Annotated in this window: 90 protein-coding genes and 1 pseudogene (1 of these 91 running past the window's edge); 57 read left to right on the top strand and 34 right to left on the bottom strand. The window is 70.9% G+C overall.

The annotated features are described in order from the left end of the window. Nucleotides 1–1,288, top strand: partial view of a hypothetical protein gene (locus AB0E02_RS07310; protein WP_362136993.1) — the 3' portion only. Its footprint begins 119 nt before the window's first position; only the last 1,288 of its 1,407 coding nucleotides appear in the window; its start codon lies beyond the left edge, outside the window; it ends in the stop codon at nucleotides 1,286–1,288. 626 nt (nucleotides 1,289–1,914) lie between these two features. Here the strand turns inward: AB0E02_RS07310 and AB0E02_RS07305 are convergent. Genes AB0E02_RS07305 through AB0E02_RS07295 form a run of 3 tightly spaced genes read right to left on the bottom strand, consistent with a single transcriptional unit; the run spans nucleotide 1,915 to nucleotide 6,969 of the window. Continuing rightward, nucleotides 1,915–2,457, bottom strand: a complete 543-nt coding sequence (locus tag AB0E02_RS07305; RefSeq protein WP_362136991.1) for an Imm21 family immunity protein — start codon at nucleotides 2,455–2,457, stop codon at nucleotides 1,915–1,917. A 4-nt stretch (nucleotides 2,458–2,461) separates the two neighbouring features. Beyond that, nucleotides 2,462–6,238: a DUF6531 domain-containing protein gene (locus AB0E02_RS07300; protein ID WP_362136989.1), complete on the bottom strand. Its 3,777-nt coding sequence runs from the start codon at nucleotides 6,236–6,238 to the stop codon at nucleotides 2,462–2,464. Beyond that, nucleotides 6,235–6,969, bottom strand: a complete 735-nt coding sequence (locus AB0E02_RS07295) for a WXG100 family type VII secretion target (protein ID WP_362136987.1) — start codon at nucleotides 6,967–6,969, stop codon at nucleotides 6,235–6,237. The genes AB0E02_RS07300 and AB0E02_RS07295 overlap by 4 nt, the downstream gene beginning before the upstream one ends. A gap of 590 nt (nucleotides 6,970–7,559) precedes the next feature. On the opposite strand from AB0E02_RS07295, the gene AB0E02_RS07290 reads away from it, so the two are divergent. The 9 genes from AB0E02_RS07290 to AB0E02_RS07250 all read left to right on the top strand — a co-directional run bounded on the left by AB0E02_RS07290 (nucleotide 7,560) and on the right by AB0E02_RS07250 (nucleotide 17,461). Further along, entirely contained in the window at nucleotides 7,560–8,708 is a 1,149-nt protein-coding gene (locus AB0E02_RS07290; protein WP_362136985.1) for a hypothetical protein, read from the top strand. Nucleotides 8,709–8,828: 120 nt separating this feature from the next. Then, nucleotides 8,829–9,470, top strand: a complete 642-nt coding sequence (locus tag AB0E02_RS07285; protein WP_362136983.1) for a hypothetical protein — start codon at nucleotides 8,829–8,831, stop codon at nucleotides 9,468–9,470. Nucleotides 9,471–9,914: 444 nt separating this feature from the next. Next, nucleotides 9,915–10,601, top strand: coding sequence for a response regulator transcription factor (locus AB0E02_RS07280; RefSeq protein ID WP_362136981.1), 687 nt, complete (start codon nucleotides 9,915–9,917; stop codon nucleotides 10,599–10,601). Between the two features lie 211 nt (nucleotides 10,602–10,812). After that, the gene (gene hppD, locus AB0E02_RS07275) at nucleotides 10,813–11,901 is read left to right on the top strand and encodes a 4-hydroxyphenylpyruvate dioxygenase (protein WP_362136978.1); all 1,089 of its coding nucleotides are present in this window, start codon (nucleotides 10,813–10,815) and stop codon (nucleotides 11,899–11,901) included. Further along, nucleotides 11,898–13,061: an alpha-hydroxy acid oxidase gene (locus AB0E02_RS07270; RefSeq protein WP_362136976.1), complete on the top strand. Its 1,164-nt coding sequence runs from the start codon at nucleotides 11,898–11,900 to the stop codon at nucleotides 13,059–13,061. Before hppD (AB0E02_RS07275) ends, AB0E02_RS07270 begins: the two co-directional genes overlap by 4 nt. Then, entirely contained in the window at nucleotides 13,061–13,972 is a 912-nt protein-coding gene (locus tag AB0E02_RS07265) for a phytanoyl-CoA dioxygenase family protein (protein WP_362137153.1), read from the top strand. The genes AB0E02_RS07270 and AB0E02_RS07265 overlap by 1 nt, the downstream gene beginning before the upstream one ends. Further along, nucleotides 13,972–15,291: a PLP-dependent aminotransferase family protein gene (locus AB0E02_RS07260; protein ID WP_362136973.1), complete on the top strand. Its 1,320-nt coding sequence runs from the start codon at nucleotides 13,972–13,974 to the stop codon at nucleotides 15,289–15,291. The genes AB0E02_RS07265 and AB0E02_RS07260 overlap by 1 nt, the downstream gene beginning before the upstream one ends. An 11-nt stretch (nucleotides 15,292–15,302) precedes the next feature. Next, entirely contained in the window at nucleotides 15,303–16,358 is a 1,056-nt protein-coding gene (locus AB0E02_RS07255; protein ID WP_362137152.1) for a prephenate dehydrogenase, read from the top strand. 86 nt (nucleotides 16,359–16,444) lie between these two features. Continuing rightward, on the top strand, nucleotides 16,445–17,461 hold the full coding sequence (locus tag AB0E02_RS07250; RefSeq protein WP_362137151.1) for an alcohol dehydrogenase catalytic domain-containing protein: 1,017 nt from the start codon (nucleotides 16,445–16,447) through the stop codon (nucleotides 17,459–17,461). 90 nt (nucleotides 17,462–17,551) lie between these two features. Here AB0E02_RS07250 and AB0E02_RS07245 read toward each other — a convergent pair whose 3' ends face one another. After that, the gene (locus AB0E02_RS07245) at nucleotides 17,552–18,352 is read right to left on the bottom strand and encodes a PhzF family phenazine biosynthesis protein (protein WP_362136971.1); all 801 of its coding nucleotides are present in this window, start codon (nucleotides 18,350–18,352) and stop codon (nucleotides 17,552–17,554) included. A gap of 227 nt (nucleotides 18,353–18,579) precedes the next feature. On the opposite strand from AB0E02_RS07245, the gene AB0E02_RS07240 reads away from it, so the two are divergent. Both AB0E02_RS07240 and AB0E02_RS07235 read left to right on the top strand, forming a co-directional pair. Continuing rightward, complete coding sequence (locus AB0E02_RS07240) at nucleotides 18,580–19,842, top strand: multidrug effflux MFS transporter (protein WP_362136969.1); 1,263 nt, start codon at nucleotides 18,580–18,582, stop codon at nucleotides 19,840–19,842. A 64-nt stretch (nucleotides 19,843–19,906) separates the two neighbouring features. Beyond that, a complete protein-coding gene (locus AB0E02_RS07235) occupies nucleotides 19,907–20,377 on the top strand; it encodes a RidA family protein (RefSeq protein ID WP_362136967.1) in 471 nt (156 codons plus the stop codon). A 28-nt stretch (nucleotides 20,378–20,405) separates the two neighbouring features. On the opposite strand, the gene ccrA is transcribed toward AB0E02_RS07235, so the two are convergent. Next, entirely contained in the window at nucleotides 20,406–21,734 is a 1,329-nt protein-coding gene (gene ccrA / locus AB0E02_RS07230; RefSeq protein ID WP_362136965.1) for a crotonyl-CoA carboxylase/reductase, read from the bottom strand. A gap of 141 nt (nucleotides 21,735–21,875) precedes the next feature. Beyond that, the gene (locus AB0E02_RS07225; protein ID WP_362136963.1) at nucleotides 21,876–22,259 is read right to left on the bottom strand and encodes a GNAT family N-acetyltransferase; all 384 of its coding nucleotides are present in this window, start codon (nucleotides 22,257–22,259) and stop codon (nucleotides 21,876–21,878) included. 297 nt (nucleotides 22,260–22,556) lie between these two features. Between AB0E02_RS07225 and AB0E02_RS07220 the strand changes: the two genes are divergently transcribed. Next, nucleotides 22,557–24,365 (top strand): trypsin-like peptidase domain-containing protein, encoded by a 1,809-nt coding sequence (locus AB0E02_RS07220; RefSeq protein WP_362136961.1) that lies wholly within the window; start codon nucleotides 22,557–22,559, stop codon nucleotides 24,363–24,365. Between the two features lie 74 nt (nucleotides 24,366–24,439). On the opposite strand, the gene AB0E02_RS07215 is transcribed toward AB0E02_RS07220, so the two are convergent. Further along, the gene (locus tag AB0E02_RS07215) at nucleotides 24,440–24,865 is read right to left on the bottom strand and encodes a nuclear transport factor 2 family protein (RefSeq protein ID WP_362136959.1); all 426 of its coding nucleotides are present in this window, start codon (nucleotides 24,863–24,865) and stop codon (nucleotides 24,440–24,442) included. 160 nt (nucleotides 24,866–25,025) lie between these two features. Here AB0E02_RS07215 and AB0E02_RS07210 point away from each other — a divergent pair, with 160 nt between their 5' ends. Beyond that, a complete protein-coding gene (locus AB0E02_RS07210) occupies nucleotides 25,026–25,646 on the top strand; it encodes a PadR family transcriptional regulator (protein ID WP_362136957.1) in 621 nt (206 codons plus the stop codon). On the opposite strand, the gene AB0E02_RS07205 is transcribed toward AB0E02_RS07210, so the two are convergent. The 3 genes from AB0E02_RS07205 to AB0E02_RS07195 form a co-directional block, all read right to left on the bottom strand. After that, nucleotides 25,603–26,655, bottom strand: coding sequence for a type III polyketide synthase (locus tag AB0E02_RS07205; RefSeq protein WP_362136955.1), 1,053 nt, complete (start codon nucleotides 26,653–26,655; stop codon nucleotides 25,603–25,605). The genes AB0E02_RS07210 and AB0E02_RS07205 overlap by 44 nt on opposite strands. A 314-nt stretch (nucleotides 26,656–26,969) precedes the next feature. Then, nucleotides 26,970–28,175, bottom strand: a complete 1,206-nt coding sequence (locus AB0E02_RS07200; RefSeq protein WP_362136953.1) for a cytochrome P450 — start codon at nucleotides 28,173–28,175, stop codon at nucleotides 26,970–26,972. Nucleotides 28,176–28,390: 215 nt separating this feature from the next. Next, nucleotides 28,391–30,337: a B12-binding domain-containing radical SAM protein gene (locus AB0E02_RS07195; RefSeq protein WP_362136951.1), complete on the bottom strand. Its 1,947-nt coding sequence runs from the start codon at nucleotides 30,335–30,337 to the stop codon at nucleotides 28,391–28,393. A 250-nt stretch (nucleotides 30,338–30,587) separates the two neighbouring features. On the opposite strand from AB0E02_RS07195, the gene AB0E02_RS07190 reads away from it, so the two are divergent. After that, nucleotides 30,588–31,784, top strand: a complete 1,197-nt coding sequence (locus AB0E02_RS07190) for an MFS transporter (RefSeq protein ID WP_362136949.1) — start codon at nucleotides 30,588–30,590, stop codon at nucleotides 31,782–31,784. A 44-nt stretch (nucleotides 31,785–31,828) separates the two neighbouring features. Here AB0E02_RS07190 and AB0E02_RS07185 read toward each other — a convergent pair whose 3' ends face one another. The 5 genes from AB0E02_RS07185 to AB0E02_RS07165 all read right to left on the bottom strand — a co-directional run bounded on the left by AB0E02_RS07185 (nucleotide 31,829) and on the right by AB0E02_RS07165 (nucleotide 36,589). After that, nucleotides 31,829–32,581, bottom strand: coding sequence for an alpha/beta fold hydrolase (locus AB0E02_RS07185; RefSeq protein WP_362136947.1), 753 nt, complete (start codon nucleotides 32,579–32,581; stop codon nucleotides 31,829–31,831). Nucleotides 32,582–32,660: 79 nt separating this feature from the next. Further along, on the bottom strand, nucleotides 32,661–34,460 hold the full coding sequence (locus tag AB0E02_RS07180) for a non-ribosomal peptide synthetase (RefSeq protein ID WP_362136945.1): 1,800 nt from the start codon (nucleotides 34,458–34,460) through the stop codon (nucleotides 32,661–32,663). Nucleotides 34,461–34,541: 81 nt separating this feature from the next. Continuing rightward, on the bottom strand, nucleotides 34,542–35,567 hold the full coding sequence (locus tag AB0E02_RS07175) for a TauD/TfdA family dioxygenase (RefSeq protein WP_362136942.1): 1,026 nt from the start codon (nucleotides 35,565–35,567) through the stop codon (nucleotides 34,542–34,544). A 57-nt stretch (nucleotides 35,568–35,624) separates the two neighbouring features. Continuing rightward, a complete protein-coding gene (locus AB0E02_RS07170) occupies nucleotides 35,625–36,293 on the bottom strand; it encodes an LmbU family transcriptional regulator (RefSeq protein ID WP_362136940.1) in 669 nt (222 codons plus the stop codon). Nucleotides 36,294–36,406: 113 nt separating this feature from the next. Continuing rightward, a complete protein-coding gene (locus AB0E02_RS07165; protein ID WP_362136938.1) occupies nucleotides 36,407–36,589 on the bottom strand; it encodes a hypothetical protein in 183 nt (60 codons plus the stop codon). Between the two features lie 184 nt (nucleotides 36,590–36,773). Between AB0E02_RS07165 and AB0E02_RS07160 the strand changes: the two genes are divergently transcribed. Further along, nucleotides 36,774–37,727 carry a LuxR C-terminal-related transcriptional regulator gene (locus tag AB0E02_RS07160; protein ID WP_362137150.1) on the top strand — a complete coding sequence of 318 codons (954 nt, stop codon included), beginning with the start codon at nucleotides 36,774–36,776 and terminating at the stop codon, nucleotides 37,725–37,727. A gap of 42 nt (nucleotides 37,728–37,769) precedes the next feature. On the opposite strand, the gene hppD (AB0E02_RS07155) is transcribed toward AB0E02_RS07160, so the two are convergent. The 3 genes from hppD (AB0E02_RS07155) to AB0E02_RS07145 are packed head-to-tail and all read right to left on the bottom strand — an operon-like array spanning nucleotide 37,770 to nucleotide 42,263. Continuing rightward, nucleotides 37,770–38,840, bottom strand: a complete 1,071-nt coding sequence (hppD, locus tag AB0E02_RS07155) for a 4-hydroxyphenylpyruvate dioxygenase (RefSeq protein ID WP_362136936.1) — start codon at nucleotides 38,838–38,840, stop codon at nucleotides 37,770–37,772. A gap of 6 nt (nucleotides 38,841–38,846) precedes the next feature. Further along, nucleotides 38,847–39,071, bottom strand: coding sequence for an MbtH family protein (locus AB0E02_RS07150; RefSeq protein WP_030412366.1), 225 nt, complete (start codon nucleotides 39,069–39,071; stop codon nucleotides 38,847–38,849). Between the two features lie 12 nt (nucleotides 39,072–39,083). After that, the gene (locus AB0E02_RS07145; protein WP_362136933.1) at nucleotides 39,084–42,263 is read right to left on the bottom strand and encodes an amino acid adenylation domain-containing protein; all 3,180 of its coding nucleotides are present in this window, start codon (nucleotides 42,261–42,263) and stop codon (nucleotides 39,084–39,086) included. Between the two features lie 249 nt (nucleotides 42,264–42,512). On the opposite strand from AB0E02_RS07145, the gene AB0E02_RS07140 reads away from it, so the two are divergent. The 6 genes from AB0E02_RS07140 to AB0E02_RS07115 all read left to right on the top strand — a co-directional run bounded on the left by AB0E02_RS07140 (nucleotide 42,513) and on the right by AB0E02_RS07115 (nucleotide 52,294). Next, on the top strand, nucleotides 42,513–46,736 hold the full coding sequence (locus AB0E02_RS07140) for an amino acid adenylation domain-containing protein (protein WP_362136931.1): 4,224 nt from the start codon (nucleotides 42,513–42,515) through the stop codon (nucleotides 46,734–46,736). A 179-nt stretch (nucleotides 46,737–46,915) separates the two neighbouring features. Beyond that, on the top strand, nucleotides 46,916–48,631 hold the full coding sequence (gene mtnA / locus AB0E02_RS07135; RefSeq protein ID WP_362136929.1) for an S-methyl-5-thioribose-1-phosphate isomerase: 1,716 nt from the start codon (nucleotides 46,916–46,918) through the stop codon (nucleotides 48,629–48,631). Further along, nucleotides 48,628–49,218 (top strand): cupin, encoded by a 591-nt coding sequence (locus AB0E02_RS07130; protein ID WP_362136927.1) that lies wholly within the window; start codon nucleotides 48,628–48,630, stop codon nucleotides 49,216–49,218. The genes mtnA and AB0E02_RS07130 overlap by 4 nt, the downstream gene beginning before the upstream one ends. Further along, nucleotides 49,215–49,991 (top strand): acireductone synthase, encoded by a 777-nt coding sequence (mtnC, locus tag AB0E02_RS07125; protein WP_362136925.1) that lies wholly within the window; start codon nucleotides 49,215–49,217, stop codon nucleotides 49,989–49,991. Before AB0E02_RS07130 ends, mtnC begins: the two co-directional genes overlap by 4 nt. A gap of 33 nt (nucleotides 49,992–50,024) precedes the next feature. Beyond that, the gene (locus tag AB0E02_RS07120; protein WP_362136922.1) at nucleotides 50,025–50,870 is read left to right on the top strand and encodes an S-methyl-5'-thioadenosine phosphorylase; all 846 of its coding nucleotides are present in this window, start codon (nucleotides 50,025–50,027) and stop codon (nucleotides 50,868–50,870) included. Between the two features lie 194 nt (nucleotides 50,871–51,064). Then, nucleotides 51,065–52,294, top strand: coding sequence for a PP2C family protein-serine/threonine phosphatase (locus AB0E02_RS07115; RefSeq protein ID WP_362136920.1), 1,230 nt, complete (start codon nucleotides 51,065–51,067; stop codon nucleotides 52,292–52,294). 197 nt (nucleotides 52,295–52,491) lie between these two features. Here the strand turns inward: AB0E02_RS07115 and AB0E02_RS07110 are convergent, their stop codons facing one another. Beyond that, nucleotides 52,492–53,355 carry a TetR family transcriptional regulator C-terminal domain-containing protein gene (locus AB0E02_RS07110; RefSeq protein WP_362136918.1) on the bottom strand — a complete coding sequence of 288 codons (864 nt, stop codon included), beginning with the start codon at nucleotides 53,353–53,355 and terminating at the stop codon, nucleotides 52,492–52,494. A gap of 273 nt (nucleotides 53,356–53,628) precedes the next feature. Between AB0E02_RS07110 and speB the strand changes: the two genes are divergently transcribed. Beyond that, complete coding sequence (speB, locus tag AB0E02_RS07105) at nucleotides 53,629–54,681, top strand: agmatinase (protein WP_362136916.1); 1,053 nt, start codon at nucleotides 53,629–53,631, stop codon at nucleotides 54,679–54,681. A 42-nt stretch (nucleotides 54,682–54,723) separates the two neighbouring features. Here the strand turns inward: speB and AB0E02_RS07100 are convergent, their stop codons facing one another. Continuing rightward, nucleotides 54,724–55,278 (bottom strand): hypothetical protein, encoded by a 555-nt coding sequence (locus AB0E02_RS07100; RefSeq protein ID WP_362136914.1) that lies wholly within the window; start codon nucleotides 55,276–55,278, stop codon nucleotides 54,724–54,726. A 96-nt stretch (nucleotides 55,279–55,374) separates the two neighbouring features. Continuing rightward, entirely contained in the window at nucleotides 55,375–56,307 is a 933-nt protein-coding gene (locus AB0E02_RS07095; protein WP_362136912.1) for a hypothetical protein, read from the bottom strand. A 736-nt stretch (nucleotides 56,308–57,043) separates the two neighbouring features. Here AB0E02_RS07095 and AB0E02_RS07090 point away from each other — a divergent pair. The 5 genes from AB0E02_RS07090 (at nucleotide 57,044) to AB0E02_RS07070 (ending at nucleotide 62,059) form a co-directional block, all read left to right on the top strand. Further along, nucleotides 57,044–57,853 carry a PTS sugar transporter subunit IIA gene (locus AB0E02_RS07090; RefSeq protein ID WP_362136910.1) on the top strand — a complete coding sequence of 270 codons (810 nt, stop codon included), beginning with the start codon at nucleotides 57,044–57,046 and terminating at the stop codon, nucleotides 57,851–57,853. Between the two features lie 155 nt (nucleotides 57,854–58,008). Further along, a complete protein-coding gene (locus AB0E02_RS07085) occupies nucleotides 58,009–59,595 on the top strand; it encodes a PTS ascorbate transporter subunit IIC (RefSeq protein WP_362136908.1) in 1,587 nt (528 codons plus the stop codon). A 130-nt stretch (nucleotides 59,596–59,725) separates the two neighbouring features. Then, nucleotides 59,726–60,178, top strand: coding sequence for a MarR family winged helix-turn-helix transcriptional regulator (locus tag AB0E02_RS07080; protein WP_362136906.1), 453 nt, complete (start codon nucleotides 59,726–59,728; stop codon nucleotides 60,176–60,178). Further along, a complete protein-coding gene (locus AB0E02_RS07075; protein ID WP_362136904.1) occupies nucleotides 60,178–61,236 on the top strand; it encodes an ATP-binding cassette domain-containing protein in 1,059 nt (352 codons plus the stop codon). Before AB0E02_RS07080 ends, AB0E02_RS07075 begins: the two co-directional genes overlap by 1 nt. Further along, the gene (locus AB0E02_RS07070; RefSeq protein ID WP_362136902.1) at nucleotides 61,196–62,059 is read left to right on the top strand and encodes an ABC transporter permease; all 864 of its coding nucleotides are present in this window, start codon (nucleotides 61,196–61,198) and stop codon (nucleotides 62,057–62,059) included. Before AB0E02_RS07075 ends, AB0E02_RS07070 begins: the two co-directional genes overlap by 41 nt. A 142-nt stretch (nucleotides 62,060–62,201) precedes the next feature. Here AB0E02_RS07070 and AB0E02_RS07065 read toward each other — a convergent pair whose 3' ends face one another. Both AB0E02_RS07065 and corA read right to left on the bottom strand, forming a co-directional pair. Then, on the bottom strand, nucleotides 62,202–62,936 hold the full coding sequence (locus AB0E02_RS07065) for an SMI1/KNR4 family protein (RefSeq protein WP_362136900.1): 735 nt from the start codon (nucleotides 62,934–62,936) through the stop codon (nucleotides 62,202–62,204). A gap of 91 nt (nucleotides 62,937–63,027) precedes the next feature. After that, the gene (gene corA, locus AB0E02_RS07060) at nucleotides 63,028–64,185 is read right to left on the bottom strand and encodes a magnesium/cobalt transporter CorA (RefSeq protein ID WP_362136898.1); all 1,158 of its coding nucleotides are present in this window, start codon (nucleotides 64,183–64,185) and stop codon (nucleotides 63,028–63,030) included. A gap of 221 nt (nucleotides 64,186–64,406) precedes the next feature. Between corA and AB0E02_RS07055 the strand changes: the two genes are divergently transcribed. The 11 genes from AB0E02_RS07055 (at nucleotide 64,407) to AB0E02_RS07005 (ending at nucleotide 79,138) form a co-directional block, all read left to right on the top strand. Continuing rightward, nucleotides 64,407–64,796: a cell division protein SepF gene (locus AB0E02_RS07055; protein WP_362136896.1), complete on the top strand. Its 390-nt coding sequence runs from the start codon at nucleotides 64,407–64,409 to the stop codon at nucleotides 64,794–64,796. Nucleotides 64,797–64,851: 55 nt separating this feature from the next. Further along, entirely contained in the window at nucleotides 64,852–66,294 is a 1,443-nt protein-coding gene (locus tag AB0E02_RS07050; protein ID WP_362136894.1) for a biotin transporter BioY, read from the top strand. Beyond that, the gene (locus tag AB0E02_RS07045) at nucleotides 66,291–66,650 is read left to right on the top strand and encodes a nucleotide pyrophosphohydrolase (protein ID WP_362136891.1); all 360 of its coding nucleotides are present in this window, start codon (nucleotides 66,291–66,293) and stop codon (nucleotides 66,648–66,650) included. The genes AB0E02_RS07050 and AB0E02_RS07045 overlap by 4 nt, the downstream gene beginning before the upstream one ends. 302 nt (nucleotides 66,651–66,952) lie before the next feature. Further along, the gene (locus tag AB0E02_RS07040; RefSeq protein WP_362136889.1) at nucleotides 66,953–67,408 is read left to right on the top strand and encodes a DUF6099 family protein; all 456 of its coding nucleotides are present in this window, start codon (nucleotides 66,953–66,955) and stop codon (nucleotides 67,406–67,408) included. A gap of 689 nt (nucleotides 67,409–68,097) precedes the next feature. Continuing rightward, nucleotides 68,098–69,021, top strand: coding sequence for an LLM class F420-dependent oxidoreductase (locus AB0E02_RS07035; protein WP_362136887.1), 924 nt, complete (start codon nucleotides 68,098–68,100; stop codon nucleotides 69,019–69,021). A 212-nt stretch (nucleotides 69,022–69,233) separates the two neighbouring features. Next, nucleotides 69,234–70,865, top strand: coding sequence for a 3' terminal RNA ribose 2'-O-methyltransferase Hen1 (locus AB0E02_RS07030; RefSeq protein WP_362136885.1), 1,632 nt, complete (start codon nucleotides 69,234–69,236; stop codon nucleotides 70,863–70,865). Between the two features lie 50 nt (nucleotides 70,866–70,915). After that, nucleotides 70,916–73,567 (top strand): polynucleotide kinase-phosphatase, encoded by a 2,652-nt coding sequence (locus AB0E02_RS07025; RefSeq protein ID WP_362136883.1) that lies wholly within the window; start codon nucleotides 70,916–70,918, stop codon nucleotides 73,565–73,567. A gap of 21 nt (nucleotides 73,568–73,588) precedes the next feature. Then, nucleotides 73,589–73,759, top strand: a complete 171-nt coding sequence (locus tag AB0E02_RS07020; RefSeq protein ID WP_362136881.1) for a hypothetical protein — start codon at nucleotides 73,589–73,591, stop codon at nucleotides 73,757–73,759. Between the two features lie 944 nt (nucleotides 73,760–74,703). Beyond that, nucleotides 74,704–75,939, top strand: a complete 1,236-nt coding sequence (locus AB0E02_RS07015; RefSeq protein WP_362136878.1) for an arginine deiminase — start codon at nucleotides 74,704–74,706, stop codon at nucleotides 75,937–75,939. Between the two features lie 322 nt (nucleotides 75,940–76,261). Then, nucleotides 76,262–77,266, top strand: a complete 1,005-nt coding sequence (gene argF, locus AB0E02_RS07010) for an ornithine carbamoyltransferase (protein WP_362136876.1) — start codon at nucleotides 76,262–76,264, stop codon at nucleotides 77,264–77,266. Between the two features lie 252 nt (nucleotides 77,267–77,518). After that, complete coding sequence (locus AB0E02_RS07005) at nucleotides 77,519–79,138, top strand: amino acid permease (protein ID WP_362136874.1); 1,620 nt, start codon at nucleotides 77,519–77,521, stop codon at nucleotides 79,136–79,138. Here the strand turns inward: AB0E02_RS07005 and AB0E02_RS07000 are convergent. Then, nucleotides 79,101–79,541 carry a hypothetical protein gene (locus tag AB0E02_RS07000; protein ID WP_362137149.1) on the bottom strand — a complete coding sequence of 147 codons (441 nt, stop codon included), beginning with the start codon at nucleotides 79,539–79,541 and terminating at the stop codon, nucleotides 79,101–79,103. The two genes, AB0E02_RS07005 and AB0E02_RS07000, sit on opposite strands and share 38 nt — an antisense overlap. Nucleotides 79,542–79,544: 3 nt before the next feature. Continuing rightward, a pseudogene (locus AB0E02_RS06995) lies at nucleotides 79,545–79,796 on the bottom strand (ATP-binding protein); the annotation flags it as partial. A gap of 305 nt (nucleotides 79,797–80,101) precedes the next feature. Between AB0E02_RS06995 and AB0E02_RS06990 the strand changes: the two are divergent. Together AB0E02_RS06990 and AB0E02_RS06985 are read left to right on the top strand one after the other, a co-directional pair. Further along, nucleotides 80,102–80,929: an enoyl-CoA hydratase family protein gene (locus AB0E02_RS06990; RefSeq protein WP_362136872.1), complete on the top strand. Its 828-nt coding sequence runs from the start codon at nucleotides 80,102–80,104 to the stop codon at nucleotides 80,927–80,929. Between the two features lie 2 nt (nucleotides 80,930–80,931). Continuing rightward, entirely contained in the window at nucleotides 80,932–83,331 is a 2,400-nt protein-coding gene (locus tag AB0E02_RS06985; RefSeq protein ID WP_362137148.1) for an FAD-dependent monooxygenase, read from the top strand. 49 nt (nucleotides 83,332–83,380) lie between these two features. Here AB0E02_RS06985 and AB0E02_RS06980 read toward each other — a convergent pair whose 3' ends face one another. The 3 genes from AB0E02_RS06980 to AB0E02_RS06970 form a co-directional block, all read right to left on the bottom strand. After that, the gene (locus tag AB0E02_RS06980) at nucleotides 83,381–84,364 is read right to left on the bottom strand and encodes a ScbA/BarX family gamma-butyrolactone biosynthesis protein (RefSeq protein ID WP_362136870.1); all 984 of its coding nucleotides are present in this window, start codon (nucleotides 84,362–84,364) and stop codon (nucleotides 83,381–83,383) included. A gap of 70 nt (nucleotides 84,365–84,434) precedes the next feature. Further along, entirely contained in the window at nucleotides 84,435–85,112 is a 678-nt protein-coding gene (locus AB0E02_RS06975; RefSeq protein ID WP_362136868.1) for a ScbR family autoregulator-binding transcription factor, read from the bottom strand. Nucleotides 85,113–85,561: 449 nt separating this feature from the next. Then, the gene (locus tag AB0E02_RS06970; protein WP_362136865.1) at nucleotides 85,562–86,206 is read right to left on the bottom strand and encodes a TetR/AcrR family transcriptional regulator; all 645 of its coding nucleotides are present in this window, start codon (nucleotides 86,204–86,206) and stop codon (nucleotides 85,562–85,564) included. 484 nt (nucleotides 86,207–86,690) lie between these two features. On the opposite strand from AB0E02_RS06970, the gene AB0E02_RS06965 reads away from it, so the two are divergent. Next, the gene (locus AB0E02_RS06965) at nucleotides 86,691–87,440 is read left to right on the top strand and encodes an HAD family hydrolase (RefSeq protein ID WP_362136863.1); all 750 of its coding nucleotides are present in this window, start codon (nucleotides 86,691–86,693) and stop codon (nucleotides 87,438–87,440) included. A 13-nt stretch (nucleotides 87,441–87,453) separates the two neighbouring features. On the opposite strand, the gene AB0E02_RS06960 is transcribed toward AB0E02_RS06965, so the two are convergent. Together AB0E02_RS06960 and AB0E02_RS06955 are read right to left on the bottom strand one after the other, a co-directional pair. Beyond that, nucleotides 87,454–88,305 carry a PaaX family transcriptional regulator C-terminal domain-containing protein gene (locus AB0E02_RS06960; RefSeq protein ID WP_362136861.1) on the bottom strand — a complete coding sequence of 284 codons (852 nt, stop codon included), beginning with the start codon at nucleotides 88,303–88,305 and terminating at the stop codon, nucleotides 87,454–87,456. Between the two features lie 4 nt (nucleotides 88,306–88,309). Further along, on the bottom strand, nucleotides 88,310–89,959 hold the full coding sequence (locus tag AB0E02_RS06955; RefSeq protein ID WP_362136859.1) for an AMP-binding protein: 1,650 nt from the start codon (nucleotides 89,957–89,959) through the stop codon (nucleotides 88,310–88,312). Nucleotides 89,960–90,198: 239 nt separating this feature from the next. Here AB0E02_RS06955 and AB0E02_RS06950 point away from each other — a divergent pair, with 239 nt between their 5' ends. Beyond that, on the top strand, nucleotides 90,199–91,326 hold the full coding sequence (locus AB0E02_RS06950; RefSeq protein WP_362136857.1) for an acyl-CoA dehydrogenase family protein: 1,128 nt from the start codon (nucleotides 90,199–90,201) through the stop codon (nucleotides 91,324–91,326). Between the two features lie 123 nt (nucleotides 91,327–91,449). Beyond that, nucleotides 91,450–92,250: a VOC family protein gene (locus AB0E02_RS06945; protein WP_362136855.1), complete on the top strand. Its 801-nt coding sequence runs from the start codon at nucleotides 91,450–91,452 to the stop codon at nucleotides 92,248–92,250. Nucleotides 92,251–92,342: 92 nt separating this feature from the next. Here the strand turns inward: AB0E02_RS06945 and AB0E02_RS06940 are convergent, their stop codons facing one another. Beyond that, on the bottom strand, nucleotides 92,343–93,872 hold the full coding sequence (locus tag AB0E02_RS06940) for a UDP-N-acetylglucosamine 1-carboxyvinyltransferase (RefSeq protein ID WP_362136853.1): 1,530 nt from the start codon (nucleotides 93,870–93,872) through the stop codon (nucleotides 92,343–92,345). Nucleotides 93,873–94,236: 364 nt separating this feature from the next. Between AB0E02_RS06940 and AB0E02_RS06935 the strand changes: the two genes are divergently transcribed. The 4 genes from AB0E02_RS06935 to AB0E02_RS06920 all read left to right on the top strand — a co-directional run bounded on the left by AB0E02_RS06935 (nucleotide 94,237) and on the right by AB0E02_RS06920 (nucleotide 97,362). Beyond that, nucleotides 94,237–95,133 carry a DUF1648 domain-containing protein gene (locus tag AB0E02_RS06935; protein WP_362136850.1) on the top strand — a complete coding sequence of 299 codons (897 nt, stop codon included), beginning with the start codon at nucleotides 94,237–94,239 and terminating at the stop codon, nucleotides 95,131–95,133. 1 nt (nucleotide 95,134) lies between these two features. Continuing rightward, entirely contained in the window at nucleotides 95,135–95,494 is a 360-nt protein-coding gene (locus AB0E02_RS06930; protein ID WP_362136848.1) for a GntR family transcriptional regulator, read from the top strand. A gap of 84 nt (nucleotides 95,495–95,578) precedes the next feature. Then, nucleotides 95,579–96,382, top strand: coding sequence for a nucleotidyltransferase (locus AB0E02_RS06925; protein WP_362136845.1), 804 nt, complete (start codon nucleotides 95,579–95,581; stop codon nucleotides 96,380–96,382). A gap of 215 nt (nucleotides 96,383–96,597) precedes the next feature. Then, nucleotides 96,598–97,362, top strand: a complete 765-nt coding sequence (locus AB0E02_RS06920) for a S16 family serine protease (RefSeq protein ID WP_362136842.1) — start codon at nucleotides 96,598–96,600, stop codon at nucleotides 97,360–97,362. A 59-nt stretch (nucleotides 97,363–97,421) separates the two neighbouring features. Here AB0E02_RS06920 and sigJ read toward each other — a convergent pair whose 3' ends face one another. After that, nucleotides 97,422–98,348, bottom strand: a complete 927-nt coding sequence (gene sigJ / locus AB0E02_RS06915; RefSeq protein WP_362136840.1) for an RNA polymerase sigma factor SigJ — start codon at nucleotides 98,346–98,348, stop codon at nucleotides 97,422–97,424. A 183-nt stretch (nucleotides 98,349–98,531) separates the two neighbouring features. Continuing rightward, complete coding sequence (locus tag AB0E02_RS06910; RefSeq protein WP_362136838.1) at nucleotides 98,532–99,008, bottom strand: DUF6193 family natural product biosynthesis protein; 477 nt, start codon at nucleotides 99,006–99,008, stop codon at nucleotides 98,532–98,534. 297 nt (nucleotides 99,009–99,305) lie between these two features. Between AB0E02_RS06910 and acnA the strand changes: the two genes are divergently transcribed. Then, on the top strand, nucleotides 99,306–102,023 hold the full coding sequence (gene acnA, locus AB0E02_RS06905; RefSeq protein WP_362136836.1) for an aconitate hydratase AcnA: 2,718 nt from the start codon (nucleotides 99,306–99,308) through the stop codon (nucleotides 102,021–102,023). Between the two features lie 103 nt (nucleotides 102,024–102,126). Here the strand turns inward: acnA and AB0E02_RS06900 are convergent, their stop codons facing one another. Beyond that, nucleotides 102,127–105,543: a GH92 family glycosyl hydrolase gene (locus tag AB0E02_RS06900; protein WP_362136832.1), complete on the bottom strand. Its 3,417-nt coding sequence runs from the start codon at nucleotides 105,541–105,543 to the stop codon at nucleotides 102,127–102,129. Between the two features lie 435 nt (nucleotides 105,544–105,978). Here AB0E02_RS06900 and ngcE point away from each other — a divergent pair, with 435 nt between their 5' ends. The 8 genes from ngcE to AB0E02_RS06860 all read left to right on the top strand — a co-directional run. Next, nucleotides 105,979–107,418 carry an N-acetylglucosamine/diacetylchitobiose ABC transporter substrate-binding protein gene (ngcE, locus tag AB0E02_RS06895; RefSeq protein ID WP_362136830.1) on the top strand — a complete coding sequence of 480 codons (1,440 nt, stop codon included), beginning with the start codon at nucleotides 105,979–105,981 and terminating at the stop codon, nucleotides 107,416–107,418. Nucleotides 107,419–107,481: 63 nt separating this feature from the next. Next, entirely contained in the window at nucleotides 107,482–108,405 is a 924-nt protein-coding gene (locus AB0E02_RS06890; protein WP_362136828.1) for a sugar ABC transporter permease, read from the top strand. Continuing rightward, entirely contained in the window at nucleotides 108,405–109,373 is a 969-nt protein-coding gene (locus AB0E02_RS06885) for a carbohydrate ABC transporter permease (RefSeq protein WP_362136826.1), read from the top strand. The genes AB0E02_RS06890 and AB0E02_RS06885 overlap by 1 nt, the downstream gene beginning before the upstream one ends. Before the next feature lie 208 nt (nucleotides 109,374–109,581). Further along, nucleotides 109,582–110,781 carry an ROK family transcriptional regulator gene (locus AB0E02_RS06880; protein ID WP_362136824.1) on the top strand — a complete coding sequence of 400 codons (1,200 nt, stop codon included), beginning with the start codon at nucleotides 109,582–109,584 and terminating at the stop codon, nucleotides 110,779–110,781. Between the two features lie 139 nt (nucleotides 110,782–110,920). Further along, nucleotides 110,921–112,015, top strand: coding sequence for a substrate-binding domain-containing protein (locus AB0E02_RS06875; RefSeq protein WP_362136822.1), 1,095 nt, complete (start codon nucleotides 110,921–110,923; stop codon nucleotides 112,013–112,015). 210 nt (nucleotides 112,016–112,225) lie between these two features. Continuing rightward, complete coding sequence (locus tag AB0E02_RS06870; protein WP_362136820.1) at nucleotides 112,226–113,026, top strand: ATP-binding cassette domain-containing protein; 801 nt, start codon at nucleotides 112,226–112,228, stop codon at nucleotides 113,024–113,026. Between the two features lie 73 nt (nucleotides 113,027–113,099). Continuing rightward, nucleotides 113,100–114,494 (top strand): sugar ABC transporter permease, encoded by a 1,395-nt coding sequence (locus AB0E02_RS06865; RefSeq protein WP_362136818.1) that lies wholly within the window; start codon nucleotides 113,100–113,102, stop codon nucleotides 114,492–114,494. A gap of 415 nt (nucleotides 114,495–114,909) precedes the next feature. Then, the coding region (locus AB0E02_RS06860; RefSeq protein WP_362136816.1) for a 1-deoxy-D-xylulose-5-phosphate synthase N-terminal domain-containing protein at nucleotides 114,910–115,343 on the top strand (434 nt) is incomplete at its 3' end.

Here is a 115,343-nt window from a genome sequence, read left to right as displayed (position 1 = left end):
GGTGAGAGCAGTGGCTGCCGCAGCGCCCCGCGACGAGCATCCCGACCTCTACGCCAAGGTCAAAGGAGAGTGGATGTTGGATCACCGGACGCTGCTGGCAGAGTCCGGTCTGGCTGAAGCAGCTCAGCTGATTGCCCAAGGGGTATTAGTCCCCGTATCCGAGGTCGCCGACAGCTTCGTCACCTTCTGCACTGGCCAGGCACGGGTCCCTGAACGATGGCTGCTCCTCAACGCCACCTTCCCCCAGGGAACACGGCTCGCGCTGGGGCGGCACACTCTGCAGACCTTCACTGCCGACGAGCTCCGTCAGACGGTTCCGACGCCTGCACTGAACGGCCTGCACCCCTGGAGCCTCGATCTCGACCTGATTGCTGGCGCGCCGTTCCTTCACGTTCCCGACCCTAGTCGCACGGTCACTCGCCGTCCGACCTGGTTCGACATCACCGGCCCAAGGGCGGGAGCCCAGCACTGGCAGGCCCTTCTCCCGCTGATGCTGTGGGGCAACGAGTTGTTGCGGGTGGACTCGGTCTTCACGGTCCAGCATGGCCGCCGTTTCAACCTACATCCCCCCGCCGTGCCCACCACCATCCGCGTTTACCCAGGCAGTCAAGGACGAGAGGAAGAAGTCGAGGTCCGCGACACCGGCGAGTTCCACGTCCGGCCTATCCAGCTATCGGCTCTGACTGCCTTCTGCACAGCCATAACGAAGAAGATCGACGCCGTCACAGTCGGTCTGACCCATCCGCGGCGCGTCCCCAAACTGCGTGCGCGGCGCCTTGAACGCGCCGGCCGGCATCTTGTGGCGGCCTACCAGCGCACCTACGACGACTATGGCATCTGGGAGGTGGAAGCGGACGAGCTGTACCTCGACTACGTCATCGCCCTGGAAGCCCTGTTGATCAGCCCCGACGACGGCAAGGACGAGGGCATCGCCAGTCGCATCAGATCGCGCGCGGCTGCCCTATTCCTCACCCCCACCGAGCGCGAGCGAACCGAAGCACTCGTCCGGCGCGCGTACGACGCCCGATCCCGCTATGTGCACGGCGACAAGATCAAAGAACAGACCGAGCACGAGAAGCTTGAGGAGTTGCGCGCCCTTCGGCTCCTGACCCTGCAGATCATCCTGCGCTGGCTCATCCTGACACCAGCCGACACCGGCGACCTCGCGCCTCTGCTAGATGCCGCCACCCAGGGAACCGGACGCGAACAACACATCGACCGGCCCCTGCACGCCTTCTTCGCCACTACCTCACCACGGAGCCGCCCCGCCGACATCGTCCTCACCTGAGCCGGCGGGAAGCCCGTTTTACCTCGGGTCCCGTACGTGGCCGGGACGTGCCTGAGGGCGGCCAGCCTCTAGCCGGACGGTGGTCACGACCACCAGCACTGACGGCCGGTGCCGGGCCTTACGACGGGCCGGAACCGGCGTCCCCTGGCAGACCGGTCCGCACGGGCTGCCGTTGTGGCGGCGCGGGCAGGATTATCGGTGCCTGGAATTGGCGGTTCGCGCCCTGCGGAGCCTGCGAGTACTCTCTGTCACTGATCGGCGCTCGGTCACGACTCATCGGCTCGGAAGCCGACAGTGCGCTTGGCGTGTGTTAGCAGGTGGCCAGGGCGGTCGGTGAGGGCTCGGATCAGTGATTCAAGGGCGCCGATTGAGGCGGAAATCGTGACGCTCGTTTGACGCTCCGATCTTGAAAGTGCTCTGCTGACGCTCGCAAAAGGGCCTCTGACCTGGTCTTTTCCGTCAAGGGTCGCTTCCGACGTGTTTCCCATGACGCATCATGTGGAGTGCGTGGTGATTTTGGAGCGGGCGGCCAAGGGGGACTGACCAGCAGTTCCTTCAGCTGTGCAGGGTGGGCGCCGGGTGCGTCACGGGCGGTGTCGTGACGCACGAGCGACGCACGTCCGGCTTCATGAGCGATGCGGGTCGAGCGGTCTGAGGGCGTGCAGGCGCCCGGCGACATCGTCGCCGACTTCGAAGTCCGCGGTGTGGAACCGGTAACTGCCCGCGGGCAACGAGACGGGTAGCGTCTCGGCTTCTTCCAGAGAATGTCCCGGGACCGTTGCGTCGAACACGATCAGTTGGTCCTGGACATCGAGCGCAGGGCCTTGATGCCAGTCGTCAATGTCATGGAACGAGCTGCGGGCGCCGTCGACCAGTGCCTGCTCCGATGGTGCATAGCTCCATTGGAGAAAGCACTGCAGATCTGGCAGGAACGTGGTGGGCAACGGCTCGTCCGCTACGACGATGCCCGGCACCTTCTGGTCCTCCGGGCCGAATTCCACTCGCCCGAGATAGTCCTCCACGAGGCATGCCGCGTCATAGTCGTCGCCCTCGATTCCTTGCCAGTCGAGGGCGTGAGTGGCGGGAAGGAGGACGAACGGGCCTCCGGTGGACTCAATCCATTTCGTCGGGTTGTGTGCCGATGCAGGGGGAGTGTCCATACGCTCCATCACTTCATTTGCTCCCGTACAAGGGCCTCATGATAGGCGCGAGCTGCCTTGCCCAGCCTGCTTGCTGCCGGCTGCACGGCAGACATTGCGGGTAGAGGCGCTGCGGCGTCCCGTCCGGAACCCATGAGCTGATGGGTTGATGGTCGGGCACGAAGTTCCCGCCCTTCGACATCGGGTCCCTGGAGCCGCATGTGTGGCAACCGAATTGCTCGCCGAGGTCGTTGATCTGCGCTCGCTCCTCGGCGGTGAACTTCTGGGACTTGCTCTGCGCCGGAATGGACTCCTGGGCGTAGTCCCCGACGGTGCAGACCCGCTCAGGGTCGCTGCGCTGGGCCTTTTTCTTCGGGCAGCTCTCGGGGGCCAACCCCAGAGGGTCGGACCAGCTGTGGGGGTTGTGCGGGTAGGTGGTGGGGTTCGGAGCGGGCTCCAGTCCGAGGGGATCCGGCGTGACGTAGCGTGCCGTGTCGGGGTCGTAGTGGCGATGGAAGTTGTAGTGGAGGGAGGTTTCCTGGTCGTCGTATTGGCCAGGGAACCGCAGCGGTGTGTGGGCGGTGGCATCGCGATTCCGTGCAGTGGTGCCCCAGAGCGTTCTGCGGGAGTACCAGGCAACGTGTCCGGTCTCATCGACGAGTTCCGTGGGCGTACCGACGAGATCGGTGATGATGGCGAAGAAGCGGGAGTCGATCTCGGACTGGTCCCGGTCGAGCCGCCGCTCCGTCTGTGTCAGGGGGCGATGCTCGTCGTGATCCCAGGTCAGAGTGACGCCGGTGTGGGATGTGGTCTGCTCCGCGAGGCGTGTGCCGTCCCAGGTGAAGATGATTTCTTCCGCGATGGAACCGTCCGCTGCCAGCCGACGCTTGGCGGTCCTGCGGCCCAAGGGGTCGTATGTGTAGTTCCATACCGTCCCGTCAGGGGTGGAGCAGGCGATCAGGCGGTCTTCGGCATCCCATTCATAGCGCCAGGTATCCGGTTTCTTCGACAGCCGGGTCTTCCGGCGTTGGAGGGTGCGCCCGGCGTCGTCGTATGCGTACTGGATCCTGCCGGCGGTCAGAAGTCGGGTGCCGGAGTATGCGCGCTCGCCGCGAGCGGCGATGTGGCCGGCGTGGTCCGGCCACTCGGCGGTCGTCTGGTTGCCTGCAGAGTCGTACGCATATGACTCGGACCAGTTCTCGGCCGTCACCGCCACCGGCCGGCCAACCGGGTCCAGGGCGACGTGACTTCGCGTTCCCCTCGCCTCATCGATGACGGCCGTGAGGTAGCTGTCGGCGCGGTAGCGGTAGGCGCGCGAGCGGACGGTGTGGGCTTGTGTGGCCAGTGTCTGGTGGGTGGGCCGACTGCGTTCGTCCCAGGCAGTGGCGAGCGTGACGAGCTCGTGGGCGGTGCCGAAGGCGCGCCGCACTTCACGGCCCAGCTCATCGTGAGCGAACGTCACTTTGTGCCCGTGCACGGACATCTCCGTGCGATGGCCGGCGAGGTCGTAGGCAAGGTGTGTGGCTACGCCCGTGGGGGTGACGCGGGAGATGCGACGGCCTTCTCCGTCATAGGAATAGGTCGTCGTGCGACCGTCCACGGTTTCTGACAACACGCGACCCATCACGTCACGTTCACAGGTCAGCGTGGAGCTCGGGGAAGTCGCACCGATGAAGTCGCCGGCCACGTTGTAGCGGTATTCGGTGACCTCGCCCGCGGCGTCCTTGGTCACCAACTGGCCCACGGGATTCCAGGCATAGGCGATGGTCTGCCCGAGCGGATTGGTGCGGGACGTAGGCCGGCCGGCGGCGTCGTACCGGTAGGTGAGGGTGCGCTCGTCGAAATCCGTCTCGGACAGGAGACGTCCCGCCGCATCGTAGACGTAGTTCCAGGTGAGCCCCAGTGGGTTCCGGACGCCGGTTACTTGAAGTTCGGTGTCGTAAGAGAACTCGTACCGGACGCCGTCGGGGCCTGTGCGCGCCGCCAACTGGTCGAAGTGGGTGTACTTGTAACGCGTGAGGCCGCCGTTCGCGTCGGTGTGGGACAGGCAGTTTCCCTCACCGTCCCACGTCCACGACTCCTCGCGGCCGTCTTGCAGGACGCGCCGGGTGGGATTTCCTTCGACTGTCCATTCCAGCCGGACAATCGCTTCCGCTGGATCAGTCAGCCGGGTGACATGCCCGAATGCGTCGCGGACGACCGACGTGGTGTTTCCCAGCGGATCCGTGACGGCCGTCGGCAGCCCTGCGCTGCCGTTGACGAAGTGCCGTGTTGCCCCGGCCGGATCCGTGGCCGCCGTGACAGCGCCAGTCGCATCGTAGGTGAATGTCGAACGCGCACCGTCCGGAGTGGTGACGGACATGCGATTTCCGTTGCCGTCCCACTCCTGCCGCCACACCGCGCCATCGGCGCCGGTTATCTCCACCGGCAAGTGGAGTGCGTTGCAGGTGATCGTCTGCACGCTGCCGTCCGGCAGTTGAATCGACGCCAGATTGTGATCGTCGTCCCATACGTACCTGGTGACGTTCCCGACCGCATCGGTGGAAGAGAGGAGGTGGTCCCAGCGGTCCCATTCCTTCCGGCTGGTGTTGCCCAGGGGATCGGTCTCGGCCACGACTTGAAGTCGTTCGTTGATCCGGTAGTAGCTGGTGTGGCCGAGGGAGTTGGTGGCGGTGGTGATGCGGTGGCCGCTTTCGGGGTCGGCTTGGCGGTAGGCGTAGCGGTAGCGCAGGTGGCCGTCGGTGCCGCCCTGGGACACGCAGCGGCCGCTTGTGTCGTAGGTGTACTCGTAGCGGCTGCCGTTGGTGTCGACCCAGGCAGTCATCCGGTGGAGTTCGTCGTACTCGTACCGGCCGGGAATACCGCAGGATTTGGTGACGGACGTGAGGTTGCCCATGTCGTCGTGTCCGTACGACACGACCAGCGCATGACCCCCGTCTTCCGCGCCGCCGGTCAGATGCAGCGCTGTCATACGACCCTGTTGGTCGCAGGTGAACGTGAGGTGGTAACCACCGGAGTGCCTGATGGCCAGCGGAGCGCCGGTCTCGTCGTCGTAATCGAAGGAGAGGTAGTTGCCGTTGCGATCCGTCAACTCATCGAGTAGGGCCAGGCCGGGGGCGTGTGCGGCTTCGGAGAAGTATCGAGTGTGTCCGCTCCTGGGATTTTCGATGCTCCAATCGCCCTGAGGCGTACGGAACAACGGCCAGCGAGGGCCGTGGTTCGGCAGTGTCCGCTGACCGGGCTCAGGAAGGTCGTAGGACAGCAGCATTCCGTCCTCGGTGACGAAGACGATCCCCTGCTCGTCGATCTCCAGGCGCTGGTCAACCGTGGAGGACCACGACGGTCCTATGTACCGGCCCACGCGGTACGAGGACTCGAATTTCCGCATGAACCGGAGAGGCAAGATGCCGGGCAGGAAAATGTCGGTTTCCGTCAGGAAGACCTGTCCGGTGGCGACATCCACCGGATCCCCGCACTCCTCCTTGGCATTCTCGGGTCGGGTGTTGTTGTTCGTGTGATTCTCGTCCAGCTGGTCCCGTGTCTTGCTGTTCGTTCCCGGGTGCTTGGACTCGCCCCCTGTTGTGGTCGGATGCGGGCGTTTGGGGAGCTCCTGGTGTCCATGGTCCTTGAGGAGATTGTCGAGCTCCGCGGCGTGTTTGGCGTCGTTCTCGGCATGATTGGTGGCGACCTTCTTCAACCGGTCGCCCGCCCCGTGGTACAGGTCCTGGGCCGCCTTGCCGGCGTCCTTGCCCAGGGTCTTGCCCAGCTTTTCGGCGGCGTGCTCCAGTGCCTTGACGATCGGATTGCTCATTCGAAGCTCGCCCCCGCAGCCTTCGTTTCGAATTCGGCGGCGTGCGACGCCACCGTCTGCGCATGCCCGCGCAGCTTCTCCGCGCGTGCGTGCAGCGCCTCCGGATGGATGGAGAAACTCTCGCCCGCACGGCCGCCCCCGCCGCCGGCGGAGACTCCGAGGGCGGACTCGGCGGCCTGGAAGACCAGGCCGCCGACAGCCTTGCCGACCGTCTCCACCAGCGGATCGACGGCCGCCTCGATGACCTGGCCGATGATGTACTGCTCCAGCTGCTGCACCAGGTAGTCCATGAGCTTCTCGGCTGCCTCGATCACCAGAGCTTCGGCCGCCTCCGCGATCCCGAGCGTGGCGACCGCGGCGGCCTGGTCGGCGATGAACGTGATGGCCAGCACGGTGAGTTCGGCGATCGCCTCCAGCTTCATCGCCACGATCGTGTCCGCCGCGATGTCCAGTGCATCGGCCACCACATGACAGGCGTTGACCAGCTCCGTCATATGGCCATCAGACATCTGGCCCCACTTGGCCAGCAGCGCCTCGTACGACGCGCCCTGGTAGACGTCCTGGAGCTGGTTGATCGTGGCAGTGGAGTCCTTGTGGGTGTCATCCACTTTCTGCGCGAAATCCCGCACGTGGGAAGCGAATTCGCGGACCTTGTCCTCATCGATGTTCGGCCAGTTCACCCCGATGAACTGAAGGAACGACACCACCTGCCCAGGCAGCTCAATCGCCATACCCATCCACCTAGTTGGCAATCCCCACAGCAGCTCACCAGAAGATCTCCAAGAGGGGGCAAGCGGAAGGTAATTGGGTGATCCCGGCAGGGTCAACAACGCCTCTAGGAAGACGAATTGGCAGGAATGGGTTGGTGTGTCTCGGGCCCGCAGAACCATTCCGCCGTGCTGATGCGCGCCTCACCGCTTCCGGTGTGTAGGAAGCGGACCCGGACGGCTCCAGGATCGACGTCGTGGGCCGGGCGGTGGCCCGGCGGAGGAGCATGGCCTTTGTTGGCGGCGAAGTGGTTGCGTTGGATGGGATCGCGAGGGGGCGCGCCCTTCGGCGTGCGCCCCCGTAGCTCTCGGGAAAGGTGACGAAAACGTGGTCGGGGAGCGGAGGTCAGGCATAGCCTGCGTAACGCATTGCATGTGGGTCGGGGGACCTACGGTGCGGCGGAGGTGTCATGGGTGGGGAGCCGCAGGGACCAGCAGCCGGCAGGGAGTTTGAGGGGCCGGTCGCAGAGAATCCGAAGACAGCGATCGGGGACGAACCTGTACAACACGTCGACGAGAGGGTGTCGCCCCGGGGGAGCGGGACAGCGCCCCGGGTGGCGGACCCGTACGGGGAACAGGCGCTGCTGACGTCTGCCATGGCCGAGGGGTACGACGCCGTACCGGCCGTGGAGCGGGAGAGGTTGCTGCGGTATCTGGAAGCGGTCGTTGCGGTCCGCCGGGCGCCGGTGCACGCTGCCGTCGCCTTCAACGCCGTGTATTTCGGCTATGACCTCGCGGGCGAGGGCTACGGCTGCAGCCCGCTCCGCCTCGACGACTTCCCCGCGGTCACGCTCGGAGAGAGTGTGCCCGCGCTCCCTGTCGGCGCCATGGTGTGTGTCGCCACGGGGTCCGACCCGCTCTACGCCGAAGTCGTCTACAAGGAAGGGGCCCACCCGGAAATAGGGGCCCTCGGTGACGTACCGGCCTGGGTGTCCGGAGCACCCGCGGGTGCCGAGGGGCCGGGCGGGGCGGGGACGGAGACCTCCCCACGCCGCCGGGAGCTCTTGGTCCCGGACCCGCACGCCTTCGGACCGGGACTGAGCCTGTCGCCCGCCCAGCTCCACCGCTTACGCACCCATCAGCGCTGGATCAACGAGGACGGCCATGTCGTCGTCGATGCCTGCTACCCCTCACAAGAAGCGGTGCGGCGCGATGACCTGTCCGCCTACGCCGACTATCTGCTGACCACGGCACGGGCGCAGCTGCTCAGCCCGTTCGTCCCCGTGTCCCTCGCCGAACTCGTGGGTGGCACACACGACGAGGCGCTCCGCACGGGTCTGATCGGTCTCCTCGACGTGGTGCGGCGCAGCCTCGCCTCCAGCGAGATGCTGCGGATGTGGGGCCCCTACGCCATGACCCGGGCAGCACTTGCGGCCTGCTGGCGTGACACCGGGCCGCTGGGCGGTGCCGACATGAGATCGCTGGTGGCGGCCGTGGAGCATGCGTCTCCCAGCACACCCGTGGGCCCTGACGGAACGTCAAATCGCTTTAGCCGGCGACACTTTCGTGGCACCAGGCTGACCGCGGGTGCACGGACCGCAACGCAACATCACCATCGAACGGAGCGCGTGTGCAGGACCGCTACCACGTCAGCGCGGGGCCACCGTTGTCTCCGCGGGGCGTGTCGGTCGAGGGCCTCGGAGCCCTGGCCGCAGCACTCAACGCACTGGAACAGCCGGCGGCCGCCGCCCTCGACGACCTGAAGGTCGGCATGGTGGAGCTGGCTTTCAACTCCCTCCCTCCCAAGGGGCGACAGGAATTGCTCGGGCGCCTGGGCATACGTATGGCGGCCCCTCGGAGGGCAGGCAGCGCACTGTGCCGGGATGTCCCGCTACCCGGTGAAGTCGGAGACCTGCCACGAGGCCGTCGACCTGGCCGACACGCTGCTGCCCGGCAATGCCGGCGTGACCCGCGCGGTGGTGCTCGTCACCGACACCGCGCAACTGGACCTGTGGCGTGCCCTGCTGACGGGCGAGGCACGGACCTCTGCGGTCCCGGTGGTGCTGCGCCGGCATGATCGGCGAAGCCTGCGGGGCTGGGCCCAGCGTGCCGAGGTGTTCACCACGGACGAACGGCTGGAGCGGCTCCACGCGCTGACCGGCGGGTGGCCGCTTCTCGTCGACCGTGCGCACCGGCTGCACGTCGAGCTCGGCGACCCCGACGAGGTCCTGCGGCGTCTGGCCGACATGCTCGCGGACCGCTCGGCGGTCCGGGCGTTCCTTGAGGCGACCGGCGTATACGCGGATCCGGCCCTCGCGGCGGGCTATCGGTCCGTTGCCGCCGAGTTCGGTGGGGACCAGGTCGACACGGAGGCCGTGGTGACCGCCATCGCATGTGAGATCGGGGACGAGGGGGAGGCCCGCTGGGTCTTCGCCTGCCTCGACGCGCTTCAGGTCTTCGACCGGGAGGAGGCGCAGCTGCGCCTGGAGCCGCTGCTCCAGCAGTGCATGGCACTCGGTGTGTGACGCCCTCCGAGCGTCCTCCGGCCTGTCTTGTGTCCGCTGCTCCGCGTGCGCGGAGCAGCGGACAGCGTAGGCCACGGGCGGAACGCACGCCCCAACTGCCCTTTTCCGCAGCGGAATTGATGACCCAGGCAACCACCCCCCTGACCTCCCCCTATAGCTCCCAGTAAGCACCGACGCACCGGTCGTTTTTTTGCTCAATGGTGAACAGGGAGCCGAAGGAACGGAGGCGATTCGGGCTTACAGTCCTGTTTGACCGGCTCGGCGACATTGTTCTGGGACGAGGGACGTTCGGTGGAGGAACGGGGGATCACGGTGCTGGAGGCAGGGCAGTTAGGGCAGGCGGGGGACCGCGAGCAGGCGAGTGACCGGAGGAACGGGAGCGTTCACGGGCACAGTGGAGGTCTTCACGCGCCCAATGAGAGCGCTCACGTTCATGGCGGCAGCGTGCACGGGTACCGGGGCGCGGCCGGGGAGTTATGGGCGCCGCCCGTGGTGCGGGTCATGTTGGTGGCGGAGCAGTCGGTGACGCGGGCCGGGTTGCGGTCGATATTGACGGCGGCGCCGGAGTTGCGGGTGGTCAGTAGTTTCGGGAATCCGAAGAAGGCCATCGAGGCGTCCCGTGAGGAGCAGCCCGAGGTCGTCCTCGTCGGTACGAGGGAAGGGCTGGCCGCGGATGCGGCGGCCGCGCAGCGGCTGGTGTCGGTGAACGGGGTGCCGGGGGCGAAGGCGATACTGCTGCACCCCGCGGAGACGAGTGTGGAGGTCTCGCAGGTCCTCACGGGGGGCGTGCACGGGTGTATCGATCCGGCGGTCGATGAGGAGCAGATCATCCGGGCGGTGACGACCGTGGCCCTGGGCGGTGCGGTGTTCCTGCCGGCGCCCAAGGTGCAGCCGGTCGAGCAGACGCTGGCGATCGACGGGCCCAGCCCGGCCGAGGCCAGTCTGACCGAGCGGGAGCGGGCGGTGCTGGGCAAGCTCGCGCGGGGGCTGAGCAATGCGGAGATCGCCACGGAGCTGTTCCTGGCGGAGGCCACCGTCAAGAAGCATCTGACCCAGGCCATGCGGAAGATCGGGCAGCCGGACCGGCTGCGGGCCGGGCTGTATGCCTACCAGCACGGGATTTTCGGGTAGTCGGCCGTCGGCATGGGGGGGCGCCTGAGGGGCGCGCCCGGGCGACCATCGGAGCAGGCGCGGGTGACGATCGAGGAACCGCAAGTCTCCGAAGGTGTGTTCTGTCAGGTGTGTACCAGCGGTTAATTTTGTTTGGCTCTTTCGGTCGGCCGGCTGCCCGATATCGGTGGCCGGTGGGCCGCAACTCGCCATACAAACAGCGGGGGTCTCGTTGAGCGACTACACCATCAGTCATGTCGAATTCCATGTCGGGGATGCCCGGCAGGCCGCCTATTACTACCGCACCGCGTTCGGTTTTGAAATCCTTGCCGAAGGGGGTCCGGAAACCGGGCTTGCGGACCGCAGATCAATTCTCCTCGGGCAGGGGGACATTCGCCTCCTGATGACCTCAGATCTGACCTCCGACGGGCCGGTGGCCCGTTATGTGGCGCGCCACGGTGACGGAGTGGCCAATGTCGCGCTGCGGACCGGGGATGCCGAGGATGCGTTCCGGCGGGCCGTCGAGCACGGGGCGGAGGTGGTGGCGGAGCCGGCCGAGGTCGAGTACGAGGACGGTTCCGTCGCCGTGTCCGCCGCGGTCAGGGCGTTCGGGGACACCGTGCACACCTTCGTGCAGTACGAGGACCCGGACCGGCAGTTGCCGCATCCTCGGCTGCGGTGGACGGAGGCGGGTGCCGGCGCGCAATCCGCCGGCGACGCAGCGCGGTTGCATTCGCTCGACCATTTCGCCGTGTGCCTTCCGGCCGGTGAACTCGCCCGGACGGTGGCCTTCTACGAAAAGGGCCTCGGGTTCGACGAGGCATTCGAGGAATTCATCGAGGTCGGCGACCAGGCGATGGAATCCAAGGTGGTGCGCAGCCCGTCCGGGGCCGTCACCTTCACGTTCCTGGAGCCCGATGTGCGGCGTAAGCCGGGGCAGATCGACGCCTTTCTCGACGCGCACGGCGGCGCCGGCGTACAGCATCTGGCATTCGGTACCTCGGACATCGCTGCCGCCGTGCCGCACATCGCCTCGCAGGGGGTGGAATTCCTGCACACGCCCGCCACGTACTACGACGCGGTGGAGGACCGGGTCGGCTCCCTCGGGGGTGATCTGGAGGTGCTGCGCGACCTGTGCGTGCTCGCCGACCGCGACGACTGGGGGCTGCTGTACCAGATCTTCACCCGCTCGCCGCACGCCCGGGGCACGTTCTTCCTCGAACTCATCGAGCGGCGCGGCGCGCAGACCTTCGGCAGCGGCAACATCAAGGGGCTCTACGAGGCCGTCGAGCGGGCCCAGGCCCTCACCGGCGCTCCATGACCGACGCCGATCCCGTCCCCCGGCCGCTGACCGTCGGCGCCTACGCCGCGCTCGCCAAGGACCGCCTGCCCTCTGCCACCTGGCACTACATCCAGGGCGGAGCCGGTACGGAGAGCACCGTTCGGGCCAACCGCGCCGCGTACCGCCGGCTCCGCCTGCGGCCCCGGGTGCTGGCCGACGTCTCCCGGTGCGATCTGTCGACCACGGTGCTGGGGGACGCGGTCGGCGCGCCGCTCGGCATCGCGCCGATGGCCTACCACCAACTCGCCTGCGCAGAAGGGGAAGTGGCCACGGTGCGGGCGGCCGGGGCGCCGGGTCTGCGGATTCCGACCATCGTCAGCATCTTCGCCAGCCGGACCTTCGAGGACCTCGCCGCGCAGACCACCGGACCCCTCTGGCTGCAGCTCTACTGGCTGCACCGGCGGGACGTGCTGCGCACGGTGGTGCGGCGCGCGGAGGCCGCCGGGTTCCGCGCCCTGGTGCTCACCGTGGACACCCCGCGGCTCGGCAGACGGCTGCGTGAGGTGCGGCACGGCTTCCACCTGCCGCCGGGCATCGTCGCCCGCAACCTGGACGGTGAGGTCACCGGCTTCCTGCACGACCGGCAGGACGGCAGCTCCGCCCTGGCCCGGCACGCCGACGCCTTCATCGACCCCTCGCTGAGCTGGTCCGACCTGGCCTGGCTGCGCGAGCAGACCCGGCTGCCGCTCCTCCTCAAGGGCGTCCTCACCGCCGAGGACGCGGCCCGCGCCGCCGGACTCGGCATCGACGGGATCGTGGTGTCCAACCACGGCGGACGCCAACTCGACGGCGTCGTCGCCACGTTGGACGCGCTGCCGGAGGTCGTGGCGGCGGTCGACGGCCGCTGTCCGGTGTTCCTCGACGGCGGCATCCGCCACGGGACCGATGTGCTGAAGGCACTGGCGCTGGGCGCGCGGGCGGTCTTCGTCGGCAGACCCGTGCTGTGGGGACTGGCCGCCGGCGGCGAGGCTGGGGCGCGCGAGGTGCTCACCCTGCTGCGGGACGAACTGGAGGACGCCATGGCGCTGGCCGGCCGCCCGTCCCTCGCCGCCCTGGGCCCGGAGCTGCTGGCCCGCGGCCCGGCCGCGGCGGCACCGAACGAATCGTACGAGGACCCGGATCTTCGGAAAGGACCATGATGACCACCGAGGCGTTCCAGCTCAGCGACCACGACCGGGCGTTGCTGCCCACCGACGACGACGTGCTGTTCTACCAGGAGCACGGCTGGTACCTGTCGAAGAAGCTGCTGACCGACGACGAGGTCGACGCGCTCGATGCCGCGGCCGACCGCTTCTACGGCGGTCACCGGGACCGGACCCTCCCGGTCCGGCCCCCGCGGCTGGCGTACTGGGAGCCGGAGAAGGGCGACGTCCACCGGCACAACGATTACATCTTCTACGAGGACGACACCATCCGGAGCATCCTGTCCAAGCCGCTCATCGGGGCGGTCGCCGCGCGGATAGCGGAGACCAGCCAGATACGGCTGTGGAACAGCACCCTGATCCACAAGCCGCCGCGGCCCGAGGACGAGGGCAACATCGTGCCCTGGCACTTCGACCGTCACTACTGGCAGACCTGCACCTCCGACGAGATGCTGACCGCCTTCATCCCCTTCCACGACTGTGGCGAGGAGATGGGCACCATCACCATGGTCGACGGCAGTCACCGGTGGAAGGAGATCGGCGGCAACGACGCGACCACCAAGCACTTCGCCGAGCGGGACCGTTCCGAGCTGGACGAGATGCTGGAGGAGAACGCCGCCTTCAACAACGTGTCGGTCCGCAAGGTGCCCGTCGTCATCCCCAAGGGGCACATCAGCTTCCACCACTGCCGCACCTACCACGGCAGCGGGCTCAACCGCAGCGACCGTCCGCGCCGGGCGATCTCGTTCCACCTCCAGGACCGGACGAACCAGTGGCGGCCGTTCGAGATCTCCACCGGCGAGCGGGTCGTCTACAACAACGACGTCCTCGTCCGCAAGGACGCGGGCGGCAACCCCGACTACACGGACCCGGACTTCTGCCCGGTGCTCTGGCAGGAGCAGGCGTAATGCCGCGGCCCGGACCGGACGCCGAGCTCAGGCCGGCCGATCTGCACTCGTCCCTCTCGGACCCGCTGCTCGACGTGATGAACTTCCTCAACGAGGTCACGCTGCGGTACCCCGAGGCGATCTCGTTCGGTCCGGGCCGCCCCTACGACGGGTTCTTCGAGGTGGACCGGATCGGCGGCTACCTCGACACCTACACGCGCCACCTGGAGCAGGACCTCGGCCGCTCACCCGAGGAGGTGCGCACCGCGCTGTTCCAGTACGGGCGCACCAAGGGCCAGATCCACGACCTGGTGGCCCGGACGATCGCCCACGACGAAGGCATCCACACCGACCCGGCGGCCGTCGTGGTCACCGTCGGCTGCCAGGAGGCGATGCTCCTGGTCCTGCGGGCGCTGATCACCGGACCGGACGACGTCCTGCTGGTCACCGACCCCGGCTACGTCGGCATCACGGGCGCCGCGCGGCTGCTGGACGCCGCGACCGTGCCGGTGCCCGAGGACGACACCGGCCTGGACCTCGACGCGCTGCGCGCCACCGTCCGGGAGCTCCGCGCCCGGGGCAAGCGGCCGCGCGCGGTGTACGTGATCCCGGACTTCGCCAATCCCTCCGGGGCGTCGATGCCCACGGAGAAGCGGCGCGCGCTGCTCGATCTGGCCGCGGCGGAGGACCTGTTGCTGCTGGAGGACAACCCCTACGGGTTCTTCAGCCGTACCGGGGAGCAGCGGCCCACCCTGAAGTCCCTGGACACCCGGCACCGGGTGATCTACTTCGGCTCGTTCGCCAAGACCTGCTTCCCGGGTGCCCGCGTCGGCTACGTCATCGCCGATCAGCCGGTCATCGGCGAGCACGGCGGGCGCACCCTGCTCGCCGACGAACTGTCGAAGATCAAGAGCATGGTCACGGTGAACACCCCGGCGATCGCCCAGGCGGCCATCGGGGGCATGCTCCTTGAGCACGGGTGCCGGCTGCGCGACGCCAACAAGGACCTCATCGAGTTCTACCGCGGCACCATGGACGCGCTGCTGGCCGCCCTCGCCCGCCATCTGCCGCAGGACCGGTGGCAGGTGCGGTGGAACGTGCCGGACGGCGGATTCTTCCTCGTCCTGACCCTGCCGTTCGCCGCCGACAACGCCTTCCTGGAGGAGTCGGCCCGCGACCACGGCGTCATCTGGACCCCGATGAGCTACTTCTATCTGGGCGACGGCGGAGAGCGCCAACTGCGGCTGTCCGCAAGCTACTTGACGCCCGAGCGGATCGAGGAAGGGGTGCGCCGGCTGGCCGCGCACATCATCCGGCGGATCACCCAGGGCGCCGGATGACCGCGAACGCGCTGCGCACCGTCGCCGTCGTCGGCACCGGGCTCATCGGCACCTCCGTCGCGCTCGCCCTGACGACGCGGGGCGTCACCACCCATCTGATCGACCGGGACGGCGACGCGGCCCGTACCGCCGCCGCGCTGGGCGCCGGGACGGCCGGCGCACCGCCCGGGCCGGTGGACCTCGCGGTGCTCGCGGTGCCGCCCGGGAGCGTGGCCGGCGTCCTGGAGGAGCACCAGAAGAACGGTCTGGCGCGGGCGTACACCGACGTCGCCAGCGTGAAGGGCCCGCCGCTGGACGAGATCGCGGCCCGCGGCGGCGACCTGGGCTCCTTCGTCGGCGGCCACCCCATGGCCGGGCGGGAACGCTCGGGTCCGCTGGCGGCCCGGGCCGAGCTGTTCGAGGGCCGCCCGTGGGTGCTCACCCCCGACCCGGCGACCGAACCGGCCGTCCTGGGGCGGGCGCTGGAACTGGTCCGGCTGTGCGGCGGCGTGCCGGTCGTCCTCGACGCCGAGGCCCATGACCACGCCGTCGCGCTCATCTCCCACGTCCCGCACCTCCTCGCCACCTTGATGGCGGCCCGGCTGGACGACGGGGAAGAGGTGGCGCTGCGGCTCGCCGGCCAGGGGCTGCGCGACGTCACCCGGATCGCCGCGGGCGACGCCGGACTGTGGACGGACATCCTGGCGACCAACGCGGAGGCCGTGGCGACCGTGCTGGACGGGCTCGCCGGCGACCTGGACACTGTGCGCCGCGCGCTGCGCGGGCCGGACCCGGCGGAGCTGACCGCGCTGCTCGCACGGGGCAACGCGGGATATGCCCGGATCCCCGGCAGGCCCGGCGGAACTGCCGTAGCGTACAGATCGGTTCGGGTGGTCCTGCGTGACCGGGCGGGTGAGCTGGCCCGACTGCTCTCCGCCGCCTCGGCGGTGGGGGCGAACATCGAGGACGTCCGCCTGGAGCACGCCACGGACGGCTCCGCCGGACTGGCGGAACTCCTGGTGGCGGACGGGTCGGCCGGCACACTCACGGCCGAACTCCGGCGCCGCGAGTGGACCGTCCACGCGTAGCGCGCCGCGCGTGATCCCCGAGCCGTACCGGGCCGGACCGGCCCTCGTCGAGCGAATCCAGGAGTACGACCGTGCGGGCAGCAGTGATGTTCGGGGCAGGGGACGTCCAGGTGAAGGAGGTGCCCGACGCCCGGATCGACCGGCCGACCGACGCCGTGGTGCGCATCACCCACGCCGCGATCTGCGGCAGCGACCTGTGGCGCTACGGGAAGATGCCGCCGAACCCCGACGGGGTGCGGCTCGGCCATGAATTCATCGGCGTGGTCGAGGAGACCGGCGCCGAGGTCACCTCCGTACGCCGCGGGGACCTCGTCCTCGCGCCCTTCAAGTGGTCCGACGGTACCTGCGAGTTCTGCTCGGACGGGCTGCCCAACTCCTGCCTGAACGGCGGGTTCTGGGGCGGGGAGCTGGACGGCGGCCAGGGCGAGGCGGTCCGCGTCCCCCAGGCCGACGGCACCCTCCTCCCGCTGCCGATGGAGCCGGACGACCCCCGGGTGCCGGCGGTGCTGGCCCTGTCCGACGTGCTGTGCACGGGGCACCACGCGGCCCGCGCCGCGCAGGCCGGCCCCGGCCGGACCGTCGCCGTGGTGGGGGACGGCGCGGTCGGGCTGTGCGGCGTGCTGGCCGCGGCCCGGCTGGGCGCGGAGCACATCATCGTCCTCGGCCGGCACACCGCGCGGACGGACCTCGCGCGGCGGTTCGGCGCCGTGGAGGTGGTCCCGGAGCGCGGCGCGGAGGCCGTCGAGCGGGTCAGGGAACTCACCGGCGGCCACGGGGCGCATGCGGTGCTGGAGTGCGTCGGGACCGGCGCGGCCCTGCGGGACGCCCTGGACATGGCCCGCCCCGGTGGCGCCGTCGGCTACGTCGGGGTCCCCCAGGACGGCGACGGCGTCGACGTACGGCGCTTCTACCGCCGTAACGTCACCCTCGCCGGCGGCGTCGCCCCGGCCCGGGCCTACGCCCCCGAGCTCCTGCCCGACGTGCTGTCCGGACGCCTCGACGCGTCCGCGATCTTCGACCGCACCGTCGGGCTGGACGGCGTCCCGGACGGCTACAAGGCCATGGCCGGACGCGAGGCCCTCAAGGTGCTCATCCGCCCCTGAGGACTCACCGGCGTCTCGTTCCCGCGCCCCGCTTTCCCGGCCGTACCGGGAAAGCGGGGCGCGTGTCGTCAGGCCGGCCGCCGTACCGCCTCAGCTCGCTGTACTCAGCTCCCCGTTGAACACCGTCACCGCCTGCCCCAGCAGGGTCACCCGGTCACCGCGCAGCTCGACGCCCACCCGGCCGCCGCGCGGGGAGAGTTGGAGACCGGCGAGCTCGGTCCGGCCGAGCCGCCGGGACCAGAAGGGCGCCAGTACGCAGTGCGCGGCGCCGGTGACCGGGTCCTCGGGTATGCCGGCGGCCGGGGCGAAGACCCGGGAGACGAAGTCGTGATCGGCGCCCGCCGGGGCGGCCGCGGTCACGATGACCGCCCGGCCGCTGAAGGCGGCCAGCGCGACGATGTCCGGGGCCAGGTCCCGCACCGCGGTGGCCTCCGCCAGTTCCACCAGCAGATCGTGCCGGGCCCGGCCGGTCCACACCGGGTCGGTGCCCAGCGCCTTGGCCAGCCCCAGCGGCACCGGCTCGGCGGCCGGCGGGTCCGCCGGGAAGTCCAGGGTGATGTCACCGCGGCCGTGCCGCCGGGCGGTGAGCACCCCGCTCAGCGTCTCGAAGCGCAGGGTCGCGTTCTCGGCGGCGTCCCGCGTCGTGTGGAGCACGTGGGCGGTGGCGAGGGTGGCGTGGCCGCAGAGGTCCACCTCCACCGTCGGCGTGAACCACCGCAGGCCGTAGGAGTTCTCCCCCACGCGGTGCACGAAAGCGGTTTCCGACAAATTGAGTTCGGCGGCGACCTGCTGCATCCAGGCCACCTCGGCCGGCTTCTCCAGCAGACAGACACCGGCGGGATTTCCGGCGAACGGCCGGTCGGTGAACGCATCAACGATGAAGGTGCGCATGGCCCGAAGCTACTGCCGGTAAAAGACCAAGGGGTGAAATGAGGGTACTTGCCGCTGTTGGTACCGCATTCCGGCGCCCATCGGAGCAGGGGGAACGGTCCGAGAGGAGCCTGTTTCCGCCCCCACGCGATCACTAGGATTCAGATCCGATCGTCGAACCGCCGGCCACCGCCACGGAATCGAGGCGGCGGGCCCAGGGGACGCATTCCGCGTCCGGAAGGGCATGCATGCAGACCACGGAAGCCAAAGTCCCGCCCTTACTCCTCGCGGTGCTCATCTCCTTGAGCGTGGGCGGCCTGATGTCCTCCGACATCAACCTCCCCGGCCTGGCGCAGACCGCCCACGCGCTGGGCACCTCCGTCTCCGCGGTCCAGGCGACCTTCAGCCCGTACCTGGTCGGCCTGCTCGTCGCCCAACTCCTCTACGGCCCCTGGTCCGACGCGATCGGCCGACGACGGCTCGTCATCGGCGGCTTCACGCTGTACGCGGTCGCCTCGCTCGGCTGCGCCCTCTCCCCGAACATCGCGGTCTTCGCCACCACCCGGCTGCTCCAGGCCCTCGGTGCGGGCGCCGGACTCGTCCTCGCCCGGGCCATCGTCGGCGACCTCTACGGCCAGCAGACCGCGGCCCGCGTCTTCACCACGATCATGCCGGTGGTCGGCGCCTCACCGGCCATCTCCCCGCTCTTGGGCGGCTATCTGACCACCTACGTCTCCTGGCAGGCGCCCTTCTTCCTGACCGCAGTGATCGCCGCGGTGACCGTGCTCGCCGTCGTCCTCAGGGTGCCCGAGTCGCTGCCCGCGGAACGCCGCGCACGGCGGCTGCGCACGACGGTGGGGAACTACCGGCGGCTGCTGCTGAGCGCAAAATTCTGGGGCTACGGCCTCAACCTCGGGGTGGGGTACGCCGTTTACACCGGCTATCTGGTCGCCTCACCGGTGATCTTCCAGCGCCTGGGCATGAGCACCGAGATCAACGGCTACTGCTACATCAGCATCGCCGCCGCGTACATCACCGGCAATCTCGTCTCGCGCCGCCTGGTCAAGCGCCACTCCATCGACCGGCTGCTGGTCCGGGGCCATCTGATCTTCTCCAGCGGCGCCCTGGTGCTGCTGGTGGTGGGGCTGACCGATCCGCAGACCCCATGGCCGCTGCTGGTGCTGATGACGGCCGTGACCATCGGCAACGGCTTCCTCTTCCCGATGTCCGTGGCGGGCGGGGTGACCTCCTTCCCCGCCATGGCCGGCGCCGCCTCCGGACTGCTGGGGGCGGTCCAGATGGCCGGCGGCAGCTTCGCGTCCCTGGTCGTGAGCAAGATTCCGCCGGACATCAGGTCGTTCGCGATCCTGGTGGCGGTCCTCGCGCTGACCGGGCTGACCGCATTCCACTGCCTGCGGGCCGTCACGGCCCGTGCCGCCACCGCACCAGAGCCACCACAGGCCGCCCCGCCCGCCGCACCGGTGGCCTCCGCCACACCGACCGACGATTGACCACCACGTATTCACCTGCGCAGGACCACGTATTCACCTACGCAAGATCGAGGGGAAACAAGCAATGGGTCAGGTCTCACGCCGTCTGGAAGAACTCGGACTGACGCTGCCGCCGCTGCTGCCGAAGCTGGCGAATTACGTGCCGACGAAGACCGTCGGCGATCTCGTCTTCGTCTCCGGTCACGGCCCGCTGAATCCGGACGGCTCGGTGAAATACCGGGGACGCCTGGGCGCGGATTTCACCATCGACGAGGGCAAGGAGGCCGCCAAGCTCGTCACGCTGAACATCCTCTCCGCCCTCAACGCCGAACTCGGTGATCTCGACCGGATACGGGAATTCGTCAAACTGCTCGTGATGGTGCAGTCCGCCCCCGATTTCCAGGAACAGCACGTGGTCGCGGAGGGCGCCTCCGACCTCCTCACCGATGTCTTCGGCTCCGAGCGCGGCTCGCACGCCCGCTCCGCCGTCGGCATGATGGCCCTCCCCTTCGGCATCGCGGTCGAAATCGAGGCCGTGGTACGCATCGAGGCCTGACGCCCGCCTGACGGCCCTCTTCCGGGGCTCAACCGTCCCGGAAGAGGGTGAGCCACGGCAGCAGGTCCTCGCGGAGCTCGGGGTCGCGCACGCCCAGACCGTCCCGCGGCGCCAGGCAGCGGATGCCCACCTTCCCGTGGTGCCGTCCCGCCCGCACGGCGGACACCGCCTCGGCGGTGGCCTCCAGGGGATGGGTGACGGACAGCGGCGGGTGGATACGGCCCTTCAGGACGAGCCGGTTGGCCTCCCACGCCTCCCGGTAGCTCGCGAAGTGCGTACCGAGGACCCGCTTGAGCCCGGTCCACAGCGAGCGGTTGTCATAGAGGTGCGCCGGGCCCGTGGTGGAGGCACAGGTGACCACGGTGCCGCCGCGCCGGACCGCGTACACCGACGCGGCGAAGGTGTCCCGGCCCGGGTGCTCGAAGACGATGTCGGGGTCCTCCCCACCGGTGAGGTCCCGCACATGCCGGGCGAAGCGCCGCCATTCGCCGGGGTCCGGGGTGTCCGGGGCCTTCCAGAACTGGTAGTCCTCGGCCGTGCGGTCGATGACGAGGTCCGCGCCCATCCCGTGGCACAGCGCGGCCTTCTCCGGCGACGAGACGACACACACCGGCGTGGCCCCGCCGGCCAGCGCGTACTGCGTGGCGAACGAACCCAGCCCGCCCGCCGCGCCCCAGATCAGGACGGTGTCCCCCTGCTTCATGGCCGCACCGTTGTGGGAGACGAGCTGCCGGTACGCGGTGGAGTTGACCAGTCCGCAGCAGGCGGCCTCCTCCCACGTCAGATGCGGTGGCTTGGGCATCAGCTGGGTGGCCTTGACCAGCGCGAGCTCCGCCAGCCCGCCGAAGTTGGTCTCGTAGCCCCAGATGCGCTGGGCCGGCCCGCGCGCCGCGTCGTCCTGGCCGTCCAGGTCCACCACGAGGCAGTGCGCGACGACCTCGTCACCGGGCCGCCAGTGGCCGACGCCGGGGCCGGTGCGCAGGACCACGCCGGAGAGGTCCGACCCCAGGACGTGGTACGGCAGGTCGTGCCGCCGTCCGGCCGGTGACCTGCGGGCGTACTCCGTCAGGAAGCGGAAGGTCGGCTCGGGCTCGAACAGCGCGGAGCCGAGGGTGTGGTGGTTGACCGACGAGGCCAGCACCGCGACCAGCACCTCGGCGTGCCCCGGCTCGGGGACCGGCACCTCGTCGAGGTGGAGCGAGGCACGCGGGTCGCGTTCGTCGTGCGGCACCCCGGCGAACAGCGCGGCCTCCGCACGGTGCACGGTCACCGCCCGGTACGTCCGCGGCAGGGGCAGAGCGGCGAGCTCCCGGCCCGTGACGTCCGGTTCGAGCAGGGCGGCGACGAGCTCGTGCACGGTGCGGCTCCTTCCTGGCGGTGCCTCCCTCACGCCGCCATGGAAGACCACGCTCCCCGCCCGAGCTAGAAAATCCGCCCTAAACCACTCAAAGGGGCAAAGGTGTCCCGGTCCGCGGCGGGACCGCTGTACCCCTGCCCCTCACGGGGTGGCGACCCCCGGTGTCCAGCGGAGGGTGAGGGCCGGCAGGTTCTCCATGTTGCCGCTGCCGTCGTCGGTGCCCACCACCCGGAACCCGTGGTGCGCGTAGAACGCCCGTGCCTCTGCGTTGAGTTGGAAGACATGCAGGGTCAGCCCGCCCGGGGAGTGCTCCCGCGCCGCGCCGAGCAGCCGGCTGCCGATGCCGGTGCGCCGCACGTCCGGCCGCAGATAGAGCTGATCGAGCAGCTCGCCGCACACGACGGCGTACCCGACGATCTCCTCGTCCCGGACGGCGACGAGGGTGTGGCTCTCCGGCAGCACGATCTCGCGGATCCAGTACGTGACCTCGTCGTGCGTACGACGCTGCGGCGGCAGATACGGCATGGTGGCCGCCCGGGACGCCTGGTGAACGGCGGCTATCGCCGGTGCGTCGCCCGGCCCGGCGGGGCGGATGGTGATGATGGTCGGCCTCCCAGGTGTCGTCCGAGCACGTCCGCGGGCTACTTTCGGTCATTAGTTCGCCCGGGCACTCGTAGGGATGAGATTATGCGGGCGCCGGCTCGGAGGCGCTTCTTTTCCTGCGCCCGAGCCGCCAGTTGACTCCACGACCGATGTCGTCCGTCCCTAGACAGGTCCATGAAACGAATACCGTGGGCGCGGGCCGCCGCGCTCGGAGCTTGTGTGTCCCTTGCGATCGCCGTGCCGGCGCTCGCCGCTCGTGACACGGAGAGCCAGCCCGTTCCCCCTGCGTCTGCCACCGACGCCGCGCCGACCCCGCCGCCGGTGACGGCGGAAGCGATCCGCGATGCACGCGCGACCGAGCACTACTGGACGCCGGAGCGCATCCGCGCCGCCGTGCCGATGGACGCGGTGCAGGACGGCGGGAAGGGCCAGGAAGCGGCGGGTGCCCCGGGCGCGGGCCGGCGTTCGATGGTGCCGACCCACCGGGCCGACGCGGGCGTGGCCACCGTCGGGGTCTTCCTGATCCGCACCGCCGACGGGTCGGCGACGCCCAACCAGTTCTGCAGCGCCAGCGCCGTGGCGTCACCCACCAAGAGCCTGGTGCTGACCGCCGCGCACTGCCTCACGGGCGACAGGTCGTACCGCGACGCGGCGTTCGTGCCGGGCTATCGCGCCGGGGCCTCGCAGGCGGGCGAGGCGGGGGAGACGCCGTACGGGCTGTTCCCGGTGCAGACGGGCAAGGTCTGGATCGACGGGCGGTATCTGACCTCGTCGCCCAGCGATGACGTGGACTTCGCGATCGTGCGGGTCGGGCCCAACTCCCAGGGGCAGTTGCTGGAGGACGCGGTCGGCGGCGGGAACCGGCTCACCTCCGTGTCGGCGACGCAACTGGCGCGCAAGAACGTGACCCTCGTCGGCTATCCCGGCGGCCAGAAGACCCCGTTGCAGTGCATGAACGACACCACGGCGTTCCAGGGCCGGTTCCTGCGGATCCAGTGCGACGGGTTCCGCTCGGGCGTCAGCGGCGGGCCGTTCCTGGAGCACTTCGACGGGAGCCGGGGCGACCTGGTGGGCTCCATCGGCGGCTACAAGACCGGCGGGCCCACCGCCGACGTCTCCTATTCGTCGCAGTACGACGGCGATGTCTTCCGCCTCTACCAGCAGGCCGTCGACGACGCGGTGCCGGACAGCGCCGGACAGCTGGGCGACGGCTCCACCTGGCAGCACGCCACGTCCCTGACCGGCGGCCGGTTCCACACCTCCTCGGTGCGCAACGGCACCGGTGACCTGATCGTGCGCTGGTCCGACGGTGAGCTCTCCCTCTACCCCGGCAACCGGCAGTACGGCTTCGGCAAGGACGTCACGCTCGCCAAGAAGAACGAGCTGTGGAAGCAGGCCAGGGCCATCACCGCGGGGGACTTCACCGGCAACTCCACCGACGATCTGCTCGTCCGCTGGGCCAACGGCAAACTGACCCTGTACCAGGACGTCAACGAAACCAACAAGCTCCGCAACGAGATCCAGCTCAAGGCGCCCAACGGGACGTGGACGCATGCCTACGGTCTCGCCGCCGGCCGGTTCGGCGGCGGCAACACCCGCCGCGACGACCTGGTGGTGCGCTGGTCCGACGGTGAGGTGACGCTCTACACCGATGTCGACGGCAAGGGGCTGCACGCCGAGAAGCAGCTCGCCAAGCGGAACCCGACCTGGACGCACGCCGTCGATCTCGCCGCCGGCGACTTCCGGACCGCGGCCGGCGACCAGGACCTGGTCGTCCGGTGGTCGGACGGCGAGGTCACCGCCTACGAGAACCTCGCGGCCAACGGCCTGAAGGTCGACCACCGGCTCCGGCCCGCGAAGTCCGCCTGGCGCAACGGCCGTCTCGTCACCGCCGGGGCGTACGGCGGCGGCACCCGCCAGGACGACCTGATCGCCCTCTGGCCGGGCGGCAAGCTCGCCATGAACGGGGACACCACCCTCACCGCCCTGGGCCGGGAACGGGTACTGGTGCCCGCACGGGTCGGCTGACGCCGTACACGACACGTGGCGCGAAGCCCCCGGTTCCCGTGGAGGGAGCCGGGGGCTTCGGCGTGATCCCGGCGTCACACCGCCGGCACCAGACCGTCCGCGACCAGGCCGGCGTGCACCGCCTCGCTCAGGGTCTCCACGGCGGAGCGGGGCCGGATCATCACGGTGAACTCCTTGATCCGGCCGGTGGCGTCGTCGAGGTGCAGCAGATCGATGCCGTGGATCTGCCGTCCGTTGACGGTGGCGCGGAAGAGCAGCACGTCCGCGGCGGCCCGGGTGCCGTCGGCGGTGGTCTCGGCCTCGCCGCGGAAGCCGCCGACGTAGCGGAAGTCCTCGAACGTGCGCAGCAGCACCCCGAAGAGACCCATGACCAGCGGCCTGCCCTCGAAGGGGGAGAACTTCACCGGGCTGTAGAAGCGGATGTCCTCGGTGAACAGGTCCTCCAGGGCGGGGAGGTCGCGGTTCTCGACGGCGGCACGGAAGCGGTCTGCGGTGGTCATCGGGTCTCCTCGTTCGCGGGACACGGGGCGGACGCCCGCGCGGCCTCGACAGTCCTCAGCCTTCATACTCAAGAATCTGACTACTCACTTTCTTGAGTATCATGTGCGGGAGCGGTCCGGAAGAGGTGACCGGCAAGGACGAAGGAAAGGAGGGCGGCGCATGGCGCTCCGGCATGCCGTCCTCGCGGCGCTGCTGGACGAGGAACTCAGCGGCTACCAGCTGGCCAAGGCCTTCGACCTGGGCGTGGCGAACTTCTGGCACGCGCTGCCCCAGCAGCTGTACGCCGAGCTGACCCGGCTGGAGAAGGAAGGGCTGGTCGCCGGGCGGGAGGTGGTCCAGGACGCCCGGCCGAACAAGCGGCTGTACCGGGTCACCGCGGAGGGGCTCGCCGCGCTGGAGCAGTTCGCGGCCGAGACCGCCAAGCCCTCCTTCGTCCGCGACGACCTGCTGGTCAAGATCCAGGCCGCCGACCACCTCGACGCCGAGCTGCTGATCGCGCGGCTGGCGGAGCGCGAGAGGTTCGCCGACGCCAAGATCGAGCTGTTCGGCGGGCTGTTGCGCCAGATGCGCGGGGACCGCGACGAAGCGGACTTCCTTCGCCACGGCGAACGGATCGGCCCCTACCTGACCTGTCTGCGTGGCCTCGCGTTCGAGCGGGAGAACCGGGACTGGTGCCGGCGCAGCGCGGAGATCCTCCGTGCGCGCCGGCACCCGTCCCGGGACGCGGCGACGGACACTACGAGTCCGTCGTCCAACTCCCCAGCGCGATCTCGGCCGTGATGCCCGGGCCGAAGCCCGCAAGCAGACCGCGGTGACCGTCGCCCGCGCAGCCCTCGTCGAACATCCGGGCCAGGGCGTCGAGGAGGACCGCGCTGGCGATGTTGCCGTACTCGGTGAGCGTGGCACGGCTGAAGCGGAAGGCTTCCGGCGGGACGTCGAGGAAGCGGCTGAGGTCGTCCAGAATGCGCGGACCGCCCGCATGGACGAGATAGAAGTCCAGCTTTCCGGCGTCCCATTCGTGCTGCTGCGCAAGTTCGCGCAGGGCCGGGGCGAGCGGTTCCATGGTGCCCGGAACGCGCTTGTCCAGCTGGAAATGGAATCCCGTCGAGCGCACCGCGTAGGAAATCCAGTCCTCGGTGTGCGGAATGAGGTACGAGCCGTTGCGCTCCAGGGAAACGCCGGTGCCGCCGCGCCCCCGGACCACGGCGGCGGCTATCGCGTCGCCGAACAATCCGTTCGACAGCAGCGATCCGACGCCGAGGTCCGTGGGCTGGTAGCACAGCGAGCAGAATTCACAGGCGACCACCAGGACATTGGCGTCGGGATAGGCCGTGCAGAAGTCGTGCGCGCGGTTGATCGCGGCACCGCCCGCGGCGCAGCCGAGTTGCGCGATCGGCATCTGCCGGGTGTCCGTCCTGAAGCCCATGGTGTTGATGAGCCAGGCGGTGAGCGACGGCATCATGAAGCCGGTGCAGGAGACGTAGATGATCAAGTCGATCTGCTGCGGCTCCAGTTCCGCCTCGTCCAGGGCCTGGCGCACCACCGAGGGCACCCGGGCCTTGGATTCCTGCTCGTAGACGGTGCTGCGGGCGTCCAGCCCGGGGTGTTTGAGCACCTTGTCGATCGGCTGGATCAGCCGCCGGGTGAGCACACCGGTGTGCTCGATCAGCCGGAGTACCAGTCGCAGCTGCGCGTGGTCCTTGTGCAGCCGCTTGGCCAGTTCGAGGGTTTCGTCCTGTGTGATGACGTATTCGGGGACGGCGATTGCCGGTTTGCACAGTACCGCCATGGGATGCACTCCTTGCAGCAGAACTGTGGTCCGCCCGGTGCAGTTCCTGCTCTGCAGTGTGGAGCCGCACCAGCCGCCGGTTTCAGGAATTCAGCCGGCCGCCGGTATATTCCGGACTCTTGGGAGGATGCGAGCGGGCCAGTCGTCGAAGAATGAGCTCTTCCGATAGGAACTCTCCCGATCTCCCCGTGTTTTCGGAGTAAGCGGAACGGCCTTTCTGTGGCCGAGCCGTTCGAGTTAGATACGGTACGCCGGGTGATTGATCTCCGCATGTCGCGGCCGGTACCCGGCGCCCGTCGGCACCTCTGCCGGACTCACCACACCACCGGCAATTCCAGCGGATAACGCCAGATGGAACTCTGGTTCCAGCGGATTTCCTCGGGCGGCTTCGCCAGCGCCAGCTCGGGGAAGCGCTCCAGCAGCGAACCGAGCGCGACCTCCAGCTCCGTGATGGCGAGCGGGGCGCCCAGGCAGTGGTGCCCGCCCCAGCCGAACGTCATGTGGTTCGGGCCCTCACGGTCGAGGTCCAGCTCGTCGGGCCGGTCGAACCTGCTGCCGTCCCGGTTGGCCGTCAGATACGAGACATGCACGATGTCGCCGGCCCGGATGGTCACCCCGCTCAGCTCCACGTCCTCAAGGGCGACGCGCGGGATGCCCACGCCCTTGCGGAACGGGATGAAGCGCAGCATCTCCTGGATCGCCTGCGGCAGCAGATCGGGCCGGGAGCGCACCCGCGCCAGCACCTCCGGCCGCGAGAGCATCAGGCAGGAGAGGTTGGCGATCTCGTAGGTGGTGGTGTCCTGGCCGGTGATGAGCAGGACCATGGCCATCACGGTGAGTTCCTGCTCGCCGAGCATCTCGTCCCCGTCGCGGGCCGTCGCCAGCACGCTGATCAGGTCGTCGCCCGGATTCCGGCGCCGCTCGGCGGTCAGCTTGCGGAAGTACTCCCGCATCTCGGCCTTGGACCGGATGGCGTTGTCCTTGTTGTCGACGCGGAGGTTCATCATCGTCCGGGCGTGGGCGCGCAGTTGCGCCTGGTCGCCCTCGGGGATGTCGAGGACCTCGCAGATCGTGATCAGGGGCAGTGGCCCCGCGAGGTGCTCCATCAGGTCGGCCGGTGGACCGTGCTCGGCCATCCGCGTCAGCAGGTCGTCGACGACGTGGTGGGTGCGTTCCCGCATCCGCTCGACGTGCCGCGGTGCGAACGCCTTGGACACCAGGCTCCGCAGCCGGCTGCTGGCGGGTGGGTCCATCACGTTGATCGCCTCGTCCTGGACGATCGGCTCGGGCGTCATCCGCGGGAAGTCGCGGCCGACGACCGCATGGCGGCTGAAGCGCCGGTCGGTCGTCACGGTCCGCACATCCTCGTAGCGCGTGACGAGCCAGGCCCAGCCCTCGCCGTGCGGCAGCTGGATGCGGGCGACCGGTTCCTCGGTCAGCAGGCGCTTGAGCGTCGGATCGAACTCCAGGGCCTCGGCGTAGTCGAAGGGACAGTTCCAGACGGTGGAGTCGGGCTCCATGCTGACCTCCAGGAATGGCGGAGACAGGCCTTGACATCCCGATCAGCGTAGAAGCGGCGCGACCCGTCGGCCCGGCTGCCGGCGGGTGCGGGGACGGCGGCGGCGGGCCCCCGGCCGCCGTCCCCCAAGGCCGAGCGGGGTCTCGCGCCGGTCCCTTTCCGCGTTCGTCCGAACGGGTGACGGGGAGCGGCGTCCGGTAACGGTGCGACACCCCCTCAGCCGGCCGCCTCCACCTTCCTGACCTCGGGTTCCGCGGAATTGCGGATGGCGCCCCAGCGGGTGGCGGTCTGCTCATGGATGAACCAGATGTCGTCCTCGGTCAGGCGCCGGGAGACGACACCGGGGAACGCCTCCTCGAAGAAGATGTACGGCGGCCGGTTCTCGATGTCGGGGGAGTGGTAGTCGAGCCGGTCGTGCATGCCGTGCGCCCGGGTGATCTTGGTGGCCGGGTGGTAGGTGAGGATGTTGGGGCTGGCCAGCATGATCAGCCCGTCGTCCACCAGCCGGCCGACCTCGTAGACGGTCTCCTCGATGGTCTTGCGGGTCTCGCCCTCCAGGCCGAACAGCACCGAGCTGCCGACCGGGATGCCGGCGTCCCGGATGCGCTCCAGGGCCGTACGGACCTTCGCCTTCCACGGGAAGTCGGTGATCCGCCGGATGTTCTTGTGCACATGTTGCATGACGTCCGTCGACATGCTTTCGATGCCCATGTAGAGGTAGGTGCAGCCGGCGTCGCGCAGCGCCACCAGCAGGTTGCGCACCTCGTCCTCCTTGTGCAGGGTGGTGAGCAGGTCGGCGGTGACCTGGCAGCCGAACTGCAGCTGCCGCAGCCGCTGCCAGTCGCCCTCGTCGGTGATCCACCGCCGGCAGCCCTCGGGCAGTTTCTCCGGTCCCGCGGCGGTACGGGCCGCCTGCAACAGGGCGCAGAATTCCCGCATCAGAGGGAAGGAACCGGTCCAGAAGATCGAGTCGTCGAAGAAGACCGCCTCGGCGCCGTAGCTGACGTATTCGCAGAGCCGCTCCAGCGCGGTCTCGGCCGGCGAACCCCGGAACCGCTTCAGACCGCCGACCACCAGCGCCGATTCGGAACAGAAATCACAGTGGTACGGGCACGCGTTGGACACCGTCATATGGGCCGTACGAGCCGGCGAACCGTCCGGCAGGGGAAAGACCGGGAAACGGGACCGGATGGCGAAGCCCTGATAGGGAGAGGGGAGCGCGGCCAGATCGAGCTTTTCGCCGGCTATCGGAAAGGCATGCACGGTGTCCAGATCCAGCGCGCACACCAGGGAATTGCCCGGCACCCGGATGCCGGCGGCGCCGAAGAGCCGCAGGATCCGGACCACGTCACCGACCGTGGCCCGGGTCCGGTCCAGATCCATGGCCAGGGCGATCGCCTTCATCAGCAGGTCGAGGGCGAACTGCCCCTCACCGCTGACGCAGAGGTCCACCACCGCCTCCGCCCGCCGATCGTCGACGGCCCGGAGGGTCGAGCTGTATTCCAGAATGACGGACCGCTTCGCCGGGGCGTACCGCATCGTCTCGTCCATATGGCGGCCGCCGAACACCACCAGGCAGTCCGGCAGTTCCTGCTTGACGATGCGCGCCATTTCCAGTGCGTACCGGTGACCGGGGGAGACCGTACTGACGAGGAACACTCGCGGCCGGTGCCGGCGGAGTTCGGCCCGCAATTCCGCCCGGGCCTCCGCGTCCCACACCCGCGGGTCGAAGACCGTGGCGTCGGACGTCCCGGTACTCGCGCGCTGCGACGGCAGTCCGTGTTCCGCGCTCAGCCGGTGCACTTTCGACGGCGGCTTTCCCCAGCTGGGGCAGAGGTCGCTGAACGGGACGTCCGTTCCGGCGCCTTGTCGGGCGGAACGCAAAGCACTGTCGACCGGAACGCTCAATGCCGCATAAAGGCACATCGGATCGCCCGGATACGTGATTTCGCCTTCCGGTGACGTCATGACCGGGGCGAGCGCCGCGAGCACCGGAAAACTCCGGGCGTGCCAGGGCACCTCGGCGGGCCCGGCGCAGTTCGCCCGCGCGACCAGTTCGGCGATCCGCGACTCGCGCAGCAGCGTCAATTCCCGGGCGGAATCCGCAGCCATGTCCGCGGCGGTGCGGAAGTCATCGTGAACGACCGTCTGGCGTATGAGCATGCGTAACTCCTGATCGGTGGTCAACTCGGAGGAGGAAGCTGAAGGAGTTCTCGGAGCACTCGGTGCGCCGGGCCCGGCGGTGGGGGGGGAAGGCCGGCCGGTGTGCCGGGGCGCGCGAGGGAGAAACGTAATGCCGTTCCCCCGAGGGGGAGCAAGACTTTCGCGGTACGGCCCGGCCGACCGGTTCTTTATGGGCGGGCGGCGCCCTTCCGCCTTGTCCGCCATTTCCGGCCCGCCCTACAGTCCGGGGATGGCAGCCCACACCTATCGCGCGCTCCTGACCCGGCCCGTGCTGAGCTGGGCCGCGGTCGCCGCCGCGGCGCGCATGCCGGTGGCGATGGCTCCGCTGGCGCTCGTCTTCCTGGTCCGGGAACGGCCCGGCGGATATGTGCTGGGCGCCGAACTCGCGGCCGTCTACGTGGTGGGTGAGGTTATCGGCGCCGCGCTGCTCGGGGCGAGACTGCGGCCCGACCGCGCCCGGCACCACCTCGCGGGCGGACTCGGCGCGGGCGCCGCGGCGTTCGCCGGCCTGGGCCTGCTGCCCGGCGCCCCCGACCTCCTGCTCGGCGCCTTCGCCCTCGTCGCCGGGGCCGCCCCGGGCGCGTCCCCGGGCGGCCTGCGCACCCTGCTGACCGAGCACGTCGACCCCGGCCTGGTCACCAAGGCGCTCAGCGCGGAGGCCACCCTGTCGTACGCGGTCTGGGCCGTCGCGCCCGCCGCGGCCGGCGGCCTGGCCTTCGGGGTGGCCCCCTTTGCCCCGCTGCTGCTGGCGGCGGGCCTGATGGCGCTGTCCGTCGCCGGGCTGTGGGCGCTGCCGCCCGGCTGGCGATCGGACCCCGCCGACCGCGCCGGCGTCCCGATGCTGCGCACCCTCGCCGCGGCCTGGCCGGTCTACGTGTCGGGCGCCGCGGCCATGTCGCTGCTCGCCCTGGCCGAACTCGTCCTGCCCGCCCTGCTGGAACAGCGCCACCTCGCGGTCGGCTGGTCCGGTCCGCTGCTGGCCGGGTACGCCCTCGCCTCCGCGGCCGGCTCGCTGCTGTACGGGCTGCGCAGCTGGCCCGGCCGCCTCGGCACCCAGAGCCTGGTCCTGCTGCTCGCCGTCGCCGCGTGTGTGGCCGCCGCCGGGGTGGTCCCGCTGCTCGGCGTCATCGCGGCGGCCCTGTGCCTGGCCGGGCTGTTCCAGGCCGGACTTCAGGTCACCCGGGCGCTCGGGCTGCGTGCCGTACTGCCGCCAAGTGCCCTGGCCGCGGGCTACTCGATGATGTACTCCGTGGTCGGCGCCGGATACGCCGCCAGCGCCTCGCTCTCCGGAGTGGTGCTGGGGCTGGCCACGCCCAGCACCGCGATCCTCGCCGGGGTGCTGCTCACCCTCGTCCTCACCGCGGCCGCCGCGGCCGGTGAACTCCGGCTGGTCCGGGCCGGGGAGTTCGCACCGGCCGAGCGCTGAGGCCCGCACCACCGCCCCCACGTCCCCGCCCCCCGGCCGGGCCGTCAGGCCGCCGGTGTCCCCAGCGCGGCGATCCGGGACGGCAGGGTCTGCCACACCTCGGGGGTGTAGAAGTGCCCGCCCGGCAGCTCGTCGTGGCGGAACGGGCCGGCCGCCAGCTTCCGCCACTGCTGCGCCGTCCGCGGATCGATCACCTCGTCGACCGCCCCGGTCAGCACCTGCAGCGGTGCCCGCACCGTCGCGCCCGCCCGGTGGTAGAAGGAGTCCCGCACCCGCAGGTCGGCCCGCATCAGTTCCACTGCGATCTCGCACAGGTCCGGGTCGCCCAGCACATGCCCCGGAAGCAGCCCGAACTCCCGCATCCAGTCCATGAGTTCACCGTCCGACTGGTGCTGCGCCGGGAACATGTCCTGCGGGGTGAGCCCCCGGCTGGGCGCGTTGGCCGAGGACACCACGACCGCCGCCGGGGCCGGCCCGCCGCGCTCCTCGATCCGTGCCGCGACGTCGAAGGCCATCCAGCCGCCCATGCTGTGCCCGAAGAGCACATAGGGCAGGCCGGCGGCGGACAGCACCGCGGTGACCGCGTCCTCGGCCAGCTCGTCCCAGTCCCGGGCGCAGTCCTCGGCGAACCGGCCCTCCCGTCCCGGATAGCAGACCGCCGCCAGCTCCGCGCCGGGCGGCATCGCCTCGGTCCAGGCGAGGTACGAGCCGGCCCCGCCGCCGCAGAAGCCGAGGCAGACCAGCCGCTGCGCGGCGTCCGGGACCGGCTGGGGGCGGACCACGATGGTGTCCTGCATGGATCGTCTCTCTTCTCGGGAAGCGGAAGCGCTGCTCGGCGGTGTCCGGCCGTACCCGGACGGGCGGGGCGGCGGCTCCTCAGCCGGCCGGTGCGGAGGCGTCGTGGTGGCGCTGGACGTGCTGAGCGAGGTCCCGCAGCCGCGGGTGGCGGTAGACCTCCTTGACCGAGATCACCAGGCCGAGGTTCCGCTTGAGCCGCCCCACGACCCGCAGCGCCATCAGCGAGTGCCCGCCCAGGGCGAAGAAGTCGTCGTCCGCGCCGACCCGCTGCCGGCCCAGCACCTCCGACCAGACCTCGGCGATCAGCTTCTCGTAGGGGCCGTCCGGCTCGGCGGCCGCCGGGTCCGCCGCCGGGCCGTCCGGCGGCGCCGGCAGCGCGGCCACGTCCAGCTTCCCGTTGGCCGTCAGCGGCAGCGCGTCGAGCAGTACGCAATCCGACGGCACCATGAAGTCCGGCAGCACCGAGGCGAGATGGTCCCGCAGCCGGCCGGGGTCGGGCGCCGCCCCGCAGGCCGGCACCGCGTACGACACCAGCCGCTCACCGGCCGGCCCGTCGTCGCGGACCACGACGGCGGCGCTGCCGACGCCCTCGTGCGAGACCAGTGCGTGCTCGATCTCGCCCGGCTCGATCCGGAAGCCGCGGAACTTCAGCTGGCGGTCGGCCCGGCCCAGGAAGGCGAGCAGGCCCTCGGTGGTGCGCCGGACCCGGTCGCCGGTGCGGTACATCCGCTCGCCGGGGCCGCCGAACGGATCGGCGACGAACCGCTCCGCGGTCAGCGCCGGGCGGCCGGCGTAGCCGTGGGCCAGCCGCGGCCCGGCGACGTACAGCTCGCCCTCGGCGCCCTCGGGCACCGGGCGCAGCGCCTCGTCGAGCACGTACAGCCGGCCGCCCGGGAGGGCGTCCCCCAGGTGCGGGGTGCCGCCGGTCATCCAGGTGACCGTGGCGTCGACCGTGCATTCGGTCGGGCCGTAGAGGTTCAGGGCTTCCGGGCCGCCCGCACCGGCCGCCTCCGCGAGCTCCCGCCAGGTCCGTGCCGGCACCGGCTCGCCGCCCATGAACAGCCGTAGCGTCCGCCCGTCGGTCCGCGGCGCGGTCAGCGTCCCGCGCAGCAACTCCCAGTGCGACGGGGTGAGATCGAGGTCGGTGACCGTGTGCGCATCGAGCACGGCGGCCAGCCGGGCCGGGTCCTTGCGGTCCTCCTCGCTCAGCACGACCACGGTGTCGCCCCGGCAGACCCGCGCCCACTGCTGCACCGACGCGTCGAAGGACACGCTGGCGTTCCAGGCGACCACCCGGGGCGCAGCCGCGTAGGCACCGGCCTCCTCCAGCCCCGCCAACAGGGCGGCCACCCCGCCGCGGGAGGCCTCCACGCCCTTGGGACGGCCGGTCGAACCGGAGGTGTAGATCAGGTAGGCGGGGTCGAGCGGAGTACTGTCCGCCGCACCCACGGGGAGGCCGCCCTCCGGCGCAGGGGCCTCGCCCGGGAGGTCCGGATCGAGGACCACGGCCCCGGCCGCCGTCCCGAGCGGGCTGTCCTCCTCGGCGAGCAGTGCCGCGATGCCGGCGTCCCGGGCCATGAACGCGAGCCGCTCCCGCGGATAGTGCGGATCGAGCGGTACGTACGCGGCACCCGCCCGCCACACCGCCAGCAGCGCCACGACGAGCCGGGCCGTACGGGGCAGCGCCACGCCGACCCGGGCGCCGCGGCCGATGCCGCGGGCGGTCAGCGCGCGGGCCAACCGGGCGGTGCGGCGGTCGAGTTCGGCGAAGGTCAGGGATCCCTCGCCGTCCCGTACCGCGATCCGCTCCGGGTGGTCCCGCACCACCCGGGCGAAGCGCCGGACGGCGTCGACCGGCTCCGGACGGAGGTCAGCCATGAACAGACTCCTTGTGCCGCGCGGGGGCGTCCCGCGGAGAGGGAGGTGAAGGGCGGTGAAGGGGCGTGGTGCGGCGGCCGGTCAGCCGAACGCGGCGGCCGGCGGCACGGTGGGCCGGCAGTCGGCCAGTTCGACCGGCGCGCCCATCGACACCGCGATCCGGCGGTCGCCGCGGAACGGGTCGCGGCCGTGCGCGGTGAGGATGTTGTCGACCAGCAGCAGATCGCCCGGCTGCCAGGGCTCCCGGACCGTCGCCGCGTCGTACGCCGCCTGGACGGCCGCCAGGTCCTCCTGGGTCAGCGGGCTGCCGTCGCCGAAGGCCGTACGGAAGGGCAGCCCGTCCGGTCCGAACTCGTCGAGCAGGATCTCCCGCAGCTCCTCGTCCAGCGACCACTCGTTCCAGAAGACCAGGTGGTTGAACCAGACCTCGTCCCCGGTCACCGGGTGGGAGAGGACGCCGGGCCGCACCTGGCCGGTGCGCAGGTTGCCGTCCTCCTGCCAGGCGTGCGCGATCAGGTTGTCCGCGCAGTAACGCTCCACCGCCGCCCGGTCGTCGGAGCCGAACGCGCTGCGCCAGTCGGTGGAGATGTGGTCGGAGTAGCTGCGGCGGAGCAGCCAGCCGGTCTGCCGCATCTTCGCCACCAGGGGCGCGGGGATGCCGGCGAGCACCTTGCGGCAGTCGGCGACCGGGGTGGCGCCGCCCTCCTCGGGCGCGGTCAGGCAAACGAACAGCAGCAGGCCGGGAAAGGTCAGGGTGTAGCTGTTCTCGTTGTGCATGTGGATGCGCTGGGACGCCGGCAGGTCGGTGGACGAGTAGACGCCCTGGCCGAAGTCGCTGCGCGGGGTGGCCTTTTCGCGGTACGGCGTGGACTCGGGGATGAGCACGTCGCGGACCGCGGCGACATCACCGACCTCCGCCAGGGGCAGACCGCGCAGATAGACGGCCCCGTGGGTGTGCAGAGCCCGGGTCAGTTCCGGCCGGGCGGCGGCGAGCCAGGCACGGGCCGCGGCCATGTCGGCCAGGCCGGGTATCCGGGCCAGTGCGGGCTTTCCCGGGGCGAGTTCCCAGGCGAGCGACCGGGAATCCGGCAGGTTTGCAGGACGCACGTTCAGCACCTTTCACTCAGCGCCTTTTCGGGTACGGCATTCCGGGGCACCGTCAGGTCAGCCGCTGTAACTGCCGAGCGCATTGTTGGCCGCGAGGTCCAGCCGGTCCACCATCCAGGTTTCCAGGCTGCTGTCGCTGCGTTCCGCGGCCGCGCGGTACCGGGCGATGCGTTCCGGGGTGAGCTGAATTCCGACGGATGCGGTTTTGCGGGTGGCGGACGGTCCGGTTTCCCGGGCGGCCCGGACGTTCGCCCGTAATTGATTGCGTGACCAGCCCAGTTCCTCGGCCCGGTTGAGCCAGTAGTCTTGCTCATGGGGCGGCAGCGACGCCACCTCCGCGTGGTGGTGGAAGCTGAGGCTGTCCCGCCGGCGGGACACCTCGAACCGCCGTGCCACCCAGGCGTAGTTGCGCAGGGTCTGGTAGTCGAGGCCGACCGCGTCGACCGCCCTGCGGTAGCGGTCGGTGTAGCGCCACTGGCCGTAGATCAGCCAGTCGCCCAGGCACCAGGCCGACGAGTTGGCGACGGCCGAGATCCGCCGGCCCGCGCTCTTCCAGGTGTCGTAGCTGACCGCGGCCGGTATCTGGAGGCCGACGCGGGTGACGAAGACGCCCCGCGCGGCGTCGTCCGGCGTGGTCTGCCGGGGCCGTACGGCGGGGAGTTCGGTGATTTCGCTGCCCGACCCGGCGCGCGGAGCGGTGCCCAGGGCTGCGGACGATGTGCTCAAAGCTTCTCCTCGGTGCGGTTGCTGCGAACCGGACGGGTTCCGCGCACCGGCCGGACCGTGCCTGCGGTCCGGGTGCGGCGGCCGCCCGTCGGAAAATGCTCGGCCCGGGGCGCTCAGAACGGCCCGGTGTGCGGGGCGGGAGCGCGGCCCCAGGCCGAGTCGCCGAGGACGGCGCCGGAGGCGCCGGAGGTGAGGTGGCCCGCGCGCTCGACGGACGGAGCGGAATGGTCAATTCCATATCCGACGGCGGTGGCCAGGACGGCGGCGATGGTGAAAACGCGCAGGATGCGAGGCATCGTGGTCCCCCATTGTGCGGCCAAGGATGTGGCTGGCGCCGCTTATCCTCTTCGGCCCGCCAAGATCATTGGACTGCGGGCGGGGTGCACAAATGTAACCTGCATAGTTGTGAACGATGAAGAACTGGGTCGATGTCGGTGCAATGGGGGTGAATTACCCTCAGGTCGGGTATGCGGCGATGCGCTGAGCTACTACCGGCGCATTCTCCGTGACGGAACGGCGGGCCGCGAGACCGCCCCGCCGTGCCTGCGCGCACTCGGTCTCGTCACCGATGATCCACGGACACCCGGCGCCACCACCCCGGTCCCGCCCGAGGCCGCGGCGATCGCCGCGCTGCGCCCCATAGAAGAGGCGATCGCCGACCAGCAGCGCACCTACCGCTCCGTCCAGGCCACCCTCTCCGTCTTCACCCGGACCTACGACGACGCCAGGAAAGGCGAACAGCCCACGCTCACCGTCCTCAACGGCGCCACGGTCATCAGCAACGCCCTGGAGGCCGCCGTGACCGGCTGCCGCGAGGAACTGCTGACCACCCAGCCGGGCGGCGGACGCCCGGAACACCTGCTGAGCGAGGCGCTCGACCGGGACCTGCGGATGCTCGAACGCGGCGTCCGGCAGCGGACCGTCTACCAGCACACCGTCCGCTCGCACGCACCCACGCTGGCCTACATCGAGAAGGTCACCGCCGCCGGGGCCGAAGTGCACACCCTGGTGGAGGTGTTCGAGCGGATGATCATCTGCGACCGGCAGGTGGCCTTCATCCCCACCACCGAGGAGCGCAGCGACAGCGCCCTGCAGATCCGGCACCCCGCACTGCTGCGCTTCCTCGTCGCGCTCTTCGACAGCGCCTGGTCCCGTTCGGTGCCGGTCGGACCGGGCGGCGTACCGGCCCGCTCCCCGCTGATCACCTCCGACGTCCAGCGGGCCATCCTGCAGGCCGTGGTGTCCGGCGAGACCGACGACTCCATCGCGCGGCGGATGGGCATGAGCCGCCGCAGCGTCGCCAAGCACATCAGCCGGGTGTCCCGGCAACTGGGCAGCAACAGCCGCGCCCAGCTCGGCTATCTGCTGGCCACCTCCGGCCTGCTGTGGCTGCCGGAGCCGCCCGGCGGCCCTCCGCCGGAACGGACCTTCTGACCGGCCAGGACGCGGACCGGACGGGCGCACCGGACGGCGTCCTCACCGGGTCGCGTCCGACCTGTTCTCCTGCAATTCCACCGCCTCGTACAGCGCCTTGATGTTGCCGCTGCCGAACGTCCGGGCGCCGAGCCGCTCGATGACCTCGAAGAACAGCGTGCCGCGCGGGTGCCCGGACCGGGTGAAGATCTGCAGCAGCTGGCCGTCCTGGTCCTGGTCGGCGAGTACGTTCAGGTCCCGCAGCTCGTCGACGGAGTGCCGGGAGAGCGTCAGCCGGCCCGGGATCAGGTCGTAGTAGGTGCCGGGGGTGTCCAGGAAGCCGATGCCGCGCGCCGCCAGCAGCCCCACCGAGCGCACGATGTCGTCCGACGCGAACGCGACGTGCTGTACGCCGGCGCCGCCGTGGGAGGCGAGGAACCGGTCGATCTGGCCCGGCGCACGGCCGGTGTCCGGCTCGATCAGCGTCAGCGTGACGGTCCCGGCGTCGTTCTGCACCACGATCGAGTCCATCGCCTGCGCGCCGACGACGATGCGCTCGGTGAACACCGCGGTGAAGCCCAGCGCCCGTTCGTAGTACTCGACGGTCGGTCCCAGCCGCCCCGGCTCCAGACACACCGCCAGGTGGTCGATCCCGTGCAGCCCGGTGGCCGCCGGGCCGGGGACACCGGCCGCCGGTCCCGGCCGCTGCACGAAGGTGTGCACCACGTCCCCGAAGCCGGCGATCGAGGCGGTGACCACCCCGTCCCGCTCGGCCGGACCGGCCACCGGTTCGGCGCCCCGCCGCACCGCCTCGGCGAACGCGGCCGCGGCGTCCGGGGTCCCGAGCGCGATGTCCCGGACCCCGTCGCCGTGGCGGGCGACGTACCGGGCGGCCGGATGCCCGGCGTCCTGCGCGGCGGTCAGCACCAGCCGGATGCCGCCGGCACCGACCGCCACCGTACGGACCCCGTCGCCCGGGGCACCCGAGGCGGTGGGGAAGCGGTCCAGGACGCCGAAGCCGTAGCACGCGGTGAACGGCTCCGCGGCCGCTGCCAGGTCACCGACCGCGAAACCCAGGTGATCGAGGCGCAGTTGGCGGAGCGGTCCGGCAGGGACCGAGGTCGTCGCGGACATCCCGGGTCAGCCCCTGCCGTCCTGCGCCGCGGCCATCGCCGCCACCAGGGAGGCCGGCCGCAGATCCGTCCAGTGCTCCTCGATGTACGCGGTGCACTCCGCCCGCCCGCGGTCGTCCAGCCGCACCTCCCAGCCCGGCGGGACCTCGGCGAACGCCGGCCACAGGGAGTACTGGCCCTCGGCGTTGACCAGGACCTTGAACGTACCGTCCGTGTCGTCGAAGGGATTCATGACGATGACCTTTCAGGAAGGATCGAGGGGGAGTGCGCCGAGCCGCCGGTCGGGATCGGCGGCCACCTCACGCAGCAGATGGACGTAACGGTCCGCCAGCCGCCGCACGGTGGCGCGGTCGAACAACTCGGTCGCGTATTCCAGGCTGACGTCCAGCGCACCCGGTGCGCCGTCCGGTGCCGTCCGGCTCACCAGGTCGAAGGCCAGGTCGAAGCGGGCCGCGCCGGAGCCGGCCAGCCGCCACTCATGGGCGGTGCCGTCCAGCACCAGCGCCGACCCGGCGGTGTTCAGCAGCCCGAACGCGATCTGGAACACCGGGTGGTGGGCCAGGCTCCGCGGCGGGTTGACCACCTCCACCAGCAGGTCGAACGGGACGTCCTGATGGGCGTAGGCGGGGATCCACGCCTGCCGCACCCGGTGCAGCAGCTCGCCGAACGGCGGATCGCCGGAGGTGTCGGTGCGGAGCACGACGGTGTTCACGAAGAAGCCCACGAGATCGTCCAGCGCCTCGTCCGCGCGGCCCGCGGTCGGGGTCCCCACCACGATGTCCTCACCACCGCCCAGCCGGGTCAGCAGCCCGGCCAGCGCGGCCTGCAGCACCACGAACAGCGTGCAGCCGCTGGTCCGGGCCAGCTCGTCCAGCGCCCGGCGCAACTCCGCGGGGATCACGAACTCCACCACGTCACCCGCGCCGCCGGCCACCTCCGGGCGCGGACGGTCACCGGGCAGCGGCGTGCACTGCGGGATCCCGGCCAGCGCGGCGCGCCAGTGGGCCAGCGCCTGCGCGAGCGGGCTGTCCGGATCGTCGCGGTCGCCGAGGACCTGGTGCTGCCAGGCGGCGTAGTCCCGGTACTGGACCGGCAGCGGGGGAAAATCGGGCGCCGTGCCCGCGCGCCGGGCGGCGTACGCCCGGGACAGATCGCGGAAGAGGGGGGTGAAGGACCAGCCGTCGGCGGCGATGTGGTGCAGGACCACAAGCAGCACGTTCTCCTCGCCGGTGCGGAACAGCGCCATCCGCAGCGGCAGCTCGCATTCCAGGTCGAACGGGGCACGGACGGCGCGGGACAGCAGCCCGTCCACCTCGGCCGGCCGGCAGTCGGTGACGGTCAGTCCGGGCCGGGCGTCGGCCGGGTCGAGGACCTTCTGGTAGGAGGTCTCGCCGTCGGCGGGGAAGACCGTCCGCAGACTTTCATGACGGGCCGTCACATCGGCCAGCGCGGCGCGCAGCGCATCGGTGTCCACCGGGCCGGGCAGCCGCAGGACCAGCGGGATGTGGTAGCCCGGATCGGCGTCCCCCATCAGCTGGTAGAGCAGCCACAACCGCCGCTGTGCGGGCGACAGTTCGGCGCGGCCCTCGCGCGGGCCGGGCTCCAGCGGGACGCGGGCCGCCGGCCCGGCCGCCTTGCGGTGCTCCAGCCGGGCCGCCAGCCCGGCGACCGTCGGCGCCGCGAACAGGTCCTCCAGGCCCGGCCGGACGCCGAGCGCGGCGCCGATGCCCGCCGCCGCGCGGGTCGCGGTCAGCGAGTGCCCGCCCAGCGCGAAGAAGCTGTCGTCGATGCCGACCCGGTCCACGCCCAGCACGTCCGCGAAGACCCGGCACAGCAGCCGCTCGGTCTCGTTGCGCGGGGCCCGCCCGGCACCCTCGAACACCGGCGCCGGCAGCGCCCGCACATCCAGCTTGCCGTTGTTGGTCAGCGGCAGCCGGTCCACCACCACACAGGCGGCGGGGACCATGTGCCCGGGCAGGGCCAGCCGCAGCGCGTCCAGCAGCCGGGCCGGCCAGTCCTCCCCGACGGTCGCGGCGGTGGCCGGCGCGGCCGGGACGACGTACCCGACCAGGTTCTTGCCGCCGTGGTGGTCGGGCAGCGGAACGACCGCCGCCCGGGCGACGTCGTCCCGGCGGGTCAGCTGGTGCTCGATCTCACCGAGCTCGATGCGGAAACCGCGCAGTTTGATCTGGTTGTCCTCGCGGCCGAAGTACTCCAGCAGCCCGTCCACGCGGCAGCGCACCAGATCACCGGTGCGGTACATCCGGCTGCCGTCCCGCGCGAACGGGTCCGCCACGAACCGCCCGGCGGTCAGCTCCGGCCGCCCCCAGTAGCCCCGGGCCACGCCCCGCCCGGCGAGATAGAGCTCGCCCACCTCGCCCGGGCCGACCGGCCGCAGCCGCTCGTCCAGCACATGGGTGCGCACACCGGCCAGCGCCGAGCCGATCGGGACCGGCCCGTCACCCACCTCCGTGACCAGGTGCCGGGTGGCGAAGACGGTCACCTCGGTCGGCCCGTACACATTGACCACCGACCCCGGGCCGGAGGCCACCAGCGTCCGCGCGACCGCGCTGGGCGAGGCCACCTCGCCGCCCATCCACACCTGGCAGCCGTGCCCGAAGGCGTCCGGGGACTCCTCCGTCATCAGGTTGAACATCGACGGGGTGATGAACGTGGAGGTGATCCGCTCCGCGGCGAGGGTCCGCACCAGCGTGGCCGGATCCAGCCGACCCGGCGGCGCGACGACCACGGTCCCGCCGCGCAGCAGCGGCACCAGGATCTGGTACACCGAGGCGTCGAACTCCAGCGGCGACTGCAGCAGCACCCGCGCGTCGATACCGGCCCAGCAGTCGTCGGCGGCGAACTCCACCACGTCCCGGTGGCTGATGGCCACGCCCTTCGGGCGGCCGGTCGAGCCCGAGGTGTGGATGACGTAGGCGAGTTGCTGCGGCAGCACGGGCGGCGGCGGAGCCACGGCGTCCGCCGGCGCGCGGTCCAGCAGCTCCCCGACGACCCGGACCGCCACCCCGGCGAGCGCGCCGGTGGGGTCCGCGGTGCAGCTCGCGCGCAGCGCCGCGGCCCGCTCCGCGGTGTCCACCAGCACCAGGTGGGTACCGCACTCGCCGAGCACCGTCCGCAGCCGGGCGGCGGGGGAGCGGACGTCCAGCGGGGCGTAGGCGCCGCCGGCCTTCAGCGTGCCGAGCAGGGCGACCACGACGTCCGGGCCGCGCTCCATCAGGATGCCGATGCGGTCCTCGGGCCGGACGCCGCAGCCGGCCAGGGCGCGGGCGAGGGCATCACTGCGTTCGTCGAGCGCACCGTAGGACAGCGTGGCACCGCCGCCGTGCCCGACCGCGGGCGCGTCCTTCTTCTCGCCCACCCGGGCGGCGAATACCGATGTGATGGTGCTCGGCGCTTCCGGCAAGCCGAATCCCCTTTCGGCACGGATGAGTTGCCCCGGATCTGCATTCGGCTTCCACCGCGGTCCGGCGACGGCGCTCGGCAACGTAGGTCGGTGCCGGAAGGGGTGTCAAGGAAGCCGCGGTGTCCCGCCGGCGGGACACCGGACCTTGCTTGTGCGGATTCCCCGCGGCCGGTTGAATGACCGCCGCATCGCCTTTCCGCACATTCCTTTTGCAATTCCGGAAGAGCGCAATGGGATGAGGTCTTCCCGATGACACTGGACGGCACCGGCGCCGCCCCGCACGGTCCGCGCGGCGCGCGCGAGGAGATCCTCCGGGGTCTGTTCGCCGAGATCCTCGACGCCCCCGACATCACGGCCGACGACAACTTCTTCGCCCGCGGCGGGACCTCGATGCTCGCCGTCCGGCTGATCAACCGGATCCGGGCGGTGCTCGGCATCAAGATCGGGGTGCGGGCGCTGTTCGGCGCCCAGACGGTCGCCAGGCTCGCCGCCCACCTCGCCGCCGACGACCCCGTGCACCACCCCGTGACCCGGATGACGCCCCGCCCGGGCCCCGTACCGCTCTCCTCCGGCCAGCGCGGCCTGTGGTTCCTCGACCGCCTCGCCGGCCCCGGCGCCACCTACAACATCCCGGTCGTCACCCGGATCACCGGCACCCTCGACGACCGCGCACTGGCCGCCGCACTCGGCGACGTCGTCACCCGCCACGAGGCGCTGCGGACCCTCTACGGCGAGCGGGACGGCGAGCCGACCCAGCGGGTACTGCCCGCCGACGAGGTGCGCATCGACCTGCCGGTGACCGACCGCACCCCGGACACCCTGCCCGCCGCGGTGGCCGCCGCCAGCGCCCATGTCTTCGACCTCACCGCCGAAATCCCGCTGCACGCCGAGCTGTTGCGGACCGCACCGGACCGGTGGGTGCTCGTCCTGGCACTGCACCACATCGCCTGCGACGGCTGGTCGGTGAGCCGGCTCGGCCGCGATCTGTCCGCCGCGTACGCCGCCCGGCTGCTCGGCCGGGCACCCGACTGGGAGCCGCTGCCCGTCCAGTACGCCGACTACGCGCTGTGGCAGCGCGCCGCACTCGACGAGGAGTCCGTGTCCGGCTCCCCGGTCACCCGCGGACTGGCCCACTGGCGCACCGCCCTGCGCGATCTGCCCGAGGAACTGCCGCTGCCCGCCGACCGCCCCCGCCCGGCGAAGGCCGGCACCGCCCACGGCACCCTGCGCCTCCCCGTCGACGCCGCCACCCGCGCCGGCATCCGGTACCTCGCCCGCACCGGCCACGCCACCGAACTCATGGTGGTCCAGGCCGCGTTGGCCGCCCTGCTGACCCGGATGGGCGCGGGCACCGACATCCCGCTGGGCACCGTCGTGTCCGGCCGTACCGACGACACCCTCGACGAACTGATCGGCTTCTTCGTCAACACGCTGGTGCTGCGCACCGACACCTCCGGCGACCCCACCTTCGACGCCCTGCTGGCCCGGGTACGGGACACCGACCTCGCGGCCTTCAGCCACCAGGACCTGCCCTTCGACCGGCTCGTCGAGGAACTCCAGCCACCCCGCTCGCTCTCCCGGCACCCGCTCTTCCAGGTGATGCTCTCCTGGGCGTACGGCGGCGACCTCGGGCTGGAACTGGCCGGCGCGACCTGCGTCACGGACCGCGCGCAGGCCCAGGGCGCCAAGTTCGACCTGGAGTTCGCCTTCGACGAGCGGCCCGACCAGGACCTGCTGGAACTCTCCCTCACCTACCGCACCGCCCTCTTCGACGAGCCCACCGCCAGGGCCCTGGGCGAACGCCTGCTCCGGCTGCTGGACCGGGCCGCGGCCGACCCGCAGGCGCACATCGGCGCCCTCGACCTGCTCTCCGCCACCGAACACGAGCAGGTCCACCGCGACTGGCAGGGCACCGTCCGGCCGTCCGCACCCGGCACCGTCGTCGAGGCCTTCGACGCCCGGGCCGCCGCCGCACCCGACGCCCCCGCCGTGGTCCACGGCGACACCGCCCTGACCTACGCCGAACTCGGCCACCGGGCCGAGCGGTTGGCGCGGCACCTGATCCGTTCCGGAGTGACCCCCGACACCGCCGTCCCGCTGCTCATGGAGCGGTCCGCCGACCTCCTGGTGGCCCAGCTCGCCGTCCTCAAGGCCGGCGCCGCCTACCTGCCGCTGAACCCCGCCCACCCGGAAGCCCGCCTCCGGGCCGCCCTGGCGGAGGCCGGCAGCCCGGTGCTGCTCGCGGACCCCGCGCACCGGGACCACCCGGCGGCCACCGGCCACACCGTCCTGACCCCCGGCGCCCGCCCCACCACGGACCGCGGCCGGCCCGCCGCACCGCCCACCGTCCACCCCGACCACCTCGCCTACGTGATGTACACCTCCGGCTCGACCGGCGAGCCGAAGGGCATCGGCACCACCCACCAGGGCGTCCTCGACCTGGCCCGCGACTCCTGCTGGGGCCTCGGCCCCGGCGACCGGGTGCTCTTCCACGCCCCGCACGCCTTCGACGCCGCCACCTACGAGATCTGGGTGACGCTCCTCAACGGCGGCTGCGTGGTCGTCGCACCCCCGGGTGCACCCGACGGACCGGCCCTGACCCGGCTGATCACCCGCCACCAGATCACCCACGTCCATCTGACCGCCGGGCTGTTCCGCACCGTCGCCGAGGACCACGCGCACTGCTTCGCACCCGTCCGCGAGGTGCTGACCGGCGGCGACGCGGTGTCCGGACAGGCCGTCGCCCGGGTCCTGGCCGCCTGCCCCGACACCGCCGTCCGCGCCCTGTACGGCCCGACCGAGACCACCCTGTGCGTCACCCAGACGTCCTGGCAGCCCGGCGAACGCGCCGACGGCACCGTCCCGTTGGGCCGCCCCATGGACAACACCCGGGCGCACGTCCTGGACGAGGCGCTCCGTCCGGTCCCCGCCGGCGTCGTGGGCGAGCTCTACCTGGCCGGCGCGGGCCTGGCCCGCGGCTACACCGGCCGCGCCGCACTGACCGCCGAACGCTTCGTGGCCTGCCCCTACGGTGCCCCCGGCGAGCGGATGTACCGCACCGGCGACCTCGTCCGCCGGGACACCCGCGGCCGGCTGTTCTTCCTCGGCCGCGCCGACGACCAGGTCAAGATCCGCGGCTACCGGATCGAACCGGCCGAGGTCGAGACGGCGCTCGCCGCCCTGCCCGGCGTCCGCCAGGCCACCGTCACCGTCCGCACCGACCCCGCCGGCGAGAAACTGCTGGCCGGCTACGTCGTGCCCGCACCGGACGGCCCCGCCCCCGACCCCGCCGCCCTCCGTGCCCAACTGGCCGCCCGGCTGCCCGACTACATGGTGCCCGCCGCGCTCCTCACCCTCGACGCCCTCCCGCTGACGCCCCACGGCAAACTCGACCGCCGTGCGCTGCCCGCCCCGCGGTTCGCCGCGGCCCCCCACGGCCGGGCCCCGCGCGGCCCCCGCGAGGTCGTACTGTGCCGCCTCTTCGGGGAGGTCCTCGGCCTGCCCCCGGTCGGCATCGACGACGGCTTCTTCGAACTCGGCGGGCACTCCCTGCTCGCCACCCGCCTGGTGCACCGGATCCGCTCGGTGCTCGGCGTGGAACTCGGCGTCCAGGACCTCTTCCGGGCCCCGACCGTGGCCGGACTGAGCGCCCTTGCGGCCACCGGAAGCACCGGCACCGAGCTCGGCGAGGTGCTCACCCTCCGCGCCGACGGCGACCTCCCCCCGGTCTTCCTGATCCCCGCCGCCAACGGCCTGAGCTGGACCTACGCCCCCCTGCTGCGGCACGTCCCGGCCGGCCACCCGGTGCACGCCCTCCAGGACCCCCGGCTCACCGACGGCAACCCCGGTCCGCGCACCGTCACCGACCTCGCGACCGGCTACCTCGCCCGGATCCGCGCCCTGCGCCCGCACGGCCCCTACGTCCTCGCCGGCTGGTCGTTCGGCGGCACGGTCGCCCAGCAGATCGCCACCGACCTGGCGGCACAGGGCGAACCGCCCGCCCTGCTCGTCCTCCTCGACGCCTACCCCGGCGACGTCCTCGGCTGGGGCACCACCCTCGACCCGCGCACCCTGGTGCCGCTCGCCCTGGACGGCGTCACCGCCGAGGCACCGGACGGCGCCGGCCTGCCCCCGGCCGCCGCCCTGCACGACGCGCTGCGCACCGCCGGCAGCGCCCTCGGCTCCCTCGACGAACGGACCGTCGGCCGGCTCGTCGAGGTCGCCCGGCACAACGTCCGGGCCCTGGCCGAACACCGGCCGGGCCGCTACTCCGGACCGGTGCTCTGCTTCGACGCCGCGGCCGGCCACCACCCCGCAGGACCCGCCTCGGAAAACTGGCAGCCGCTCCTCGACGGACGGGTCGACACCGTCGCCGTCCGCGCCGACCACACCGGCATCGTCACCGCCGCGGCCATGCCCGAGGTCGGCCCGGTGATCGAGGCCGCCCTCAAGGCGGCGGCCCCACCGGCCTGACCCCTGCCACGGCCCCGCCCACCCGCCGCAAGGAGGAGCATGCCCCACCGCCGACGCCCCCCGGAGACCGGACCGCGGAAACACCGCGGCAACACCGCCGCCATGCGGCCCAACTACCTTTTCCCCCAAGGAAATCCGGTGCAAGGAAATCCGGTCCGCACGAAGGCGGTGACAGGCCCGTGAACGCCGGCCAGCCCTCCCTGTACTGGGAAGACGGTGCCATCGTCACCGTCGACCAGCGCGTCCTGCCGCACACCCACCGGCAACTACGGCTGCGTACGGTCGACGAGACCATCGAGGCCATCACCACCCTCGCCGTCCGCGGCGCCCCGGCCATCGGCCTGGCCGGCGCCCTCGGCGTGGCCCTCTCCGCACACCGCCACCGCCGCCCCGACGGCACCCTGGACGAAGGGGCCGTACGCGCCGACGCCCAGCGGCTGGCCGCCGCCCGCCCCACCGCGGTCAACCTCGAATGGGCCGTCCACCGGGTCCTGGCCCGGCTCGGCGAGGGCCGACAGGCCGTCATCGACGAGGGCCTGGCCATGCTGCGCGAGGACGCCGAGGTGAACGGCGCGATGGTCCGGCGCGCCGCGGACCTCCTCGACGACCTGCTCCCGGACCGCCCGCTGCGCCTGCTCACCCACTGCAACACCGGCCGGCTGGCCACCACCGCGGTCGGCACCGCCCTCGGCGTGATCCTCGAACTCGCCGCCCGCGGCCGGGTCGCCGAGGTCCTCGTCGACGAGACCCGCCCGCTGCTCCAGGGCGCCCGGCTCACCGCCTGGGAACTGCGCGAGGCGGGCGTACCGCACCGGGTGTGCGTCGACTCCGCGGCCGCGGCCGCGATCGCCACCGGCCTGGTCGACTGCGTCCTGGTCGGCGCCGACCGGATAGCCGTCAACGGCGACGTCGCGAACAAGATAGGGACCTACGGCCTCGCCGTCGCCGCGGACCGCAGCCGGGTGCCGTTCCTCGTCATCGCCCCCGAATCCACCCGCGACCCCGCACTGCCCACCGGCGCCGGCATCACCATCGAGGAACGCGCCGCGACCGAGGTCACCGAGTTCGCCGGCACCCCGGTCGCACCGGCCGGCACCGCCGTCTTCAACCCGGCCTTCGACGTCACCCCCGGCGAGCTGATCACCGCGATCGTCTCCGAGAGCCGGGTGCACCGCCCCCGCGAGGCGGCCGCACCCCCTCACGGCGCGGACCTCCCCGACGACGGGCAACTCGCCACCGCGGTCGCCGCGCTGTCCCGGACCCTGTACGAACGGGACTGGATGCCCGGCACCTCCGGCAACATCTCGGTCCGCTCCGCCACCGATCCCAAGACCGCGCTGATCACCGCCAGCGGCCGGGACAAGGGCGACCTGACGGCCCGTGACCTGGTGGCCGTGCACGCCGAGAGCGCCGACCCGCTCGCCTCCGACGGCCCCCGGCCGTCCGCCGAAACCGCCGTCCACGCGGCCGTCTACCGCACCACCGACGCCCGCGCCGTGATCCACGTGCACGCCCCGTACGCCACCGCGGTGGCCGGCCGCTGGGCCCGCGAGACCGCCGCCCCCGGCACCGGCCCGGCCCCGCTCCCGCTGCGCGCCTTCGAACTCCTCAAGGGCCTCGGACTGGCCGACCCGGTGGCCACCTCCGTGCCCGTCTTCCCCAACCACGCGGATGTCGGGAGGATAGCCACCGAGGTGGCGGACCACTTCCAGGACCGGCCCGAGGCACCGCCCGCGCTGCTCATCGCGGACCACGGCATCACCGTCTGGGGCCGGGACCTGGCCCAGGCCCGCAACCGGCTGGAGTGCCTGGAGGCGATCTGCCGGCTCGTCCTGCTCGACGACGGCAACTGGCCGGCCCGGCCCGCCCCGACACCGGAAGGAAACCCCGCATGACGCTCCTTCAGCTGATGCCGGACGACGCACCGGACACCGTGCTGCTGCGCACCACCGACACCACGGTCATCGCCAGGACCCTCGCCGGCCACGGCGTCGAACTGCGCCACTGGCCGGTCCGCGGCCCGGTCACGCCCCAGGACGACAGCGACGAGATCCTTGAGCGCTACCGCGCCGAGGTCGACGAACTCAGCGCCCGCGAGGGTTTCCGCCTCATCGACGTGGCCCGCCTGCACCCCAGCGACGACCCCGTCCGGGCCGAGCAGGCCGCCAAGGCCCGCACCACCTTCCTGGAGGAACACCGCCACGCCGAGAACGAGGTCCGCTTCTTCGCCCACGGCCGGGGCTGCTTCTACCTCCACCTCGACGGCCAGGTCTTCGCCACGGTCTGCGAAGCGGGCGACCTGCTCTCCGTACCGGCCGGCACCCGCCACTGGTTCGACATGGGCACCCGCCCCGACTTCACCGCCATCCGCTTCTTCGAGGAGGAGGACGGCTGGGTCGGCGACTTCACCGGCGACCCGCTCGCCCGCTCCTTCCCCACCCTCGATGCACTCGTCGGCACGCCCGAACCGGCGGCCCCGTGACCGACCGGCCCACCCCCGGCACCCCGCCCCGCGCCCCGGCCGGTGCCTCCGTCAGTGCTCCCGTCAGTGCCGTCGTCCTGGACATCGAGGGCACCACCGGCTCGGCCGACCACGTCCACACCGTGCTCTTCCCGTACGCCCGCAAGCGGATCGCCGGCTGGCTCGCCACCCACCGCGGTGAGCCCCGCTGGACCGAGATCCTCGACGGCGTGCGCACGGAGACCGGCACCCCCGACCTCGACGAGGCGGGCGCCGCCGAAGCCCTGCACGCCTGGGCCGACGCCGACGTCAAGGCCGCCCCGCTCAAGGCCCTCCAGGGCGAGATCTGGGCGGCCGGCTACGCCGACGGCACCCTGCACGGCCACGTCTACGACGACGTACCCGAGGCGCTCACCCGCTGGCGGGCGGCCGGCATCGCCCGCCACATCTACTCCTCCGGTTCGGTGGCGGCCCAGCGCGACTGGTTCGCCCACAGCAACCACGGTGACCTGACCAGCCTGATCGACGGATACTTCGACCTGACCACCGCCGGACCCAAACGCGCACCGGACTCCTACCGCACCATCAGCCGCACCCTGGCCGTCCCGCCCGGACGAACGCTCTTCCTCAGCGACGTCCGCGACGAACTCGACGCCGCGGCCGCGGCCGGCTGGCAGACCGCGGCGGTCCGCCGCCCGGACGACCCCCGCGGCCGGTCCGTCGCGGGCCACCCCGTCCACGGCGACCTCACCGGGCTCCACCTCCCGCCCGCACCGCCACCCCCGGCCGCCTGACCGGCCTCCCGGCCCACCACCGAGACAGGACACATGACCACCACCGCCACCCCCGCCGGACCCGCGACCGGCCCCGCCACCCCCGCCGCCGAACTCGCCGTCATCGGCGGCAGCGGCTTCTACGAACTCCTCGCCGACGCCGAACGGATCACCGTCGACACCCCTTACGGCGAACCGTCCGACGCCCTCACCGTCAGCGAGATCGGCGGCCGCCGGGTCGCCTTCCTGCCCCGCCACGGCCGCGGCCACGCCGTACCCCCGCACCGCATCAACTACCGCGCCAACATCTGGGCGCTGCGCTCCCTGGGCGTCCGCCAGATCCTCGCCCCCTGCGCGGTCGGCTCGCTCCGCCCCGAACTGGGCCCCGGCGCCGTCGTCGTCCCCGACCAGCTCGTGGACCGCACCAGCGGCCGCGCCCAGACCTACTACGAGCGGGGCGCGGTCCACGTCTCGTTCGCCGACCCCTACTGTGCGCACGGCCGGGAAGCGGTCCTGGAGGCGGCCGCCGCCACCGGCACCGAGGCCACCGACGGCGGCACCATGGTCGTCATCCAGGGACCCCGCTTCTCCACCCGCGCCGAATCCCAGTGGTACGCCGCGGCCGGCTGGTCCCTGGTCAACATGACCGGCCACCCCGAAGCGGTCCTCGCCCGCGAACTCGCCCTCTGCTACACCGCCGTGGCCCTGGTCACCGACCACGACGCGGGCATCGACGCCCACCAGAGCGTCTCCCAGGAAGAGGTCTTCAAGGTCTTCGCCCAGAACACCGAACGACTGCGCGCCCTCGTCCTGGAAACCCTCGACCGCCTCCCCAAGGAACGCACCTGCGGCTGCACCGCCACCCTCGCCGGCCTGGAGCTGCCGTTCGAACTGCCGTGACGGGCCGGCGACGGCCCCGTCCGGCTGCTGTCCGGCTGCTGTCCGGCCGCTCTGTCCATCAGGGTGGGTCCGGGTCCCTGCGGTGTGACATGCCGCAGGTGGCGTAATGGCCGGTCCTGGCCGTTCGGGCACGCGACGCTGAAGGGCCTTGAGCACGGTCGAATGACCGTGCTCACGGTCGTCAGGAGCCCGTGGTGGACAGGTCGGGGACGGACGGTTCGGGGCCCGACGGGTCGCCCCGGCCGGTCATGGAACGGATCCGCGGCGACCGCCGGCCGGGCCGCGGTCACCCGGCACCCCGCCGCGCCGCGATCGTGGAGAACAGCGGCTTCGAGGTCCCCCGCCCGCCGGCCTGGATGCGCTGGCTGCCGGTCGCCTACGTCGCGCTGGTCCTGCTCCTCGAAACCGTCACCCCCACCGAATGGGCGGTCAGCTTCCTGCTCATCGCCCTCCCCGTGGTCGCCGCCTACACCCTGGGACCCCTCAGCGTCGCCGCGGTCACCGCCTTCACCCTCGTACTCGAAGGCGTGATCGCCGGCACCCCCTGCTGCACCGGCCACAACATCCACCAGCTCTGGGAGAACCACCACGTCGCCGCCTACATCGCCACCGCCCTCGTCGGCATCCTGGGCATCGCGCTGGCCGCCCACCGCCGCCGCCAGGAGCAGTCGCTGGTCCGCGCCAACTCGGTGGCCGAGGCCCTGATGCGCACCCTGCTCCGGCCGGTCCCGCACCAGGTCGGACACGTGCTCGCGGCCGGCCTCTACCGCTCGGGCGAGATCGGCACCATGGTCGGCGGCGACCTCTACGACATCCGCGCCACAAAGACCTGCGAACGCGCCATCATCGGCGACGTCCGCGGCAAGGGCCTACGGGCCGTCCGCACCGTCGCCGACATCCTCGGCAGCTTCCGCGAGGCCGCCTACGACCAGGGGGACCTGCTCGGCGTCGCGGCCCGGATGGAACGCCGGCTGGCCCGCGAGGCCGCCGAACTGCACGACGACGAACTCTTCGTCACCGCCGTCCTGGTCGAGTACGACGCGGCGGCGGGCGAGGTGACGATCGTCAACCACGGCCACATCGAACCGGTGCTGATCTCCGACGGCGAGGTGACCCCCCTCCTCGGGCCCCCTGCCCTCCCGCTCGGCCTGGGCTCCCTCGCCGAGGTGACCGCCACCGCCTACACCCACGGCTTCGCCCCCGGCGACGTGCTGCTCCTCTGCACCGACGGCCTGATCGAGGCCCGCGACCACGACGGCGCCTTCTACCCCCTCCTCGACCGGCTCCGCCACCACTTCACCGACCGGCCCGCCCCCGGCCCCGCCGAGGTCGTCGACTTCCTCAACACCGACCTGCCCCGCCACACCCGAATCTTCCACGACGACGTGGCCATCTTGGCCATCGCGCCTCAGGGGGCGCCGTAGCGGCTGGTGGGGGAGGGGCTGGTGTGGGGGAGCTGGTGTGGCGGAGGGGTCGGTGCGGGGGAGGGGCCGGGGCCGGTGGGGTGAGGAGCTGGTGTGGCGGAGGGATCGGTGCGGGGATGGGCCGGTGTGGGGGAGGGGCCGCGACTGGTGGTGGGGGCCGTTCTGGGGGGCGTCACGCCAGGGCTTCGTGGCTGGCCTCAGTGCCCCGCGGCCGGCCTTCGGGCGGCGCGCCGCCGCCGACCCACCGCGGCCCGCCCGGCGCCCGCCGACTCCCCCCGCTCTGCCACGCTGTCGGTGCTGGTGCTGGTGCTGGTGCTGGTGCTGGTGCCGGCGGCGGTACCAGTGGCGGTGACGGCATCAGGGGCGGTGTCGGCATCAGGGGCGGTGTCGGCATCAGGGGCGGTGGCGGTTCCGCTGCCGGACTCCGGTAGCACCGCCGACAACGGACGGAACGGCAGCACCCCCGCGTACCCCACCAACCGGGAGAGCTGACGCCCCGCCAACTCCCGTACCCCGGCCAGGTCCAGCCCCGGGTCGTGGGCGGTGAGCCGCACCGACAGCCCCGCCAGCAACGCCTGTGCCGCGGTGGCCACCTCGGCCGGCACGCAGTCGTGGAAAATCCCGTCGGCCAGCCCCGCGGCCACCGCATCGGCGACCGGCTGTTCCGTACGCCGGTTGAGCCGCGCCAGCGCCTCGGCGAGCTCCGGCGAGCCGGCCGCCCGCGACTCAAGCTCCGCCCACAGCCGCGCCTCCCGCACATCGTCGTCGGTGAACGGCAGCGCGAAGTCGATCAGATCCGCCAGTCGCCGGTCCGCACCGGCCCGCCCCACCTCACCGGCGCTACGGGCCAGCCGCTGCTCGGCCCGGCTCAGCGAATGCGTCAGCGCCTCGGTCAGCAGCTGGGCCCGATTGGCGAAGTGGTAGTGCACCAGCGCCGTCGAGACCCCCGCCTGCCGCGCCACATCCGCGATCCGCACCCCGTCGAAACCGTCCCGGGCGATCAACTCGACGGCGGCATCCAACACCCGCCCCCGCCGGTCCACCTGCTCGTGCTGATCCACCTCTGCTGCCGGTCGATCAACTTGGCGATCAACCTGTCGATCAACGTCGGCCGTCTGACGACCCACCTCTGCGCGACGGTCCGCGAAACCCATGGCCCGATCCTTCCACACCGGGTATTGCCCACCCCCACCTCCTGACGTTAACGTCAGGCCCCGCCGGCCGCTGACTTTAACATCAGCCCGCGACGTCAACCCGCCATGCCAACCCGCCGTGCCAACCCGCCGTGCCAACCCGTCTTTTTCCGACCACCGATCCCCGCCTCCAAGGAATGGATGGACGCCATGCCCCGCTACGGTTCGATGTTCGGTCCCGACATCACCTTCCTGGGGGTGGAGCGCTGCACCCTCGACGAGCCGGAGACCTACCGTGACGCCGACGTGGTGATCGTCGGCGCACCGTTCGACGGCGGGGTCAGCCACCGCCCCGGCACCCGCTTCGGTCCCCAGGCGATGCGCGCCACCGACTACAACGCCCATGACGGCTCCCGGCCCTCCCTCGCCATGCGGGTGGACGCACTCGCCGATCTCCGCGTCCTCGACGCCGGGGACGTCGAAATGTTCGCCGGCGACATCGAGGGCAGCATCCAGGCCATCGAGGACGCGGTGGCCACCATCGCGGCGAGCGGCGCGATACCCGTCGTCCTCGGCGGCGACCACACCATCGCGCTCCCCGACGTGACCGGCGTCGCCCGTACCCACGGCTTCGGCCGGGTGTCGATCATCCACTTCGACGCCCACGCCGACACCGGCGACACCGAGTTCGGGCATCTGCACGGCCACGGCCAGCCCATGCGCCGCCTCATCGAATCCGGCGCCGCCCGTGGCGACCGCTTCCTCCAGATCGGCCTGCGCGGCTACTGGCCCGGACCGGAAACCCTCGACTGGATGGCCGACCAGCACATGCGCTCGTACGAAATGAGCGAGATCACCGCCCGCGGCCTCGACGCCTGCCTGGAGGAGGCGATGGCCCTCGCCCTGGACGACTGCGACGCGGTCTTCCTCTCCGTCGACGTCGACGTCGTCGACCCCGGCATGGCCCCCGGCACCGGAACCCCCGAGCCGGGCGGCCTCACCTCCCGTCAACTCCTGGACGCGGTACGCCGCCTGGCCCTCGAACTCCCGCTGGCCGGCATGGACGTGGTCGAGGTCTCCCCGCCCTACGACCATGCCGACGTCACGGCCTACCTCGGCAACCGCATCGTCCTGGAAGCCCTCTCCGGCCTGGCAGCCCGCCGCCGCGGCGACACCTGGAACCCCTCCCGCCCCCTCCTCGACGGCCGCGGCACCCGCCCCACCCCCGCCCGCCAGACACCGACCGGCCCCTGACACGACGGGGCTGCCCGCAGCGGTCGCGTCCGCGTCCGTCCCCTAAGCGCCCACTGCCCGGGTCTCCTTCCGCTGGTGTGCGTCGCGGGCCGCGTCCACGAAGTTCTCCAGGGCCGCCCAGAACGGGCGGTAGGCGGCATCGAACGCGTCACGGCCGTCGCCCTCACCGGCCAGCTCCTGCTGGACGGCCGCGTAGAACGGGCCCGTCGCCTTCTGGAGCGACAGCGCCGCGGCTGCGGCCGACGGCGGGCCCTCCAGCTCGACGACACGCGCACAGCGACGGATCTTGGCGTACTCGGCCACCTCCCTGTCATGCAGCTCAGTCAACGTCGCCGTCCGGTCATCGGAACCGGGTAGCCGCAGCGTCGCCGAAATCTCCCAGTACAACTCGCCCATGCGGTGGGTCTGTTCGATCAGGTCCAGGTACGCGGTGCGCCGGCTTTCACGCAGTCGCTCGGCGCGTTGCGAGCGAGCGGCGATCTCCGCCTGGATCCGCGCCGCCTGCGCGCTGCCACGGCTGGTGACCCAACTGGCCAGCACCGCCGTGCCACCGGTTACCGCCGCGATTGCCAGAGTCCACAAGCTGCTGTCACCCACCCGGCGCACGATACCCAGCCGCAGTCGCAGCCCAGCAGCCGCCTGATGCCCACATTCCGCGCCTGTTCGCCGCCTGCTCGCCCGCCGACCGCACCCCTACGACGGGAACTCGCCCGGCGGCACCTGACTCGTGGTCGCATTGCCGCCGATCACCTTGTTCAAGGTGAACGTCAGCACCGTGTACTGCGTCCCGCCGGAAACCTGGACGGTCCGGAAATTCGCCTTGTCGTCGAACTTCTCGAAGCTGCACTCCCGGGTGAAGGAGCTCTTCCGGCTGTTCCAGTCCTCCCCGGTCGTGAAGTACACGGTGTATGAACCGCTGTTGACGCTACGTATGGTGGTGTCGGACCCCTTACGTATGTAGACGGAGAAGGCCGTCCGCGCGCCTCGGGTCAACGTCACCACGGCATCGCTGCTCGTACCGTTCCGCACCGTCAGCCGACCCAGTCCGCCCCGGCTGCTGTCGCGTATGACGGCGCCATTGGCCAGCCGCCGGTGCTGCGCCCTTTCCGTACGTGGCAGCCGTAGCGTGGCGTCGTACCCCAGGCTCGTGAGCGCGCGGCCGGCCTCTCTCACGCTCTTCGGGCTCTCCGCCGCATCGAGCGTCACGCGTGGCGAGTCGGCACACCGGCCGCCACTTCCGCGTGCACTCCTGAGGTCCTGCCCCAACGCCCTTAGTGAAATGGCGAGTTGTCCATTGCCCGCCGTGGCGTTCTCCGGCGTCCGGGTGGTCTCCAAGGCGTCCGCGGCCGCCTCGGCCTTACCGGCCGCCGAGTCCAGCGCCCGGTTCAGCGATCCTCCTTCCTGCGCCCGATCGACAGCTTGAAGCGCGCTGTTGAGCGGGCCCAGGGCGTTGCTGAGGGCGTGACGGTAGGACGTCGGATCGACGCTCGGAGTGGGGGAGGAGCTGGGCGACGACGCCGCATCGGCCGTCGACGAACCGCCGGACCCGCTCGCCCCACTCGATCCACCGGCGTCGCTTCCCCCGTCCGACGAACAGGCCGACAGCGGAAGCGAGAGCGCGAGCACCGCCGCTCCGAGAGCGACCCCCCGGCGCATCCGCGCCCGTGCCCCCGACCTGCCTCGAAGAGTCGGTGTACGCCGCACCCACAGGTATCTGTTCATGATCCCCCCTGGTCCCCCTGTTTCCCCCGGTTTCCCGGTAACCCGGGCCCCCAATTCCGCGTGCGTTCTTCTGCGTTGCTGACTGCTGACTGCTGACTGCTGACTGCTGTACTGCTCTATTGCTCGGTTCTGGCGGAACTCCTCAGGATCCTCTGCACCCTCAGAACCCGCTAACCCTGAAGGCCCTCAGAACCCTCAGAACTCTCAGAGCCTTCAGCCCCTCCGACTCGGAATCCTTGGAATCCCTTGGCGTCCCTCAAGCCCGGACGAATCCCTCGGAACGCCTCGTCATCCCCGTCATCCCCGTCGTCCCTCGGTATCTCTCGCTATCCCGTGGTCTCCATCGGTACCCCCGAGCCCCCTGCTTTCGTCCGCTTTCCCTCAAGTCCCGCAAGCACCTCAAGCCCCGCAAGCACCTCAAGTCCCGCTAGTGCCTCAAGTGTCTTGAGCCCCCAGATCCCCGGGATCCCCCGAACTTCCGGCAACTGCCGAAAAGAACCGGATGCAGAACTAAGGCTTCTCCCACCCGAGTTGACTGTCAAGGTTGCTCGTCCGGGCTGTGGATAACTTCATCGCTCGCCGGAATTTCTACTTCCGCACCGATGCGCCGGCCACCGTGGCGTAGGTAGAGTCCGCTGCCATGGCAGCGCTGAGTGATCTTCTCCCCCTTGCCGCTGTGCGCCTGGACGTTCAGGTGGCGGACTGGCAGGAAGCGATCCGAACGGCCGGCGGATTGCTGGTGGAGACGGGGTCCACGACCGACGCGTACACCGCCGAGATGATCCGTAACGTCGAGGAGAACGGGCCCTACATCGTCCTCGCCCCCGGCTTCGCCTTCGCCCACGCCCGCCCTTCCCCCGCCGTCCTCAGGACCGGGCTTTCCTGGGTACGGCTGTCCCGACCGTTGGAGTTCGGGCATGAGACGAATGATCCGGTGACGTTGGTCGTGGGCCTTGCCGCACAGGACGCCGACGCGCACACGGCAGCGCTGGCCGCCCTCGCGCAGCTCCTGGCCGACCCGGCAACGGCACAGGCCCTCCAGGAAGCGGCCGATCCGGAGGCGCTGCATACGGTGCTGGCGGAATCGGCCGCCCTACCGCAAGCGCCGGGAAAGGGGGCGGCACCACCGGAGGAGCGCGCTCACCAACCGTCCCGGAGCCCGTCCGTCCACAAGATCCTGACCGTATGCGGCAACGGCGTCGGCACCAGTCTCTTCCTCAAGAACACCCTGGAGCAGGTGCTCGACCGCTGGGGATGGACCCGGCACGTGACGGTCGAGGCAACCGACACCATTTCGGCGCGGGGCAAGGCGTCCGAGGCCGTGGCGATCCTCACCTCCCGGGAGATCGCCAGGACGCTGGGCGACGTCGGCGTTCCGGTCAGGGTCGTCGAGGACTTCACCAGCGGGCGCGAGGTCGACCGGGTACTCCGCGATACGTACGACGTCTGAGCCGCATCGATCCGCCCTCGTCCGAGCCGCTGGCCTTCCCTGCACGCGGCTGAGGACGCCACCCTCACCTTCACCGCGCTCCACCCCCACCTTCACCCCACCCCACCCGACCCACCCCCCCACCCCCCGCCAGTACCGGGAGGACGGACCGCGCCATGCACGGGCTCATATCCCTCGCCACGTTCCTCGTGAACGAAATCCTCAGCCAACCCGCGTACCTCATCGGCCTGATCACCGCCGCGGGCCTCATCGCGCTCAAGAAGTCCGCCGGGCAGATCGTCGGCGGCGCCATCAAGGCGACGCTGGGCTTCCTGCTGATCGGCGCCGGTGCCGGTCTCGTCGTCAGCGCGCTCGCTCCGTTGGGCGGCATGATCCAGGGCGCGACCGGCGCGCACGGCGTGATCCCCACCAACGAGGCGATCGTGGGCATCGCCCAGGCGAAGTTCGGCGCCCGGGTCGCCTGGCTGATGATCCTCGGCTTCGCGGTCGCCCTCCTGCTGGCCCGCTTCACGCCTCTGCGCTACGTCTTCCTGACCGGCCACCACATCCTCTTCATGGCCACGCTGCTGACCATGGTCCTGGCCACCTCCGGCCAGACCTCCGTGATCGTGGTCCTCGTAGGAGGCCTGCTGCTCGGCATCCTCCTGGTAGTGCTGCCGGCCTTCGCCCACCCCTGGACGAAGCGCGTCACCGGTAACAACAGCATCGCCATCGGCCACTTCGGCACCGCCGGTTACGTCCTTGCCGGTGCTGCCGGTCGGCTCGTCGGCAGGCGAAGCCGCAGCACCGAGGACATGCAGCTCCCCGAGGGCCTGCGCTTCCTGCGCGACTCCATGGTGGCCACCGCGCTGTCCATGGTGCTGATCTACGTGATCATGTCGCTGGTCCACCTGGCCAAGGCGGGCCGGGCCACGGCCTTCAAGGCGTTCGCCATCGGCGGCGGTACCCCGGCCGCCGACCTCGGCAACTACGTCATGCACTCCGTGATGCAGGGGCTCCAGTTCGGTATCGCGGTCGCCGTGATCCTCTTCGGGGTGCGCACGATCCTGGCGGAGCTGGTCCCCGCCTTCCAGGGCATCGCGGGCCGGCTCGTGCCCGGCGCGGTGCCGGCGCTGGACGCACCCATCGTCTTCCCGTACGCGCAGAACGCCGTGCTCATCGGCTTCCTCGCCAGCTTCGTCGGCGGCCTGGCCGGCCTCGGCGTGCTCACCTGGGCGTTCCACCCGGCGTTCGGCCTCGCACTGGTTCTGCCGGGACTCGTACCGCACTTCTTCACCGGCGGCGCGGCCGGCGTCTACGGCAACGCCACCGGTGGGCGGCGCGGGGCGGTCGTGGGCGCCTTCCTCAACGGCCTCCTGATCACCTTCCTGCCCGCGCTGCTGCTCAAGGTGCTGGGCGCGTTCGGCAAGGAGAACACGACCTTCGGCGATGCCGACTTCGGCTGGTTCGGCACCTTGATCGGCAACGCGGCCAAGGCGGGCCCTACCGGGGGCATCGTCCTGATGTTGGTGATCGGCGGTGTGCTGTTGGCGGCCGCGATCCTCTTCCAGAAGCGCGTCGTGGACACCGGCTGGGACCCGGGCGCCGCCCGCGACGCCGCCCTGCCGTCCGAGGCGTCCTCCCGGCGGAGCTACCCGGAGCCGTCCGGTCCGGATACGGCGCCGCCGGCGTCCCGTACCTACGGAAAGATCGCCCCGCCCCCAGGTGCGCCGAACCCGCCTCCGCCCCCGGAGGCCGGCTGAACGGCAGCGGCGCGGTCCCCGTCCCGGGCCCGGGCTGTCCGCGCGGCGGGAAGCTCTTACGGGAGGTGAAATGCGGCGGCCGGGGCGCGCGGCCCCTTCGCTAGCTCGCACTCAGAGCTAAAATTGGGGCATGGCCATGGGGGAGTTCCCCGATTCGCTCGCCGACGTCCTGGCCGGTGTCCAACGGCTGATCCGGCGCCGCCTGCGGGCCGGTCTCACCGCGCCCCCACTGCGCGGCGCCGAGGTGGAACTCCTGCGTCTGGTCGTGGCCCGCCCCGGCATCCGCGTCTCGGCCGCCGCGAAGGAGCTCTACCTCGCCGGCAACTCCGTTTCCACCCTGGTCAACCGGCTCAGCCGGACCGGCTATCTCCGCCGTGAGACCGCGCCGGAGGACCGCCGCTCGGCCCTGCTGTATCCCACCCCGGCCGCCTGCGCGCGGCTGCACGACTGGGAAGTCCGCCGGAGCGCCCTCGTACGCGAACAGGTGTCCCGGCTCTCCGAGGCCGACCAGGCCGCCCTGGCCTCGGCTCTTCCGGCACTGCGCAGACTCGCCCACAACCTGCACGAGGAGGCGGAGGGCTGATGACTCCCGACGAGATCCCCGACGAGATCCCCGAGGAGAGCTGCGAGGAGGCCGCCGAAGAGACCCTCGGCGGCGCATCGCGCACCGGTGCGCCGGGCCCCGCACCCGCCCCGGACGCCTCCGACGCCGTGCTCTGCCGTGGCCTGCGCTACGCCTTCGGCGAGACCCGGGCAGTCGACGGCGTCGACCTCTCCGTACGCGCCGGCGAGGTCTTCGGCTTGCTCGGGCCCAACGGTGCCGGGAAAACCACCGCGATCCGCTGCATCACCACCCTTCTGCCCGTCCCGGCCGGCATGGTGCGGGTGTTCGGGCACGACGCGTCCAGGCAGCGGATGGCGGTACGTCGACTGCTCGGCTACGTCCCCCAGCAGCTGTCCGCCGACGCCGGCCTGACCGGCCGGGAGAACGTCACACTCTTCGCCCGGGTCTTCGACGTCTCCCGCCGCGAGCGCGCCGCACGCGTCGACCAGGCGCTGGCGGCGGTCGGCCTCACCGACGCGGCCGACCGCCTCGCCAAGACGTACTCGGGAGGCATGATCCGCCGCCTCGAACTCGCTCAGGCCCTGGTCAGCGCGCCCCGGCTGCTGATGCTCGACGAGCCGACGATCGGCCTCGACCCGATCGCCCGCACCAGCGTCTGGGACCACATCAACGCGGTACGGGCCGCCACCGGCATGACCGTCCTCGTGACCACCCACTACATGGACGAGGCCGACCAGTACTGCGACCGTGTCGCCCTGATGCATCACGGCCGGATCCGCGCCCTCGGCACACCGGACGAGCTCAAGTCCGCCCTCCGCGCCCGTCGCCGGACAGCCCCTGCCCCGGCCACGACGGGCACCTCGGCCCACCCGTCCCCGGTCTCGACGTCACATCCCCACTTCTCCGCTTCCCCGCTCTCCTCCCCGCCCTCCTCAGCGGCACCGTCGCGCTCGTCCGATGCCGCGCCGACGCTGGAGGACGTCTTCCGGGACGTCGCCGGCAGCGGCCTCGACGAGCAGTCAGGAGACTTCCGCGATGTCCGAAGCACCCGCCGCACCGCCCACCGCGTCGGCTGACGCCCGTCACGAGGCCGGACAGCTGAACCTGCTGCTGGCCCCGCCCCGCGCCCGTACCGGATGGCGGGTGCTGCCCGCCCGCGTCCTCGCGATGTGCGTGGTCGAGCTGCAGAAGCTGCGGCACGACCGGACCGAGCTGTACACCCGCGCCGTCCAGCCCGCCCTCTGGCTTCTCGTCTTCGGGGAGACCTTCAACCGCATCAAGGCCATCCCCACCGGCGGCACCCCCTACATCGACTATCTCGCGCCCGGCATCATCGCTCAGTCGGCCATGTTCATCGCGATCTTCTACGGCATCATGATCATCTGGGAGCGGGACGCCGGCATCCTCACCAAGCTGCTGGTCACCCCGACCCCACGCGCCGCCCTGATCGCCGGCAAGGCGTTCGCCGCCGGGGTGAAAGCGCTGGTCCAAGCCGTAGTGGTGATCGTCATCGCCGCACTGCTGGGCGTGGCCATGACCTGGAACCCGCTGCGGCTCCTCGGTGTGGTCGTGGCGGTGGTGCTCGGCTCGGCCTTCTTCTCCTGCCTGTCGATGACCATCGCCGGCATCGTGCTCACCCGCGACCGTCTGATGGGCATCGGCCAGGCCATCACCATGCCGCTCTTCTTCGCCTCCAATGCGCTGTACCCGGTGGCGATCATGCCTGGCTGGCTCCAGACGGTCAGCAGGATCAATCCGCTGAGCTATCAGGTCGATGCCCTCCGCGGCCTCCTCCTCGGCACTCACGCCCATCTCGCCCTGGACTACGCCGTACTGGTCGCGGCCGCCGTGGCCGGTATCGCCGCCGCCTCCTCCCTCCTGGGCCGCTTGGCCCGCTGACCTCGCCCCCATGAGGCCCGTCGGTCATGTGTGCCGCCGCTCATGGGGGCCGACGGTTATGGGAGCCGCGTCCCGCGACGCCGGGCATCCGGCTGCGCACGGCGTCCCACCGGTCGTGCCCTGCCTGCCGGTCGGCCGGCGCTCATCCGGCCATCGCAGCCCCGTCCGTCGCTGCTCCCTCAGCCGTGCGCGCGGCGTCCGCCGTCGTACGCTCGGCCCGCTCCAGCCACTCCAGATACCAACTCCGGAACGTGGCCGGCGTGCCGTCGTCCGGGCCCAGCCGCAGGGGCTGCATGTCGACGCCGTCGCAGCGGGCGTCCGCCCATATCCGGCCCCGCTCCGGCCCGCTCACCACCAGCCACCGGCGCTCGGCACACCCGATGTGGCACAGACATATCGCCCCGACGGTGCGGTCCTCGGACCACATCAGCGTCTCCCACCGGTCCCACCAGGCCTCTTCCGCCTCCTCGTACTCCTCCGCACTCTCGAAGTCGGCCTCGTCGGGCCGCTCCGCCTCCAACGCGTCGAGCAGCTCGGCATCGGGACCGGCCTGGGGAAACGGCTCGGGCAAACGGGCGGGGGTCGTCATATTGCCGCCGTCGCCCACCCACTCCCAACCGCCGCCCGCCACCCTGCGCACGGGAAAAACGCCGTAGGCCGGGCCCGCCCCGCCCGCGCCCACCTCTCGGAGGAACTCCCGGTACGCATCGGGCAGGCGCACCCCCAACCAGCGCTCAAGATCCGCCAGTTCGTCCGCCGTGAGCGGTTCGGCCAGCGCGAACCCATGGCCGTGATACCCGAATACCTGCTCCGCGCCCGGTGCCGAGCACAGCCGCAGCACCCGCTCACGGACCCCCGTCCATGTCTGCTCAGTCATGCTCCCACCGTACGAGGCACCACTGACAACGCCGGCCGCGCAGCCGGCTCGCGGTCGGCGCCGCGACGGTGGGTCGAACCCGCGGCACGCCTCAGAGCCAGTCCCGCCGCTTGAAAATGAAGTACAGGCTCACGCACACCACCACCATCAGGCCGATGGCGAAGGGATACCCGAATCCCCAGTGCAGCTCCGGCATGTTCTGGAAATTCATGCCGTAGATCGTCCCGACCAGCGTCGGTGCGAACAGGATCGCCGCCCACGACGAGATCTTCTTGACCTCTTCGTTCTGCTCGAAGCCTGCCTCGGCCAGGGCCCGCATCTCGGCGTTCTGCTGCTGGTTCACCAGGGTGGCGTTGACGGTGAGGATGTCCTGAAGGGCCTGCCGGAAGCCGTCCACCCGCTCCGTGGTGTGCAGCACGTGGTCCGCCACGTCCCGCAGATAGCGGCGCAGCTCCTCGTCGATCGCATACTTCTCGAAGCCTGCGGTCAGGCTCTCCAGGATGCCGTTCAGCGGACGGGTGGCGCGCTGGAACTCCACGACCTCCCGGGAGAGTTCGTAAATACGGCGGGAGACGCGCGGGTCGCCGCCGAACACCTCGGTCTCGATCTCGTCGATGTCGGTCTGTACCCCGGCCACGACCGGCGCATAGCCGTCGACGACCGCGTCGAGGATCGCGTAGAGCACGGCCTCCGGGCCGCGCTTGAGCAGCTCCGGGGCGTCCTCCATGCGGCGGCGCACGGCCGTGAGGTCCGGTGCGCCCCCGTGCCGCACGGTGATGACGAAGTCCCGCCCGACGAAGAGGTGCAGCTCGCCGAAGTCGACCTCTTCGGCGTCGTCCAGATAGCGCGCGGCGCGCAGCACGACGAACAGGGTGCCGCCGTAGCGTTCCAGTTTGGGGCGCTGGTGAGCCTCCAGGGCGTCTTCGACGGCGAGCGGATGGAGGTCGAACTCCGATGCCAGCGTGACCAGTTCGGAGGGTGTGGGGCGGTGCAGCCCGATCCAGGCGAGGGTGTCCGTAGTGGCGCGCTGCTGCCGGAACGCGTCGGCAAGTGAGTCGTGGGTACTGACGCGGTGTCCGTCGCGATACAGGGCGGCGGTGATGACGCTGCTGGCGTTCTCGGCGGGCGGTTCCGGTGGCTGGGATCCGTCTGCGTTTTCGGCGGGCGGGGGCCCGGCGGGCCGCTTCTTCGCGGTTTTGCGCAGGCCACGCAGGCCACGCGGCCGACGGCCGGGAGGTTCAGAGCTCACGACAGAACCGACCTCCGTCACAAGGGGGGATGAACGGGCACACAGAATCTCGACGCAGGATATCTGCCGCAGATGTCAGCACAGGTCAGCGGGCATGGTGCAGGATGGAACGGGACGTGACGCGGCGTGTGTCGCGTCCGGCGAGCTTTGTATGTTTATCCCTAGAATTGCGCGATGCAGATACCGCAGACAGCCATTGCTCCTCTGGGTGAGGTGATTCGGTGAACGGCCCCGATGCCACCGACGAACAGTGGGAAGGGCTCGCCGAGGTCGTCCCGCTCCGCGGCAGTAGTGAGTGGCCCTCCTGGCCCGACCACCGCGCCCTCCCCGAGGACGAACCGGCCGAGGAGCATCGGCGGTTCATGGTCATCCGGGTCCAGACCTTCGCGGACGCCCGCGAGGTCGCCGAGTACCTGATGGCACAGATCCCGGTCCTGTTGGACCTCAGCAGCGCCGACACCGATGTCGCGAAGCGCATCCTGGACTTCTCCAGTGGTGTGGTCTTCGGGCTCGGCAGCGGTATGCACCGCGTTGACACCAACGTCTTCCTTCTGGCGCCGGTCGGCACCGAGGTGGCAGAGGCGGTGACGGGGGCCATCCCCCGTTCGTAGGAAGGATGATCGGGCGGAACGGTTCTCCGGTCGCGCCACTGCATAGCGTCCACGTATGGATACCGGCAGTGTGCGACCGGCGGTCACCGAGTTACGGCTGTCCGCCTTCAAGACCCATCGCGGCATCACCCTGCCGCTCGGCCCGCTCACCCTGTTGAGCGGCGAGAGCGGGAGCGGCAAATCCAGTGCGCTGCAGGCGTACGAGATCCTCGCCCGCCTGGGAAGCGGGGAGTCCCTGGCCCGGGCTGTACGGGACGTAGCAGGCAGCGCATCGGCGTGTGTGCCGGCGGGGTCGCGTCCCGACGAACAGGGGAGACGCGGCTTCCGCATCGGCTGCACGGTCGACGGGCCGGCCGGTCCGGTCGATCTCGATCTCGCCGTACAGGCCGAGCCGGAACTCCGGATCGTCGGCGAGCGGTTGACCGGCGGCGGCGAAACCCTGCTGACCACCGCCCTCACCGACCCGGCGCGTCCCGCGGTGCAGGCGGCCTGGCACACCGCGGGTACGACCCCGGTCACCCGCGCCCCGCTGCCCGACGACCGTCTCGGTACGTCGCTGCTGCCGTTGCGCGTCGCCGGTAAAACGGAGGGCCAGCGGCTCGTGCTGGCGGCCGCCGAGCAGGTCGTGGTCGCGCTGCGCTCGGCGTTCGTCTGCGATCCCCGGCCGGAGGTCATGCGGGGGATGAGGGCGGCCATGGTGGCCGGCGCCGTAGGTGCGGGCGGAACGGGGGGCCGGAACAAGAAGGCGGGCACGGGAAAGGCCGCGGGAAAAGGGGCGACGACGACGGCAACGGCCGGGAGCTGGGGCGCCCGGGTCCGCAACGGGAGCGGAGGCGGTGGCGAGGCAGGGCGTTGGGATCGTGACGCCGACGATGCGCAGGACGAGGGGCGGCTGCGGACCTCCTGCGACAACCTGCCCGCCGTACTGGAGCGGACGAGCAAGGAATGCGCACGACGGCATGCGGTGCTGGTCGCGGCAGTACGGGAGGCCTGCAACGGCCCGGTCGACGGACTGCGTGCCGTCCCGAGACAGCCGGATCAGACAGCGGAGGCGGCGACCGCAGTTCCTTCGCCGGCGGCACCGACGGCACCGGCGAGCGGCGGCCGCAGCGGTTCCGGTACTCGGCGGGCCGGGCAGGGAGCGGTGGCGGAAGAACGGCGTCTGCAGGCCGTGGTCGACCGGGGCGCACTCGGCGAGATGCCCATCGAGCAGCTCGGCGACGGTGAACTGCGGTTCGTAGCCCTGGCACTGGTGCTGCTGACCGGGCCGGGCGTGCTGGCCATGGATCCGGCCGGGGAGATCCCCTCGGCACAACAGCAGATGACCGTCATGGCCGACGGCATGGACCGCTGCATGGACCGCCGGCAGGCGCGCGAGCTGGTGTCACTGGCCGTGCGCATGGCGGAACGCGGGCACGTCCGGCTGCTGGGCACGGTTCGGGACCCCTCGGTCGCCGACGGACTGCCCGACGTACAGGTGCTACACCTAGGAGCATGAGCGAGGATCTTCATGCGCTGCAGCGACGACTGGCCGAATTCGCGGCCGCGCGGGACTGGCAGCAGTACCACACCCCCAAGAACCTGGCCGCGGCGCTGAGTGTCGAGGCCGCGGAACTCGTCGAGATCTTCCAGTGGTTGACCCCGGAGGAATCGGCGGAGGTGATGTCCGATCCGCGGGTCGCCGGCCGGGTCGAGGACGAGGTCGCGGACGTGCTGGCGTATCTGTTGCAGTTCTGCGGGGCGCTGGGGATCGACGCGTTGGCGGCACTGGCCGCGAAGATCGAGCGCAACGAAACGCGCTTCCCGGCGGTCCGGCAGGCCCGGCCGGACCGGCCCCGGGAGGGCGAGGAGTAGCGGGCGGGAGGGGGCGGCTCCGGAAGCGGGGCCGCCCCCTTGATGCTGAATTTTCCGGTCATTGCAGGTTTTTCTGGTGCTCCGAGTCGATCGTGTGACGGGTGGGGGTGATGTGACGTGAGGGGAGCGGGCCACGCGCAAATCGGACTCTCGTCACTCTCTGGAGTTATGGATCTATCCACAGCGCCTTGGTTGTCCACAGATTTGCGAATTCCCCTGGCTTTTTTGGCTGTTGACCCTCACTCTGGGTAGTGAAAGGAGTGCGGGGTGCATGCGAAGGAAGAAGGAAGGAGGGGGAGAGGATGGACGCGGTGCGGATCATCGCGGCCAGCCGGCGCGGCCTGGCGGAGTCGACCACGGTGCAGGACGTGATCGTCGAGGCGTGGCAGGCGCAGGCCTTGGCGGAGGCGATAGGTAGCCATCTCGCGATATGCGGACCGTACGAGGTGCGGTCCCGGGCCCAAGGGCTGGGCGCTGCGAGCGGGCGGTTCAGCGGGGGACTGCCGCGCTCGACGCCGGCCAGAGGCGGACTGAGGGCAGCACAACTCTCCGAAGTGCGTGACGTCAGGGCTGCCTTGTCGGGGCTGTGTCGACTACTGCGCGAGGTATGCGAAGCGCTGGTCGCAGTGGTGCTGCTCGCCGAGGAGGAAGGAACGTACTGGACCTGCGTGGAGGCGATGGACACGCTCGATGAATCGAGAGACCGCGTTACCGGAATACTGGAGAGGCTGGAGGTGCGTGACCCGAACCCTGCCTGAGAACGACCGTAGAAGAAGTCGGAGGACACCAGAAGAAGCCTGATGGTGGTGTGGTAGCCCTGACACGCCAGTTTGCCTGACGGCAGCGGCAGCGGCATCGGTAGCGGTCACATGCAGCGCCGCCACTCCTTCCGAAGGAATGCCTTGCGGCCCCTTCGCACCCTCTGCGCCGGCCACTCCGCCTGCTGCTGACGAATCGCCCTGCATCGCGTGACGGGTCTGCCAGTGGCGGCCTACCTACCGCTGACCGGCGCACCCGCCACGGCACAGCCCGCCTGGCGCAGCCCTCTCGCCACCGCCCGCCCGCCCTCGCCGGACGCCGCGCGTCGCCCCATGCTCACCGGTCAAGGTCCGGCCCGCCGCCCTTGGTCCGTCGCCCGTCGCCCGTCGCCCGTCGCCTGTCGCTTTCGTGCCCTTTGAAGCCCGCTCATGGGCGGGCCGCCCCCGACGGGCCTGAATTCCCCGCTCATCGGCGCCACGTGCCGCAGCTGAGGTATGCAGAGCTACGTACCTACGTCTCTACGTCCCTATGCCCCTATGGCCATCGATCGCCCGCGTGGTCGGGCAGCCAGCAGCGGTGAATGAGCAGGGCCCGGCCGGGACCGGGCGTGCCCGATCCGACCTGAAGCAACGCCATGCAACGACGAACTGCCGCGGTTGGTCCGCCGTGAGAAGTGCAGGATGGAGGTATGGACCTACGAATCTTCACCGAGCCCCAGCAGGGGGCTTCCTACGACACGCTTCTGAAGGTCGCCAAGGCCACGGAGGATCTCGGCTTCGATGCATTTTTCCGCTCTGACCATTACCTGAGCATGGGCAACGGCGACGGGCTGCCCGGTCCGACGGATGCCTGGATCACCCTGGCGGGCCTGGCTCGTGAGACGAAGCGGATCCGGCTCGGCACGCTGATGACGGCAGGCACCTTCCGGCTGCCGGGTGTGCTGGCCATTCAGGTGGCGCAGGTCGACCAGATGTCGGGCGGCCGGGTGGAACTCGGCCTCGGGGCAGGGTGGTTCGAGGAGGAGCACAAGGCGTACGGCATTCCGTTCCCCAAGGAGAAGTTCGCGCGGCTGGAGGAGCAGCTGGCGATCATCACGGGCCTGTGGGCCACCGAGACAGGAAAGGAGTTCACCTACGACGGGACCTACTACCAGCTGGAGAAGTCGCCGGCGCTGCCCAAGCCGGCCCAAGCCAAGGTGCCGGTGCTGATCGGTGGGCACGGTGCGACCCGTACGCCGCGGCTGGCCGCGCAGTACGCCGATGAGTTCAACATCCCCTTCGCCTCGCTCGAAGACAGTGAGCGCCAGTTCGGACGGGTGCGGGCGGCCGCCGAAGCCGCCGGGAGGAAGGGCGATGAGCTGGTGTACTCCAACGCCCTGGTGGCCTGCGTCGGCAACGACGATGCAGAGGTGGCGCGGCGGGCCGCAGCCATCGGGCGGGATGTGGACGAACTGAAGGCCAACGGCCTTGCGGGTTCCCCCGCGGAGGTCGTCGACAAGATCGGGCGCTATGCCGCCATCGGCACTTCCCGCGTCTACCTGCAGATCCTGGACCTAGATGATCTGGACCACCTCCAGCTGATCTCGGATCAGGTGCAGTCCCAGCTGGGCTGAGGTGGTCAGGGGAGGCGCCGAGTCGAACCAATGCGTTGCTGAGCCACGAATCAATGCGTTGCTGAGTCGAACCAGTGCGTTGCTGAGCCGGAGCGACTGCGTTGCCGGGTCGAACGAACTGCGTTGGGTTGGCTGGCCGAGGTAGTGCAGGGGAGTGGTGCGGCTGGGAAAACTGGTGGGGATCGGGGAGCGGTGCCGTAATACTCGGACGGGTGTTCCTGACGATAACCACCACCGGCAGCGCCGACCGTCCTGCGACCGACCTCGGATTCCTGCTGCACAAGCATCCCGACAAGGCGCAACAGTTCTCGACGGCCCATGGCACCGCACATGTCCTGTACCCGGAGGCGCATCCGGAACGGTGCACCGCGGCGCTGCTGCTGGAGGTCGATCCCATCGCCCTGGTGCGCCGGAGTCGTGGCAAGGGCCGTGGCGGAGCTCCGGACTCGGCGCTCGGGCAGTACGTGAACGACCGCCCGTACGCGGCCTCCTCGCTGCTGGCGGTGGCGTTGCGGAGCGTCTTCTCCAGCGCGATGAAGGGGCAGTGTGCGGCGCGGCCGGAGCTGGTGGCGCGGGCGATGCCGTTGCGTATCGAGGTGCCCGTGCTGCCGGCCCGGGGCGGTGCGGAGCTGGTGCGCAAGCTGTTCCAGCCGCTGGGGTGGCAGGTGCTGGCCGAGGCGGTGCCGCTGGACGAGACGTTCCCGGAGTGGGGTGACTCCCGCTACGTACGGCTCGTACTGGAAGGGGAGTGCACGCTCGCCGAGGCGCTGCGGCATCTGTACGTGCTGCTGCCCGTGCTGGACGACGCCAAGCACTACTGGGTCGCGCCCGACGAGGTCGAGAAGCTCCTGCGGGCCGGTGAGGGCTGGCTGGAGGGGCATCCGGAGCAACGGGTGATCGTCGGCCGCTATCTGGCGCGGCGCTGGGCGCTGACGCGGGAAGCCATGGCGCGCCTGGAGCTGGAACGGCTGGCCGAGTCGGACGACGTGGCTGCCGAGGAGATCGACAACGCGGTGGACGAGGAGGCGGACACCGAGGAACGGCCGGTGCCGCTCGCCGTACAGCGGAGGGAGGCGATTCTCGCGGTGCTGCGGTCGGCCGGGGCGGCGCGGGTGCTCGATCTCGGGTGTGGGCAGGGCCAGTTGGTCGGTGCGCTGCTCAAGGACCCGCAGTTCACCGAGATCGTCGGGATGGACGTGTCGATGCGGGCGCTGCACGAGGCGCGGCGCCGGCTGCGGCTGGACCGGATGTCTGAGCGGCAGGCAGCGCGGGTGCGGCTCGTACAGGGGTCGCTGGCGTACACCGACACGCGGCTGAAGGGGTATGACGCGGCGGTGCTCAGCGAGGTCGTCGAGCACGTCGACCCGGAGCGGCTGCCGGCGCTGGTGTACGCGGTGTTCGGGGCGGCCCGGCCGAGGACGGTCGTGGTGACGACGCCCAACGTCGAGTACAACGTGCGCTGGGAGTCGCTGCCGGCCGGGCATGTGCGGCATGCGGACCACCGCTTCGAGTGGACCCGGGAGGAGTTCCGGGGCTGGGCGCGGGAGGTGGCCGCGCGGCACGGTTACGAGGTGGACTTCGGCCCGGTGGGGCCGGACGACCCCGAGGTCGGGCCGCCGACACAGCTCGCCCACTTCCGTAGGGCGGAGGAGGGCGGCAGTGGGGAAGCCGCGGTTGCGGTCGCAGTCGTAGCCGGTGGTCGCGGCGAAAGCGCCGCCGGAACCGGAACCGAAACCGGAACCGAAACCGGAACCGGTGCCGGTAACGGTTTGGGTGCCGCCGCCGGTGCCGGCAGGCGTGCGGAAGGAAGCGGTTCGGTGAGTGGGGAGGAGGGTGCGGTATGACGGGCGTCGACCGTCGGGAAGGAGCGGTGGAAGTGGCTGAGGAAGGGCGCGTGAGGCGCGCGGAGCGGCGGGCGCTCGGGGTGCCGGACCTGTCGCTGGTGGTGTTGGTCGGAGCCACGGGGTCCGGGAAGTCGACCTTCGCGGCCCGGCACTTCAAGGCGACGGAGGTCATCTCCTCCGACTTCTGCCGTGGGCTGGTCAGCGATGACGAGAACGACCAGAGCGCGAGCAGCGATGCGTTCGACGTACTGCACTTCATCGTGGGGAAGCGGCTGGCGGCCGGGCGGCTGACGGTCGTCGACGCCACCAACGTGCAGTCGGAAGCGCGTACCCAGCTGGTGCGACTGGCGCGGGAGCATGACGTCCTCCCGGTGGCGATCGTGCTGGACGTGCCCGAGCAGGTGTGTGCCGAGCGCAACGCGACGCGTGCCGACCGGGCCGGGCTGCCGCGCCGCGTCATCCAGCGCCACCAGCGCGAACTACGCCGGTCCCTGCGGCACTTGGAGCGTGAGGGATTCCGTAAGGTGCACCACCTCAGAGGCCAGGCGGAGGCAGATGCCGCCGAGGTCGTCAGGGAGCGCAGGTTCAACGACCTGCGGCACCTCACAGGGCCGTTCGACATCATCGGTGACATCCACGGCTGCCGTTCCGAGCTGGAGACGCTGCTCGGCCGGCTGGGGTACGTCCTGGCGCGCGACGGGCTCGGCAGGGCCGTGGACGCGGCGCACCCACAGGGCCGTACCGCCGTGTTCGTCGGGGACCTGGTCGACCGCGGACCGGACAGCCCCGGGGTGCTGCGGCTGGTGATGGGCATGGTCGCGGCCGGGCACGCGCTCTGCGTACCGGGCAACCACGAGAACAAGCTCGGCCGCTACCTCAAGGGCCGCAAGGTCCAGCACACCCACGGCCTCGCCGAAACCGTCGAACAGCTGGAGAAGGAGGACGCCGCCTTCCGGGACGAGGTGGGGACGTTCCTGCACGGGCTGGTCAGCCACTACGTCCTCGACGGAGGCGGACTGGTGGTCTGCCACGCCGGGCTGCCGGAGAAGTACCACGGCCGGACGTCCGGCCGGGTACGGTCCTTCGCGCTGTACGGCGACACGACCGGCGAGACCGATGAGTTCGGCCTGCCGGTGCGCTACCCGTGGGCCGAGGACTACCGCGGCCGCGCCGCCGTCGTCTACGGACACACGCCCACCCCGCGTGCCACCTGGCTGAACAACACCATCTGCCTGGACACCGGCTGCGTCTTCGGCGGCCGGATGACCGCGCTGCGCTGGCCGGAGCGGGAGCTGGTGGACGTGCCGGCGGAACGGGTCTGGTACGAGCCGACGAAGCCGCTCGCCACCGAGGCGCCGGGCGGTGCGGACGGCCGTCCGCTCGACCTGGGCGACGTGGCCGGCCGGCGGATCGTGGAGACCCGCCACATGGGCCGGCTCGCCGTGAAGGAGGAGAACGCGGCGGCCGCGCTGGAGGTGATGAGCCGCTTCGCGATCGACCCGCGGCTGCTGCCGTACCTCCCGCCGACGATGGCGCCCTGCGCGACGTCGCAGGCGGACGGCTACCTGGAGCACCCGGCGGAGGCGTTCGCCGGGTACCGGGCGGACGGCGTACGGGAAGTGGTGTGCGAGGAGAAGCACATGGGTTCCCGTGCGGTGGTGCTGGTGTGCCGCGACGAGACGGTGGCCGCCGAGCGCTTCGGGGCGCCCAAGGGGGTCCCGGGTGCGCTCTACACCCGTACGGGACGGCCGTTCTTCGACGACCCGGAGGCGACCGGAAACCTGCTGCGACGGGTCGCCGCGTGCGTCGCGGGGGCCGGGCTGTGGGAGGAGCTGGAGACCGACTGGCTGCTGCTGGACGCGGAGTTGATGCCCTGGTCGCTCAAGGCGACCGGGCTGCTGCGCAAGCAGTACGCGGCGGTGGGCGCGGCCTCCGGAGCGGCGTTTCCGGGCGTGCTCGGCGCGTTGGAGGCGGCGGCCGGCCGCGGGGTCGCGGTCGGACCGCTGCTCCAGCGGCAGCGGGACCGGGCGGCGGACGCCGCGGCGTTCACGGCGGCGTACCGGCGCTACTGCTGGCGCGTCGGCGAGCGGGCGGCGTCGGACGGGCTCGGGGCGCTGGAGGGAGTGCGGCTGGCACCGTTCCAGATCCTCGCCGTCCAGGGGCGCAGCCTCGCCGGGCTGGCACACACGGAGCAACTGGCGCTGATCGACCGGATGGTGGCGGCGGAGAGTGCGGTGGCCGGCCATGACGACGGGGTGGCCGGAGGCGGACGTACGGCCGGCGGGGCCGGGCTGCTGGCCACGACGCGGCGGATCATCGTCGACACCGAGGACGAGGCGTCGGTCGCGGCCGGCATCCGGTGGTGGCTGGAGCTGACCGCGGAAGGCGGCGAGGGGATGGTCGTCAAACCGGTGCAGGCGCTGATACGGCAGCCGGACGGGCGGCTTGTCCAGCCGGGCGTCAAATGCCGCGGGCGCGAGTACCTGCGGATCATCTACGGGCCCGAGTACACCCGTCCGGACAATCTCAAGCGGCTGCGCATACGCCACCTGGGCCACAAGCGTTCGCTGGCACTGCGGGAATACGCGTTGGGCCTGGAGGCGTTGGACCGGATGGCGGAGGGCGAGCCGCTGTGGCGGGTGCACGAGGCGGTGTTCGGCGTGCTCGCACTGGAGTCGGAGCCGGTGGACCCGCGACTGTAGGGCGGCGGCCTGCTGGCCGAGGTGGCGTACTCAGCCCTGCTGGCCGAGGTGGCGTACTCGGCCCTGCTGACCGAGGTGGCGTACTCGGCCCTGCTGGCCGAGGTGGCCGAGGTGGCGCGCCCCCGCCCGTCAGACCAACGGTGGCGCTCGCTCGTTCGCCGTTGGGGGCTGGGGCCTTCGCCGGGCCGTTGAGGGCGCGCTCGCCGTCAGGCCGTTCTCGTCGCGCTTGTTGCGCCTGTCGCACCTGTCGCGCCCGTTGTGCGGTAGGACCGTCGGTAGTCGTTCGGCGGTACGCCTACCGTGCGGGGGAAGTGGCGGCGGAGGGTGGCGGCGTTGCCCAGGCCGGAGAGTTCGGTGATCCGGTCGACGGGGCAGGTTGGCTCGTTCGAGCAACTCGCGCGCCTGGTTGATGCGTTGGGGCTGGAACCACTGCATGGGTGGATGCCTGCGGCCGTGTGGAAGCGGCGGACGAGGGTGCGCGGGCTGGTGTTGGCGCGGCGGGCGAGGGCGGCGACCAGGCCACGCGCCTGGCCAACCACTGACGGGACCGTACGCCCGCCGCCGGGCACTGGCCAACCGCTGTCGGCACCGTACGCCCGCTGCCCGGCAGCGGCGACCACCCGTCCCGTAGGCAGGCGCCTGCCTCGCCCGGTCCAGCCCGGCCCGCACCTTCCGCCCACCACACCGGTGAGCCCCCCGACCCGGCCACCACTAGGACCGGCCGCCACCAGGACCGGTCACCACCAGGGCCCAGCCACCCCAGGCCCAGCCACCGAGGACCCGCACTCAGAGCCCGACCGCCACCGAGGACCCGGCCACCACTAGGACCGGCCACCAGCAGGACCCAGCCATCCCAGGCCCGGCCACCAAGGACCTGGCCCCAGGACCTGGCCCCCACCAAGGACCCGGTAACCAAGCACCGTCCCCAGGACCCGGCCCCCACCACGACCCAGCCTCCACCACGGCCCGGTCACCACAAGACCCGCCCCCCACCGCGACCCGCCCCCACCACGACCCCGTCACCACAAGACCCGCCGCTAAAGCCCGCCTCCCGCCACCCACCCCGTCCGCCGACCTGTGCACCCCACATCGGCCGACTCCCTCCACCCGGCCCCCGGAGCGGCCAAGATGGGGAGATGGGATTCCAAGTCGACTCCGAGGCCGGGCGGCTGCGCCGGGTCATCCTGCATCGTCCCGATCTGGAGCTGAAGCGGCTCACCCCCACCAACAAGGACGCCTTGCTCTTCGACGACGTGCTGTGGGTACGCCGGGCGCGGGCCGAGCACGACGGGTTCGCCGACGTACTGCGCGACCGGGGCGTGGAAGTGCACCTCTTCGGGGATCTGCTGGCCGAGAGCCTGCAGATCCCCGCGGCCCGTGCGCTGGTCCTGGACCGGGTCTTCGACGAGAAGTTGTACGGGCCGCTGGCCACCGACCATCTGCGCGCCGCCTTCGACGAACTACCGGTACCGGCACTCGTCGAGGCGCTGGTCGGCGGGATGACCAAGCGCGAGTTCCTGGAGCAGCATCCGGAACCGACCTCGGTCCGCTTCCATGTGATGGATCTGGACGACTTCCTGCTGGGGCCGCTGCCCAATCACCTCTTCACGCGCGACACCTCCGCCTGGATCTACGACGGGGTGTCGATCAACTCGATGCGCTGGCCGGCCCGCCAGCGCGAGACCGTCCACTACGAGGCGATCTACCGCTACCACCCGCTCTTCCGAGGCGAGGACTTCCACGTCTGGTCGGAGGGGCAGGCGGACTACCCCTCGACGATCGAGGGCGGCGACGTCCTGGTCATGGGCAGCGGCGCGGTGCTGATCGGGATGAGCGAGCGGACCACTCCGCAGGCCGTCGAGCTGCTGGCGCGCGGGCTGTTCGCGGCCGGTTCGGCGCGCACGATCGTGGCGCTGGACATGCCCAAACGGCGGGCGTTCATGCACCTGGACACCGTCATGACCATGGTCGACGGGGATACCTTCACCCAGTACGAGGGCCTGGGCATGCTCCGCTCGTACACCATCGAGCCCGGCTCGGGCGAGACGGACCTCAAGGTCACCGATCACCCGCCGGAGCACATGCACCGCGCCATAGCGGCCTCGCTGGGACTGTCCGACATCCGGGTGCTGACCGCGACCCAGGACGTGCACTCCGCGGAGCGCGAGCAGTGGGACGACGGCTGCAATGTGCTCGCCGTGGAGCCGGGCGTGGTCGTGGCGTACGAGCGGAACGTCACCACGAACACCTTTCTGCGCAAGCGCGGCATTGAGGTGATCACGATTCCCGGGAGCGAGCTGGGGCGGGGCCGGGGCGGACCGCGCTGTATGAGCTGTCCGGTGGCGAGGGACGCGGTGCCCGGGGCAGGCTGAGGCGTGCGGCGGCGGTGGTGGTGGGCGGGGTGCGTGTACGGCGCGGCAGCCGCAGGTAGAACGCGGCCGCCACGGTACGGCGCGGCCACCCCGGGTACGGCGCGGCAGCCGTAGGTAGGACGTGGCAGCCACAGGTCCGACGCGGCCGCCACGGGTACGGCGCGGCAGCCGTAGGTAGGACGCGGCTGCCACAGGTCCGACGGGGCCGCCCCGGGTACGACGCGGCCACCGCACGGAGGGCTTGCCGTATATAGATACGAGACGTCGTATACACTTCCAATCCAATCCCGTCCCCCGACCGCCGCGAAACAGGAGCCGACCGATGGCGATAGACCTCACGGGCCGCCACTTCCTCAAGGAGCTGGACTTCAGCGCCGAGGAGTTCCGCCGACTGATCGACCTCGCGGCCGAGCTGAAAGCGGCGAAGCGTGCCGGTACCGAGGTCCCCCGCCTCCGCGGCAAGAACATCGCCCTGATCTTCGAGAAGACCTCCACCAGGACCCGCTGTTCCTTCGAGGTCGCGGCCGCGGACCAGGGTGCCTCGACCACCTACCTCGACCCGTCCGGTTCGCAGATCGGGCACAAGGAGTCGGTCAAGGACACCGCGCGGGTGCTGGGCCGGATGTTCGACGGCATCGAGTTCCGCGGCAGCCGCCAGTCCGACGTCGAGGAGCTGGCCGAGCACGCCGGCGTACCCGTCTTCAACGGGCTGACCGACGACTGGCACCCGACCCAGATGCTCGCCGACGTCCTGACCATGGTGGAGCACGGCGGCGGCCGCGCCCTGGAGGAGACCGCCTTCGCCTACCTCGGCGACGCCCGCAACAACATGGGCAACTCCTACCTCGTCACCGGCGCCCTGCTCGGCATGGACGTACGGATCGTGGCGCCGAAGGAGCTTTGGCCCGAGGAGGCGGTGATCGCCCGGGCGCACGAGCTCGCCGACACCAGCGGGGCCCGGATCACCCTCACCGAGGACGTCGCCGACGGTGTGCGCGGCGCGGACTTCGTCGCCACCGACGTCTGGGTGTCCATGGGCGAGCCCAAGGAGGTGTGGGACGAGCGGATCACGCTGCTGGCGCCGTACGCGGTCACGATGGACGTGCTGCGCGCCACCGGCAAGCCGGACGTGAAGTTCCTGCACTGCCTGCCCGCGTACCACGACCTGGGCACGGCGGTCGGCCGGGAGATCCACGCGCGGCACGGCCTGTCGTCGCTGGAGGTCACCGACGAGGTCTTCGAGTCCGCGCACTCGGTCGTCTTCGACGAAGCGGAGAACCGGATGCACACCATCAAGGCGGTACTGGTCGCGACGCTCGCCGGCTAGCCAGGGGTCGCGACGCTCGCTGGCTACTAGGGGTGGCGGTCTACGCCTCTCGCCCGACGGCCGCGATATCGCCCCACCGCACCGCACATATCGGCAATATCACACTGCATAGGCATACGTCCCATAGGGCGATCATGCAGCTCCGGCGGCTACCATCGAGCCGCTAGCGGGGTTCGGACCCACCGGTCCGGACCCCGCTCGTGCGTGGCCCACCCGTGCCCCGCGCACCGCACCACCAGAGAGAGAACGCCCATGCGTGCCCCAGGTCCCTCCGGACTGCGCATCAAGTCCCCCGACCTCCTCGTCGCCGAATCGGGCGCGGACCGTGAAGGCAACGGCCTCAAGCGCAGCATGGGCCTCTTCCAGCTCGTCTGCTTCGGCATCGGCGCCATCGTCGGCACCGGTATCTTCGTCGGCCTCTCCGACACCGTCGCCGAGGCCGGCCCCGCGGTCATCGTCTCCTTCCTGCTGGCCGCCGCCACCTGTGTCTTCACCGCCTTCTCCTTCGGGGAACTGGGCGGCGCGATCCCGGTGTCCGGCAGCTCGTATTCCTATGCGTACGCCACGCTCGGCGAGCGCACCGCCTTCCTCGTGGGCTGGTGCCTGCTGCTCGAATATGGCGTCTCGGTGTCGGCCGTGGCCGTCGGCTGGGGGCAGTACCTGAACGAGCTGCTGGGCAGTCTGACCGGCTGGGAGCTGCCGGCCGCGCTCTCCAACCCGCCCGGCGAGGGCGGGATCGTCAACGTCCCGGCCGTCGTCGTGATCCTGCTCGCCGCGCTGCTGCTGGTCCGGGGGATCCGGGAGAGCGCCCGCGCGACCGCCGCGATGGCCGTGCTGAAGCTGGCGATCCTGGTGCTGTTCTGCGCGATCGGCTTCACCGCCTTCCGGGCCGGGCACCTCTCGCCGTTCGCGCCGCAGAGCATCGCCGGGATCACCTCCGGCGCCTCGGTCGCCTTCTTCTCGTACATCGGCTTCGACGCGATCACCACGGCCGGGGAAGAGGTCAGGAACCCGCGGCGGAACATCCCCCTCGCCATCATGATCTGCATCGGCGTGGTCACCGTGCTGTACTGCCTGGTCGCGGTCTCCGCCATCGGTGCGCTCTCCTCCGACCAGGTCGCCGACCAGCCCGCCGCGCTGTCGCTGATCGTCAACCGGGTCACCCACTCGACGCTCGGCGGCGGTGTCATCGCCTTCGGCGCGGTGGTCGCCATCGCGTCCGTCGTCCTCGCGGTGATGTACGGACAGACCCGCATCCTGATGTCGATGTCGCGGGACGGACTGGTCCCGCGCGTCTTCGAAAGGATCTCGCCGCGTACGTCCACCCCGGTCGCCAACACCTGGATCGTCGCGGCCGTCTTTGCCGTGCCCGCCGCGGTCGTCCCCCTGGACGTGGTGATGAACCTGACCACCATCGGGACGCTGGCGGTCATGGCGGCGGTCAATCTCAGCGTGCTGGTGCTCCGCCGGACCCGGCCCGATCTGCCGCGCCGCTTCCGCGTCCCGTTCTTCCCGCTCAGCCCCATTCTCGGCATCGCCTTCTGCGGCTATCTGATGTACGGGACCGGCCCGGCCACCTGGCTGCAGTTCGTGGCCTTCCTGGTGGCCGGCGCGCTGGTCTACGCGCTCTACGGGCGCCGCCACTCCCGCCTCGGCCAGGTCGACGGCCCCGGCACGGTCTCCGCGCCGGCCGCGGAGAACGAGGAGGACGGGGAGGACGGCGAGAGGGACAGGGCGACGGGCAACGACAGCGAGAAGGACGCCGAGAAGCAGAGCGAGAACGACGCCGAGCGGGACAGCGAGAAGGGCGCCGAGAGGGAGCGCGAGGCGACGGTCAGCGCCGGCGCGGCCGGTGCACTTCGGGAAGGGTGAACCAGACCGCCTTACCGCGCCCGGTACGCCGACAGCCGGACGCGGAGCTGAGCGAACGCACCAGGAGCAGCCCGCGATTCCGGATGGCGGGGGCGGGAGCGGTTGCCCGGATGGGAGCGGGGTCGGTTGCCCGGAGGGGAGCGGGGGCGGGAAGTGCGGTGGCGGCGACCGGTGCGTTCCCCGGTCCGTCTTCTGGTTCGTCGCGCGGTTCGTTCCTTGATTCGCCCTTCGGTTCGTCCCTCGGTTCGTCCGGCGGGGACGGTGTGTCCGGTCCGGACAGCGGCCGGGGTGCGCCCGCCCCGGTCATCGGCAGGGGCTTGCCCGATCCGACCGCCGGCAGTGGCAGCGGCAGGGGGAGCGGCAGCACCATCGGCAGCGGCTCTCCCAGCCCCTCGAAGAGCACCTCGTCGCCGTCGTGCACCTCCACCTGGCACCCGTTCGGCCTCCGCTCCACCACCAGCTCGATGGGGTAACCGTCACTGGTGTGCTTGAGGGCGTTGGCGACCAACTCGGCGGTCAGCAGCTGAGCGGTGGTGCGGTCCGCCGTGGTCCCCAGGTCCTGGAGCGCACAGCGGACCATCGCACGAGCGATGGGAACGGCCGTCGCTCCCCGAGGAAGCGCAATGCGCCAGCTCGACGGCGGAGGCGATTCCAACATTGCGCGCGGCGTTCCGTTCGCGAGGGCGGGCTCGGACGATTCCACCGTAGGAAGCGTGGGGGCGGCGCGGGCAGGGTCGGGCGGCCGCAAGGTACGTGACCCAGGTCATACGCGAGGCGGGGCCAAAGTCCCGAACGGGCGGGACCTTCGACCCAGCGAGGCGGGGCCGGGCGGGACGGGCTCGGCACGTACGGGGCGTAGGACGTTATCGCGCCCTCATGACGACAGTCACAGAACAGTGATAGCTTCGAAGGGCATCCGGAAGAGCACCACCGGCCGACCCGCCGAAGGGGGCAGGCAGTCCGATGAGTCCGTTCACAGGATCCGCCCGTAGTACAGAGGCCTGGCAGCACATCCGTGTGACCAGGGAGGACGGGGTCGCCACGGTCACCCTGGCGCGTCCGGAGAAGCTCAATGCGCTGACCTTCGAGGCGTACGCCGATCTCCGTGATCTGCTCGCCGAGCTGTCCCGGGAGCGCTCCGTGCGCGCCCTCGTGCTGGCAGGGGAGGGGCGCGGGTTCTGCTCGGGGGGTGACGTCGAGGAGATCATCGGGGCCACCCTGGGCATGGACACCGGCCAGCTGCTGGACTTCAACCGGATGACCGGGCAGGTCGTGCGGGCCGTGCGGGAGGCCCCGTTCCCGGTGATCGCGGCGGTGCACGGCGTCGCGGCCGGTGCCGGTGCGGTGCTCGCGCTGGCCGCGGACTTCCGGGTCGCCGATCCCTCGGCCCGTTTCGCGTTCCTCTTCACCCGGGTCGGACTGTCCGGTGGCGACATGGGCGCGGCCTATCTGCTGCCGCGGGTCATCGGGCTCGGGCACGCCACCCGGCTGCTGATGCTCGGTGACGCGGTCCGGGCGCCGGAGGCCGAACGGCTCGGTCTGATCAGCGAGTTGGCCGACGAGGGACGGGCCGACGAGGCGGCCGCGGCGCTCGCCCGGCGGCTCGCCGAAGGGCCCGCGCTGGCGCACGCACAGACCAAGGCGTTGCTCACCGCCGAACTCGACATGCCGCTGGCCGCCGCCGTCGAGATGGACGCCGCCACCCAGGCACTGCTCATGAACAGCGCCGACTACGCGGAATTCCACGCCGCGTTCACCGAGAAGCGGACGCCCAAGTGGCAGGGGAAATAGCCATGCGGGTCGCGGTCATCGGCGGCGGACCGGGCGGACTGTACGCCGCGGCGCTCCTCAAACGGCTCGACCCCACCCGTGAGATCACCGTCTTCGAGCGCAACGCCCCCGACGACACCTTCGGCTTCGGCGTCGTCCTCTCCGACGAGACGCTCGGCGGCATCGAGCACGCCGACCCGGAGGTCTACCGCGCGCTCCAGGCGGAGTTCGTCCGCTGGGACGACATCGACATCGTGCACCGCGGCCGTACCCTAACCTCCGGCGGCCACGGCTTCGCGGCCCTCGGCCGGCGCCGGCTGCTGGCCGTACTGCACCGGCGCTGCCGCGGCCTCGGCGTGGAGCTGCGCTTCCGCACCGAGGCGCCGCCCGCCGCCGTGCTGGCCCGGGAGTACGACCTGGTCATCGCCGCCGACGGCGTGCACAGCGCGACCCGCACCGCGCACGCCGACGTCTTCCGGCCGCAGCTGACCACCCACCGCTGCCGCTACATCTGGCTCGCCGCGGACTTCGCGTTCGACGCCTTCCGCTTCGAGATCGCCGAGACCGAGCACGGCGTCGTCCAGCTCCACGCCTACCCCTACGCCGCTCCTGCTCCCGCACCTGTTTCTGCCGATGCCGGCCTCGCCCCGTCCCACGCCCGTCCTGCCGCCGCCCCCGACGCCGGTCCCCCTCCGCCTACCGCCGGCTCTTCGGCGGAGCTCGCCGGTACTGACTCGGCCCTCGGTGCCAGCACCGTCATCGTGGAGATGCGGGAGGAGGTCTGGCGGGCCGCCGGGCTGGACCGGGCCGATGAGCGGACGTCGGTGGAGTGGTGCGGCAAGGTCTTCAACGACGCCTTGCGCGGCCGGGCCCTGCGGTCCAACAACTCCAGCTGGATCGCCTTCCGCACCGTCGTCAACGAACGCTGGTCGCACGGCAACACCGTGCTGCTCGGCGATGCCGCGCACACCGCGCACTTCTCCATCGGCTCCGGCACCAAACTCGCCGTCGAGGACGCCCTGGCGCTGGCCGCCTGCCTCGAAGAGCAGCCGGACATCCCCGCCGCCCTCGCCGCCTACGAGGCGGAGCGCCGGCCCGTCGTCGCCTCCACCCAGCGGGCCGCGCGCGCCAGCCTCGCGTGGTTCGAGGAGCTCGCCGGGTACGTCGAGCAGCCGCCGCGCCAGTTCGCCTTCAACCTGCTCACCCGCAGCCGCCGCGTCACCCACGACAACCTGCGACTGCGCGACCCCGGATTCGTCGCCGCCGTCGAGGACGAGGCGGGCATCCCGGCCGGCACCCCGCCGATGTTCACGCCCTTCCGGCTGCGCGGGCTCACCCTGCGCAACCGCGTGGTCGTGTCACCGATGGACATGTACTCATCCGAGGACGGTGTCCCCGGCGACTTCCACCTCGTACACCTCGGCGCCCGGGCCCTCGGCGGGGCCGGACTCGTGATGACCGAGATGGTGTGCGTCAGCGAACAGGGCCGGATCACACCGGGCTGCGCCGGTCTCTACACGGCCGAACAGGCGGTGGCCTGGTGCCGCGTCACCGACTTCGTGCACACCCGGGCGCCCGGCACCGCGATCGGCGTGCAGCTCGGCCACTCCGGCCGCAAGGGCTCCACCAAGCTGATGTGGGACGGCATCGACGAACCGCTCGACACCGGCAACTGGCCGCTCGTCGCCGCATCCCCCCTTCCCTACAAGCCCGGCAGCCAGCGCCCCCACGAGCTGACCACCGGCGAACTCACCGCACTGCGGCGGGAGTTCACCGACGCCACACGGCGCGCCGCCGACTGCGGCTTCGACCTCCTCGAACTGCACTGCGCCCACGGCTATCTGCTGTCCGGATTCCTCTCCCCGCTGACCAATCAACGCACCGACGCCTACGGAGGTTCCCTGGCCGGCCGGCTCCGCTTCCCGCTCGACGTCTTCGACGCGGTGCGCGAGGTGTGGCCGGACGACCGGCCGATGACCGTCCGGATCTCCGCCACCGACTGGGCCGACGGCGGCACCACCGCCGAGGACGCGGTGGCCATGGCAGCCGCGTTCGCCGAGCACGGCGCCGACGCCATCGACGTCTCCACCGGGCAGGTCGTCTCCGGCGAGCGCCCCGACTTCGGCCGCTCGTACCAGACGCCGTTCGCCGACCGGATCCGCAACGCGCTCGGCGTGCCGGTCATCGCGGTCGGCGCGATCTCCTCCTGGGACGACGTGAACTCCCTCGTCCTGGCCGGGCGTGCCGACCTGTGCGCACTGGCCCGACCGCACCTCTACGACCCGCACTGGACGCTGCACGCCGCCGCCGAGCAGGGCTACACCGGCCCGGGCGCCCCCTGGCCGCTGCCCTACCAGGCGGGCAGCCGCACCCCGCCCACCGGGCGCACCGACGCACCGAAGCCCCGCCTCACGCTGCGGTGACGGGGGAGGCACGGGCAGCGCGGGCGGGGCCGCTCCAGGAGCCGGTCCGTCAGGGCACCGGCACGCTGGTGATCCGCGCGGCGACCACCGGTTTTCCGTGCTGTTCCACGCCGACCTCGACCCGTCGCGCGCCGCCGGCCGTGACCGGGTCCGGGGTGCGCGCCCGCACCCAACTCGGCGCGTCCAGCTCGGCGTACCGCTCGAAGGAGCACTCCAGCGAGACCGGCAGCATCGGCACACCGGGCGTCACCGCCTGGGCGGCCTGCCGGGCGGCCTCGACCATCAGCATGCCGGGGGCGTGGTCCACGGGATGGCCGAAGAGCACCGGATGCGAGGTGTCGACCCGCAGTTGCCAGCGGTCCGGGTGGTCGGTGGGGGAGAGCACCACATCGCGTTCGTGGTCCCGGGCGACCAGCTGCGGACTTACCGGCTCCGGCACCGGCAGCCGGCGGGAGGTGGCGAACGCCAGGTCGCCGTATCTGCCGCGCAGCCGGCGGTGGGCCCTCGGGCTGTGACAGGAGTAGATCAGCCGGGCATGGGCCAAGTGGGCGCCCTCGCACCGGATGCGGACCTCCTGACGGGCGCTGATCAGGCGCTTCCCGCGGCGCACCACGTCATGGTCGGTGATCCGCAGCTCCACCTCGGCCGGTTCGTCGGCGGTGCGCAGCGCCTGCGGGGCGAGGTCGTAGCGGACGTGCTGCCAGACGATGGGGTGGTCGAGCGGCACCCGGTGCGCCACATGGCTCAGTAATATCCCCGCCTGCCGCACGGTCTCGATCAACAGCAGCGGATCGTGCAGCCCGGCGACCGGTCCGTAGAAGGTGTGGGCCCGCGGCCACTGGGCGCTGACCACCCAGCTGTCGCCGGGACCGGGCCGCCAGTTGGTGAGGAACACCTCGGACCCGGCGGTGCGGTGTCCGTATGCGCGAAGGCCGGGCGAGGGCGACGAGGCCGGGCGGTTCCCTCCCGCCAACGGGGTCGCCCGGTGGTGATGGTCGCGTGAGGAGGAGGGCATCAGGGTGGCGCTGGCCATGGGCGTCCCTTTCTGCGGTGCGGCTCTCAGCGCCCTCACGGGCGAACGATCGACGACGGCCCCGAGGTACCTAAGATACGGACCATGTGGTTTGTTTGCCAGGGGCCACCTGCCGGAGTGAAGCGCGGATCAGAGGGGGGACCTGGGTCCTGCGGCCGCGCGGTTCGAGACGGCTCAACGGGCCGGGCGCGGCCAGCCCCGGCAGGGTGTGCTTCCACAGCGCGGTGACCCGCTCGGGGAGGTCGGCGCGATTGGTCGCGGCCCGCGAGAACAACTGCACGCCCATGTAGGCGGCGACGAAGAACTCGGCCGCACGTTCGGGGACCACGCCGGGCAGTAATTCCCCGTTGTCCCGGGCCTCGCGGAACATCGTCGTGATGATGTCCGTCCACACCTGATAGGGCATCAGCGGTTCCTCGCTGAAGGTCGTCTCCACCGCGATACGGGTGCCGGCCTGCAGCATCGGGTCGCTGCGCAGCGCCAGCGCCACCTGGTGCGTGAAGTCGATGGCGTCCTGGAGGCGGGACGCACTGACCTGTGGGAGGAACGGTTCGGCCTGCTCCGTGATGACGGCACGAGCCAGCGCGTCCTTGGAGGTGAAGTGGAAGTACACCGCCCCTTTGGTGACGCCGGCGCGCTGGATGATCTCGGCCATGGTGGCCGCCTGGTAGCCGCGATGTCCTATGACGTGAGCCGCTGCTTCGAGGACCGTGCGTCGGGTACGCAGTGCGCGTTCCTGCTTGACCACAGATCATCCTCCGCATGCTCTCTTGGAGTTGTTCGGCCGTCGACCGCTGCTCGTGGCGGCGCAGTCTATTTGCGCCATCGTAAAGAAGCCAACCATGCGGTATTGAATCCGCGCGCCGCCCGACCCCAAGCCCGGTCGGTCACGGGGCACTTCATCGGGAGCAGGACCGGCCCCGCCGCCACGATCACGGATCACGGCGGCACGCGCGGATGTCGGAGGCGGCTGCGCGCTCCGGCGGACCCGGCCACCGCCGTTACGTGTGACGGGATTTCGCTGCCGACGCGCGGGTGCGGAGGGGGCCGCGGGCGCCGGACGGCATCGATGTGCCGGCATCGGCGCGGTGTTCGGGAGTGGTGACGCGGACGCGCGGTGACGGCAGCGCGTTGGCGTTCACCGGAGGGAGGAGGACGGGCCGCGGGAGCGGCCCGGTACGGCGCGACGGCTCCGGATCAGCCGGCCGCAGGCAGTTGTGCCGGTGCGGGAACGCCGGCGGCCGGCACCCGGTCCGGGGCCTCCGGGAGCAGCGCCCACAGCCCGGCGACGGCCTCCTCGTCCCACCAGGTGCCGTCCTCGCCGCCCAGGTGCAGCAGCCCCACCACGACCGAGGTCAGCAGTTGGGCGGTGCGCCGCGGTTCGGCGTCCGGCGCGTGCGCCGCGGCCGGTCCGCCGGGGCTGCCGGTGCCGCAGGTGACGGCCTTGTCGAGGAAGAGCGCGTACCAGCGCTGTTCCAGGGCGTAGATGCCGAGGCCCGGTGCGGTCTCGGGCCGCAGGCGCAGTCCGGCGCGCAGCACCGCGTCGGTCCGCACCCGGCCGAACAGCTCGACGGCGAAGTCCCGTACGGCGTGCGGCAGTGGCTCCGGGGAGCGGGTGAAGGCGTCCTCGATCTCCTGGAGGCTGGCGAGCGCGGAGTCCCGCACCGCGAGGGTCAGGTCGTCCTTGGACGTGAAGTGGAAGTAGAGGGCGCCCTTGCTCAGGCGGGCCCGCCGGCTGATCTCGACCATGCCCGCGGCCGGGACCCCCTTCTCCAGGAAGGTCTCGGCGGCCGAGCGGATGAGTGCCTGGCGGCTCTGGATGGCGCGATGCTGGGTGGGCACGGTGTCCGTCCCGTCTCTAGTACGGCTGCGAGCTGATTGCAGTCTACATAGAAAACCAACCATGCGGTTCGATATGCTTCAGGGGTTTGGCCGGAACTCGCGTCACCTGACGGGAAGTCGACGGTTCGCCGCCCCTTCGGGGGCATCGGCGGCCCCTGTGAAGCATGTGTCCCCAGTCTGAACGCTGGAAAGGGTGTTGTCGACCCGTCAGGGAGTGACCAAGGCGCATTGACAAACAGCGCAGGCGGTTTTTAAATCTCCGAAGGCGGTAAACGGGACGTTCCCTTCCGTTGCAGCCGCCCCGTCGGTCGCGTGCCGCCCCAGGACAGCGGTGCGCCATGGCGAGACCGCCTCAACCGTTACGAGTCGTCGACCGCGGGCCGCCCCACCAGCAGAGCCGGCAACGTCACCCGAACCCGCACCCCCACCGGAACCCGAAAGGTCTCCAGCCATGCGCGTAGCAACGGAAGTCCGCGAACGTCCCGTGAGAGGCGCACGGGGTACCGGAGTCGACACGCTCCGGGCCGCCGTCTTCGACCTTGACGGCACTCTCGCCAACACCCTGCCCGCAATCAGCAAACTGTTGGTCAAGGTGGCTTCGGAGCAGGGCTGCTCGGTGACCGCGCGGCAGGCGGCGGCGGCCATCGGCAAGCCGCCCGGCCCGGCCTTCGGCCGGCTGCTGGGCCGTCCCGAGGACGACGGACGGGTGCAGGCCGCCATCAACCGCTACCGCGAACTGTTCTCCTACGAAGTGCTCTGCCAGGGGCCGCAACTGCTCTTCCCCGGCGTGAGCGCGGGGCTGTCCGCCCTGCGCGCCCACGGCGTCGAGCTGGCGGTCGCCACGTCCAAGCCCACCCGCAGCGCCGAGGCGCTGCTCGACGTCATGGGCATCCGCGACCTGGTCGGGCCGGTCATCGGCCAGGACATGGTCCGACGCGGCAAGCCGCACCCGGAGATGGTGCTGCGGGCGGCCGGCCGCCTGGGGGTCGCGGCCTGGCAGACCGCATACGTGGGGGACACCGTGGGGGACATGAGGATGGCGGTCACCGCGCGCATGGAGCCGGTCGCGGTGACCTACGGGGTGGGCACGTTCGGCGAGTTGGCCGCGGTTGCCGGTACGCGCATGTGCAGTTCCTTCAAGGACGTGGTCTCGGTGATCGCCGCCGCCCGACCGCGCCCCGCCATGGCCGCCGGAGCCGCGGGCGCCGCGCGGGCCGTCCAGCGCCGCCGCTGACGCGCCGCGGCCGTCACGGCCCGGCCGTCACCTCACGCACGTAACGGGCGCCCGCCGCCTGCAAGGTGTCGTGCAGCCGGCCGAAGACCTCCGCAGCGCGGCCGCCCGGCCAGTCCTCCGGCAGGAGGGGAGAGGGCAGTCCGGGATCCGCGTACGGCAGACGGCGCCAGGCGTCCAGGGCCAGCAAATAGTCGTGGTAGGCAGCCTCGCCCGGCACCGTGCGCCGCCGTGACCAGCGGTGCAGCACCGGCTCCTGCTCCGCCAGGAAGGCGCGGTGCTGCGCGGCGATGGCGTCCAGGTCCCACCAGCGCGCCACCGACGAGGCCGTCGGCGCGAAGCCCGCATGCGTACCGGTGAACAGTTCGACGTAGGGGGCGAGTTCGAGCCGCTCCAGGGTGTGCCGGGTCTCCTCGTAGAGATGTGCGGGGGCGATCCACACACCCGGGGCGGCGGTCCCGAAGCCCAGCCGGGCCAGCCGTGAGCGCAGCAGGTGCCGTTTGTGCCGCTCCTCCTCGGGAACGGAGAAGACGGCCAGCACCCAGCCGTCGGACAGCCGCGCGGCCGGGCGGCCGAAGATCCGCCGGTCGCCGTCGTCCAGCAGCTGGCGGCCCGCGTCCGACAGCCCGTAGCCGGCCGCGCCGGTGACGGTACGCGCGGGGACGAGCAGGCCGCGCCGCTTGAGGCGGGAGACCGCGGAACGCACCGACGGCGGATCGACACCCAGCACGCCGAGCAGCCGGATCAGCGCGGCGACCGGCACCGGCCCGGCCGGCTGGTCCGCCGGGCCGGGCTCGTCGCGCCCGTACGCACCGTAGAGGGTGACGATCAGGGACCGTGGGGTGCGCTGTGTCTGCTGGTCGGTCACCGGATCACTGTAGATCGGCGACCGGATGTGGCCCACGGGACGGGTCGGCCGTCCCGTGCGGCGCGCGCAGCCGGAAGCGCTGGAGCTTGCCGGTCGGGGTGCGCGGCAGCGCGGTGTGGAAGACGATCTCGCGCGGGCATTTGTACGGGGCGATGCGGGACTTGGTGAAGGCGCGCAGCGCGGCGACGGTGTCCGGGCCCTGGGGCACACCGGCCCGCAGGACGACGTGGGCGACCACCACCTGCCCGCGTTCCTCGTCCGGCCGCCCGACGACCGCGGCCTCGGTCACGTCGGGGTGGTGCAGCAGTGCGTCCTCCACCTCGGGGCCGGCGATGTTGTACCCGGCCGAGATGATCATGTCGTCCGCGCGGGCCACATAGCGGAAGTAGCCGTCCGGCTCGCGGACATAGGTGTCGCCGGTGAGGTTCCAGCCGTCCCGCACGTACTCGGTTTGCCGCGGGTCGGCGAGGTAGCGGCAGCCCGTCGGGCCGCGGACCGCCAGCAGCCCGGGCTCGCCGTCCGGCACCGGCGCGCCGTCCGCGTCCACCACCCGCGCCTCGAAGCCCGGCACCGGCAGGCCCGTCGTGCCGGGCCGGATCGCCTCGTCGGCGGCCGCGATGAAGATGTGCAGCAGTTCCGTGGCGCCGATCCCGTTGATGATCCGCAGACCGGTCGCCTCGTACCAGGACTGCCAGGTGGCGGCGGGCAGGTTCTCCCCGGCCGACACGCAGCGGCGCAGCGAGGAGACGTCGTGCCCGGCGAGCCGGGGCAGCATCGCGCGGTAGGCGGTCGGCGCGGTGAACAGCACCGAGATCCGGTGCCGGGCGATGTCGCCGAGCAGCCGCTCGGGGCCGCCCCAGTCGGCGAGCAGGGCCGAGGCGCCGGCCCGCAGCGGGAAGATCACCAGCCCGCCGAGGCCGAAGGTGAAGCCCAGCGGCGGGCTGCCGGCGAACACGTCGTCCGGGGTGGGCCGCAGCACCTGCGCGGAGAAGGTGTCGGCGATGGCGAGCACGTCCCGGTGGAAGTGCAGACAGCCCTTGGGGCGGCCGGTGGTGCCGGAGGTGAAGGCGATCAGCGCGACGTCGTCGGCCGCGGTCGGCACCGCCTCGTACGGGACGCCGCCGGGCCGGGCCAGATGCCGCAGATCGCCCGGTCCGTCGCCGCCGTACGTCGTGATGCGCAGCCCGGGGACCCCGGCCTTGGCGAGGTCGTCGACCGCCTCGGCGGCGCACAGGGCGTGCTGCACCTGTGCCAGCCCGCAGATCGTGGCGAGTTCGTCGGGGCGCTGGGAGGCCAGGACCGTCACCGCGACCGCGCCGGCCTTCATCACGGCGAGCCAGCAGGCGGCCAGCCAGGGGGTGGTGGGGCCGCGGAGCAGGACGCGATTGCCGGGGCGGACGCCCAGCGGACCGGTGAGCGCATGCGCGATCGCGTCCACCCGGGCACGCAGTTCCCCATACGTCCAGACCCGGCCGGCCGCGTCGCGCAGCGCGGGCCGGTCGGCGCCGTACCGGGCGAGCGAGCCGTCCAGCAACTCGGCGCCGCAGTTCAGCCGGTCGGGATAGCCCAGGTCGGTCAGGTGCGGCCACTGCTCGCGGGGCGGCAGCCGGTCGCGCGCGAAGGTGTCGGTGTGGGCCGAGGACCGTGGCTCCATGGCGGTGCGCCCCCTAGGACGGCCGGGTGGCCGGCTCGGTCGGCTGCTCGTCCCTCCGGCCGGGACCGGCCGACGAGCCGTCGAGACTGCTCCAGAACTGTCTGTTGTCCAGGGACTGTCCGTCGCTCAAGGGCTGTCCCTCGCCCCGGGGGCTGCCGTTCGGATCCGTCGTCAGCGTAACGTGTTCGTGACGGCAGTCAACAGACCGCGATAGAGGACCGCTACCAGGGAGCCGCCTCGTGACTGTATTCGCGCTGGGACCGGACGAGCAGGAATGGTGTGCCGCGTTGCGCGCCATGACGGCCGAACGGCTGAGCCCGCTCGCCGAGAAGGGCACCGAGGGCCGGGTCAACCGCCCCCTGGTCGCCGCCCTCGGCGAACTCGGCCTGCTACGCCGCCTGTTCCCCGACGACGGGCCGCCGCGCGCCCTGGACCTGTGCCTGCTGCGGGAATCCCTCGCCCAGGAGTGCACGGAGGCGGAGACCGCCCTCGCGCTCCAGGGGCTGGGGACCTGTCCGGTCGTCCAGTCGGGGACCGAGGAACAGCGCGCCCGCTGGGTGCCCGAGGTCGTCGCCGGCCGCGCGGTCGCCGCCTTCGCGCTGAGCGAGCCGGACGCGGGCTCGGACGCCGCCGCGCTGTCGCTGGCCGCCGAACCGGACGGGCCGGGCCGCTGGCGGCTGACCGGCGAGAAGTGCTGGATCTCCAACGCGCCCGAGGCGGACTTCGCCACCGTCTTCGCCCGCACCGGCGGCGCGCCGGGGTCCCGCGGCGTCACCGCCTTCCTGGTGCCCGCCGACCGGCCCGGCCTGACCGGCGCGCACCTGGACCTGCTCAGCCCGCACCCCATCGGCACGCTGGTCTTCGACGGCACCCCGGTGACCGGCGAGGACGTGCTGGGCGAGGTGGACGGCGGCTTCGCCGTCGCGATGCGCACGCTGAACCTCTTCCGGCCGAGCGTGGGCGCCTTCGCGGTCGGCATGGCGCAGGCCGCGCTGGACGCCGCGGTGGCGCACGCCGGCGCGCGCACCGCGTTCGGCGGACCGCTGAAGGACCTGCAGTCCGTCGGCCACCAGCTCGCCGAAATGGCCACCCGCACCGAGGCGGCCCGCCTCCTGGTCTACGCGGCGGCCACCGCGTACGACACCGGGGCCCGCGACATCGCCCGCCGCTCGGCGATGGCCAAGCTGCTGGCCACCGAGACCGCGCAGTACGTGGTCGACGCCGCCGTCCAGATCCACGGCGCCCGCGCACTGCGCCGCGGCCACCTCCTGGAGCACCTGTACCGCGAGGTCCGGGCTCCCCGCATCTACGAGGGCGCCACGGAGGTGCAGCGCTCGATCATCGCGAAGGAGCTCTACCGGGCCTGACCGCCGACGGCGGGCCGGTACCGGGCACGGCCCGCCGACCGTCGGTCACCCACCGTTCCGACGGGCGAGTGTCAGTGCCGAATGTCAGGCTGAGTCCAGAGAGGATCCGCGAAGGGAAACGCCATGATCACTACTGACTTCGTCCCCGGCTCCCCGTGCTGGCTCGATCTGGGTGCGCCCGACGTCGAGGTCGCGACGGCCTTCTACCGAGCGGTGTTCGGCTGGCGGTCGGAGCCGTTCGGTGACCAGCAGGCGGGCGGATACACGCTCTTCCGGCTCGACGGGAAGGCGGTGGGCGCGGTCGGCCCGCTCACCGAGGACGGCGCCACGTCGGCCTGGACGATCTACTTCCACACCCCCGACGCGGACGCCACGGTCAAGGCGGTGGAGCAGGCGGGCGGCTCGGTCCGTTCGCAGCCGGTCATGGTCGGCGCCGAGGACGGCCGCTTCGCGCAGCTCACGGACCCGCAGGGCGCGGACTTCGCCATCTGGCAGCCCGCGCGGTACCCGGGCTTCGAGGCCGCCGACGCCCCGGGCAGCCTGGGCTGGACGGAGCTGTACACCACCGACCCGGCCGCCGCCCAGACCTTCTACAGATCCGTCTTCGACTGGCACACCCAGGACATGCCGCTCCCCGCCGGAGGCGGCACCTACACCCTCCTCACCCCCGCGCACTGCGGCGACGACCGCACGCACGGCGGCCTCATGGGCGTCCCCACCGACCTCCTCGCCCCCACGGGCAAGCCCTACTGGCACCCCGTCTTCATCTCCAAGGACTGCGACGCCACCGTCGGCCTGGTGACCGGCAACGGCGGCACCCTCTCCATGGGCCCCGAAACCGCCGAGGGCGTCGGCCGCCTCGCCGTCTGCACGGACTCCGCCGGCGCCGAATTCGTCATCCTGACGCCGCACGGAGCGCTGTAACGGCTCCCCGCACCCCGGGATTCCCGGTACGCCCCGGCTGACGACAGCCGGTGGCGTGGGCCCGCCCGAACTGCCGCAGCCGGGGGCGCGGTTCAGATGTCCCGGAAGATCTCGATCTGCGCCCCGATCGAGTTGAGGCGGGCCGCGAGGTCCTCGTAACCGCGGTTGATGACATAGACGTTGCGCAGGACGGAGGTGCCCTCGGCGGCCATCATGGCGAGGAGGACGACGACGGCGGGGCGCAGGGCCGGGGGGCACATCATTTCTGCGGAGCGCCAGCGGGTCGGGCCGTCGACCAGGACGCGGTGCGGGTCGAGCAGTTTGACCTGGGCGCCGAGGCGGTTGAGGTCCGTGAGGTAGATCGCGCGGTTGTCGTAGACCCAGTCGTGGATCAGGGTCTGGCCCTGGGCGCTGCCCGCGATCGCCGCGAAGAAGGGGACGTTGTCGATGTTCAGGCCCGGGAAGGGCATCGGGTGGATCTTGTCCAGCGGGGCCTGGAGTTTGGAGGGGCGGACGGTCAGGTCGATCAGCCGGGTGCGGCCGTTGTCGGCGGCGTACTCCGTGCTGCGTTCGTGGTCCAGGCCCATCTCCTCCAGGACCGCGAGCTCGATCTCCAGGAACTCCACCGGCACCCGGCGGATGGTCAGTTCCGACTCGGTGACGACCGCGGCGGCCAGCAGGCTCATCGCCTCGACCGGGTCCTCGGAGGGGGCGTAGTCCACATCGCGCTCGATGTGTGCGATGCCGTGCACGGTGAGGGTGGTGGTGCCGATGCCGTCGACCCGGACGCCCAGCTCCTCCAGGAAGAAGCAGAGGTCCTGGACCATGTAGTTGGAGGAGGCGTTGCGGATCACCGTGACGCCGTCGTGCCGGGCCGCCGCCAGCAGGGCGTTCTCGGTGACGGTGTCCCCGCGCTCGGTCAGTACGATCGCGCGCTTGGGGGTGACGCTGCGGTCGACCTCGCCGAGGTACGTGCCGTCGGTCGCGGTGATCTCCAGGCCGAAGTGCCGCAGCGCCGCCATGTGCGGAGTGACGGTCCGGGTGCCGAGGTCGCAGCCGCCCGCGTACGGCAGTTTGAAGCGGTCCATGCGGTGCAGCAGCGGACCGAGGAACATGATGACGCTGCGGGTGCGGCGGGCCGCCTCCAAGTCCATGGAGTCCAGGTCGAGTTCCGCGGGCGGCACGATCTCCAGGTCGTTGCCGTCGTTGATCCAGCGGGTGCGTACGCCGATGCTGCCGAGCACTTCGAGGATGCGGTAGACCTCCTCGATGCGGGCCACCCGGCGCAGAGTTGTGCGTCCGGCGTTCAGCAGAGTGGCGCAGAGCAGCGCCACGCAGGCGTTCTTGCTCGTCTTCACGTCGATGCTGCCGGACAGTCGACGGCCACCGACCACCCGCAGATGCATCGGGCCGGCATAGCCGAGCGAGACGATCTCGCTGTCCAGTGCCTCGCCGATGCGAGCGATCATCTCAAGGCTGATGTTCTGATTCCCGCGTTCGATGCGATTCACCGCACTCTGGCTTGTGCCGAGCGCTTCCGCGAGCTGCGTCTGCGTCCAGCCACGGTGTTGCCGGGCGTCACGGATGAGCTTGCCGATGCGTACGAGGTAGTCGTCTGCCATGGGGCGACCGTATCTCAGATATGAGATGGGTATGCAATTGATGGTGGTTGAGTTGTTCTATTAGTATGCGAATAAGTGGGGGGCGGTTGAGGGTGGGTCACCGTCGGTGTGTGCGCGATGTCGTGGGGCGTAGCGCCGATGGGTCTTATTCGGCGGGTACCCCTCACAGCGCACTAAATGCTGCGCAAAGGGTTCTTGGCGAGTGAAGGGTGTGAAGAGTGTGAAGGGTGTGAAAGACGCGAAAGGGATGAAGGGGGCGCCAGGGGGTGGGGCGCGGGCACGTTCCGGGTTGGCGTCGAGCGGTCCTTGGTGGGCCCTGATCGCCGCGTTCCCTTTCGTCGCGGCGCTCACGACCGTCGTGCTCGTGTACGCCGTCGTCGCCGACCGGCTGCCCGAACCGCTCGCGGCCCACTTCACGACCACCGGCGGCCGGGCCGACGGCTATGGCACCGCCCAGGACTTTCTGACGGTGGTTCTGGGGCTCCTCCTGGTGAGCGGGGCCGTCTTCGGTGCCCTCCTCCAGGTGCGTGCGTTCCGCCCCGCCACCCCTTGGCTGATCGCCGGCGGATACGCCACGGCCGCGGGGGTCGGCTATCCCGGCTGCCTCACCCTGCTCCTCAACGACGGGGCCGCCGATGCCTCGGCCGTACGGCTGCCCTTGTGGCATTTGCCCGTGATGCTCGTGGTCGCCCTGGCCGCCGGTGTACTGGGCCGGCTGCTGGCCGGCGCCCCACCCCGCCCGCCGGACCCGGAATCCGGCGGGGCGCCCCGGCTCGACCTCCCGGCCGGCACGGCCGCCGGCTGGTCACGCACCATCAGCTCGCCCCTGATGGCCGTCCTCGGCGGCGTGCTGTTCGGCGCCGGGCTGGTCCTCGGCGTCCTCGTCGACTGGCCGGCGAGCCTGAGCCTGATCCTCGCGGCGGCCCTGGTCCTTCCCTTCGCCTCCGTGCGGGTGACCGTCGACCGTCGCGGTCTGACCGTTGCGCCCGCCCTGCTGCCCTCGCGGCTCCGCATCCGCCGTGTCCCCCTCGACCGCATCACGGAGGCCACCGGCCGGCCGATCGCCGCCCTGGCGGAGTACGGCGGCTGGGGCTACCGCATCCGTCCCGGCGGCAGCGGGCTCATACTGCGCTCGGGTGACGGGATCGTGGTGACGCTCACCGGCGGCCGGACGTTCGCGGTGACGGTCGACGACGCGGCCACGGCCGCTGCCCTGCTCAACACGTACGCGGACCGCGCGCGGTCGCAGCAAGGAGGCTGAGGTGCTCTTCCGGGTCGATCCCGGCTCGTCCGTCCCGCTCGGCGACCAGATCGCGGCAGCGGTCCGCGGGGCGATCGCCGACGGCAGCGTCAGCACCGGGGAGCGGCTGCCGGCCGCCCGTGAACTCGCCGCTTCCCTGGGCGTGAACGTGCACACGGTCCTGCGCGGCTACCAGCGCCTCAAGGAAGAGGGCCTGATCGAACTCCGCCGCGGCCGCGGCGCGGTCGTCACCGGCACCAGCTCACCGGCCCGCGCCCGCCTCGGCGAGGCCGCCGCCCGCCTGATCGCCGAGGCCCGCCAACTGGGGCTCTCGGACGAGGAGATCGTGGGGGTGGTGCGGGTGGGGCTGAACGGGCGGTGAGGGGACAGGCGGAACGGTGTGGAGCCGGCCGCCGGCCCGTTGCGGCCCCTCCCCGTGCTGCGCCATCCGGGCCACACTGCAGCCATGGAACCCACCCAGGGCCGGCGCACCGACGTCCTCCTCCAGCGCTTCCGCACCGACCTGCACACCCGACTGCCGCTCCGGGCCCTGTGGGCGCACGGGTCGCTGGGCGGCGGGGACTACCAGGAGGGCCGCAGCGACCTCGACCTGATCGCGGTCCTCGACCGTCCCGCCACCCCGGAAGACGAACGGGACATCGGTGCGCTGCACCGCACGCTGGACGCCGACGACCCGCTCGCCCGGCATCTGCACTGCAGCTACCTGGTCGCCGATGACACCGCCGCCGACCCCGGACGCAGCCACCTCACCTGGGCCCATCGGGAGGTGCTGCACCGCCCGGTCACCCCGGTCACCCGGCGCGAACTCCACACGTTCGGCCGCGTCCTCTCCGGTGAGGCCCCCGGTGCGCTGCTCCCGCCGGTGACCGATGCCGAGCTCGCCAGCTACATCCGTCACGACCTGCGGAGTTACTGGCGACCCGCCCTGGACGACCCGGCGCGCTGGCTCCAGGACGCCTGGGTCGACCTCGGACTGCTGACCCTCGCCCGCGCCACGGTGACCCTGCGCGACGGCGCCCTCATCACCAAGGCCGAGGCGCTGACCGTCCTCGGCGAACTCGGCGCCCCGGACGCCGTCGTCACCGACATCGAAAACCGGCGGTACGGCCCCCGGCCCGCCCTCGCGTCCGTGGACCCGGACCGCCCCGGTCCCTCGCCCTGGCACTTTCACCGCGCCGACCTCACCCGGGCCTTCCTCGGCCCGGCCATCGACCGGACCCTCGCGACGTACGGAAAGGGCCGGGAGTGAGGCATCAACCGGCCTCAGGTAGCGCGGGGTTGAGGAGGTGGCGGGGTCGGGCGGGCGCGGCGTTCCGGGGTCGGTGAAAGCGGGCAATTGCCGTGACCTAGATTGGGCCGGTGACCACTCGCCCCTCCCGTGACGAAGCCCCGACGCCGACGTCGACGCCCTCGCGGACGTCTGCGCCGGCCCCGGCTCCCGGCCGTTCCCGGTCCCGCGCCCGTGTGCGGGGGATCGCGCTCGGCGTCGTGCCGCTGGTGGCGCTGCTCGCCGTGGTGGGGTTCGCGCCGCTGCCGTACTCGGTGGCGCGGCCCGGGCAGACCACGGACGTGCTCGGGAAGCACGGCGGCGGGGAGGTCGTCGCGGTCAGCGGCGCCCCGGTGCGTAAGACCCGTGGTCAGCTGCGGATGGTGGCGATCCAGGCGACCGGGCCGCATGTCGACATCCACCTGGGCCAGGTGGTCGACGCCTGGTTCCGTCCGGATCGTGCGGTGATGCCCAAGGATGCCGTCTTTCCTTCTGGAAAGTCCGATGCGCAGGTCGCCCAGCACAACCGCGCGGACATGAAGTCCTCCCAGCGGTCCGCCGTCGCCGCCGCGCTCGGGCTGCTGCACAAGGACCCGGACCAGGTGAAGGTCAAGCTGACGCTCGACGATGTGGGCGGGCCCAGCGCCGGGCTGATGTTCTCGCTCGGCATCGTCGACAAGCTGGCCGGCGACGGCAGCGGCGGCGACCTCACCGGCGGTCGCACCATCGCCGGTACGGGGACGATCGACGCCGACGGCACGGTGGGTGCGGTCGGTGGCGCGGCGCTCAAGACACAGGCGGCGCGGCGCGACGGGGCGAGCGTCTTCCTCGTGCCGGAGGAGGAGTGCGCACAGGTACAGCCCGCACCGGCGGGACTGCGGCTGGTCCCCGTCACCACGCTCAAGAGCGCGGTGCAGGCGCTGCGCGCACTGGCCCGCGGCGGCACGGTCCCGCACTGCTGAGGCCGCCCACGCGACGCCTCAAGTGGCCGCCTTCCGAGGCCAATTGACCGCCCTCGCCGTCAGTCGGTGACCTCGGCGTCCTCGTCCTCACCATCGTCGTCGTACTCGTCAAGGATGGTCAGGTCCAGCCGCCGCAGCCGCGCGAGGTCGGCCAGGATGTTGATCTCGACGATCCTTCCGTGCGCGAAGGTGAAGCCCATGACGGCGAAGAGCCGGCCGTTGTGCACCGTGACCACCCCCGGCGCACCGTTGACCAGGGCCGGCCGGGCGGACAGCGCCAACCGGGAGAACAGCAGGGCCTGTTCGACGACCGGCCGGGCCCCGCGGACCAGCTTCGAGACGCCGCCGGGCGCGGCACCGGCGTCCGCCCGCAGCACCACGTCCGGGTCGAGCACCGCGAGCAGCGCGTCGAAGTCGCCCCCGCGCGAGGCGGCGAGGAAGGCGTCGACCACCTCCCGCTGGCGGGTGAGATCGGTGTCCGGAGCCGGCGCCGTGCCCCGGACCCGCCGGCGGGCGCGGCTGGCGAGCTGCCGGGTGGCGGCCGGCGTACGGTCGATGACCGGCGCGATCTCGTCGAAGGGCATCGCGAACATGTCGTGGAGCACGAACGCCAGCCGTTCGGCGGGGGAGAGGGTCTCCAGAACGACCAGCAGGGCGAGCCCCACCGAGTCGGCCAGCAGCGCTTCCTGTTCCGGGTCGACGCGGTCCGGGGAGCTCACGATCGGCTCGGGGACATGCGTGTCGAGGGGGTCCTCACGACGCGCCTTGCGCATCCGCAGCTGGTCCAGGCAGACCCGGCCCACGATCGTGGTCAGCCAGCCGCCCAGGTTCTCCACCCCGTCCACGCCGGACCGGCTCAGGCGCAGCCAGGCCTCCTGCACGGCGTCATCCGCCTCGCTGAGCGAGCCGAGCATCCGGTAGGCCACCGCCCGCAGATGCCTCCGGTTCTGCTCGAACTGCTCCGCCAGCCACTGGGTGTCGGTCATCGCTCTCCTGCTTCCCCGTCGAGGTGCGTCATGAGGATGACGGAGCGGAGCGGAACGATGTGACGGTCGCATGACGTAACGCGAGTGTCGCGCTGGGTCGCGTGACGGTGGCGCTCGCCCGCAGGGCGCGGTGCGCGGCACCGGCGCCGGTCGACGAACGACGGGTGTCAGGGGAGCCCCGCGTCACCCGTCAAGGTCGGCGCCGCCGGCAGCCGGGGGCGTGAGCCCGTCCGCGAGTTGGGCGGCGGCAAGGGCGACGGCCTCCTCGGCAGTGGTGCGGTAAGAAGGCGCGGTGGAAGTGCCGGGACGGTGGACGCGGAACCGTCCGTCGGGCAACGGGGTGATGGCCGCCCGAACAACGTACGGATAGTGGGGGCGGCTGCTGAGGCACACGGTGAAGTGGCTGGTGAAAGGATGGAGCCGACCCAGGCGCGGATCTGCGTGGCAGGCCTCCAGGAGGGGGACGATGCCCGGGTACGGCCTTCCCGGCGTGAGGGACTCGTGACGTTCACGAGTCCACTGCCAGACCCGTATCAGCCGCTGCCACCTGACCTCGCCCGCTCCGGCGGGCCCACCACCGTGGGCTGCCACCAGGTCGGCGAAGTCGGGCTTCGGCGGTATCGGCCTGTGCGTCGCCCGGGTGGAATCGTCAAGGCTCATCACTGCAGTCTGCCCCCGCGTCGTCGCCCCGGGGGCGGTTCGGCCGGGCAGGGGCGCTGCGGGGTCGAATTTCGGTGAGAACGGTCGGGGGTTCCCTGGGGCAGGACAAAAGTCAGGGCATGACCGCGCCGCCTCGATGTACTAGAGTTATCTCGACATCGAGATATCTGCCGAGAGGCGTACCGCTGCCGCGCTGGTAAGGCGAACCTAACTTAGGCTCACCTTAGCGGATGGGGCGAAAGCCTGTGACGGCAGGATGCGGTGGTACGCGCGAATTCATGCATGAAGGAGACTGTCGTGTCGGCGAACAGCTTCGACGCCCGCAGCACGCTGCAGGTGGGCGACGACTCGTACGAGATCTTCCGGCTGGACAAGGTCGAGGGCTCCGCCCGTCTGCCGTACAGCCTGAAGGTGCTGCTGGAGAACCTGCTCCGCACCGAGGACGGCGCGAACATCACCGCCGACCACATCCGGGCGCTCGGCAACTGGGACTCGCAGGCCCAGCCCAGCCAGGAGATCCAGTTCACGCCGGCCCGCGTGATCATGCAGGACTTCACCGGTGTGCCGTGTGTCGTGGACCTCGCCACCATGCGTGAGGCCGTGAAGGAGCTGGGCGGCGACCCGGCGAAGATCAACCCGCTGGCCCCGGCCGAGCTGGTCATCGACCACTCCGTCATCGCCGACAAGTTCGGCACGAAGGACGCCTTCGGCCAGAACGTGGAGCTGGAGTACGGCCGCAACAAGGAGCGCTACCAGTTCCTGCGCTGGGGCCAGAAGGCGTTCAACGAGTTCGCCGTCGTCCCGCCCGGCACCGGCATCGTCCACCAGGTCAACATCGAGTACCTGGCCCGCACCGTCATGGTCCGCGGCGGCCAGGCGTACCCCGACACCCTGGTCGGCACCGACTCGCACACCACGATGGTCAACGGCCTGGGCGTCCTGGGCTGGGGCGTCGGCGGCATCGAGGCCGAGGCCGCGATGCTCGGCCAGCCGGTCTCCATGCTCATCCCGCGCGTCGTCGGCTTCAAGCTGACCGGTGAGCTCAAGCCCGGCACCACCGCCACCGACCTCGTGCTCACCATCACCGAGATGCTGCGCAAGCACGGCGTCGTCGGCAAGTTCGTCGAGTTCTACGGTGAGGGCGTCGCCGCCACCTCCCTCGCCAACCGCGCCACCATCGGCAACATGTCGCCCGAGTTCGGCTCCACCGCCGCGATCTTCCCGATCGACGACGAGACCCTGAACTACCTCAAGCTGACCGGCCGCTCCGAGCAGCAGGTCGCCCTGGTCGAGGCGTACGCCAAGGAGCAGGGCCTCTGGCTGGACCCGAAGGCCGAGCCGGACTTCTCCGAGAAGCTGGAGCTGGACCTCTCCACCGTCGTCCCGTCGATCGCCGGCCCGAAGCGCCCGCAGGACCGCATCGTCCTCGCCAACGCCGCCGAGCAGTTCAAGCTGGACGTCCGCAACTACGTCGACGTGGTCGACGAGGCGGGCCAGGAGTCCTTCCCGGCCTCCGACGCCCCGGCCGTCCACCCCAACGGTGCGCCGTCCAACCCCTGCACCGTCACCGCCCCCGACGGCTCGACCTACACCCTCGACCACGGTGCGGTGACCGTCGCGGCCATCACCTCCTGCACCAACACCTCGAACCCGTACGTCATGGTCGCCGCGGCGCTGGTCGCCAAGAAGGCCGTGGAGAAGGGCCTGACCCGCAAGCCGTGGGTCAAGACCACCCTCGCCCCGGGCTCGAAGGTCGTCACCGACTACTTCGACAAGGCCGGTCTGACGCCGTACCTGGACAAGGTCGGCTTCAACCTCGTCGGCTACGGCTGCACCACCTGCATCGGCAACTCCGGCCCGCTGCCGGAGGAGGTCTCCAAGGCCGTCAACGACCACGACCTGGCCGTGACCTCGGTGCTCTCCGGCAACCGCAACTTCGAGGGCCGGATCAACCCCGACGTCAAGATGAACTACCTGGCCTCGCCGCCGCTGGTCGTCGCCTACGCCCTCGCCGGCTCCATGAAGGTCGACATCACGCGCGACGCCCTGGGCACCGACCAGGACGGCAACCCGGTCTACCTGAAGGACATCTGGCCGAGCGAGTCCGAGGTGAACGACGTCGTCGCCAACGCCATCGGCGAGGACATGTTCTCCAAGTCCTACAGCGACGTCTTCGCGGGCGACGCCCAGTGGAACGCGCTCCCGGTCCCGACCGGCAACACCTTCGAGTGGGACGCCGAGTCCACCTACGTCCGCAAGCCCCCGTACTTCGAGGGCATGCAGATGGAGCCGGCGCCGGTCCAGGACATCAGCGGCGCCCGCGTTCTCGCCAAGCTGGGCGACTCGGTCACCACCGACCACATCTCCCCGGCCGGTGCGATCAAGGCCGACACCCCGGCCGGCCAGTACCTCACCGAGCACGGCGTCGAGCGTCGCGACTTCAACTCCTACGGCTCCCGCCGTGGTAACCACGAGGTCATGATCCGCGGCACCTTCGCCAACATCCGCCTGCGCAACCAGATCGCGCCGGGCACCGAGGGCGGCTACACCCGCGACTTCACCCAGGCTGACGCGCCGGTGTCGTTCATCTACGACGCCTCGCGCAACTACATCGACCAGGGCATCCCGCTGGTCGTCCTGGCCGGCAAGGAGTACGGCTCCGGCTCGTCCCGCGACTGGGCGGCCAAGGGCACCGCGCTGCTCGGCGTCAAGGCCGTCATCGCCGAGTCCTACGAGCGCATCCACCGCTCGAACCTCATCGGCATGGGCGTGCTGCCGCTGCAGTTCCCCGAGGGCGGCTCCGCCGAGTCGCTCGGTCTGACCGGTGAGGAGACCTTCTCCATCGCCGGCGTGACGGAGCTGAACGACGGCACCACGCCGCGCACGGTCAAGGTCACCACCGACACGGGCGTCGAGTTCGACGCGGTCGTCCGCATCGACACCCCCGGTGAGGCCGACTACTACCGCAACGGCGGCATCATGCAGTACGTGCTGCGGTCGCTGATCGGGAAGTAATCCCCGGCAGCCGCAACCGGCAACAGCGCCACGACGGGCCGCACTCCCTCTGCCGAGGGGGTGCGGCCCGTCCGCGTGGGCGCGGTGGCGTCACCGCCCCCGGTCACCGGGTGTCCGGCGCTCCCAGCAGCTCGACCTCGGCGAGCGCGGCGGTGCCGTCGGGCACCAGCCGGTAGTGCCGGTAGTCCGCCGGGTGGCCGAGCGCGAAGACCCGGGTCTGCCGGTCCCAGGCGAACGATTCGCCGGAGCGGCGGTCCAGCGGTGTCCAGTGCGTGCCGTCCGCGGAGCCCTCCAGCCGCCAGCCGGCCGGGGCGGTGCCGCGGTCGGCCGAGGTGAGCGTGTACGAGGTGACCCGGGCCGGCCGGGGCAGGTCGATCGGCGCCGCGGTGAGCGGGGCCGCCGTGTCGGAGGTGTTGTCGAAGAGCGGGCCGGCGGACGGGTCGGTGGTGTCCGCCGGCGGCATTGGCACCTCGTCGTCCTTGGTGAGGGAGGTGGGCGCGGCGTGCGGGCCGCTGCCCCAGGAGGACGGCCGGTCGCCCATGGTGAATTCGAGGGTGCCGCCGCGGGCGAGCAGCCGGTGCGGCAGCGCGGTGGAATTCCACGGCTTTCCGTCGACCCGGAGGTCCTGGACGTAGACGTTGCGGGCGTTGTTGTGCGGGGCCTTGATGACGAGATCGTGGCCGTTCTCCAGATGGATCGTGGCCTTGGGGAACAGCGGTGATCCCACCGCGTATTCGCCCTGTCCCATCACCAGCGGGTAGAAGCCGAGCGCGCTGAAGACGTACCACGCGGACATCTCGCCGTTGTCCTCGTCGCCCGGATATCCCTGGCCGATCTCACTGCCGAGATAGAGCCGGGAGAGCGCCTGACGGACCTTCTCCTGGGTCTTCCAGGGCTGTCCGGCCGCGTCGTAGAGATAGGCGATGTGGTGCGACGGCTGGTTGTTGTGTCCGTACATGCCCATCCGGGTGTCGCGGGCCTCGGTCATTTCGTGGATCACCCCGCCGTAGGAGCCGGCGAATTCCTTGGCGGCGGTTTCCGGGGTGGAGAAGTAGGCGTCCAGTTTCTTCGCCAGCGCGGCGCGGCCGCCGTAGAGGTTGGCCAGCCCCCGGGTGTCCTGCGGTGCGGTGAAGGCGGCGGTCCAGGCGTTGGTCTCGGTGTAGTCGTTGCCCCAGACCCGGGGGTCGAACTTCTCCGGGGGCAGCCGCCAGTGGCCCTCGGCGTCCTTGCCCTGGAAGAAGCCGATCCGGTCGTCGAAGAGCTTGACGTAATTCCGGGCGCGGCCCAGGAAATAGTCGGACTCCTCCTTGTAGCGGGGCTTCTTGGTCTTCTCGTAGAGCGCCTGGCCCATACGGGCGATGCCGAAGTCGTTGAGACAGCCCTCCAGCGCCCAGGACATGCCCTCACGGGTGTCGGTGCTCGTATAGCCGAGGAAGGGCGCGGTGCTCATGCCCTTGCGGCCGACGCCGGAGCCGGGCGGGGCGACCGTGGCGTTCTTGACGGCCGCGGCATAGGCGGCTTCGGCGTCGAACTTCACGCCCTTGACATAGGCGTCGGCGAAGGCCACGTCGGAACTCGTACCGGTCATCAGGTCCGCGTATCCGGGCGAGGACCACCGCGAGATCCAGCCGCCGTCCTTGTACTGCTGGACGAAACCGTCGACCATTTTCCCGGCCCGTCCCGGGGTGAGCAGCGAATAGGCCGGCCAGGTGGTCCGATAGGTGTCCCAGAAGCCGTTGTTGACGTAGATCTGCCCGTCGACGATCTTCGATCCGGTGCGGGTCGGGGTGTCCGGGCCGGTCTGCGGGGAGAACGGGCTCGCATAGCGGCTGCGCGAACCGACCTGCTCGAAGCCGGAGTTGGGGTAGAGGTAGAGCCGGTAGAGGTTCGAGTAGAGGGTGGTCAGCTGGTCGCGGGTGGCGCCCTGGACCTCGATGCGGCCGAGGAGCGCGTCCCACTGCGCCTGGGCCCGCTGCTCGACGGTGCCGAAGGCGGTGCCGGCCGGGATCTCCCGGTCCAGGTTCGCCCGGGCCTGGTCCACGCTGACCAGCGAGGTGGCGATCCGCATCGTCACGGTCCGGTCGGCGCCCGGGCGGAAGCGGAGGTAGCCGGTGACGTCCTTGCCGCCCCCGCCCTCCAGCCTTCCGCCGCCGGTCACCGGTGCGTCGAAGACCCCGTAGACGAAGAGCCGGGTGGCGCCGACGGACAGCCCGCTGCGGACGTCCGAGAAGCCGGTGACCACACCGCGGTCGGTGTCCAGGCTCAGCCCGCCCTTGTTGTTGACGTTGTCGAAGATCAGGCTCGCCCGGTCGCCGGGGAAGGTGAAGCGCATCAGCGCGGCGTGGTCGGTCGGGGTGATCTCCGTCTTGAGGCCGTTGTCGAAGGTGACGCCGTAGTAGTGCGGCCGGGCGGTCTCGTTGCTGTGGTGGAACGGCAGCGCACGGCCGGTGCGGGAGGCGTCCGGGGTGCCCTCCGCGACGGACGGCATCACCTGGAACGTCTGCCGGTCGCCCATCCAGGGACTGGGTTCGTGACTGGCGCTGAACGCCTGGAGGGTGGGCAGGTTGTCGGCGTTGTTCTTCCGCGCGTACTCGTAGAGCCAGTCGGCGGAGTTCGCGTTGGTCACCGGGGTCCAGAAGTTGAAGCCGTTGGGGACGGCGGTGGCCGGAAAGGTGTTGCCGCGCGAGAAGCTGCCGCTGGAGAGGGTGCCGCGGGTGGTGACGGCGTAGTCCGACAGATGGGCGAGCGGTTTCTCCGGCGGGGTGGGCCGGAGGGTGATGTCGTCGACCCAGCCGCGGAAGGCGGGCGCGGCGGTGGGGGCCTTGGGCGCGTCGTAGGCGACCAGGATCCGGTCCACGGTCTTGCCGGCGGCGACCGCGCCGATCCGCGAGGTGCGGTGGTTCCACTGGTTGACGTAGAGGGTCTTGGACGCGGCCTGGCCCTGCGGGGTCAGCGGGGCGCCGTGCTGGTCGACCGCGGACAGGTCGCTGAGGTAGGTGCCGTCGGTGAAGGCCAGATCGACCGCGACATGGGTCGCGGGGTAGGACAGATCGGTTGTGGCCATTTCCGGGAAGAGCAGGTACGAGAGCGAGGTGGACGCCGTGACCGGGACGTCGACGTCGAAGATCTTGTTGTACGCGTAACCGTGGCCGTCGGCGGTGTGGGTGCCGGCGTAGCGCAGCGCATGCCCGCCGGTGAAGCCGGCGTGGGCCTTGGCGGTGGGGGAGTCGGTGGGGCCGGTGTCGGGACGGGTGCTCATGCCGGGCGCCGCCGGGGTGGTCTCCGGGCCCACGCCGGAGGCCCGGGGTCTGCCGTCGGGGCCGGTCTCGGCGGTGTCGGTCCAGTCCGGGCGGGGCTGGCCGGGTTCGAAGGAAGAGCTGAACTCCCCGTCCGTGCGGGGGATGTGGGGCGGCGCGGCCTGGGCCGGGCCGGGGAGGGTGAGGACGAGCAGAACGGCCGCGGTGAGGGCGGCCGGGCGGGTGATGTCCCGCAGTTGACGGTGCCGGTGTCGGATCCGCACGCGAGCCCTCTCAACCAGATTGACATCGTTGTCAGTTGAATGGCGCCAAGATAAACAGAGATAAGTAACGTGCGTGGGGACTTTGGTGTCAAGGGTGTCGCTGCGATCGGGGTGCCGGTCGTGTCGCGGGGTGCTCCGGCGGACCACCGGCGGCGGATGTGCCGCATGTCCGCGAGGTCTCAACTAGGGAAAGATGCCCGGCCAACCCTGCATTCGATCTTGCCCCTTCGGCTGGAAGTGGACTATACCTGTCGGCGTCCGACCGGCCGTACGACCAAGGCCGTGGATCCGGGGGGAAGGCGGGGAACGGATGATTGACCCGCATTTCTCTAGCAGGCCCGGTGCACATCCCGTACAACTCAGCTTCATCTGACCCGCGGTGCCGGGGTGGCTCCGGTACACCGCCTGAGTCCTGAAGAAGGCGAGGACTTGAGCATGGGATCCACCTCAGAATTCAATCGTCGTGATCTGGTCAAGCGGGCCGCCGCCCTGGGGATCGTCGCGGTACCGGCCATGAGCATGCTGTCCGCCTGTGCCAGCGGCGGTGGCGGCGATGAGGACAAGGTCGAAAAGGGCAAGAAGTCGGCGAAGAACCCGCTGGCGGTCAACGAGTCGGCCGGTCTCGACGTGGTCATCTTCGACGGCGGATTCGGCGACAAATACGCCAAGGACGCCCAGGCGCTGTACGTCAAGGCCTTCCCGAAGGCCGACGGCAAGGTCAAACTGTCCTCCACTCAGAAGATCCAGTCGACCCTGCAGCCGCGCTTCAACGGCGGAAACCCGCCGGACCTGGTCGACAACTCCGGCGCCGAGCAGATGGATTTCGGCACGCTGGTGGCCAAGGACCAGCTGACCGACCTCACTCCGCTCCTGGACGCCCCCTCCGTCGACGACCCGAACAAGAAGGTGCGCGACACCCTGCGCCCCGGCGTCGTGGAAATGGGGCAGTTCGGCGGCAAGGAGACCTGGATCCTCTACTACGCCTACACGGTGTACGGGGTGTGGTACTCCCGGAGCAATCTGCAGAAGCTCGACGCGGAATACCCCGAAACCTGGGACGACATGCTCGCGCTCTGCGCGAAGGCCAAGAAGAAGGGCGTCGCGGGCTGGACCTACCCCGGTAAGTACCCGTACTACCTGCCCTTCAGCCTCTACCCGTTCATCGCGAAGATCGGCGGCGAAGAGGTCCTGAAGAAGATCGACAATCTGGAGCCCAACGCCTGGAAGGACCCGGCGGTCAAGGCGGCCTTCGAGGCCTATTACGAGCTGTACCGCAAGGGCTATGTGCTGAAGGGCTCGCCCGGCCTGGACCACCTCCAGTCGCAGAAGGCCTGGGCCGAGGGCAAGGCGCTGTTCATTCCCAACGGCTCCTGGGTGGAGAACGAGTCGGCCAAGCAGATCGCGAAGAACCCCAACTTCGACCTCGCGGTCGGCGCCCCGTCCAGCCTGTCCACCTCCGACAAGATGCCGTACGGCACGATCTGGGCGTCCGGCGGTGAGCCGTACATCGTCCCGAGGAAGGCCCGGAACGCCGAGGGCGGCATGGAATTGCTGCGCATCATGCTCAGCAAGCAGTCCGCGCAGAACTTCATCAAGCAGGTGTCCTCGCTGACCTCGCTCAACGGCGGCACGGAAGGACTGAAGCTGCCGCCGGGCCTGGCATCGGCGCAGGCCGCGCTGCAGAAGGCGGGCCAGAACATCGTCAATCCGCGGCTGCAGGACTGGTACGTGGCGCTGCAGAAGGAACGCATCGGGGTCGGCGCGCTGGGCGAGATGATGGCCGGCCGGATGACGCCCGACGAGGCCATCGCGAAGATCCAGAAGTATGCGGACGAAACCCGCGACGATTCCAGCGTGAAGAAGTACAAGCGCTGACCGATACGTCGTCCGACGCGTCACCGGCGGCGGGAACGCAGGCAGAGAGCGGGACCGGTAGTCATGAAGCACGGTAAGTACCGTTTCATCGCGGGGTTCTTGGTGCTCCCGCTGGCGATTTATGCGATCTTCGTGATCTCGCCATTCCTCCAGGCCATCTACTACTCCTTCACGGACTGGACCGGACTGAGTCCGGACCTGAAGGTGGTCGGGTTCGACAATTACGCCCGCCTCTTCCAGGACGAGGTGTTCTGGGCCGCGGTGGGCAACAGCGTCACGCTGTTGCTGCTGCTGCCGGTGGTGACGCTCTCGCTCGGGCTGTTCTTCGCGTTCATGCTCAACGTCGGTGGCCGCCGCCGGAAGAAGGCGGTCATCGGCGGAGTGCGCGGCTCGGGCACCTACAAAATCCTCTACTTCTTCCCGCAGGTGCTGTCGGTCCCGATCGTGGCGCTGCTCTTCCAGTTCGCCTACAACCCGGAGAGCGGCGCCCTGAACGCGTTCTTCAAAGCGATCGGGCTCGACGGTGTGCAGCCCGACTGGCTGGGGGATCCGCAGCTCGCGCTGTGGTGCGTGATGGCCGCCATGGTGTGGGCCAACGTCGGTTTCTACGTCGTGCTGTTCTCGGCCGGTATGAGTTCCATTCCGAAGGACTTCTACGAGGCCGCGCTGCTGGACGGCGCGAACCGCTTCAACACCTTCTTCCGGATCACCCTGCCGCTGCTGTGGGACACCGTGCAGACCGGCTGGATCTATATGGGCATTCTCGCCCTGGACGTTTCGGCCTTCGCGTTCGTGCAGATCATGAGCGTCGGCCCGGGCGGTCCCGACTATTCGACCGAGGTCCTTCCGCTGTACGTGTACCAGAAGACGTTCCGCGACGGTCAGGCCGGTTATGCGACCGCGATCGGCGTTTCCCTGCTGATCGTGACCCTGATCTTCTCGGGCATCGTCATGCGGCTGGGACGCCGCGAGCGACTGGAGTTCTGATGAGTGCGCAGACCGACCCCGCGGACCTCCCGGGCGTCACCAAGGAGCAGGGGCCGCCCGGCGGGGTCACTTCGCGGGTGCCCGGACCGCGCGCCGGACGCGGCGGCCCGGACGGCACGGCCGGCCGGGACGGCGGCGGCGAGGGCCGGGTCCTCAACGTCTTCTCGCACGGAGTCCTGGTCATCTGGGGCCTGTTGGTGACCATGCCGCTGCTCTGGGCGGTGGTCAGCTCCTTCAAGGACGACACCGAGATCTTCGGCTCGCCCTGGAGCCTGCCCTCGGTGCTGCACTTCGACAACTGGGCCCGCGCCTGGGACAAGGCCAACATGGGCCAGTACTTCCTCAACTCGCTGATCGTGGTGGGGGGTTCGCTGATCGGCACGATGCTGCTCGGGTCGATGGCGGCCTATGTGCTGGCCCGCTTCGACTTCCCCGGCAACCGCTTCCTCTACTTCCTGTTCGTCGGTGGCATGGGCTTCCCGGTCATCCTCGCGCTGGTGCCGTTGTTCTTCGTCATGAAGAACATGACGCTGCTGGACAGTTACCACGGCCTGATCCTGGTCTACATCGCCTATTCGCTGCCGTTCACGGTCTTCTTCCTGAGCGGCTTCTTCCGGACGTTGCCCACCTCGGTGGCCGAGGCCGCGCTGATCGACGGCGCCTCGCACACCCGCACCTTCTTCCAGGTCATGCTGCCGATGGCCAAACCCGGTCTGATCAGCGTCGGGATCTTCAACTTCCTCGGGCAGTGGAACCAGTACCTGCTGCCGACGGTGCTCAACGTCGGTGACCCGGACAAGAAGATGCTCACCCAGGGACTGGTGGCACTGGCGGTGAGCCAGGGATACAAGGGCGACTGGTCGGGACTGTTCGCGGGTCTGACGATCGCGATGCTCCCGGTGCTCGCCGCGTACATCATCTTCCAGCGCCAGGTGGTGGCCGGGCTGACCGCCGGCGCGCTCAAGTAGTGCCTGATCAGACCGTGCCTCCCGCCGGATTGCCGGCGGGAGGCCGGTGCGCTGTGCTGGTTTCGGGGTGGCTGGAGGACTTGACGGGAGGTGGCCCGGGCGGCTCAGCTTAGATTCACATGTTGGAGACAAGCCGGGCCCCGCTGCTGTGGTCCGGCAAGGCGGGCGGTCGTCGCGCCGTCCGTCCCAGGCGGGAGTGGATGAGTCGATGGAGACTCCGGGGTCGCAGTCCTCGCTGCACCGGGCCAATCTGGAGCGGGTGGTACGCGCCGTACGCATGGCGGGCTCGCTCACGCAGGCGGAGATCGCCCGGAGCACGGGGCTGTCCGCGGCCACCGTCTCCAACATCGTCCGGGAACTGAAGGACGGCGGCACCGTCGAGGTCACCCCCACGTCGGCGGGCGGCCGGCGGGCGCGCAGCGTCTCGCTCTCCGGTGACGCGGGCATCGTCGTGGGCGTCGACTTCGGCCACTCCCACCTGCGGGTGGCGGTCGGCAACCTGGCGCACCGGGTGCTCGCCGAGGAGGCCGAGCCGATCGATGTGGACGCCTCCGCCGCGGAGGGCTTCGACCGCGCGGAAGTGCTGGTCAACCGGCTGATCGAGGCGACCGGCATCGGCGCGGACAAGGTCATCGGCGTCGGCCTGGGCGTGCCCGGACCGATCGACGTGGAATCCGGGACGCTGGGCTCGACCGCGATCCTGCCGGGCTGGACGGGCACGAACCCCCGCCAGGAGCTGTCCGGGCGGCTGGGCGTCCCCGTCTACGTCGACAACGACGCCAACCTCGGTGCGCTGGGCGAGCTGGTCTGGGGCGGCGGCCGCGGGGCCGCCGACCTCGCGTACATCAAGGTCGCCAGCGGTGTCGGTGCCGGGCTGGTGATCAGCGGACAGATCTACCGCGGGCCGGGCGGCACCGCGGGCGAGATCGGGCACATCACGCTGGACGAGTCCGGGCCGGTGTGCCGGTGCGGCAACCGCGGCTGCCTGGAGACCTTCACCGCGGCCCGGTACGTCCTGCCGCTGCTGCAGCCGAGCCACGGACCCGATCTGACCATGGCGCGGGTGGTGCAGCTGGCCCGCGAGGGCGACCCGGGCTGCCGGCGGGTCATCGCGGACGTAGGCCGCCATATCGGAAGCGGCGTGGCCAACCTGTGCAATCTGCTCAATCCCAGCCGAGTGGTGCTCGGCGGCGATCTCGCCGACGCCGGTGAGCTGGTGCTCGCGCCGATCCGCGAATCCGTCTCCCGGTACGCAATTCCCAGCGCCGCACGGCAGTTGGGCATCGTCACCGGCACGCTCGGCGGTCGCGCCGAGGTGCTGGGCGCGCTGGCGCTGGTGCTGAGCGAGATGGGCGATTCGTCGCTGCTCGACGGCGCTCAGAACGTGGACGCTCCCGCGCTGGCATAAGCGCTCTGCGTTCACACAGCTAACGCATGGCACCGTTGTCATCTCGTTAAGGATTTACTCCTTGACGGTCGGCTAGCGGCCGAGTTGACTTCCCCCACCTCGGCCGCAACGACGCGGCCTCGTCAGGGAGGCAACCCCAATGAACGTTTGGACGCGCCGCGTCGTCATAGGCACCGCCGCCGTCTCGATGGCACTCTCCGTGGCCGCCTGCGGCAAGGCCGGAGACGGTGCCAAGGGTGGCGGTGGCGACAACAAGACCATCGGCCTGCTGCTGCCGGAGAACAAGACCACGCGTTACGAGACCTTCGACCGTCCGATGATGGAGGCGAAGATCAAGGAACTGTGCAGCGACTGCACGGTCAAGTACAACAACGCGGCGCAGGAGACCGAGACCCAGAAGAAGCAGTTCGACGCGCTGATCACCCAGGGTGTGAAGGTGATCATCCTGGACCCGGTCGACTACAAGGCCACCCAGTCGTGGGTGAACCAGGCCGCCAAGAAGGGCGTCAAGGTCATCGCCTACGACCGTCTGGCCGAGGGCAAAATTTCGGCCTATGTCTCCTACGACAACGAGAAGATCGGCCGCCTCCAGGGGCAGGCGCTGGTCAAGGCGCTCGGCGACAAGGCCAAGGACAGCAATGTCGTCATGATCAACGGCTCGCCGACCGACCCGAACATGCCGTTCTTCAAGAAGGGCGCACACAGCGTCCTCGACAAGCAGGTCAAGAAGATCGCGTACGAGCAGGACATCCCGGACTGGTCCTCGGACGAGGCCAACAAGAAGATGAACGCCGCCCTCGACTCGCTGGGCAAGGACGGCATCCAGGGCGTCTACTCCGGCAACGACGGCATGGCCGGCGGCATCATCACCGCGCTCAAGCAGAAGGGCGTCAAGGTCCCGGTCGGCGGCCAGGACGCCGAGCTCGCGGGTCTGCAGCGGCTCCTCAAGGGCGACCAGGCGTTCACCATCTACAAGCAGATCAAGCCGCAGGCCGACTCCACGGCCGAGATCGCGGTCAAGCTGCTCAAGGGCGAGAAGATCGACTCCCTGGCGCCCACCAAGGTCGACAGCCTCAGCGGCGCGGTCAAGGGCATCCCCGCCAAGCTCTACGACGCGCAGATCGTGACCAAGGACAACATCGCCTCCACGATCATCAAGGACAAGGTCTACAAGGCGAGCCAGATCTGCACCGGCGACGTCAAGAAGGCCTGCGCGGCGGCCGGCATCAAGTAGCCGGCGACAGCCCCTACGCCCCACCACCCACGCGGCACCACCCCCTCGGTACCGCGTAAGGCCTCCGGCCCCGGCCCGCGCCGACCCGTTCCGGCCGCGGGCGGGGCCCTCCCCCGCATCCCCTCGGCTCGCGGAGCACCCCTCTGACCGCTCGCAGAGCCCCCTCTTCGCACCACCATGCCCCCCGCCGTTGTGACGGCGGCGAAGGAGATGATTCACGTGTCCGCTACGCCTGTGCTGGCGTTGCGCGGAATCTCCAAGCGGTTCGGCGCCGTCCAGGCACTCACGGACGTCACGCTGGAGATCCACCCCGGTGAGGTGGTCGCCCTCGTGGGCGACAACGGCGCCGGCAAGTCCACCCTGGTCAAGACCATCTCGGGCGTCCACCCGGTCGACGACGGCACCATCGAGTGGGAGGGCGACGCGGTCCGCATCAACAAGCCGCACGACGCCCAGGAGCTCGGCGTCGCCACCGTCTACCAGGACCTCGCGCTCTGCGACAACCTCGACGTCGTCGCCAACCTCTTCCTCGGCAACGAGAGCCGCACCGTCGGCATCCTCGACGAGATCGCCATGGAGAAGCGCGCCAAGGAACTGCTCGACACCCTCTCCATCCGCATCCCCAGCGTCCGCATCCCGGTCGCCGCGCTCTCCGGCGGTCAGCGGCAGGTCGTCGCCATCGCCCGTGCGCTGATCGGCGACCCGAAGATCGTCATCCTCGACGAGCCCACCGCCGCGCTCGGCGTCGAGCAGACCGCGCAGGTCCTCGACCTGGTCGAGCGGCTGCGCGAGCGCGGCCTGGGCGTCATCCTCATCAGCCACAACATGGCCGATGTGCAGGCCGTCGCGGACCGGGTCGCGGTGCTGCGGCTGGGCCGCAACAACGGTGTCTTCGACGTCGAGGGCACCTCCCACGAAGAAATCATCGCCGCCATCACGGGTGCCTCGGACAACGCGGTGACCCGCCGCAAGGCGCGCACGGACCAGGTGAAGAAGGAGGCCGGGGCATGAGCGAGCGCAGCGAGCGAATCGTAGAAAGGTGCGCGCGTCGCGAATGCGGCGCCGAGCGCAGCGAGGTGTCGGCATGAGCGACCTCACCAAGGAGCCGGCGGGCGGGGCGTCGGAGACTGCGGCCGACACCGTGACGGAGACCGCGACGGACACCGTGACGGAGTCCCCGGCCGACGCCGCCGCGGAGACCGCGGAGACCGCGGAGACCGCGGAGGCCACCGCCGCCGACGCCCCCCAGCCCGCCGCCGTCGACCCCCGGCTGCTGGTCCGGGAAGCGGGCCTGGCCGGCTACCTCGCCGACTTCAAGCGCCGGGTGCGCGGCGGTGAGCTGGGCTCGCTGCCGGTCGTCATCGGCCTGATCGTCATCGCGATCGTCTTCCAGCTCAAGAACAGCAGCTTCCTGTCGGCGGACAGCCTCGCGAACATCGGTGTCTACACCTCCGGCCTCGGCATCATGGCCGTCGGCATCGTCTTCGTCCTGCTGCTCGGTGAGATCGATCTCTCCGTCGGCTCGGTCGCCGGCGTCGGCGCGGCCGTCTGGGCGGTGCTCAGCGTCACCCACGGCGTCAACGACTGGCTCGCGGTACTGATCGCCATCGCGGCCGGTGTGGTCATCGGCGTCATCCATGGCTTCTTTTTCGCCAAGATCGGCGTACCGGCGTTCGTCGTCACCCTGGCCGGATTCCTCGGCTGGAGCGGTCTGCAGATCTGGATGATGGGCCAGGAAGGCTCGATCAACACGCCGAGCGGCAGCCTGGTCGAGAACCTCACCGGCTACTACTTCGAGGACAAGGCCGCCGCGTACGGCCTCGCGCTGGTCGCGGTCCTCGCGTACGCCGGTTCGCTGCTGCTGGACAGCAAGCGCCGCAAGGCCGCCGCGCTGACCTCCCGGCCGCTCAGCGAGATCCTGCTGCGCACCGGTGTGGTCGCGTTGATCGCCTTCGTGGTCGCCTACGTCCTCAACGAGCCGGCCGGTGCCCGCGGGCTCCCGCTGGCCCTGGTGCTGTTCCTGGCCGTGCTGGTCATCGCCGACTTCGTGGTGCGCCGCACCTCGTACGGACGGCAGATCTTCGCGGTCGGCGGCAACGCCGAGGCGGCCCGCCGGGCCGGTATCAACGTGAACAAGATCCGGATCAGCGTCTTCGCGATCTCCGGGATGCTCGCCGCCTTCGGTGGTCTCTTCATCGCCAGCCTCTCCGGTGGCGCCACGAAGAACCTCGGCTCCGGCAACACCCTGATGAACGTCATCGCGGCGGCGGTCATCGGCGGCACCAGCCTCTTCGGCGGCCGCGGCAAGATCTGGTCCGCGCTGCTGGGCATGCTGGTCATCCAGTCCATCCAGCAGGGCCTGAACCTGCTGGGCATGGCCAGTGAGATCCAGTACATGATCACCGGCGCGGTGCTGCTGGCCGCGGTCGTGATCGACTCGGTGTCGCGGCGCACCCAGAAGACCGCCGGGCGCACCTAAACCGCGGGTCGTTGGCCGGGTGCGGCAGCGCCATCAGGCGCACGTAACCGCAGGTCGTTGGCCGGGTGCGGCAGCGCCATCAGGCGCACGTAACCGCAGGTCGTTGGCCAGGTGCAGCAGCGCCACCAGGCGCACGTAAACCACGGGTCGTTATCCGTGTGCGGCAGCGCCACCAGGCGCACCCGACCACACCGTCGGCCTCCGACGGCCGGTCGTCGGCCCCCACCGGGCGTGTCCCGGTGGGGGCCGAATCGTGTTCCTGGAGGCATTTCCGGGGCGGCCGAAAGATGGCTTTCACCCGAGTGACATACATCGCAAGGCCCGGGCGTCGCCGCGGCGGGCGCGACATTAGACTCATCTGATCGGCAAGCTCGATCGATCGACGGCAGCAGCAGCAAGCAGCAAGGAGGCAGGGGTGGCGTTGCTTTCCCGTATCAGGGGACCGCGCGATCTGGACCGACTGGGCCCGGAGCAGCTGGAGCAGCTGGCGGGGGAGATCCGTTCCTTCCTTGTCGACGCGGTCTCCAAGACCGGCGGCCACCTCGGCCCGAATCTCGGTGTGGTCGAGCTGACCATCGCCCTGCACCGGGTCTTCGACTCACCCAAGGACCGGGTCCTCTTCGACACCGGCCACCAGTCCTACGTCCACAAGCTGCTCACCGGCCGTCAGGACTTCTCCAAGCTGCGGGCCAAGGGCGGCCTGTCGGGTTACCCCTCGCGGGCGGAGTCGGCGCACGACGTCATCGAGAACAGTCACGCCTCGACGGTGCTGGGCTGGGCGGACGGTCTGGCCAAGGCCAATCAGGTGCGCGGGAAGAAGGACCATGTCGTCGCGGTCATCGGCGACGG

The organism is Streptomyces sp. NPDC048196, assembly GCF_040652715.1.
GTDB lineage: Bacteria > Actinomycetota > Actinomycetes > Streptomycetales > Streptomycetaceae > Streptomyces > Streptomyces siderophoricus.
This window is presented reverse-complemented; position numbering and strand designations above follow the sequence as displayed.

Bases quoted from the DNA above. Each gene is read 5' to 3' on its own strand.
- AB0E02_RS07305 (WP_362136991.1), bottom strand. From the start codon at position 2,457: ATGGAGCGTATGGACACTCCCCCTGCATCGGCACACAACCCGACGAAA.
- AB0E02_RS07300 (WP_362136989.1), bottom strand. From the start codon at position 6,238: ATGAGCAATCCGATCGTCAAGGCACTGGAGCACGCCGCCGAAAAGCTG.
- AB0E02_RS07295 (WP_362136987.1), bottom strand. From the start codon at position 6,969: ATGGCGATTGAGCTGCCTGGGCAGGTGGTGTCGTTCCTTCAGTTCATC.
- AB0E02_RS07285 (WP_362136983.1), top strand. From the start codon at position 8,829: ATGTCCCGCTACCCGGTGAAGTCGGAGACCTGCCACGAGGCCGTCGAC.
- AB0E02_RS07270 (WP_362136976.1), top strand. From the start codon at position 11,898: ATGACCGACGCCGATCCCGTCCCCCGGCCGCTGACCGTCGGCGCCTAC.
- AB0E02_RS07265 (WP_362137153.1), top strand. From the start codon at position 13,061: ATGACCACCGAGGCGTTCCAGCTCAGCGACCACGACCGGGCGTTGCTG.
- AB0E02_RS07260 (WP_362136973.1), top strand. From the start codon at position 13,972: ATGCCGCGGCCCGGACCGGACGCCGAGCTCAGGCCGGCCGATCTGCAC.
- AB0E02_RS07250 (WP_362137151.1), top strand. From the start codon at position 16,445: ATGTTCGGGGCAGGGGACGTCCAGGTGAAGGAGGTGCCCGACGCCCGG.
- AB0E02_RS07245 (WP_362136971.1), bottom strand. From the start codon at position 18,352: ATGCGCACCTTCATCGTTGATGCGTTCACCGACCGGCCGTTCGCCGGA.
- AB0E02_RS07240 (WP_362136969.1), top strand. From the start codon at position 18,580: ATGCAGACCACGGAAGCCAAAGTCCCGCCCTTACTCCTCGCGGTGCTC.
- AB0E02_RS07235 (WP_362136967.1), top strand. From the start codon at position 19,907: ATGGGTCAGGTCTCACGCCGTCTGGAAGAACTCGGACTGACGCTGCCG.
- AB0E02_RS07225 (WP_362136963.1), bottom strand. From the start codon at position 22,259: ATGCCGTATCTGCCGCCGCAGCGTCGTACGCACGACGAGGTCACGTAC.
- AB0E02_RS07215 (WP_362136959.1), bottom strand. From the start codon at position 24,865: ATGACCACCGCAGACCGCTTCCGTGCCGCCGTCGAGAACCGCGACCTC.
- AB0E02_RS07210 (WP_362136957.1), top strand. From the start codon at position 25,026: ATGGCGCTCCGGCATGCCGTCCTCGCGGCGCTGCTGGACGAGGAACTC.
- AB0E02_RS07205 (WP_362136955.1), bottom strand. From the start codon at position 26,655: ATGGCGGTACTGTGCAAACCGGCAATCGCCGTCCCCGAATACGTCATC.
- AB0E02_RS07200 (WP_362136953.1), bottom strand. From the start codon at position 28,175: ATGGAGCCCGACTCCACCGTCTGGAACTGTCCCTTCGACTACGCCGAG.
- AB0E02_RS07195 (WP_362136951.1), bottom strand. From the start codon at position 30,337: ATGCTCATACGCCAGACGGTCGTTCACGATGACTTCCGCACCGCCGCG.
- AB0E02_RS07190 (WP_362136949.1), top strand. From the start codon at position 30,588: ATGGCAGCCCACACCTATCGCGCGCTCCTGACCCGGCCCGTGCTGAGC.
- AB0E02_RS07185 (WP_362136947.1), bottom strand. From the start codon at position 32,581: ATGCAGGACACCATCGTGGTCCGCCCCCAGCCGGTCCCGGACGCCGCG.
- AB0E02_RS07180 (WP_362136945.1), bottom strand. From the start codon at position 34,460: ATGGCTGACCTCCGTCCGGAGCCGGTCGACGCCGTCCGGCGCTTCGCC.
- AB0E02_RS07165 (WP_362136938.1), bottom strand. From the start codon at position 36,589: ATGCCTCGCATCCTGCGCGTTTTCACCATCGCCGCCGTCCTGGCCACC.
- hppD (WP_362136936.1), bottom strand. From the start codon at position 38,840: ATGTCCGCGACGACCTCGGTCCCTGCCGGACCGCTCCGCCAACTGCGC.
- AB0E02_RS07150 (WP_030412366.1), bottom strand. From the start codon at position 39,071: ATGAATCCCTTCGACGACACGGACGGTACGTTCAAGGTCCTGGTCAAC.
- AB0E02_RS07140 (WP_362136931.1), top strand. From the start codon at position 42,513: ATGACACTGGACGGCACCGGCGCCGCCCCGCACGGTCCGCGCGGCGCG.
- AB0E02_RS07130 (WP_362136927.1), top strand. From the start codon at position 48,628: ATGACGCTCCTTCAGCTGATGCCGGACGACGCACCGGACACCGTGCTG.
- AB0E02_RS07120 (WP_362136922.1), top strand. From the start codon at position 50,025: ATGACCACCACCGCCACCCCCGCCGGACCCGCGACCGGCCCCGCCACC.
- speB (WP_362136916.1), top strand. From the start codon at position 53,629: ATGGACGCCATGCCCCGCTACGGTTCGATGTTCGGTCCCGACATCACC.
- AB0E02_RS07090 (WP_362136910.1), top strand. From the start codon at position 57,044: ATGGCAGCGCTGAGTGATCTTCTCCCCCTTGCCGCTGTGCGCCTGGAC.
- AB0E02_RS07085 (WP_362136908.1), top strand. From the start codon at position 58,009: ATGCACGGGCTCATATCCCTCGCCACGTTCCTCGTGAACGAAATCCTC.
- AB0E02_RS07080 (WP_362136906.1), top strand. From the start codon at position 59,726: ATGGCCATGGGGGAGTTCCCCGATTCGCTCGCCGACGTCCTGGCCGGT.
- AB0E02_RS07075 (WP_362136904.1), top strand. From the start codon at position 60,178: ATGACTCCCGACGAGATCCCCGACGAGATCCCCGAGGAGAGCTGCGAG.
- AB0E02_RS07070 (WP_362136902.1), top strand. From the start codon at position 61,196: ATGTCCGAAGCACCCGCCGCACCGCCCACCGCGTCGGCTGACGCCCGT.
- AB0E02_RS07065 (WP_362136900.1), bottom strand. From the start codon at position 62,936: ATGACTGAGCAGACATGGACGGGGGTCCGTGAGCGGGTGCTGCGGCTG.
- AB0E02_RS07050 (WP_362136894.1), top strand. From the start codon at position 64,852: ATGGATACCGGCAGTGTGCGACCGGCGGTCACCGAGTTACGGCTGTCC.
- AB0E02_RS07045 (WP_362136891.1), top strand. From the start codon at position 66,291: ATGAGCGAGGATCTTCATGCGCTGCAGCGACGACTGGCCGAATTCGCG.
- AB0E02_RS07040 (WP_362136889.1), top strand. From the start codon at position 66,953: ATGGACGCGGTGCGGATCATCGCGGCCAGCCGGCGCGGCCTGGCGGAG.
- AB0E02_RS07035 (WP_362136887.1), top strand. From the start codon at position 68,098: ATGGACCTACGAATCTTCACCGAGCCCCAGCAGGGGGCTTCCTACGAC.
- AB0E02_RS07015 (WP_362136878.1), top strand. From the start codon at position 74,704: ATGGGATTCCAAGTCGACTCCGAGGCCGGGCGGCTGCGCCGGGTCATC.
- argF (WP_362136876.1), top strand. From the start codon at position 76,262: ATGGCGATAGACCTCACGGGCCGCCACTTCCTCAAGGAGCTGGACTTC.
- AB0E02_RS07005 (WP_362136874.1), top strand. From the start codon at position 77,519: ATGCGTGCCCCAGGTCCCTCCGGACTGCGCATCAAGTCCCCCGACCTC.
- AB0E02_RS06990 (WP_362136872.1), top strand. From the start codon at position 80,102: ATGAGTCCGTTCACAGGATCCGCCCGTAGTACAGAGGCCTGGCAGCAC.
- AB0E02_RS06985 (WP_362137148.1), top strand. From the start codon at position 80,932: ATGCGGGTCGCGGTCATCGGCGGCGGACCGGGCGGACTGTACGCCGCG.
- AB0E02_RS06980 (WP_362136870.1), bottom strand. From the start codon at position 84,364: ATGGCCAGCGCCACCCTGATGCCCTCCTCCTCACGCGACCATCACCAC.
- AB0E02_RS06955 (WP_362136859.1), bottom strand. From the start codon at position 89,959: ATGGAGCCACGGTCCTCGGCCCACACCGACACCTTCGCGCGCGACCGG.
- AB0E02_RS06945 (WP_362136855.1), top strand. From the start codon at position 91,450: ATGATCACTACTGACTTCGTCCCCGGCTCCCCGTGCTGGCTCGATCTG.
- AB0E02_RS06940 (WP_362136853.1), bottom strand. From the start codon at position 93,872: ATGGCAGACGACTACCTCGTACGCATCGGCAAGCTCATCCGTGACGCC.
- AB0E02_RS06925 (WP_362136845.1), top strand. From the start codon at position 95,579: ATGGAACCCACCCAGGGCCGGCGCACCGACGTCCTCCTCCAGCGCTTC.
- sigJ (WP_362136840.1), bottom strand. From the start codon at position 98,348: ATGACCGACACCCAGTGGCTGGCGGAGCAGTTCGAGCAGAACCGGAGG.
- AB0E02_RS06910 (WP_362136838.1), bottom strand. From the start codon at position 99,008: ATGAGCCTTGACGATTCCACCCGGGCGACGCACAGGCCGATACCGCCG.
- ngcE (WP_362136830.1), top strand. From the start codon at position 105,979: ATGGGATCCACCTCAGAATTCAATCGTCGTGATCTGGTCAAGCGGGCC.
- AB0E02_RS06890 (WP_362136828.1), top strand. From the start codon at position 107,482: ATGAAGCACGGTAAGTACCGTTTCATCGCGGGGTTCTTGGTGCTCCCG.
- AB0E02_RS06885 (WP_362136826.1), top strand. From the start codon at position 108,405: ATGAGTGCGCAGACCGACCCCGCGGACCTCCCGGGCGTCACCAAGGAG.
- AB0E02_RS06880 (WP_362136824.1), top strand. From the start codon at position 109,582: ATGGAGACTCCGGGGTCGCAGTCCTCGCTGCACCGGGCCAATCTGGAG.
- AB0E02_RS06875 (WP_362136822.1), top strand. From the start codon at position 110,921: ATGAACGTTTGGACGCGCCGCGTCGTCATAGGCACCGCCGCCGTCTCG.
- AB0E02_RS06870 (WP_362136820.1), top strand. From the start codon at position 112,226: ATGATTCACGTGTCCGCTACGCCTGTGCTGGCGTTGCGCGGAATCTCC.
- AB0E02_RS06865 (WP_362136818.1), top strand. From the start codon at position 113,100: ATGAGCGACCTCACCAAGGAGCCGGCGGGCGGGGCGTCGGAGACTGCG.